Origin of the sequence: Photobacterium alginatilyticum, assembly GCF_009910675.1 — a bacterium.
GTDB lineage: Bacteria > Pseudomonadota > Gammaproteobacteria > Enterobacterales > Vibrionaceae > Photobacterium > Photobacterium alginatilyticum.
In genome coordinates this window covers 1-106,306 of sequence record NZ_RSEJ01000024.1, presented here as the reverse complement: position 1 = coordinate 106,306, position 106,306 = coordinate 1, and the positions used below count along the sequence as shown (strand labels likewise).

Sequence of the window (106,306 nt, the reverse complement as noted above, 5' to 3'; positions counted from 1 at the left end):
TCAGTTCAAGGAAAATGACGGTAGGAATGGTATTCCCTTTCAACGTTATTTGACACAGAAATGGGCGCGCTGGCTCACTCCCAAAGGGCGAGTTTACTTGGCTTCTATGCGTTGTTACCGATTATTAATTTAGAGCCACTAGATTTTCTAATCGGTGCCTAGCCTACAAGTCAAGTAACTCTCGCTGAAACGAGCATCTTGAGGTAGCTTGGGTATAATGCTCAAAAAAATGAATTCTCATCGATTCTCAATACTCTGTTCTCAGTTCTGAGAATTTAATTACTGCGTAACTAAAGTATAAGTTGTTGATAATAAATAACTTATACTTTATCGGTATTTTTTACTACTTCTTTGTTAATTTAATTAATCACTCCTGTAAGCTGTTTTAGTCATTAGTATTATTCTTGATGCTTTGTTTTTATCTTTTTGAATTTATACGTTTTATTAAAATCACTTAAACTATTTGATTAGTTTTATCGCTTTCTATTCATTGCATTTAACTAGTTAGGAGGTTTTTCATTCTCAATAAAAGTATTAACAGTAAGAGAAGAGTTTCATGATTAGGTTGATGGAACAATATTTAGGAAATTCGATACTGATAGTACAAGTTAAATGTGTGGCTGTGAAAATGAAAAGTTACAAAAAACTAATTATTCCACTGTTTCTATCAGGTGTTAGCTTTAACGTATTTTCTAGTGACCTAGCGTTTAATGAATTAGGTAAGCTATCAGAGTTACAGTTAGAGTACGATAACATATCAAGTGTTGAACAAAATGGTGCGTACAATAGTACAGCTACAGTTGTTCAACAAAACAAATATGGTGGATTAGGTAACGCAGCTAAGATCAAGCAAAGTGGTAGTCGTAACGATGCGTATATTGCTCAGAGAGGAAGCGGTAACAAAGCATATATCGACCAAAACGGAGATGATAACTATGCTGCAGTACTCGAAGATGGTTTTGATAATACTGGAGTTATTCTTCAGTACGGTAATAACAACAAAGCAGCAATAATACAAAAAGGAAGCAAAAACCGAGGCGAAATAGCGCAATATGGAAATGACAATAAAGCGTTAATCGTCCAAAAAAGTAACGTTAGGTATTTTAAATCCGATATCAACCAGACTGGTGGTCAGACGCATGTGATCATCAACGGGATGAACAAAAGCATTACTGTTCGATAACACAATTAAGGAATTGTCATGAAGAATCTAGCTCTATTAATTTCGGCTGCATTGGTATCTACGTCTGCCGCAGCTACGGGATATTATGGTGATAACAAGTCGACAGTTAAAATTAAGAACAACAGTGATGGCAACCATGTCACAATTTACCAGGACTCTCCGGGCAGCTATGACGGTAATACCTCTGACGTGTTGATTGATTATGGGTCTGATCACAACTATGTTACCGTAAATCAGTATGGTGAAAAGAATAAATCAGATGTCGATATTAATTACAACTCAGATAATAATTCTGTGTATGTAAGCCAAACAGGTTACTATAATGACTCCAAGGTTGGTATTAACCATTACGCTGATGATAATACAGTAGGTGTGTACCAGGATGGTTACTTTAACTACTCCGATGTGTATATCAACAAGGGTGATTGGAACAATGTTCACGTAGACCAGTATGGTAACTACAACATGTCTGATGTTGACATTCTTGGTGAAAATGCTGATTACAACTACGTTTCTGTAAGCCAAGGTGGTGATTACAGTAAGTCTAAGGTGTTAATCAGCGACGGTTACTATGGCCCAACAAGTTATAACACTGTTCATGTAACTCAGACAAACAATGACTACTCGAATGTAGAAATTACACACGGTTCTTCGTACAACACTGTGTATGTAACACAATACTAATCTAAGTAAACGTGTAAATTATTGATGTGTTTTCGCTGCATTCATTATGAATGCAGCGAATTTTTATTATTGTTAATAACAAATGGATTATTGATGAGGCTTTGAGGGGGTAGTGGTTATATGTTATTTGCCCTTGCATTTAAGTTGTTGATTTTTAATGTTATTAAGATTGAACTTTTTTACTAGAATATAATTTACCTATATTGATAAAAGTATTAAATCTGAGATGGGGTTTTCATAATTAGGTTTATGGAATAATTTCTAGAAAGTCCGATACTAATAATACAACTTAAATATGTGAACATCGGCAAACAAGCAAATCAATTAGATTGAGTTTTGTATTGTCATAAGAGAATTATCTCGTTGAGAGACTGCGCTAAGTTTGATAATAAGTTGATTTATCATAAATCCAAACAAGGAAGAGAGCCAAGGATAGGTTGCTTACAATAATAATAACTGAATTATTGCAATGATTGTTTTAATTCGTATTTGTAATATTTGGTGTTGATTATCACCTGAATAATAAATGCATAAATAGTATTGTACGATAACACAATTAAAGGAATTATCATGAAAAAGTTAGCTCTATTGGTTTCAGCTGCACTTGTTTCAACTTCTGCAGCAGCGACAGGTTATTATACTGACAATAAGTCTGACGTTAAAATTAAGAAAAATAGTGACGGTAACCATGTGTCTGTGTATCAGCATTCTCCTGGTAAGTATAAAGGAAATAGCTCAAAGGTTTTGATTAGCTATGGTTCTGATTACAACGATGTAGATGTTTCTCAGTATGGTAAAAAGAACCGATCAGGCGTTTACATTTACGGTAACTCTGATCATAACTATGTCACTGTAGGGCAGAAAGGTTATCGAAACAACTCTAAGGTAAATATTGGTTATTATGCGGACTATAATGATGTGGATGTTTACCAGAAAGGTGCCTTTAACTATTCAACAGTTAGCGTTAAAGCAGGTGACTGGAACAAAGCTAAAGTTAAGCAAAAAGGTAATTGGAACTATTCTGATGTTGATATCTTAGGTGAAAATGCAGATCACAACAAAGTTAAAGTTAAGCAGTATGGTGATTACTCTAAATCTAAGGTTAGAATTGATGATTACTACGGTGGTGGGACTTCTTACAACAAAGTTCACGTAAGACAGTCAAACAATGATTACTCGAATGTATATATTGCAAATGGTTCTTCTTATAACCATGTATATGTAAGTCAGTACTAATACATGAAAGTAATGTTAATTACGACCTTTCTAATCGCTGCATTCCATGTGAATGCAGCGACTTTTCCACCACTAGGTATTACCTGTGAATCGAAGACAGATAGGGTGAGATTGATTCTGAAGAATGAAAGTAGTGATTTAGTTCATATAAGAATCGTATCAAGTACTAACAATGTCATGGTTTCAGGTGGAAGAGGTAATAGCTCAAGTTCGTTAACCCTCAGCAAGTCACAGTTTCCGGTGACGCTAGAAACAGGCCATTCGGATCCGTTAGTGATTCAAAGAAACTGTGATATAGAAACTCAAAACGCTTCCTAGGAAGCGTTTTTCTTTTTGATTGCGGTCTTCTATTTCGTATCCTTCCACTCTGGTATAAAAAGGTATAACAGCCCGGCGCTGGCGATAGAGGCAAGTATGTCTGTTGGCCAGTGCATCCCGAGCCAGATTCTGCTGATACCGACACCTGTTGCCCACAGGATCAGAAGGCTTGCAGCTGCTAGCTGGCGCCTTCGCCAGAAGTATCCTCCCCAAAAAACGACACAGACAGCGGCGAAAATAGTATGCCCTGATGGTAGTGAGTAGTTTGTCTCTCCTTGCCAATGGGATATACGCCAATCACTGACATTTGCTGTAGCCATTTGAACCGCCGCTGCTTTTTCTGTAGCACTTAATTGGTAGAACTCATCGGCTGAATGCACGATACCTAAGCTTTGCAATTGATAGCTATAGGGCCTTGGTATTTCAGTAATATGCTTCAGTGTTGTTTTGGCAATAAAGCTGAGTATCAGCAGAATGGCAAACTGAAAAATAAGTCGGACAACTGCTTTTGGGGGTAGTTTTGAAATCAGCGGAGCTAAGCACAGAACACAGACGGTGACTAGGAAATAGGGGCTCCCTGCTGATGCTGTAAGCAACGAGAAAGTTATACCAGTGAGATCGGATACGTGACCTGTCAGCTCGACAGATGAAAAGAACATAAGTACGCCGGACATAATGGTGGCGAAAATGAGCAAGGCAATGAAGCCAGGGGCTTTGTTACGAAGAAACGAATAGATTGGCATTGTCATAAAGGATGATTAATTTAGTCTTGCAGTGTAGCAGAGGGTAACGCTAACAAAGTGAAATTTATGTCATTTTACCACCAAGCCATGGCCGGAAATTGTCCAGCGGACTATTTTATGTAGGTGTAACTGGTTGAAAGGTGGGAATGGTGCGAACTGCCATACTATACCATACTGTGTATTCAAAACGATATAAAACCATTTGAACTCTAATGAATAGCCATGCACTGAAACGGGCTAGAATGAAGTGTAAAAGGCCATCATTATGGACTGAAAGCTATCTGTTGGCTGCTATGTTTGAATTTTCTTTCATAAAAAAAAGCATTTTTTTCTGGTTATATAGCCCGCAAGCTGATAATGTGCCGTCCCTCACAGTAACCGTGAGTATATTATGCATAGCACGACACATAAAGTTGGTGATAAACTGGTTCCAGCTCTAACGATTGGGTTCATCAGTTTGTTCCTGCTTTCCTCTCTCATCGACCTGTCACTCGTTACCCGTGTGATTCAGTCAATGTTCTCCTCAGTGACTTCACATTTTGGGTACGCCTGGCAATGGTTGATGGTTATCAATTTTGCAGTGGCTGTGCTTATTGCTGTTACCCGTTACGGAAAAATTCGTATGGGTAAGCAAGCGAAACCGACCATTGGAACTTTCCGCTGGTTGGCAATGATCATGTGCACTTTACTTGCCGGTGGTGGTGTATTTTGGTCTGCTGCAGAACCTATTTATCACTTTATTACACCCCCTCCGAGCTTTGATGGTGTGGTGGGTTCTTCTGTAGAAGCTGTAACCCCCGCTTTGAGTCAGAGCTTTCTTCATTGGGGCTTTTTAGCCTGGGCAGTACTGGGCACGCTTGCAACAATTGTTCTTATGTACGCTCACCACCAAGGTGGTGTGAAACTACGCCCGCGGGCATTGCTTTACCCGCTGATGGGGGATCGGTTAGAGAACCATTGGTTGGGTTCTGTGATTGACGCCTGCTCGATTATTGCCGTTGCGGCCGGTACTATTGGCCCAATCGGCTTTCTGGCTTCGCAGTTGGGCTATAGCCTTGAATCTGTGATGGGGATAGAGAACACCGTAACTAGCCAGTTGGGTATATTGGCCGTTGTGGTTGCCGTGTATTCTGTTTCCGCTTTTACCGGCATGGACAAAGGTTTGCAATGGTTAAGTCGCCTGAATGTTGTTGGTGCATTTGCCTTGCTGCTTGTGATGCTGGTATTTGGTCCGACTCAGTTTATCTTTGAGCACTTTGGTTCGGCATTTGCGATGTATGTGGAACAAATGCCAGAGATGAGCCTGAACGCTGATGCTCCTGCATGGAATTCATGGTGGACATGGTTCTTCTGGGGATGGTTTATCGGCTTCGCGCCAATGATGGCGATTTTTATTGCGCGTATTTCTGAGGGGCGTAGTATCCGTGAGCTGATTCTGACTGTCGCCATCGGTGCGCCAATCGTGACAAACTTTTGGTTTACCGTATTAGGTGGAACCGGAATCTTCTTCGAACTTCAGTCACCGGGAAGCATCTCGGGACCTCTGAATGACGCCGGGCTTCCAGCCGTTTTGCTCGCTTCTCTGTCTCAGTTGCCATTTAGTAGTTTGCTGGTACCTGCATTTTTGGTATTGACGACTACCTTTGTTGTCACGACAGGCGATTCGATGGCTTATTCAATCTCTATGGTTGTCTCGGGAGATAACGAACCAAGTAAATCTCAGCGTCTGTTCTGGGCGATAGTCATGGGGTGCGTGGCTGCGGTGTTGTTAGTAGCCGGTGATGGCGGATTGAATGCACTGCAGTCTTTTATCGTGATCACCGCTGTTCCTGTTTCACTGTTGATTGCCGTTACCTTAATTACGGGGCCCATTGCCGTAATGAGAATGCAGGTGCATGAGAAGGAAAAATCACAAATTTGGCAGCCAGAATGTGCAAGTTCAACGATTTAAGCTGAGCTAACATCCGTATTAAGAAAAGCACTCCCCCGGGAGTGCTTTTTCATGTGGTTTATATAGATAGCTAGTTCTGCACTGTCTGGACATTTGTCAGCGCAATTTGGTTAGCTTTCTTTTAGTTTTTGCTTTTCGGCTAGGACAGAACGACAAAACTTATTGAATTTGCGATCTTTGGCCCGTCTTTCCGCAAGTGTCGCTCCGTTACGGGCTTGCTCACGGTTTAGCTTATGAAAGTTTCGCAAGCGACGTTCCTCAAGTCTCCCTGATTCAATAGCGGCTCGTACCGCACATCCTGGTTCCTGATCATGCTGGCAGTCTGAAAACCGGCACTCTTCGGCAAGTAAGCCAATATCGGCAAACGTGACCTCAAGCCCTTGTTCACAGCCAGCCAACTGCAGTTCCCGCATTCCAGGTGTATCAAGAAGCAAGCCGCCAGACGGCATGACGTGCAATGACCGCGATGTTGTCGTATGGCGGCCTTTGCTGTCATCTTCACGAATAGTGCCGGTTTGTTGCACCTCAATACCTTGTAGGGCATTAATGAGTGTCGATTTACCGGCCCCGGAAGAACCCATAAAGGCAACGGTTTTTCCTGCGCGACACCAAGATTCAAGTACAGCTGTGCTGCTACGGTCCAGGCCATTTACGGCTTCGACGAATAGCATTGGATCGATATTCTGAACCTGCTGGACGTACTGCTGAGGTTCTTCACAGCAATCAGCTTTTGTGAGCACGATAACTGGCTCGACACCGGCTTCATTAACCAGTGCCAAGTAGCGCTCGATTCTGTTTAAGTTAAAGTCGTTATTTAACGAGCAGACAATAAAAACGGTGTCGATATTGGCTGCAATTAATTGCGACTGTACTTTGCTGCCCGCCGCTTTCCTGCTGAATTCGGAACTGCGATCCAAAGCTCGCACAAATTGGCTATCATCAGATAGCAATACCCAGTCACCAACGGTCATAGCTGGCATGCTGGGAGCAATCTTCAAGTGCTGCTCGCCTTGCTCAGTCATGACTGTTAGTTGACTGCGATGTTGTGCCATGACTCTGGCTATATGGGAGGTTTCCCATTCATCGAGCGAAAGTTGTTGTTGAAAAAAAGGTTTCCAGCCTAGTTCAGGCAAAGAAATAGGTTTGATCATGATATGTTGACCCCTGATGCATTACACACCATTCTGAAAGACGATTTTCAGGGGCATTGTGGCCCCGGTTTAAGACCGGGCAGGAGGGAGAGGGATTAAATTATTAGTCTCGCTGCGCCCGGTTAGTTTTTAAAACAATCATCAAAGTTCCTCCATTGGTTAATTGACTCTTGGAATTTATCAGACTTCCTCGTCTGGTTCTACCGTTTGTTCTGCAGCTTATAAAAAGTGGAAGTACTGAAGAGAGATTGTCATTGATTCAATGCTTCCACGAACTGGAATGTGCAAATTGTGTATCAGAGGTCGAGATGCAACATTCCAGCTTGGTAGTGCAGGCCGTTGGCTCTGTCTTGTTTCAGGAGAACCGGGCCATCGAGGTCAACAATGTCTGCATGTGTGGCAACGGGCAATGCAGCCTCCATCGCCATTGAAGTGCCAACCATGCAACCCACCATAATTTTAAAACCCAACGCGCGTGCTTTGGCCTCTAGCATAAGCGCTTCTGTCAGTCCTCCGGTTTTGTCGAGCTTGATGTTAATCATCTCGTAGCAGCCCAATAGGCCATCGAGATCTGTACTGGTGTGGCAGCTTTCATCGGCGCATAAGTCGATAGGATGTTTGATGCCCAGTAGCTTGTTGTCCATGCCTTTTGGCACTGGCTGTTCAATCATAGTGATGTTGAACGGGGTCAGCTGTTCGAATAGAGTCTCCAAATCAGTATCTTGACCAAGATCTCCCCAAGCTTCATTGGCATCGAGAATAATATTGACATTAGGTGCATTGTCTCGAACCGCTTTAACGCGCTCTATAATTCGCTTATGGTCGAGTTTTACTTTAAGTAATTTAGCACCATGTACTTCGCATAGCTCTTTCGCCTGCCTTCCCATTGCCTCCGGTGTATCAAGAGAGATTGTCATCGCAGTAATGATTTCGGGCTCGATGGTAAAAATCTGATACGGGAAGGCGGCTTGATGCTCAAGACGCCACAGGGCACAGTCGACAGCATTTCTGGCCGCACCTGCTGTTAGGTAATCGGGCAGGTTAGCTCTGGTTAGCTGAATATCTGAGAGTTTATGATTGAGTAACTCGATCTGCTCTATTACTGATTCGATGCTCTCTCCGTATCGCGGGTAGGGCGTACATTCAGCAGTAGCCGAAAGCCCATTATGCTCGATGGATACTGTGACGACATCCTGGTGTGTTCTTGTGCCACGAGATATCGTAAAAGGGCGAGCAAAGGGAAATTGCTCGTGCTGTGTATGAATGTTCATTACGTTCCCTTGCTTTAAATCGAGTGGAGTTTGTCAACGATAGTCGAAACACCAAAGCGAACAGGATCGGTCACTGGCAGCTTGTACTGGCGCTCCCATTGTCGACACAGTGCAAGGGCATCACATTCATCAATGGCTGAGGTATTAAGGCAAATCCCGACGAATTCAGCGTTTGGGTTCGTTAGTTTGGCGGCTACGCGGTTGGCTTCAAGTGTAGACTCTATTGTAGGAACGCCCATATGCGGTAAATGGCGAATATGAGCACGTCCAATCTCATGGCAGAGTACAAGCGCATCGGGCTGTGAACCATGCAGTAACCCGAGGCTGACACCCGCAAACGATGGGTTAAGCAGAGACCCTTGGCCTTCAATGACATCCCAGTCATGTTCGGTAAATTCAGTGCTGATGGCTTCGGCTGCACCTGAAATGAAATCAGCGACCACGGCATCAACGGCAATACCTGTGCCTGAAATTAGAATGCCAGTCTGCCCGGTTGCACGAAATTTTGCTGTAAGTCCTTGCCGGTTCATCTCGTTTTCAAGGGCAAGAGAGGTGTACATTTTACCTACCGAACAGTCGGTGCCGACGGTAAGCAGGCGCTTTCCCTGGCGCGGCTTACCAGTACCAACATTTAGCGGCTGATCGTAATGGCGAATATCATACAGCTGGCATCCATGAATATTGGCAGCATTAGACAGGGCAGGGAAGTTACTGAGACGTTGATGCATGCCCGACGCAATGTTGAAGCCAAGCTCAATGGCTTCCTGTAACGTTGCCAGCCACGACTGGGGAATAAAACCGCCAGCATTGGCCGTCCCGATAACCAAGGTTTTGGCTCCACGTTCTTTGGCTTCAGCCAGAGAAAGATCGGTGATGTCTAAAGACACCGTCTCTTCAGTAAGCCTAAATTGACCCGTGCACATCTGTGGACGCCATTGTAGAATCCCTTTGGCTGTTTTGGCAGAAAGGGGATCGGTAACATCACCGAGAAAGAGTAAGTAGGGTTGTGGGATTTGCATGATTCTTCCTTGTATGGTGCAAACAATGACATTTACTGTAAGGCGTGAATTGCCGGAAGCCGAATACTTATTTGTCTGCAGGGTATAAATCCAGGTTATACCTAATCAGCAAAGCGTGATTGCAGATCAACAGCGGGTAAGCGGCTGTTTGGAAAAAGCAACCACGAGTAGCCTCTATTTTTTCTTCGAATCTGATTTTCTTGGTGGTCTTGGTTGGAGCAGTTTCCAAATCAGAAGTGCGTAAGCAATCATTGAGACGATAGGAAAAAAGTAGTCAGCCATTGTTAGCATCCTCAGCATGTTCTTCAGAGTTGGGCAACCTGTATATCTTGTCAATTCATAGTATAGAGGGGATGTAGCTGACCGAAGGGTTAGCGGCTAAGCATAGAGATGAATTTTTCACCTGCCACAGAGATTGGACTGTGATCGGCATAGAGTAAAGAAACAGAAAACCTCAATGCGGGGTCAAGGCGCTTTTGTTGTAATTGATTGGCAAAGACAGATGCCGTCCATGGGTCAACGACGGCTAACCCGGCACCATGCTCGACCAATTGAGCAGCCGCACTATAAGATCTGACAGTGATTTGATGGTGGTAATCAGGTTCGTAATGCTGAATTGATTGGTTTAATATGCCACCAAGCGGATCACGAGGATCAAGCCCTATGATGTTTTGTGACGCTGTCACTAGTTGTGGCCAGTCTACTCTAGTGCTGCCTTCATTTATTAAAGGAACATATGGATGGTTTTGAGGGTAGAGTAGCACCATTTCTTCGGTGAAAAGCTCTTGGCCAGAAATAGCTGGTGGTATCTCGTTTCCAAAGCAGATAACCAGATCTAGTCGGTTTTGAAGAAGACCCGTACACAATGCCGCTCTGTTGTCGGTGCTCAGTTCGACGGAGATATCGCTGTCTTTACATAGCTCAGCGACAACTGATGCTAACAGAGATGTCGCTAAAATTGGCGGGGCACCAACCCTCAAGTGCTGGCTGCCTTTTTTTATCTTATTGGTCAGGGAGTGAAAGCTGCCAAGTTGCTGGTATATCTTTTCCGCTTCAGGAAGAAGTTTCCGCGCTTCATCGGTCGGAATCAAACGGCCTTTTATCCGTTGAAACAGTGAAAACCCAAGCTGTTGCTCGGTATGCGAAAGTACCCGGGTAACATTGGGTTGAGAAACATGAAGCTGCCTTGCTGCGCCCGAAACTGTCCCTGATTTCATCACCGCGTAGAAGACTTCGATTTGCCTGAGGTTCAAAATGGATCTCTGTCAATAAATGACTAATGAATATAGTGTTTCGCCGTATAAGCAGCAAAGGGCAAGCCGATACCTTTGGGCAGGTATAAGGCTGGCTTGGTATTACTATAAAGCTATCACGGGCTTTATCAATAATACCAAGCTTAAAATACAGGAAATGCTGTTATGAGTTGTTTTCTAGTTCAATGGCTTTGGTGAAATTGGCACCATGATATGTCGGTATGGCGTATCTTTCCACATGATGTATGGCCCGCCGTTGCTTGGGTCGTCAGATAACCCTGCTAACATTTCTTCAGGCACGATGATCATCAAGTGCGCGCCCATTTCAACGTAGTCGTCGGCTTTCTTGGGATCGGAATGATATGGGTCAGAGTTACTGACTCCTGCGCCTAAATCACCCTGCAGCATGTAAGAAATACCAATTCGATCGGCCTTAAAGTCTTTCTTGTTCACCATGGCATCCAGCATTTCCATCCATACCGGATCGTTGCACATGGGCATACCATCATCGGGAAAAGTGTTTGGTAGACAGACCCAACCATTGGTGCCTTTGATAATTTCTTTACCGTCTACGATTACCGTCGCTTTACCACTGATTTCATCCGGAGCGGCTGATTTCGCTCTTGCAACAAGTGCTTGCAGATCATCTTCGGCAATACTGTTCATGCTCCCGGCAAAGCCAGCTACAGCAACAAACAGTAATTTAGGTATTAGTCGCTTAACCATGTTGGTTTCTCCACTACTTCTATGGTTGATACAAGTCGTATCAATGCAATATCAGTAAAAGACACCATAGAGTATAGGAGGAGAGGCAGAGGGCTAGATATATAAAGCGAAATAAAATGCCGGCTTTAAGGCCGGCATTTTTAGATTCTTTGGTGCTGTATGATTAAGCAGCTAATAACGCAGTGAAATCATCTTTTCGCTGGTTGAAGCGGTTAACCAAGTCGTCGATATCGTTTTGGCAGTACGGCTTAAGGCCGCTCATAACCATACGCTTACGGCCTGTACCGACAACTTCGCCGTTTTCTTTGAAGCAGAATTTCAAAGTCACGCTGCCGCGTTTGCCGTCAACATCAATATCAGAGCCTGTCAGCTCAACTGTTGGCGATGAAATATCAAGGCGTTCGAAATCAAGTTCCATGCTTTCATAGATAACCAACGGGCGAGTTGGGTTAATCATGATTTGCTTGGATTCCATTAGCGGTACCATGATATGCGGGAAATTCATACCAGAGAACTGGACATAGCTCTTGGTGACTTGTTCAATCAAGTCCTGGTTAAGCGTGGTCTCACCATCGCGGATGATGTGGAGATATTCCTTTCCGCTACCATCAATCATAGAAAGGTCATCGTTCGATTTCTGATCAACGCTGATGGCGATACCATCATTGATCATACCCGCGAACTCGAAACGCATTTTCTGGCTCAAGCCTACTTTGGAGAGAACAACAGAGAAAAGTAGGTCACCCGGAACACAGAAACGCTTGTTATCTTCATCATGGATAGGATTGAAGTCACCAGCTACTTTTTTGGCAAAATGACTGGCTTGTTCACGTGTGAAAGAGAATTCACCGTTCTGTTCAGAGTAATACGATTCTAAAAACATGCCTAACTTATGAATACCTTAGTTAATCAAACTGTCGTGTATTCTACATGAGAACTTCACAATAGATGGTCTAGCCAGTGAACGAGCAGTAAAGCTTGACTATTCGATAGAAAGCTTATAAAGATAAGCTGTTGAATATTAATACACTTTGCCTTGTATTTGCTGAATATCCAGACAGGGTGGGGGTGAACAGAGGCTGCTATGAACGCCGTTCATATGCTTTGAGCGTATGCTTCTAGAGCTTGTGGCCTTGGTAGATGGTAGAGAATTCTCTGTTTTTGAACACCTCTACTAACTCAGTCGGAAAGAATAAAATGCTATCGAGCTGCTCTAGCGGCACCCATTCATAGCCAATCTGAGCAGGATCGAGTTTACTGGCTGTATCAATAAAGCTGGGGGCTTTTCCCTCAACGAAGATTTCAATTTGGTGAAAGTGTTTGGGTAGGTAAGGAGTTGGCGAACGATCAGATATGAGATCTCGGATACACAGTACATCCCCCATGGTCGCCTTCAGGCCTATTTCTTCCATCAGTTCACGATGAAAAGCATCTTCCAGTGTTTCACCATGTTCGACACCGCCTCCTGGGGTGATATACCAGAATCCGCGTTCATCTTGATGCTTGCAGAGTAAAATGTGACCGTGATTATAGAATACTGCACGGACTGATATTCGGGGTCTCATAATGTGTCCTTTTACGGTGTCTGATCATTGCTCTCATAAATGATTGATAAAAAAATGATATTTTTGATGCAACGGGCAGCATAATTATGTAATATCCTCACCGCTTAATAAATGGCAAAGCAAAAGAATAATTTGCATTTGTCAAATAAAATAGAATTTTCAGGCTAGGTTACTTTATCTGAGCGTAAAAAAATATATACACAAAGTGTATTCAAAACCATCTTCTAGACGTGTAGAAGCTCAGGAAAATAAAGTAGCACGGAAGCTGCAAACAAAAAAGCACTCAGTAAACGGTGAATTCGCCGTTTTCTGAGTGCTAATAAATTGCAGCTATAACAATAAACTTAGAGTTTCAACATGTAGAAGTTTGCGGGTTAAATACGCCCCTCCAGAGGGATAACCCGAACCACTTCACCCACTTCAACACTTGGCTGTTCCGGCACTATTTCAATCAAACAGTTTGCTTCGCTCATCGAGCGAAGGATGCCTGAACCTTGTTTTCCAGTCGTTTTCACTGACAATCGCCCGTTGGCGTCAAGGCTGAAGATGCCTCGGCTGTACTCTGTACGACCGGGTCTTGAGCGAAGTTTTTCTGTGGCGATGGCATTGAATACCTGTGGCTGCCAGTTATCCATACCTTGAAGCTTGCGAATAGCTGGTTCGACAAACTGCAGGAAGGTCACCATAACGGCTACCGGATTGCCCGGCAGACCGAAGAAAGGGGTTTGCTGAATTTGACCAAATGCCAGTGGACGACCTGGACGCATATTGATTCGCCAGAAGTTTATTTGGCCAAGCTTGCCCAGTACGGTTTTGATGTAATCGGCATCACCGACAGAAACCCCACCTGAAGACAGAATAAGATCAGCTTGCTGACTGGCTTTGAGTAAAGTGGATTCCAGAGCTTCTTCACTATCTTCAATAATGCCAAGGTCGATTACTTCGCAACCTGTTTTGGTCAGCATAGAGAGTAGGGTATAGCGATTTGAGTCATAGATGCAGTTGGCCTTTTGTTCCTCGCCCGGATGTTGTACTTCATCACCGGTAGAGAAAATGGCCACTTTGACTGTAGAGTTAATGCTAACTGTATCAATACCCAGAGAAGCAATCATACCCAGCTCAGGAGCCGTAATTTGAGTGCCTGCTGTTACAGCCGTCTGACCGATGGCAAGATCCTCTCCAGCCTGGCGAACATTCTGGCCCTGTTTAATAGCGGCTTTAGTTGTGTTAAAGGTGACAGTGTCACCTTCTTGCTCAGCCAGTTCTCGCATAATGACGGTATCGGCGTTGGCCGGGACTGGTGCTCCCGTCATGATACGAACAGCCTGTCCAGCTTCTAGTGGTTGGTTATAGCTATGACCTGCCAGCACTTCGGCGACAACCGTGTAGTTGTCGCGTTCAAGATCATCGCCGCGAATGGCATAGCCATCCATTGCCGAGTTAGTATGTTGAGGCACATTGACCGGTGACAGAATGTCGCTTGAGACAATTTGTCCCAGCCCCTGTGCTAGAGGAACCGTTACGGCAAGTTTGGATGGGACGATTTGTTCCAAGATACGCGAGCGGCCTTCATCGACAGAGAGCATACCGGACGGATCAACATCAAAGCAGCTGAAGCTTTCGTTTTTCGTCTGGTTGGCAAAGCTCACAACAAAATCAGTCAATAGATCGAGGTTATTAATATCGAGCTGAGGCAGTTCTGTTGATGGCTTGATATCGGATGCAACTGCAATAATGTTGCTGTCCTCAGGATGCAACCAAGGTTTGCCAATCTCTTCACGGTGCAGTTCAATTTTGGGGAAATCGAGTTTCTTAAATCCTTCGACCAGAATAAGGTCAAGCTGGGTCTGATCGAGCTGGGAAATCAGGTAAGGCAGCGTTGCTTCTTCTTCCGGTGTTTCTGTTACCAGCGCACGACGGTAACGAGACGAGATCAGCATTTGGCTGGCTCCTGCTTTGCGCAGGCGATAGCTGTCTTTGCCTTCCTGGTCAATATCGAAGTTGTGGTGAGCATGTTTGATCACGGCAACACGTATGCCTCGCTCGACAAGTTTAGGCAACATGGCTTCAAGCAGTGTCGTCTTACCGGTGCCGCTCCACGCGGCAAAGCCCAGCAGGGGCAGGGATGCATAAATCTGACTCATAATTCCTGTCCAAATTGTTGTAGTTCTTGTGGTGTATTCAGGTTTACAAAGGCATTCGGCTGATCGCTAAAGTCAACGGTGATCATATTGCATTGTTTATACAGCAGGATGATCTTGCGATCGCCGTTTTCAAGAAAACGTTCCAGTTTTGGCAGAATTCGCCGGTTTAATAGTGTTACAACGGGTTGAATGTGCTCGCCGTCATGTGCCACAGCGATATCGGTGTCGCTTTGGCATGCTGCACTCATGCGAGAAACGAGATCTGCCGGTAGTCGAGGGCAGTCACAAGGGACGAAACCAATCCACTCATCGTTTAGGTGGTGCAGGGCTGCGTGCATACCTCCCAGCGGGCCAGGGTAATTTTGGATATGGTCGCCAAACACGGTTCCGTAAGTGTTATAACGCACTTGGTTGCGGTTGGCGTTAATAGTTATTGCGGAGGTTTGTGGTTGGAGCGTGTCGATGACATGTTCGATCATTGCGCGGCCGGCAAGTTCTACCAGCCCCTTGTCATTTCCCCCCATGCGGCTGGCTTGTCCACCAGCCAGGATCACCCAGCTTGTATTTTCAGGCGTAGGCATACTCATTGCTATCCTCATCGACGAGCTGCAAGTCTGCTCGTTCTATTAATTTTGTATTGGAGATGGTCCACTGGCGACGACACAAAGCCGTCAGGGCATTTTTCTGGTGGCTGGTGATCACAAGGCTGGTACCGCGATCAAGCAAGTCTTCAGCGAGAACCACCTGACGCTCTATCGATTCATGATCCAGGCTGGCACTTGATTCATCCATAAGCAATACGCCCGGTTTCAACACCCAGGCCCGCGCCATTGCCACGCGTTGGCGCTCACCGCCTGAAAGAACCGAAATATGTTCGTCGGCCAAGGTTTCTAACCCTACCATACGAAGGGCATTAATGGCTTCTGTTCGTCGCATCTGGCGGTTATTTATCGTAAATTTCAGGCCGTAACATACGTTATCGAACACAGTGCCATCAAACATGTAAGGAGTTTGGTGCATATAAATAACGCCACCCTGGCTTTTTCCTTTGAACAGTCTTGTCAACAGTGAGGCTTGTTGTAAATTCACCTTGCCCGTGGTCGGTTTCTGCAGGCCGGACAGCACCTTTAACAAGGTGGTTTTTCCGACGCCGTTATCGCCGGTCAGGTAAATGGCTTCTTGCGGGCCGATGCTTAGCTGAGGGATATGAAATAGCAGGCGGTCCTTGAAGCGGATTGAGAGGTCATGAGCCTGAATTGAGATTTGAGACATCATCTGCTCCTCAGCTTAATTGGTACGCAAATGGGCTTTGCCCCGCGCAACAGATAGAAAAAAGTTTAGTACGAGTGCCAGCAACAGCAGCACCATTCCTAATGCAACACCTTGAGCGAAGGCACCTTTCGAGCTCTCCAGTGCAATCGCCGTGGGAATATTCCGGGTTGAATTCAAAATATTGCCGCCGACCATCATAGAACAGCCTACCTCGGTAATAATGCGGCTAAAGGCAGCAATAACAGTGGCCATAAGCGGAAAGCGGCTCTCCCACATCAGGCTAGTAAGTGCCCTTGGGATACTAGCGCCGAGTGTGAGCGAAGTTTCCCAGGCACGGCGGTCACTGTTTTGAAAGGCTGCGTGCATCATTGAGACAAGGATCGGAAAGCAAATCAGGATCTGACCCAATATCATTGCCTGCTGGGTAAACAGCATCTTCCAGTCACCCAAGGGGCCGGATCGAGACAAGAGCATGTACAGCAGCAGTCCGATAACAACAGTCGGAATGGACTGAAAGGTGTTAAATATGGACAGTATCAGCCAGCGCCCGGGGAACTTGCCGTAGGCAAGGGCGAAGCCAATAAGTAATGCTGGCAAAAGCACAATGCTTATAGCCAGCAGAGAAACAGAGAAAGAGACACCAACAATGCCCCAGAGGGCAGTATCGCCGCTCAGCAGTAGCTGAACGGCTTGTTGGGTGGTTTGCCAAATATCCATTTATTGTGTGATAGCATCCGCGACAAATAGCTGTTCGCCATGTCGCTTATAGTTGTTGATCATTTTTTGTGCTTTCTGGTTAACCAGCCAGTCACTGAATGATTTCGCACCCTGGTAGTTAATATCAGGGTAGCGGCTTGGGTTAACCAGGATAACCTGATATGGGTTGAACAGGCGCTTGTCACCTTCAACCACAATCTTAAGATCAAGTTTGTTTTGGTACGCTAGCCAGGTTCCACGGTCTGTCATGGTATAGGCCTGCAGTTCAGATGCCATGTTCAATGTAGGACCCATGCCTTGACCAACAGCTTTGTAGCCGCCGAAGTTAGGCTCCATTTTTGTTTGTGCCCACAGGTTAAGTTCTTTCTTATGGGTACCTGAGTCATCGCCGCGAGAAACAAAGGTTGCGTTGTAAGAAGCAATTTTTGTCAATGCATCAGCAACATCTTTGTCGCCAGCAATTTTTGCCGGATCGGCTTGAGGTCCGACAACCACAAAGTCGTTGTGCATCAGTTTACGAGGTAATACACCATAGCCTTTCTCAACGAAATTCGCTTCGGCTTTCGGGGCGTGGGTCATAACAAGATCAACATCGCCATTTTGTCCCATACGCAGTGACTTACCGGTGCCAGCAGCCAGAACTTCAACACTGTAGCCAGTATCTTTTTTGAACTCAGGGAGCAGGTAGTCAAGCAGGCCAGAGTGATAGGTGCTGGTCGTCGTGGCCAGACGAATGGTCATATCTTCTGTGGCTTGGGCTGCACTTGCAGAGGCAAGGGAAAGAATAACAAGAGTCGTTTTTATAAATTTCATAGGTCTTCCTGACTTAATGTCAATTAAGTGAATACGCAAATAGCTGTTGCCTGTAAGGCAGACAATTCTTTCGTGACTGCCGAGGCTAAAGCAAATCAGGTGCCAATTTTTCTAACGCATTGAGATTAACGCGAACTCATGCTGCAAGTGAATGATTTTAAACAAGTATTGTGATCAAAAATGCAATTATATTCATTGCCGTCATAAACTGTTTTGACATTGGTTAACGAGGTGAGACAAAATGTCGCATCCCTTATTGATTGGTAAATAACAACTTATGTCTGAATCTGCTGCTTCTTCTTGGTCCGCTGTGTCGGTGCTTGTTGTAGATGACGAGCCGGGAATGCGAGCGATCCTCAAAAAAGCCCTGAGTAAGAAATTTGCCCAGGTTGATACCGCTGGCAGTATCGAGGAAGCGGAAGAGCTTCGCAAGCGATGTCACTTCGATCTGTTAATTGTGGACATTAATCTGCCGGGACGCTCAGGAATTGAGTGGCATGAAGCCTTCGACCCCTCGACACGCCGTAGTGATGTGATCTTCATGACGGGCTACGCAGACTTGGATACTGCTATTCAGGCTTTGCGTGCCGGTGCGTCTGATTTCATTCTCAAGCCGTTTAACCTCGACCAGATGATGCAGTCGGTCAACCGCTGTATCGAGAGGCGAATGGTCGAAAGACAGAATTTTGCCTTGCAGCGCGATATCGATCGAACATATCCGGTTGATATTATTGGTGATGCACAGCGTACGCTGATGATGAAAAAAATGATTGCCCAGGTCGCTCCTTCGCAGGCGGCGGTATTGGTAGAAGGCGAGTCGGGCACGGGCAAAGAGTTAGTTGCCAGGGCATTGCACCAGCTGAGCAAGCGCAGCGGGCCTTTTGTTCCTTTGAACTGTGGTGCTATTGCCCCTGACTTGCTGGAAAGTGAATTGTTTGGCCATGTTTCAGGTGCTTTTACCGGTGCTAAGAAAGGACGTGAAGGACTGTTTCGCGTTGCAAACAACGGTACCTTGTTCCTTGATGAAATAGGGGAGATGCCGCTTTCAATGCAATCATCGCTATTGCGAGCGCTGGAGCAAAAAGCTATTCGTCCTGTCGGTGCCGAGCGGGAAGTTCAGGTTGATGTCCGGATTGTGGCTGCTACCAACCGCAACCTGAAACAGGAAGTCGAGGAAGGACGTTTTCGCCGCGATCTGTACTATCGCTTGAATGTGCTAACCATCGAGTTGCCGGCTCTAAGGGATCGTGTTGAAGATATACCGGCTTTGTCTCATCATTTTACTCAGCAACTGGCGAAAGATTTAGGCGTAAAGCCGGTTAGCTGGACTCATGAAGATATCCAGTCAATGCAGGCTTATGACTGGCCGGGCAATATTCGCGAGCTTCGCAATATGATGGAGCGTTGCCTGCTGCTGGGTAAACCACCTGCTGAATACTGGCGGGAACTTGCCGGCGATGTTGTTATCACTTCTGCTACCACAGTAGTAGAGCAGCCTGTTGTATCCGATACACCAGTGGGAATTACCAACGCGGAAGAAACCTTCTCTTCCCTTGATTCTGAAGTTGTGCCAGCAGGCAATCAGCTACTGTGCTCCTGTACGGAGGCAAATGGAGATTCATTCTGTTACCCGACGGACTGGACGCTAAAAGAAGTAGAGAAAGCGCATATCATGCAGGTCGTAGATTCCCATGAAGGCAATAAGTCTGCCGCTGCCAGACAGCTTGGTGTTGCGCGGAAAACGCTTGAGCGAAAATACAAAGACTGGGCAGACGAAAGCGCATAAATAGGCAGTGACAGCTATGAAACAATATTTAGCGATGTGGGTTCGCCGTTTTCGAACTATGGTGCGCTACCGGCTGCTGATGCTGACATCAGTGCCAATCATCATTACCTTGTTGGCACTTATTGCGCTGACTATGTACTGGACCGTGATGTATACCTGGCAGAATGCGCTTAAAAATGCACGTGCAGATTTGGCGGTTGCCCACCACAGCATGGAGTTGCTGCAAAAAGAGCAGCGTATGCGCTTGACGGCATTATCCGAGTCTTACGATTTTCAGTATTTGCTGAGAAATGATGAGGCCAAACTCAGTGAGTGGGTAAGACAACAGGCGGGTCGCTACGATCTTGATTTTGTTGTCGTTCACCCAGCATCGGCTCTGGGGGAGTTTTCCAAGGCAAACCGTCGCTTGTTGATGAATGGTGAAGAGCAGACTTTTTTCCAGCAGCTCGATGAAATGGCGCTTGAAGATTTGCACCCCAACCTGCCAGCCAGGGCTCAAATCCCATTGCTTAGCGAAGGTGAGATTGAATCGAAGGGGCTGGTAAGCCGAAGCCTGATCCCCGTTTTCAACGAACAAAACAACCTGCAGTGGATTGTCGATGGCGGTATGCTGCTCAATAACAGTACTTCGCTGGTCGATCGAATCCGGGATCTGGTTTACGCCTCAGACACGTTACCCGAAGGTAGCATCGGAACCGTTACGCTATTTATGGACGATATCCGGGTAAGCACCAACGTACCACTAGACAGCGAGCAGCTTAACGGACGTGCAATAGGGACACGAGTCTCGGACGAGGTGAGACAGGCGGTATTGGCTAGCGGCCTGACATGGGTTGATCGGGCTTATGTTTACGATGACTGGTATGTGTCGGCCTATGAGCCGCTCCGCGATCATGATGGCCGTAGAATTGGCATGCTCTACACTGGCTATCTAGAATGGCCACTTATTCGCATTTACCTGACAAACATTGTTGAGCTTGGGGTGGGCATTGTACTTGTTCTGCTGATATCCGGTCTTGTGGTTTATCGCGGAGCACGTGATTTGTTTCGGCCGATAGAGAAAATTCACCAGGTCGTGAAAGCTGTACAACTGGGGCTTGATCGCCGGATAGGCTCACTGGATCTAACGCCCGATCATGAGTTGGAAATACTGGGCAAACAGTTTGACAGTATGCTGGATCAGCTTCACCAGCGTAACGAAGTGATAAAGCAGGCCTCAATCGAGCTGGAAGACAAAGTTAAGGCACGTACTAAGAGCCTGCATGAAAAAACCGAAGAACTAGAGCAGCACATTAAGTTGCTAAACCAGGCCCGCAGCAAGCTGGTAACCAGCGAAAAACTGGCGGCGCTGGGCGAGCTGACTGCCGGTATCGCACACGAGATCAATAACCCGACAGCAGTGATACTCGGCAATGTGGAGTTGCTTCAGTTTGAACTTGGAGACGATACCGAACGGGTGAAGGAAGAGCTGGGAGCTATTCATGAGCAGATCGACCGGATACGAAATATCACCCGAAGCCTGCTGCAATACAGCCGGCAAGGAGGGGTACAGGACGAAGTTACCTGGCAGCACCTTAATCCAATTGTTGAAGAGAGCCTGACATTGGTTCGTTCGGGAACGAAAAAGCATGCAATTCAGATAGAAACCAACCTGGAGGCTAAGTGTTGCGTCGAGGTTAATCGCCATCAGCTGTTGCAGGTTCTGGTTAACCTGCAGATGAACGGTGTCCATGCGATGGACGATCAAGGCTTGCTCAAAGTCGGAACAGAAGACTGGATTGACGAGCAGGGGAAGACCGTCGGTGCTGTTGTTCATATTACTGATCATGGTTGCGGGATCAGCAAAGAGAACCTGGAGCGAATCTTCAACCCGTTCTTTACGACACGCCGCAGCGGCACAGGTCTGGGGCTTTCTGTCAGTCAGGGTATTATCAGTGAAATTGGTGGTGATATCTGCGTGCAGTCTACGTCGGGTAAAGGATCGACCTTTTCTGTCTATTTACCGGACAAGGCGGTTGATAATAGTGGCTTGCAATTAGCCAAGATAGAAGAGTAGATCTCACTGCTCTTGCGCTATAAGTTCGAGAAATATAAAAAGGCATGTGATAAACATGCCTTTTTATTTGGGGTGAGATCTAAGTATAAGATATTTCATCTCAACAAGCCTCAATGTATTTAATTACATCATGAAAAGCCCGAAAACCATAAATACGACAGCAGTAAGTACTGTTCGACTAATAATGCCCATTTGGGTTGGAACGATCATTTCTGTATGTTGCATATAATTCCCTCTAATGATAAAAAAACTCCGATATGTTTGATGTAAAATTAAGTATAGAACATATTTCATATGCTTGGGGCTAAAAATCAACAACAGCGTTAATAGTTTGATGGGTTCAAAATAAACGCCTGAATCTTAGCCGGGCCACTATTTAGACCTATAATTGATAAAAAGTGTTAAGTGGTGGCTGTTATGAAATTAACTTTTTTGTTGTTCGGTGTATTTCTTCAAGGTGTGGCTATATATACCGCTTTTTATAGTGAGTTCACGGGGAATATATACCTGGCAACTATTGTATCAGTATTTTCTATATGTTGTTTAACCGCTATACGAAGCTTAATTGCGCCTGTTTGTTTACTGGCCGGTATCCTTGTCGGATTGTCTTTGTCTCATAACGAGTTGGATTTGCAGACGTTAACTGTCCTGGAGCAACAGGTACAACCTATGGTGCAGGCAAAGTATGAAGCTATTCAGGAAGTGTGGAACGCCTCTGTTCGCCTTGAATATACGCCAGAAGAGGACAGTGCTCATCTTGCTGACGTATCGAGTGCAGAGGTACCGGTTAAGGCTGCGGAATAAGCAGTTGTTGACCTGCAATTATCATTGATGCAGACATATCGTTGGCATTCATTATGCGAGCAACCGTGGTGTTATTTAGCAAGGCAAGTTCACTGAGGGAGTCACCAGGTTGAATGTGGTAAATGGTGAATTCTTCACGTGAACGATTAAAGCTTTTTCTGTTGCTATAAAACTGATTTTTGCTGCTGCTTGGGATTAATAATTTGTTTTCTCTTCCTGGGTAGGTATAGCCGCTGATGTAGCCAGGGTTTAATTGGTACAAGGTTTGGCTTGTCAGTCCTGCCTGGCCAGCAATAAGATCAAGTTTTACTCTATTGCTAATTGTGATTTCGGTAAGTACTTCTGTTGGTTCGATACGTGCAAGTTTTAAGTCATGGTGTGATCTGTTTTTGACGAGATCAGCCATGGCGAGAAGCTTGGGGACGTACAGGCGGGTTTCTTTTGGAAGCTTCAAGTGCCAGAAATCAGTGGGCTTGCCTTTGGCCGTATTTTTCTTGATTGCTCTTCTGACGCGCCCCTCACCGGTATTGTATGCGGCCATTGCATGAAGCCAGTTGCCATCAAATTTATCGTAGAGGTAGTCAAGAAGATCCAGGGCAGCAACGGTAGAGGTAATCACATCCCGACGCCCGTCATACCCTTTAAGATATTCCAGGCCAAAGGTTTTGCCTGTCGGGACTGTGATTTGCCACAAGCCTGCCGCGCCGCGGTGCGAGTGTGCAAATTGGTCAAATGAGCTTTCGATAAAGGGGAGCAGCACAAGTTCGTATGGCATACCGCGCTGTTCGACCTGCTGAAAGATGTAGAACAAGAAGGGTTTAGCGCGTTTGGTTACTGTGTCGATATGGTGTGGGTTGGAGAGGTACCAATTTTTATAGTATTCAACCCGCTTATCATCAGGCACAGGAATATCAAAAGCACCCCCCAGTATATCCCACAGGTCAGGGTTTATTGGCGCTGGTGTTTCAACGACATGCTTTTCATTCTTCGGGGCAGATAAGCTGGCGTCTGCCAGGATGTCATTTACCTGCTTGTTGTCTATTTCACAGTGGTGATTGAACAAGTCGGGAAACAGACGATTTGTGTTTTCTGGCTTAGGTAATGAAGCAGTTGATTGCTCAACTTGCGAAATTCCCTGACAACCAGAAATAATGATCACAACAAAAATAATAATATAATACTTCATAGTAATATCTTTATTTATTACAGACCAAGTACATTTATGCGTTATTGTAATTTCTTGATGTAAAAGAATTACACTACCTTATATTTATAGCAGCAAAAAAGTGATATCACCTAGGTAACTGGCTATTTAGTAAAGATATCTTAGAAATGAGACACATCAGTCCTTGACCTTAGACATGATACAGTCAGTATTTGTATTACACTTACCGTTAAATAAGACGTACTTTCATTCAAGCACGTAGTTGAGCCTAAAGAATTTGCAAGAACAACAAGACATTAAAAATATCATCAAGCTAAAAAAGTTGAGATGTAAAGGGCGGATAGGAGTAATTAAGATGTCAGAATTCTATTACCCTAAGGGGACAGTATTAAAAATCAGATGCAGTACTTATTGGCATTATGGTATTTCGGACGGCAATGGATGTGTGGTTCATAATTCGAAAAAAAGACGTCGGGTTCAGTTGGATACCTTGGATGAGTTTTCAGAGGGAAGGGACATCGTGGTAAGCACAATTACCAGTGCAAAGCCTGAGCAAGCTTACCATTACGCCACTCAGCAAGTTGGTCGGTCGTATAACCTATTTAGCCAGAACTGTGAGCAGTTTGTTCGCGAAGCCCATGGGTTGCCTGTCGAATGTACGCAGTTCCAGCAGTGTGTGGTTGCCTTGGCTGGCAGCTATATCATATTAAACGCCGAGGCTCCGGTGCTGAAAGTGGCCGGAATGGGGCTGTTGCTTGGTGCATTGTTTTCACCGACAGAGCATCGCCCGTACGGCCAGGCGGTCAAGGGAGCGAGGCTGGCAGTTGGCAGCGCGATGTGGGCAACACAGCTTTTCAGGAAACTGAATATTCTGTGAGTGATATAGATTATTCACTATTGGATCTTCACCACAGAAATGAAAATCGTGCACAGGTATGTTAAAAAGAAGTAACCGAGTAAATACACTAAATCGAGTGAGCTTCTTTGTGACTATTTTTATTGAACGTAACCATGATTTTCCTTTAGATGATATCACTGTTCTATCGGAGCAAATCGCAGGAGAGCTTGAGCAGGAATATGGACTCACCTGGGCTTGGGAAGAGAATAAGCTTCTGATCAATCACGCGTCTGCAAGGGGCTTTCTGCACTCCGAGGAGGGCAAGATTACGATAGAACTGAAACTAGGGTTTGCGGCCAGTCTATTCTCGGCCAGTATTGAAAACCATATTTCTGAGCGCCTGGATCAGTTGCTGCTTCCTAATTAATTGAATTTATTGCACTAAATAGAGCCCATCGATGGGCTCTTTTTCCTTCCCCCTCTACCTCGCCGAATTGTTGTTCGATTTTTTGATCCAGCACACGATAAATTGTTGTTTTAGTAAGAACATTCTAATTGAAATTCATATTCTGTAGTTAAGCAGTCAGGCAATACCCACTGGCTGACAAGTTGTCACAGAGATATGGAGGGCACACTCATGGGCATCTTTAAACAGACTGCGGAAGAATCTAAAAAAGAGCAGATTCGTGACGCTATGGTCTACAACATCTGGTTAGCTGGTTTGGGCGCTTATGCAAAAAGTGCAGACGAAGTAAATCAATTGTCGGATAAAGGAAAAAGCTTATTCGATGAGTTAATTGAACGCGGTCGAGCTGTTGAATCTAAAACCAAAGAGCGCGTACATACAGCGCGCAGTCATACTTCGGTAGCGATTGAAGAGCGTGTACACACGGTGGTTCAGAAGCTTATTGGTATTGATAATGAGCGTCTTGACCGTGTCGATGACAAGATTGATCAACTGACTTCAAACATTGAAGCGCTATTGGCTCGCCAGCAAGAAGTGGCGAAGCCGGCAGCGAAACCTGCGGCGAAGAAAACGACCGCAAAGTCTGCTGATAAGCCGGCCACAACGCGGACAAGAAAACCAAGCGTTGCGCGTCGTAAGCCTGTTAAGGCTGCAACTCCGGTACCTAAAGAACCAGTGGCTGAGAAGAAAACCACTTCTGAGCCGGTACAGCCAAAAGCCGTGGCCGCTAAGCCAGTTGAGGAAAAAAAGCCGGCAACTGAAGCCTAAGCGGTGTAAGGAACACGCACAGATAGCAAGTGAGCCATCGGTGTTTGTATAGATATTTTGACAATCCAGCGTGAATACGCAGGGGGATATGATTATGAGCGATAACACAGTAGTGAAAGCGGCCAAAAATGTCGTTGAAAGTGGTGAAGGTGTTGCACGCAACATCTGGCTAGCCGGTTTAGGTCTTTATAGCCGCAGCCTAGAAGAAGCGCAACAAATCAATGAGAAAACTAACCAGGTATTCGACGAGCTCGTCGAGCGTGGTAAAGAAGTCGAAATTGAAGCTAAAGAATGCATTGGTAAAAATGCAGAAAAAGCGACTGATGAAGTGGAAGCAGGTATGAATGACCTTTTCTACCGCCTCAGTGGCGTTGACCGTGAGAAGCTTGAGCGTATGGATGAAAAAATCGACAAGCTGACAGTCGCGGTTGAGAAGTTGGCAGAAGCAGAGTAACTGCCAGCGCAGGGTTACGATCAATAAGCCAGCCAGACGATAATGTAACCCTGTTAGGCATAACTGCCTTTCCCAGTCTGTAGGCAGTTTGCCTTTTAGGTTGCGCGTGGGCCATGCACGCGCACCTTTTTTAATTGTATGGCGTAGTCAGATTTAAACAGCGATGTTCATTATTTTGGACATATTTAATCGCAGTTGTTTGGGAGATTGAGCAATGTTTTTCTGCCATATGTTGACCAATCAGGATATTTAATCCTAAATTTGTTACTGAATTGTAATAAAGGTGGCGTTTATGGATAGTTGGCGAAATAGGGCTTTCAATAAGGTGTTATTTCGGATCATGCGACAGCGACTTGCTGGTTGTAATACCACACAAGAAATGCGTGATTTGATTTTAAGTATTGATAACTATGGTGCATTGATCTCGGCGCCAAAAGGGATGGAAGTTATCCCAACTAAATTTGCCCATATATCTTGTGATTGGGTCAATATGCCCCGTAGCAGCGGCAGTAAAATAATTTTGTATTTTCACGGTGGTGGTTTTTGTTTTCATAGCCCTAAAATACATGGTGCCTTTTTGGGCCGCCTGGCTAATGCGACAAAATCACGTGGTTTAATGGTGAACTACAGTCTTGCTCCCGAGAATCCTTATCCCACCGCCCCTGATGAGTGCTTTGCCGTCTATCGCGCACTGCTCATTCAAGGTTATTTACCACACCAAATCGTATTGGCCGGTGATTCAGCAGGGGGGAATCTAGCGATGACAACCTTGCTCAGATTAAGAGATGCCAATCTTCCTATGCCAGCCGGTGCGATCCTGATGTCACCGGTATCGGATATGGCCGTTACCGGCGAATCAGCCTTTAAAAAGTGCAAAGATGATCCCTTCTTTGATTTGAGTACGCTGCTGTTGATGCGCAATAACTATATCGGTAACCAGAACCCTTGTGATCCAGATATTTCGCCGTATTACGCCAAACTGCACGGTTTACCGCCGATTTTTATTACGGCAGGTACCGAAGAGTTGTTAATGGATGATGCGGTAAATCTCGCCGAAAAAATTGGCGAAGATGGAGGCGATGTCACTATCAATGTGGTGAAGGGGGTTCCCCATGTCTATCCGTTGTTTTACCAGTTAAGTGAAGCCCGGGAAGCAATCAAACTCATGTCTGGCTTCATCAACGAAAAATACAAATCAGCCAAGTCGGAGCAGAAAAAAGCCAGCTAGCGAGGCTAGGACTCTCTTGTAAAGCGGCGGCGAAAGTCTCTCGGTGTCAGGCCTGTTATTCTGATGAATATCTTCCGAAAGGCACTGATATCTTCGTATCCAACCTGACTGGCAATGGACTCAATACTTGCCGTTGATGATTCGATTAAATCACAGGCTTTCTGAATACGTGTCCTTTGTAGGTATTCAATTGGTTTTAGTCCTGTTGCCTTAACAAAGCGGCGCAAGAAGGTTCTTTCAGTCAGAAAACTCATTTCAGATAATTTGGTGACAGAAATTGCTCGGTGAAAGTTAATCTGGATATATTGCTGTATTTGCAGCACGGCCTGATCGCCATGGCCACGTCTGGGGATAAAGCGCGTGTAGTAACGCTGCTCCCGCTCACCCGTATCGACTACCATACTTTTTCCAAGCTGACGCATAATACTGGGGTGCGAAAACTGGGCAACTAACTCCAGTCCCAGATCGACCCATGACATAATCCCTCCGGCAGTAATAATGTCACCGTCATTGACGAGAATTCTCTCGCTGTTAAGCACAAGGGCAGGAAAACGGGTTGATAGCTTATCTGCCAGCCCCCAATGCGTCGTGACTTCCCTGGCATCGAGAAGCCCTGTAGCGGCTAGGATGAACGCCCCCGCACAGGCAGAGCAGATAATAGTCCCCGCCTGGTGGGCGGAGACAATCCAGTCGCAAAGATCCGCCGGAGGGGCCTGATAGGTTTGCTCGTCCAGGCTAGGAGGGATCACAAGAACCTGATAATGAGGCCGCTGATTGTCAATAGATTGGATGATGCTGGTTTCAAACTGAATGTTTGAGTCTTCTTGCTGGCCAATGCGATTGGCCAGCAAGAACAGTTCACTCAGGCCAAATACTGCAGACTGAAGGCAGCCGGAATAGTTTAGGATACCTATGCATACTTGTTTGTTATTGTGCACTTGTAGGCCATTTCCTGAGTTACATCGAAAAATAGAGCGACTTCGCTACTGGGTTAGTTCAGCTAATTTGGTGCGTTGGTAATGTTTGGCTGAGTCAGAAATTTTGCCGCTATTTCCGGTCTGGATCCATCTTTTAATTCTTCCCGCATCACCGACAGGGGTAAGTTTGCCGTAAGCATCAAGCATTACCATCAATAGTTTATTGCCATCGATACTGGTAACCATCGCAAGGCAATAGCCGGCAATATCGAGGTAACCGGTCTTGCTCAGTTCGACGTTCCACTTTTTACCGCGGGCAAGGGCGTTGGTGTTTGTATATCCCAGTTTGTATCTCGGTTTTTTGAAATATGCGGTATGAACCGGGGTGGTGCTGTACTTGCGGATCTCAGGATAATCGTATGCCGCTTTTACCATCTTGCTGATGTCGGCTGCTGTTGAGACATTCTTTGGGCTAAGGCCGGAGCTGTCCACAAAGCGGGTATCAGTCATTCCCAGAGATTTGGCTTTGGCATTCATGGCCTCGACAAAAGCACTATAACCGCCAGGGTAGTTGTCAGCCAGTGCTGCAGAGGCAAGGTTTTCGGATGACATCAGGGCAATATGAATGGCTTCGCCGCGGCTGAGCTGAGATTCCATTCTGATGCGTGAATAACCGTTATAGATACGCTCTTTATCGGTTTTGTCGAAAGTGATCTTCTCTTTAAGGGAAAGGTCGGCATCCAACACGACCATGGCGGTCATCAGTTTGGTGATCGATGCAATCGGCATAACGATATCAGCATTTTTTTGAAACAAGGTTTCGCCAGATTTGAGATCGGTAACAAAGGTACTGACAGAGGCTGTTTGAATTTTGCTCGGATCCAGTTTGGTTTCATCTGTTGCTGCAACGGCACTGCCTGTGCCCCACAAGGCTAAAACCAGTAATAACACTCTACCCACAATGACTCCTTGGCGTAGATGGTAAACGTTCTACCCAAGCATCCAGTGGCTGCTCGAGTTTCTTAACAAAGTGGATAATAGTTCACTTTATTGATTGCCGGTGCAAGTCATGATTGTGTAAAGCCGAGTTAGGCCACATTATGAGCTATTGCCTGGTTATCATTGACGAGAATTACAGCAATGTGCAGGTGCTGAATGTGACGGGTTTTCAGGGCTTGCAGATTGTAGATGGCCTGCAACCTTGGCATTTGTTAACGTACTGAATTAAAAGCGGTTGAACTAAGAAGAAGTTATGAGGAGAGGTTGTGAAACAGCAGGAGCTAGAAGAATACTTGGGAAAATTTCCGGGAGCTGAGGGCAGTTATCCATTTGGCCCGGAGGCATTGGTATATAAGGTGATGGGAAAAATGTTTGCGCTGGTGGCCATTCATCAAGGTGTCCCTCAGGTTACGTATAAGTGCCAGCCTGCCGATGGCGAGGTGCTGGTCAGTCAGTTCGAGGGTATTATTCCTGGTTACCATATGAATAAACGCCATTGGATAACTGTGTCGTTAAGCAGTGATGTTAACGATGCTATGTTGGTGGATTTGGCCGATAAATCCTACCACCTAGTTGTGAGCAAGCTAAGAAAGGTTGACCGCGAGGCGTTGTCGCAACTATAGAAAGCCCGACAGGTCTACATCGTTTGATGGAAGAAAAGCGCAATGGACGGTTTGGTTTGTCGTTGCTTGATAGTTGGTTAATAAGTGATGAGTATAAGTATGTTGAGCTTCAGACAAATAGATCCACAAAATGCACCGATGCATCTGCTGCTAGAGGCAGATCCCTCTGAAGCGAATGTGACAAAATACCTAATGAGTGCGCGGTGCTATGTTGCAGTCAGCAACGACGAGGTTGTCGGCGTTTGCGTGCTTAATAATACCCAAGACGATACAAAAAAAGACGATAATAAAATTGAGTTGTTTAATATTGCGGTGAGCCCCGATAGACAAGGTCAGGGAGTAGGGAAGGCACTTCTGCAATTTGTGATCGAATCTGAAAAGCGGCGGGGTATCAGCTGTATTGAGCTAGGCACCGGTACTTTTGGCTATCAACTTGCCTTCTATCAACGTCTGGGTTTTCGGGTAGATTCGATATTAAAGAACTTCTTTCTTGATAACTATGATGGGCCTATCTATGAGGTGGGGATACAGCATAAGGATATGCTGCGGTTAGTATTGCACCTGTAACCAATCCCTTACATCAGTCATCAGTATTTTGTATGTTTCTTTGTATTAGGTGCGTAATTGTTGTGCATTATTGTGAGTATTGACCTAATTTATAATAAGAACATTTGGTAGCTAGTTAGAAAAAGTTGCCATATCTGATTAGAGATGAGCATTTATTTGTCATGCCTGATGTCGGAGGGCGAAGATGAATTCATTTGAGGTATATTCAGATCAAGCTAACGGGCTGAGAACTCTTATCAAACGATATGAGTGCCGGGAAGTTGTAAAGGCTCACCAGAGCCAACTTCGAATAGCTATTGTATCTGGTGAGTCCAGGGACGTTGATGATTTGATGAAGTCGCTTGAAGTTGCACAACGTGCCTTTGAGGCGACTTATCAGAAGTAGAGATATTCTCTCAACGAATTACCTAGAAGTTATACGTCAGGCTAACCGGCATCGAGATATCTTGTATTGTTGATTCCTGATGACCTTCAAACTTAGCCAGTACGGCGTATTTGCCCTTTGATACTTTAACGCTGACTTCTTGTCCTTTTCCGACAGGAAGCCCGTCAAGGTAGAAGCTGGCGGGTTTGTTGCTCAGAAGAACGATATCGAAGGATTCAACACCCACTTCTTTGACAACTTGCGCATCGATATCTTCGTTGTATTGGACGAACAGGTTGAAGTTAGCTTTGTATTCAACATTACCATCGTAATCCATTGTGGCTGAATCGACCTTGAAATTGTTGGTGGTGCTAGTGATTTCGATTTGGCCAAAACGTGTTTCGACAGCATCGTTGATCAGCTTGGATGTTGTTTGCTTGCTTTCAAAACAAGCGCGAATAGATTGGTAAGGAGAGCATTGCAGTTTGCCTGAAACAGATACCGGAATAGGGTTAGCAAACTCTTTTTTGAGCCTGGTGACTACGCTGTCTCTGATATCAAGAAGCTTATCGTTGTAAAGTTTTTTCGACTCTCTGAGCGAGCTGTTCAGCAAGACGATTCTATCATTGTACTTTTTGATCTGAGCAGTATTTAGCTTGATTTGCTCTTGATTCAGCTTAATCTCTTTCGAGGTTTTTTTCATTTCCGCGAAGTAATAGTCGGTTTTTTCTTCAGTCCCCGATAACATCTCCTCGCTGAGGCGACGCTGATATTCCTGGTATAGCTGCTTATCTTTAACAATCGTTGATTTCTGTTCTTCAATACGAGAGGAAAGCGTAAAAATGCTGCTGCTGATCTTGGTTAGCTCTTTCAGTTCAGCTGTGTTGCTGTATTTAGCTTTTATTTGCTTAACCTGCTCTGCTTCGCTTTCTATGAGCAGTGTGTTGGCATGACTGGCAAAAGACAAACTAATGGCAGCTATGAGCATAGCGTTTTTAAACATGGGGCGATTAACCTTCGGAAAAGTACATATCCAACTCAGACATGCCAGGGTCTTTGTTATTGAGTAGCGACACATCTTACAACACGAGAGGCCATTTAATAACTAATCGGACCGAATGTCACTCATTTTATGAATAGATAATACAAAATTTATACATTTATCAAAGTTTCTTGCCGAATGGTGTACGCATACAAAGTCGTATGCATATTGCTTTGATTTACAAAGAGATACTTTGAGCTCTTACCTGTCAATAAAGTGACGCAGAATATGTGTGCAAGTGAGGAGAGGGCAAAGTTTGATGCGGCTAACAAGAAAAAACAATAACGCCCGTAAAATTTAAGGCGTTATTGTTTCGGTATTATCATGTCGAAAGCCGTATTAGCTCACGAGTTCGTCGAGCAAATCCTGGTGAGTATAAAACGGTGAGTCGGCTGATTCGGTTAAATAAGGCTCAACCATCGATATCAGGCGAAGTACACCAGCTCTGATCAATTCAGTTTCGCTGTATTTGTCATCCAGCAACGTTTGGTAATTGAGCCAGTTCAGGCTGACCAGCAATAAATTGTCGGCCAGCAAAGGCAGGCTTTTTTCATCGCACTTTAACTTACCAAGACTGATAAGGTGTGCCAGCATGTCATTGCTTAGATGGCGCAGCTTTAAGATCAGTGTCCGTATTTTACGCTTGATTTGCGGGCTCTGACTGTTGAGGCTGTCGAGGTTCCTGAACAAGAAACGATAGTGAGTGAATAACGCCATAATGGTGTGCATGAATGGCCAATAGTCATCAAAATCTTTTACTTGCTTCGGGTACTCGTTGCTGATGGTAACCAGTGAGTTTTGCAGCTCGGTTACCAGGGTCGCAATTATTTCGTCCTTGCCCCTGAAGTGATAGTACAGGTTACCCGGGCTGATCCCCATTTCAGTCGCAATAATCAGTGTGCTTACCTGTGCAATACCGTCACGGTTAAACAGGTCAAGGCTAACTAATAAAATCCTGTCGCGGGTTTTCATTGTATCTTCCTTGTTTTGCTAGGGTAGCTGCGCAGTGTTGGTGAAAAAGCACCGTAACACTGGCAACTACACATATCTCAGCGGCGGTTTTTAGTCCTCTGCAACCAGCTGTGGCAGTGTTTCACACAGAAACTCGTACTCACTTTGCATCTGCGCTTTGATATCATCACAGATGAAAGAGACTAACGTGCTGCCTATGAGCGGGACGGATGACTTAACAGTTACCGACACGTCGTTCTGGGTTGATACCCCAGTACGGTCTGTTGGTTCGCTGAACATCATCTGGCCCGATATTGTCGCCGGGACACCAATGATTTCGACATCCATATGACATAGTAGCTGCTCATTTTCCTGCCAGTGCCAACTTTCTTTTTGCTTTATGGTATTAAAGCTGCCCAAAATACTTTTCAGTACACCGGGTACGTTGGCTGGAACCTCGCGCTGGGTTTCCACAATGAAGCCATCATCCGTTTCTTCGAGTTTATTGACTCGGACATTTCTGGCACCCAGCTTCAGGTACTTGTCAGTGATGAGGTCGTCTTCACTGAAGTAACGTAGCAAGGTATCCAAATTTTCCTTGTAGTCATGGATTGCAGTAACTTGCATAGTGTTTCCTTACATGTGTATTTCACGGATGATGCTAGATAATGCCATCACATCGGCGCTATCTTGTTTTGGATCTGAATCATGCTCCAAGCCATCAGATTCGGGCGCCATGTTAAAGCCGGTACTCATTACCAGTTCGCCAATCTTCGGATAGACACCATGGACCAAGGCAGCAAACAGACCAAGACGGTTTGCAATACGTTTAGGTTTTTCAATGATTGCTTTGACAATCAGGTCGGCCGCTTCTTCGGATGTCAGCAGCGGGATCCCACCTTCAGCCTTACGGTAGTGATCAGCGATCATCGGTGTTTCCACCAAAGGCATATTGATAGTGGTAAAGTTGATCCCCTGGCCGCACAGCTCGGCACCGGCGGTACGGGTAAATGAGTCCAGTGCAGACTTCGAGGCCGCGTAGGCAGAGAAGCGTGGCTGGTTGGTCAGAACGGCAATCGAGGAGATATTGATAATATGTCCGGCACGTTGCTCGACCATCTCAGGCAGTAGTCCCAGGATCATTCTTAGCGAACCGAAGTAGTTGATCTGCATGGTACGCTCGTAGTCATGCAGACGCTCAGTGGAGTGCATAACCGAACGACGGATTGAACGTCCGGCGTTATTGATCAGGATATCGACCTTGCCGTGATCACGCTTGATTTCTTCCAGCACTTTTTGGCTAGGTTCATCTTTGCTTAGATCACACTGGTAGATATATGCGCGGCCACCGCGGCGCTCTACTTCATTACGGGTTTGCTGCAGGCGCTCCAGATCACGGGCAATAAGCACCAGCGTGGCATTTGTTTCAGCCAGTTTTAGTGCTGTGGTATAGCCAATACCTGATGATGCACCAGTCAGGGCAATCACTTTGTTGTCGACACAGCCTTTCAGGGTTCTGTCAACGTGAAGCGAAGGATCAAGGTTGCGTTCCCAGTAGTCCCAGATGTTGTTGGCGTAATCCGGAAGGCGAGGGCAACTGATGTTACTGTCTGACAGTGCACTCAATGTGTTGGTGCAATCAAACTGAGTCGGGTAGTTAAACATTCCCAGCGCATCTTTAGGGACCCGTATTTCCTGGCTAATCGCATCAATGAAACGCTTGAGGACAGGAAGCTGGCCAAGCTGGCTCCAGAAGTGGTTTGGTACCATACGGAACAGGCGCATATCCAGACGCATTGCCATCTTAGGGGCGTGGCCTGCCTCGGCAAACATATTGATGACTTCGCCGGCACGATAAGGATCAGGATCCACCAGGTGGAAGCACTGTCCCTCAACATTGTCCTTGTGAGAGATATGATCGATACAGTCAGCAACGTAATCGACCGGTACCAGGTTCAGTCGGCCACCTTCAAGCCCTAGCAGCGGCATCCACTCTGGCAGCGAGCGACGCAGGCGCTGAATGATTTTGAAGAAGTAATAGGGGCCGTCGACACGATCAGCTTCACCGGTGACTGAATCACCAATAACAATACCCGGGCGGTAGGCTCGCCATGGGATCGTTGCCGATTCTCTGACCAACTTTTCCGCATCGTGCTTGGTGGCGAAGTAAGGATGATCAAGACCAGTTGCCTCATCCAGCATATCTTCGCGGAACCAGCCACGGAATTGACCGGCGACTGCGATAGAACTGACGTAGTGGAAACAACCTGCGTTAATACGCTCTGCCAGTCTGAGCGTATTTTCTGTGCCGTTAATATTGGCACGCATCATTGCTTCTTCTTCTGCTTCAAGATCGTAAATTGCTGCAAGGTGGTAGAAGTTGGTGATCTTACCTGTTAGCAATTTGATGTTGTCGGCAGAGAGTGCCAGGTTCGGTTCGGTTATCGACCCGCGGAAACTATGAAACTTATTTTTGGGAAGTTGATATTTTTCAATGAGAGACTGAAGCCTTTCTTCGCATGCTTCGCTAAATGACAGTACGTAGATATCTCCCGGTCTCTTAGCCAGACGCCTTAAAAGTTGAGATCCGATAAATCCAGTTGCGCCGGTTATGAATGAATTCATGACCACTCCTTACGCTATTTATATTTCATGTAAATTCAGAGTAATTTGTTACTGGTCGGAGGACCAAGCTCTAGTGTGCACCTAGTGGCACAAAACTTAAAGCATAACAGGCAGAAATTAGGTATAGATCAATATTCCAAGCGGGAATTTTTTATTTTAGAGTAATTGCTCACATATTCGGCAGAAAGCTATCTGAAATGTACATTACCTAACCATTTATAATGTGGTTTGTTACTAATTGGCATATTGGTTTTGCTTATGATTCTCTGTAAGCAGAAGACGTGAATTTCACAAGATTTGTGAAGCAGGGTGACTTGGCAAGAACTGGTTCGGTTTTGTATCGGTCTGCATATTGATCTGATATTGATCGGGTGATTGCCAGCGCTTTTGGGGAAGTTTTTTGTAGAGGTGATTGCATTTAAGGTCGTCGATATAAAGCTACTTGCTAATTGATAGCTTTCGCTGTGGGATGAAATCAAATGGATGTGTCATTTTGCCATCATTAAGCGAGGAAACAGGCTTCCTCGCTAAACAAAAGCCAATTGTGATTGTTTATTACTAGTTAGCACTCCAAATCTGGGTGCCGGTGCGCTGAAAATTATAGCCTTGCAGTTGATCGCCTTTGGCCTGTATCTCAGGATCAGATAAAGCCTGAATCAGTTGCTGTTGCAGCGTTCTGAAATAGATGTTTTTGGGAATGACCAGCTCAAACGCTTCCCGGCAAAGCGGGATAAAACCCAATCCAAATTCTCCGGCAGTGCTTTGGCTTGCGCAGCCGACATCTGCCTGTCCGCGAGCAATGGAGGAGGCCAGTTCGCGCTCGCTATAACAAATGTCGGCTTTGGTTAGCATATCTATATTGAAGGCATGGCCGTGTAACCATTCTTCAAGTGCGCGCATACTCCCGGCACCTTCCTGACGAAGTGCCCATCGCCAGCGAGAAGCCAGCAGCTCTTGCGGGTTAAGCGAACGGGCATTGATACTGTCCGCGATTTCATGGCTCACTACCAGCCCCTGCTGACGCTCAAAGGCATGGATAAGCACCCAGTTTTTGTGGCCCGGGTATTGCTGAAGCAATGCAGGATGACGCAGTGGCGCCTCATCGGCATGGCCCCAGTGAATAGCACACATATCCACATGGCCTTTGCTGAGCATAGCTAAACCTTGGCGGGTGCCGGTTGAGGTATAGCCGACCAGTGCCGTGCTACCCAGTTTGTTGGCCATGTTGCCGACAATCATCTGAAGGAGAGGATCATCAGAGCCAGCGATCAGTAAACGATCATTCAGTACGCCGTTATGGCAGGATTCCAGCAACCATTTATCGAGCATGGCTTTGGGAAACAGCCATTTTCCGGTTACTTTGGTAGCAGGCAGCAAGCCGTCGTTGGCAAGGGCATATACCTTCTTTTCGTTAAGGTCTAAATACTCCGCAACCAGTTTGGCATTCATGAACTCGGGAAAGCTGGTGGACATTTATGCATTGCCTCCCGTGTGTTTTACTTCGGCTCGCAGATGATCGCTCTCACCTTTGTGCTCTGGTTTGTGTTGGTCATCAAGTGGGGTGAGTTTAGTTCCGTCTTTGGTATTCGCGCCCTTGACGTCAAGGACTAGGTTTTCCTGGCCGTTGTAGACTTGAAAGCGGTGTCCTTTGGCGCGGGCTATCATGGTGATCCCTAGCTTTTGAGCCAGCTCATACCCCATCTGCGTGGCACCTGAACGTGATAGCAGAACTGGGATCCCCATTTGGGCGACTTTAATCACCATCTCGGAGGTCAGTCGGCCTGTGGTGTAGAAGACTTTGTCTTCACCCGTTTCACCCTTTAGCCACATCTCGCCAGCGAGGGTATCAACCGCATTGTGTCGGCCGACATCTTCGACAAAAGACATAATGTCAGTGTCCTTACAAACGGCGCATCCATGAACGGCACCTGCTGCTTTATAGGTTTCGTTATGATGCGTAAGTGATTCCAGTAGCCCATACAGTTTTGACTGCGGAATGGTCGGTTGGGGGAGCGTAACGCCTTCCAGTTTCTTCATCACATTACCGAACATGGTGCCCTGACCGCATCCTGAGGTCACTGTTTTCTTACCCAGCTTCTTTTCAAGACCATCTGTGCTTTCTTTGGTGATCACAGCCGCCGAGTTGGTATCCCAGTCAATGATCAAAGATTCAATGGCGTCGATATCTTCAATAAACCCCTGGTTTTTTAAATAACCAAGGACCAATGCGGATGGCCGCTCGCCAAGGGTCATCAAGGTAACAACCTCAATCCAGTTCAGGTAAACCGTTAAGGGGTGCTCGCAGGCAATTTCTTTCTCCATCATATCGCCATACTCGTCCATAACCTGAACGGTCATAGTCTGGTTGACGGATGATTTGGTTTTAATGATTTTTGGCAGTTGGGTCATCAGAAATTCCTGCTGATTCGAAAACGTTCTAATTATGTCTATGCTCAATAGGGTTTATCGGCAGACATTCTTGTTCATGTCGTTAGTAGTTTCACAGTCTAGCAAACATCATTCCAACTATATGAGTCAGGAGTGTGGAAATGAGCGATTAAACTGAAGTTGGTCTGATAATTGCTTTATGTGCCTTATTCAAGAGTAAACGAGTAATGATTAAGGAGCGCATGTGCCAGATTTTCATAAAGATGAATCCATATGGCCGATAGCCTTTCGTTTGGCCTCTGAAGAGAAGCAAATTGGTCGTTGGTCGACCTTGTCCTGGTCTATTGAAGATGTCTGTCTTTATGATCAGGACAAAAAGAATGAAGTTGCCCAATCAGATGGTGGCTACATCCTTCCATTGGAACTTTACCGTGATGAGCGTACCGAATATCGCTTTAATCTGAGCTCTCAGGATCCGCACTTATTCATTGTTTGTGAAGAGGAGAATGAGCAACTATCCCCGCTATTGGTTACTGCAGCTCAAAGCGTTGCGGGCAGTTATATGGACGGTGATTATCAAGTTCTCCATATCCAAATCCCGCTGCAGGTCCAGGCCTGGATGGAAGCTTTTATTGGCCGTCATGGTGAGTTAATCGAGTTCAGACGCAAGCGTTGTAAAGACAAAAGTAAAGATAAAAAAGGGCGCTCTAGTGGCAACTAATTTTTTCCAGCGTTGGTCAAGCAGAAAGCTGGCATCACGCGAAGACGCTGTTGAGAAACAAGATGCTGTTGAGTCTGATGCGGATCCTCTTCTGAGCGATGACACTGCGAGCTTAAGCCAAGTTACTGAAGCAAAAGATAAATCATCTCATGACGATGACTCTGGTACTGGGCCTAATCTATCGAAAGGTGAAGACGAGGCAAGTGGATCAGAAGCGCTGACGCTGAAAGATGTTGCCAATGTAACCTTTGATGGCGGAGTCACATCGTTTATGAGAACGGGCGTAGATAAGTCAGTGAAGAAGGCGGCATTACGTAAGCTGTTTCATTCAGATGAGTTTAACTATGTCAGTGATATGGATGATCACACGGAAGATTTTTCCAATATCCCTACTTTGGATTCCGGTGTGACCAAACAGCTTCGAAACTGGGTGAATCAGGCTTCAGAGAAGCTAGAAGAAGTGTCAGGACAACTAGACGCTTCAGAGCAAATGGCTCAATCAATAGCTGATGATGTTGAGAATACGTGTTCCGCAGAGTCTGAACACATTGAGCTTGTCACGAAGACAGAACCCACTGAGTTTGAATCCATAGCGTTAGCATCTCAAAGCGCATCTATCCCTACCTTGTCAGAAGATGTATCTACTCGTTGTGTCGATACGTGTGATGAGTCTGATGCGGTAAAAATCCCTTTAGCCAGAAGCTAAGGCACGGTGCTAACCACTTTTAAGTAATGAAAAAGAAAAGTCGGCTGTTACAAAAATGAGGCAGCAGAACTGAAGTTGGGACAAAAAGGGAGTAATACCCTTAAAAAAGTTCGGGACATTTTGGCGCACTGCTCAACAATGGTTAGGACAAATTGTCCCATTGCGAGCGGTTCAAACTGCCTCTTTCTGACTTTAGTTCCCTTTAGGTCATTTTATTCCGTGAAAAGTTGGTTCGGTTATTGCTCTTATAAGGGCTATGAAGCGTCCTGTTTATAAAACCCTTTATTAAACAAGGCTCTTCAATCGGCACTGACTGACGGTGACGAGTAGACAGGAATAAGAATGTTAAAAAGTACACTAGAAGCATTTTCTGACAAGAACGGACAAGCACGACACACTGCGATTGCAGGTACTGTCGAGCTGTCAAACCTGATCCCGCCTACGGTTTCTTACGAAAGCCGCGGGAACGTGTTGCTGATTGGTGAGCAAGAAACGATCACTGCACTGAAATCTCAATTTTCGGCGCTGAATTCGGTGACGTTGCTTGCAACAGAATATTTAGCCAAAGCAGATACGGCAAGTAAAGGTGAGAACCTGTATTTCAGCTCACAGGTAAAGGTTAAAGGTTACCTTGGGGCGTTTGAAGTAACTTGCCGTGTGGGTGGTATTCATTCGGGCTCTGCATCAGAAGCAAATGCAGAAACTGAGAATACTGAAGCCTTCGCGAACTTGGCAAAAATAGCGATTAGTCGTGATTGTTTTGATCTTGTTGTTGATATGACGCCTGAAGGGGTTGTTGAAACAGAAATTCCGGCTCCGGGGTATTATGCTGTGGGTGCAGGCAAGGCGAAACTGGCGAATGTTATTGAAGATCTTCCGGATATGCTGGGAACATTCGATAAGCCCAAATATTTTCGCCTGAACCCGGATCTTTGTGCTCACTCATCGCGTGGCGTGAGCGGCTGTGAGCGTTGTGTCGATGCGTGCCCGGCGGGCGCATTGTCCAGTAATGGTCATGCCATCGAAATCAATCCCTACCTTTGTCAGGGCGTAGGAACTTGTGCGACGGCTTGCCCTACAGAAGCCATTAGTTATGCATTGCCTGATCCTGATAATACTCAACATTTTGTTTCCCGATTATTAAACCGTTATCAGCAAGAAGGGGGAGAAAAGCCCACTCTGCTTATATATGGCAATCGAGACGAGCAATCTGTTGTGAATGCGCTAGCGCATCTTCCTTCTACAGTTATCCCTGTGGCGTTGGAAGAGTTGGCAACCGTAGGGATTGATACTTGGTTTACTGCCTTGGCCTACGGAGCGCATCAAGTGCTTCTGGCTACAAATACAGTTTATATTCCTGCCACTATTGATCGTGTTTTGTCTGACGAGCTTTCGATTGCTCAGACATTTCTTACTGAGCTTGGTTATGAGGCCGACCGGATTGCATTGTTTGATCTCGCCTCGGCGGCATCCTTTACGCCTTTCGATACGCCTTTGTTACCAATAGCAACAACATCTTCTGTTGAGCGCCTTGAAGGCAGCAAGCGAGAGAAACTCTTTGCGGTACTTGAGTTGCTGTATAGCGCTGCAGAGAGAAAGCCTGTCCGTTCAGATGTACCTGTCAATGCACCGTATGGTTCGGTGGAATGCCAGTCTGATGATTGCACCTTGTGTATGGGATGTGTGGCGGTATGTCCGACCCGTGCCTTGCATGCGATTGGCGATCGTCCGGGTTTGCTATTCATTGAAGAAGACTGTGTGCAATGCGGAATGTGTGAAAAAGCTTGTCCAGAAAAGGTGATTGCACTGAAGCCAGGCCTTAACTGGAACAAAGCTGAGCGTCAGGAAGCGCGTGTTGTTTATGAGGAAGAAGCGGCTTGTTGTACAAGTTGCGGTAAACCATTTGCTCCGGCATCCATGGTGAAAATGCTAACTGAAAAGTTACAAGGTCACTCTCAATTTCAGGGAGAGGCCATTCGCCGGCTGGCTATGTGTGAAGACTGTCGCGTACGTGATGTCTTTTCAAAGATCGAAACTGATCCTGAAAGTCAGTTAAGGGTGTAAGGAGCGAAGTATGGTTCAACAAATGGAACAACCGATGGTAAATCAGCCACAACAAGAAGAAACGTCACTGCGAATCGAGATCTACGCCATGCTTGCGCATTTGATGCGTCAGGCACCAGATGAAAATGTCCTGAACTGGCTGGCCGATCTGAACGTGGAGATCTCAGAGCATCAAACCACTGAGATGGCAGCAGCCTGGCCGCTACTAAAACTGGCTGCGCAAAAAGCTAACCTTATCGCTGTTGAAGAAGAGTATCAGGATCTGTTTATCGGCATCGGTCGTGGCGAGATCGTGCCATTTGGCTCTTGGTATCTGACGGGGTCTTTGATGGAAATGCCTTTGGCTCACTTGCGTCGAGATCTGGTCCAGCTGGGTTTTGAACGTGATGAGTCGGTGAAAGAGCCGGAAGACCACATTGCTGCGCTGCTGGAGGTGATGGCAATGCTGGTGGAGGGCGGTGATGAGCACCTGCAGAGAACTTTCTTTAATCGCCATATTGCGACGTGGTTTGAGCGGTTGTGTGCCGATATGAAAGCCGCCGAAAGTGCCGTGTTCTACTGTGCGGTTGGTGAGCTGGCTTTGCAATTTTTAACGGTAGAGAAAACGCGTTTTATTGAAGTGAACTAGAGTTTTCTGATTTTACTTTTTGTAACGACGTAATTAGAAAAAACATAAGAATCGATTCCCGGTGAACATGGTTTGGACATCAGGAACAACGATAAAGGAGCAAGCTTTTATGAGTGAGCAAAACAAAGCTATTCATAATGAAACTGATCAAAGCCGTCGCCAATTGTTGAAGAACATTGGTTTGACTGCGGCTGCTGGAGCTGTTGCTGCCGGTACGACAACCGTTGCCAAGGCCGCGGTAGAGACGCCGGAACAGAAGAATGAAAACAACACAACAGGCTATCGCGAAACTCAGCATGTTCGTGATTACTACGAAACCTTGTAAGACGGAGCAATAAATGAAACTGACTAAACGTTCCGACAAAGTGAGCAAGGACGAAAACCAGCTCGGTATCTCTCGTCGTTCCTTTATTCGTAATACATCTCTGGCAGCCGCTGGTGGTGTTGCCGGTGCCAGCATGTTTGCACCGGGTATGATGAAAAAGGCGCAAGCGAAATCGGTAGACCCGAAAGCGCCGGTAGAAGTTAAGCGTACGATTTGTTCTCACTGTTCTGTGGGCTGTGGTATTTACGCAGAAGTACAAGAAGGTGTCTGGACTGGCCAAGAACCCGCTTTTGACCATCCTTTTAATGCTGGTGGACACTGTGCTAAAGGTGCCGCGCTACGCGAACACGGCCATGGTGAGCGCCGCGTTAAATACCCGATGAAACTGGTCAACGGTAAGTGGAAAAAACTGAGCTGGGAGCAGGCTTTAGACGAAGTCAGCCAGCAAGTGATGAAAATTCGCGAAGAGTCAGGTCCGGATTCGGTTTACTGGCTGGGCTCTGCAAAACACAATAATGAGCAGGCGTATCTGTTCCGTAAGATGGTATCGCTTTGGGGAACCAACAACGTTGACCATCAGGCGCGTATCTGTCACTCGACAACGGTAGCCGGTGTTGCCAATACCTGGGGTTACGGCGCGATGACCAACTCGCTGAACGACATGCACAACTGTAAGTCGATTCTGTTTATCGGTTCGAATGCGGCTGAAGCGCACCCGGTTGCAATGCAGCATATCCTGATCGCCAAAGAGCGTAACAGCTGTAAGATTGTTGTTGCCGATCCGCGCCGTACCCGCACTGCGGCAAAAGCCGATCATTATGTGTCGCTACGTCCGGGATCGGATGTCGCCTTTATCTGGGGTATTTTGTACCACGTCTTCAAGAATGGCTGGGAAGACAAAGAATTCATTCGCCAGCGTGTCTGGGGCATGGATGAAGTACGTGCCGAAGTGGCCAAGTGGACACCGGAAGAAGTTGAACGCGTCAGTGGTGTTCCTGAAGCAGAAGTATATAAAACGGCGAAGATGCTGTCTGAGAACCGTCCTGGCTGTGTTGTCTGGTGTATGGGTGGTACTCAGCACACCACAGGTAACAACAATACCCGTGCCTACTGTATTCTTGAGCTGGCGCTTGGCAATATGGGTAAAGCCGGTGGCGGTGCCAACATTTTCCGTGGCCACGATAACGTACAGGGCGCAACCGACTTTGGCGTGCTGTCTGACAACCTGCCTGGCTACTACGGCTTGTCTGAAGGTGCCTGGAAACACTGGGCTGGCGTGTGGGATGTCGATTACGAATGGCTGAAAGGGCGTTTTGATCAGGCTGACTATCGCGGCAAGAAACCAATGAACAACGCCGGTATTCCGGTATCTCGTTGGATTGACGGCGTGCTGGAAGATAAAGCCAACATCGAGCAGAACGACAACATCCGTGCCATGTTCTACTGGGGACATGCAGTAAACTCGCAGACTCGTGGTCCGGAAATGCGCACTGCAATGGGCAAGCTGGATATGATGGTTATCGTTGATCCGTACCCAGGTGTTGCGGCGGTAATGAACGGCCGTACTGACAATGTCTACCTGCTGCCTGCGACAACTCAGTTTGAAACAACAGGCTCGGTAACAGCAACAAACCGTTCTATCCAGTGGCGCGATCAGGTGATTGAACCGCTGTTCGAGTCTAAACCCGATCACGAAATCATGTACCTGCTGGCGAAAAAGCTCGGTCTTGCCGATCAGCTGTTTAAGCACATCAAGGTTGAAAACAACCAACCGGTGATTGAAGACATTACCCGAGAATATAACAAGGGCATGTGGACCATTGGCTATACCGGCCAGAGTCCGGAGCGCCTGAAAGCACACCAGCAGAATTGGCATACCTTCCACAAAACCACGCTGGAAGCTGAAGGTGGTGTTGCCGACGGTGAAACCTACGGTCTGCCTTGGCCGTGTTGGGGTACGCCTGAAATGAAGCATCCGGGTACTCATATTCTTTACGATACCTCCAAAACGGTTGCCCAGGGTGGCGGTAACTTCCGTGCCCGCTTCGGTGTTGAGCGAAATGGTGAAAGCCTGCTGGCAGATGACAGCTATTCGTTAGGCTGTGAGCTGGAAGACGGTTATCCGGAATTCAGTGACAAGATGCTCAAGCAGCTTGGTTGGTGGAATGAACTGACTGCTGAGGAAAAAGCCGCTGCCGAAGGTAAAAACTGGAAAACTGACGTGTCCGGCGGCATTCAGCGCGTTGCGATCAAACATGGCTGTATTCCTTACGGTAACGCTAAAGCGCGTGCTGTTGTCTGGACCTTCCCGGACGCCGTACCGCTACACCGTGAGCCACTTTACACTCCTCGCCGCGATCTGGTGACGGATTACCCGACCTGGAATGACAGTGAGGCGATGTTCCGTCTTCCGACTCTGTATAAGTCAATTCAGGACAAAGACGTCTCTGGCGAGTACCCAATCATCCTGACCTCTGGTCGTCTGGTTGAGTACGAGGGCGGTGGTGATGAAACCCGCTCTAACCCTTGGCTGGCCGAGTTGCAGCAAGAAATGTTTGTTGAGGTTAACCCGAAAGATGCCAACGACTTGGGCTTCCGTGACGGTGATATGGTGTGGGTTGAAGGTGCAGAAAAGGGCCGTATCCACGTTAAGGCGATGGTAACTCGCCGGGTGAAACCTGGCTTGGCGTTCATTCCGTTCCACTTCGGCGGTAAGTTCCAGGGTGAAGACTTGCGAGGAAACTACCCGGAAGGCTCTGCACCGTTTGTTTCCGGTGAATCTGCAAACATTGCAACCACATACGGTTACGATCCTGTCACACAGATGCAGGAAACCAAAGTAACCCTATGTAAGATCTCAAAAGCGTAAGGAGTCATTCTGATGGCACGTATGAAATTTCTTTGTGACTCTAAACGTTGTATCGAGTGCAACGGTTGTGTTACCGCCTGTAAAAACGAAAACGATGATGCGCTTGAGTGGGGCATCCAGCGCCGCCGCGTAGTTACCTTAAACGATGGCGAGCCGGGCGAAACCTCAATCTCGGTGGCCTGCATGCACTGTAGCGATGCGCCGTGTATGGCGGTGTGTCCTGCGGACTGTTTCGAGCAAACCGAAGACGGTATTGTTCGCCACAATAAAGACTTGTGTATCGGCTGCGGCTACTGCCTGTTTGCCTGTCCGTTCGGTGCGCCTCAGTTCCCTAAACAGGGCGCGTTTGCCGAGCGCGGCAAGATGGACAAGTGTACCTTCTGTGCCGGCGGGCCGGGTGTCGAGCCCGGCTCGCACGAAGAGAAGCAGAAGTACGGGGCAAACCGTATTGCAGAAGGCAAGCTGCCAATGTGTGCATCTTTGTGTTCGACCAAGGCGCTGCTGGCTGGTGATGCAGCCAAAATCTCCGATATCTACCGCGATCGTGTGGTAGCTCGTGGAGCAAAAGAAGCGGGGTGGGCCAATACCGATGATCTTGCCTATGACGCAGGCAAGGTACGTAAGGCCTAATCACGATAAATCTAGTGTTTTAAAGCACTAATCGGTTTCAGCCTGCTACCGGGCTGAAACCCTTGTTAAGTAAAAACTGTTTTTCAAACAGTCGGGAGTGTTAATGACTAAGCGAATTCAACGCTGGTTTTCAATGCTGGTTACTGCATTCATGCTGACGTTTTCGCTGTCAGTATTAGCCAGCAATGAAACCAGCCAACAATCTGATAATACGCGCTTGGGCGAATCTGTGGTTCAGAAAGAAATCGTAGGGTTTGCCGGCGCTGACTATTGGCGCATGGTCAAGGATGGTCAGCAAGGGTACACCACATCACAGTCACCGGAGCACGGGGTGCTAATTTCTGTACCGGGTCAGACGTGGTTTATTCTGAAAGAGAAGTGGATGTCACCTTTGGGAGCATTGGCTATTTTTGGTAGTTTGGCGTTGGTTGCATTGGCGTATGTGACCGTCGGACCGCTGAAACTCAGTAAGCCTAAAACAGGCCGTAAGATCAAACGCTGGAGCCGTCTCGATAGGGCGTTGCACTGGAGTATGGCGTTTACGTTTCTGACACTGGCATTCAGTGGTTTGACGCTGGTTTACGGCAAGCACTTTATCAAGCCGGTGGTCCCTTCTGAACTGTGGGGCTGGATAATCTATATCGCCAAGCAATACCATAACTATATCGGCCCGATTTTTGCCTTCTTGCTTCTTGCCGTGCTTATTAAGTGGTGGCGCAAGAGCATCTTTAACATGGTGGATGTTAAATGGTTTATGAAGATGGGCGGTATGGTTGGCAAACACAAAGGCACTCATCCTTCCGCAGGGTTTTCTAATGGTGGTGAGAAGGCGATTTTTTGGTTGCTGATCTTCTTCGGTATCTTTATTACCGCGAGTGGCTTCATTTTAGATTTCCCAATCTTTGGTCAAACTCGTCGTGACATGGAGTTGTCGAACCTTGTGCATATGTTCTCGGCACTGATATTGATCTGTGGTTTTGTGTTCCATATTTATATTGGTCTGTTTGGTATGGAAGCGGCACTTGATGGCATGATCACGGGTGAAGTTGATGAGACCTGGGCGAAAGAGCACCATGACCTATGGTATGAAGAGGTAAAAGATTTACCAGAAAACCAGCCAGGCTATGACGAAAAGCCTGAGGCCTCGAAGCAGAGTAAGTTATCTCAGGATAATGCTTAGTTCGTTATAAAAGGTGTAGGTAGCTGAAAAGACAAACAAAGCCGGAGAGAGGATTCTCACCGGCTTTTTTCGTTTGGTGAGATGCGCTATAGACAATAGCTTTAATGCACTATAACTTTATGAATATAATCTTAAAACATTAGACTAATGTCGAATACTTTTAACTTATAACCTTATGAAAACAATGGTATAAATAGCTTATACAAGCTGAAAAGGACGTATCTATGCTTTTCCCGTATCGTAATATCGTGATTCTTACCGGCGCCGGCATTTCAGCTGAATCGGGCATTCGTACCTTCCGTGATCAAGATGGATTGTGGGAAAATCATCATATTGAGGATGTCGCAACCCCTGAAGGATATCGCCGTAACCCATCTTTGGTTCAAGATTTTTACAATCAACGCCGCCAGCAACTCGAGAGCGGTACGGTGGCCCCCAACGCGGCCCATTTGGCGCTGGCCAAGCTCGAACGAGAGCTGGAAGGGCAAGTAACTGTTGTTACCCAGAATATTGATAACCTTCACGAGGCAGCAGGTACAAACAACATTATTCACATGCATGGTGAACTCTTAAAAGCGCAGTGTAGCAATACCGGCCAGAGTATCGCTTGGAGTGGGAACATCTCTCTTGATGATCATTGTCATTGCTGTCAGATGCCAGCCCCTATGCGCCCGAATGTGGTGTGGTTTGGTGAGATGCCGATTGGCATGGACCGCATTCATGATGCGCTGATGAAAGCCGATCTGTTTATTTCGATTGGTACTTCCGGTGCAGTGTACCCTGCTGCCGGTTTTGTCCATGAGGCGGCTATGCATGGAGCACATACGGTAGAACTCAACCTTGAACCGAGTGAAGTTGAAAGTGAGTTTGCTGAAAAACGCTATGGTCCTGCTTCAGTGTTGGTTCCGGAATTTGTGGATCAAATTCTGTCCTAACGCGCTGCGTTGAATTCAAACATTAAGCCCGTGGGTATATAATCACGGGCTTTTGCTTTATTACTTATGAAGTAACCGCTTTTCGTGTTGTTATTTTTGAGCGTACTTGATCGTAAGCCCAGTTATAGATGATTGAGTAAACTAAAAAGAAGATAACAATACCCAGGTCAAGTATGAATACTGTCCAGAAATCCATTTGTAGCACCCACATTAATAGCGGAATTGTAACGATCAGCAAGCCTGCTTCAAAGCCAAACCCGTGCGCGATACGCATGCCTAGTTTTCGTGATAAACGATCGTGACCAAAAATATGGTCGAAGCCTAAGTTGTAGACGTAGTTCCAGGCCATCGCCAATAGCGATAAGACAATTGCAATACCGCCAACAACACCTGGGTTGTGGGAAGTAAACAGTGTCGCTGCAACCATTAGGATGAATAATGCAATCGCTTCAAAAAGCAGGCTGTGCAAGATACGTTCTTTAACTGACATGGGTTAATACTCTTAAGGGATAATCTATGCAGCCAATGTATCTTAATATATGATTAGATCTAGTTAGTTAATATCATAATTTGTGATGGTATGTATAATCTCGATCAGTTGAACATGTTTGTTACGGCTGCGAAGCTGGGCTCTTTTTCAGCATGCGCAAGAAAGTTAGGTAAAGTGCAGTCTGCAGTAAGCCAGGGGATTTCTAATCTGGAAATTGACCTTGATGTGACTCTTTTTGACAGGAGTACCCGCAAGCCGACCTTAACCAATGAAGGCAAGCACCTGCTGACGTTTGCCGAGGCAATCTTGCAACAGGCTTACGAACTTGAAAGTGCGGCAAAGGCACTAACCAACAATGAAGAGACCCAGTTGACACTTGCTATCGAAGATAGTCTGCAGGTTGCACGCTTTTATACGATTATTGATGACTTTTCGCATCATTTCCCTGCAACATCATTGAATATTATGACGATGTCCAGTAGTGACATTATTCAATACGTGGTGGCTGGAAAAGCGAATATTGGCGTTATTTTGAGTGATATGACATTCATTAAAGAAGCTGATATTTGCTATATCGGTAATATGTCGTTTGTTCCTATTGTTTGCAAAACACACCCATTAACAAGCCTGGAGAATGTTACACCAGCAGATCTGATCCCTCATCGGCAGTTGATGATCAAGGGCGCTAATGGTGTGCATCAGGCACATTTACAGCCGGTTTCATCGCAGGTTTGGTATGGCAATGACTACCGCGCGTTGTTAAAAAGTGTTGAGATGGGGTTAGGCTGGACTTACATGCCAAGGCATCTTGTAGAGCAGGATGCTTCCCGTCAACTCCATATACTTCCGGTGACATTCGATTATAAAGACTGGTCAATTCCGATTGAGTACATTACACCGAAAGATTGCAGTATGGGCCCGGCAGCTAAGTGGTTATGCCAAGCCATAAATACCTTGTTGGATTAGTCGGGAGTGAAAAAAGATGAAAAAAACCCAAGCAGCAGCTTGGGTTTTTGGTCATCTAATTTGCTTTAAGCATGGTGATAGCACTTGCTATTACTGGCCAGCTTTCAGCTTCTGGTAGTATTCTTCGTAGATGGTGTTGGCTGTACCTACGCTGTTCTGCCATTCACCTGCGTCCAACACATCCTGAGGTGGGAAGATGTTGGTGTCGTTAACAAACTCTGCTGGAAGTAGTTTCTTCGCTGAGGCAACAGGTGTTGGGTAACCGATTTCCTGAGCAACTTTTGCCGCATTCTCCGGACGTAGCAGGAAGTCGATCATCTTATGAGCCGCATCGACATTTTTGGCTCCCACTGGAATTGACAGGCTGTCCATCCAGAAAATAGCGCCTTCTTTTGGCCATACGATTTCGATCGCGGCACCTTCCTGGCGAGCCATGTATGCAGAGCCATTCCAAAGCATGCCTAGAGATGTTTCGCCGGCCATGTATGGGTTAGCAGGGTAGTCTGAGTTGAATACCAATACGTTTGGCATCAGCTTCTTCAGCTCTTCATAGGCTGCTTTGATTTCGTCAGGGTTCTGGGTGTTTGCAGAGTAACCAAGCTTGCGAAGAGCGATGTGGAAGAACTCGCGAGCATCATCCATCATCATTAGCTGGCCTTCCCACTTAGGATCCCAGAAATCACTCCAAGAGCTGACTTCAGCCTTGTCCATCATTTCTGTATTGACGCCGATACCGGTCGCACCCCAGATATATGGAATAGAGTAGTCGTTGCTTGGGTCAAATGGCTTGTGTAGATAGTTTGGATCAAGCTCATCAAAGTTTGATAGTTTGGAACGATCAATTTTCTTCAGCATACCTTCGTCGCGCATCTTTGAGACGTAGTATGTTGAAGGAACGACGAGATCATAGCCTTCGCCGTGGGTTTTCAGCTTGGCGTACATGGTTTCGTTCGACTCGTAAGTCGAATAAATCACCTTAATGCCTGTTTCTTTCGTGAACTGTTCCAATACTTCACTTGGAATGTATTCAGACCAGTTGTAGAAATACAGCTCTTCATCTGCAGCAGCTGCAATATTCGAAAACATTGCCATAGCGCAGACACCACCGGCCACTAAGGAAGACCATTTTTTCATTTTATTGTGCTCCTAACTATCAGGATGTGTTGAGAGTTATCTCCAGCGAATGTACTAAACAATAAATGCCAATAAGCAAATGGACGCTCATTGATGTTCGGTACTAACCGCTTCTCCTACATGCAAAAGAAATCCAATGTACTCCGCAGAGCCATTTTCTTTTATTAAATATACCCAAACTACTTCAAGGTGCTCGTTTTGCGATAGCTTGGGTATATGACTATAAACAGACGATTTAGAAGGGGATTATAGCAGATGGGAAGATGATAAAGGCAACCAAATATTATTCGGTTGCCTTAGATGCAGAATTACTGAGCAGCTTTCAATTCCAGGAAGTAATTTTCATAGCGAATATTCATTTCGCCAACAGCGTCCTGCCATTCACCACGATCCAGGTCTTCCTGAGGTGGGAAGAGAGTCGGGTTGTCCTTGTACTTGTCGTTCGACGCTTTGACTGCGGTAAGGTAACCTGTTTCTTCCGAAATCTTGGCTGCGACATCCGGACGAAGCAGGAAGTCGATCATTTTATGGGCGGCATCAACGTTTTCAGCATTCTTGGCAATAGCCAGGCTATCGACCCAGAAAATGCCGCCTTCTTTAGGCCAGACCAGCTCAATCGGCAGGCCTTCTTTTTGCGCTGCGGCAGCCGAGCCGTTCCAGAGCATGCCCAAGCCGACTTCACCGGCAAGGTAGGGTGCTGCTGGGTTATCGGAGTTGAATACCAATACATTCGACATTAGCTTCTTCAGCTCTTCATAAGCCTCGTCGATTTGCTTCGGATCCGTCGTGTTACCAGAGTAACCCAACTTTCGAAGGGCAATATGGAACACTTCACGGGTATCATCCATCAGCATCAACTGGCCTTCGAGTTCAGGGTTCCATAGATCGGCCCAGCTATCGAAGTCGGCCGGGTCGTACATATCCGTATTTACGGCCAATCCGGTCATCGCAATTACATGGGGGATGGAGTAGTCGTTGTTTGGATCAAAAGGCTTATCCAGATAGTTCTTATCAAGCTCATGGAAGTTAGATAGCTTAGATTTATCGATTTTCTGTAACATGCCTTCATCACGCATTTTGGCAACGAAGTAAGTTGATGGTACAACCAGATCGTAACCTTTCGGGTGTGCTTTCAGCTTGGCGTACATAGTCTCGTTCGACTCGTAAGTCGAATAAATCACTTTAATACCAGTCTCTTTAGTAAACTGTTCCCTTAGCTCTGTAGAGATATAAGGGCCCCAGTTCATAAAAACTAATTCTTTATCAGCAGCATTCGAAAAGGTTGAGAACATCGCTGCTGCACAAGCAGTACCGGTCAGAAAAGCGGACCATTTTTTCATTTGTTTATCATCTCCAAAACCCCAGCAGGGTATTGATAAAAAACAAGTGATTAATCGGCTGACTAATCACTTGCAGTATCTGGCACGAGGCCAATTATAAAACGGAGTTAGATTACTTTATTTAATCTTCTCTCTGGCTAGCAACTGCGAGCAAATAACCAATACCAGAGACACAATAAGCATTATCGTGGCTAGTGCATTCACTTCCGGTGAGATTCCCACTTTAACCATTGAATAAATCTTCAATGGCAAGATCTCGTAGGACGGCCCGGTCACGAATGAGCTAACAATTACATCATCCAGAGACAGGGTGAAGCTTAGCAACCAGCCAGCAGCAACAGCCGGTTTCGCTAGCGGCAAAATAATCTGCTTCAGGATCACCCACTCGCTGGCACCAAGATCGCGTGCAGCTTCAAGCATCTTCACATCAAACCCTTTCAGACGGCTGTAGACCGTGACAACCACGAAAGGCAGACAGAAGGTGATGTGAGAGAGCAGCAGCGTCAGGAAGCCCAGCTCGGCACCCACCAGAATAAACAGTGCCAATAACGAGATGGCCATAACAATATCTGGCGACATCATGACGACAAACAGCATGCCGTTGACGAAATGTTTGCCGCGAAACTGATAGCGGAACAGGGCAACGGCCGTCAGGCTCCCGATAATGGCTGCGGCTGTTGCTGAAAACACTGCGATATTCAGCGAGTGCCAGGCAGCCTGCATCAGGCTGTCATTGTTGACCAGATGCTCATACCACTTGGTCGTAAAGCCGCCCCATTTCATACCAAACTTACTGGCATTAAAGGAGTTCACGATCAGAATAATAATCGGTGTATACAGGAAGGCATACACCACAGCCATCAGACTGAATTTAAATACGCGTCCCATTATTCCAGTTCCACTTTACGGTTAAGCAACTTGCCTGCACGGTAGTAGGCATACAACATGACAGCCATCGCCATGGTCAGGGCGATGCTCGTTGCTGCACCGAACGGCCAGTCACGGGCATTGAGTACCTGACTCTTAATGACATTACCAATTAATAGGTTCTTCGCTCCGCCAAGCAGGTCTGAGACATAGAACATACCCAGTGCCGGCAGCAATACCAGCAGACAGCCTGCGATAATGCCCGGCATTGTCAGTGGGATGATCACTCTGGTAAATGTCTGCAACTTATTGGCACCCAGGTCGCGAGCTGCCTCGATATAGTTATGATCCAGCTTTTCGATTGCCGAATAGAGCGGCAGGACCATAAACGGCAGCAGAATGTAGACCAGGCCAACCATCACGGCATACTCGGTGTACATAATGCGGATCGGCTTGTCGATAATGTCGAGATAGAGCAGGGCATTATTGAATACACCGCGTGTTCCCAGCATGATTTTCAGGCCATAGGTGCGGATCAGCGAGTTGGTCCAAAAAGGAACAATCACCAGAAACAGCATAAATGGCCGCCACTTGACCGGCATCTTGGCAATCGCATACGCAAATGGGTAACCGATGACCAGGCAAAGCAGGGTTGCCACCAGCGCCATATAAAACGAATGCAGCATTACTTTGGCGTATAGCGGATCGAATAACCGAATATAGTTATCGAGCGTAAACGTCATTTCTATCAGGTTTGCATCATCACGGGTCAGAAAACTGGTTCCGATGATCATCAGGTTGGGAATAAAGACAAACAGTAATAACCAACTGACAATAACAGTAATGATGATGTTCTGAAGATTAAGCTTCTTGTTCATCTGCAAGTACCACTTCCCAACTTTCCACCCAGGTAATCGCCACTTTTTGGTCAAGCGAATGATCAACATCTGGATCATCTTCATTGAAGAACTCGCTAACCATGACAGAGGTGCCAGATTCCAGCTCAACAACGGAATCAAGAGTCATCCCCTTGTAGGTACGCTCGCGTACGTAGCCGACGATACCATTCGCTGTTTCGTCATTATTGATTTCTTCCAGGCGAATATCTTCCGGGCGCAGCAGGACTTTGACCTTGTCACCATTCTCAACGGGCAGCTTGCAGTGCAGTAGCGACGAGCGGCCTTCTACATTTGCCAGAATACGGTTTTCGTCAAGACGCTCTTTAACCGTCGCATCAAAGACATTGATCTCGCCAATGAAGCGCGCAACAAACAGGTTCTTTGGTTCTTCGTAGATTTCACGTGGCGAACCATCTTGTTCGATGTTTCCGTCACGCATAACAATGATGCGATCTGACATCGACAGGGCCTCTTCCTGATCGTGGGTAACGAAGATAAAAGTGATCCCCAGTTTACGCTGTAGCTGTTTAAGTTCGATCTGCATCTGCTTACGTAGTTTGTAATCAAGCGCAGACAAAGATTCATCTAGCAGCAGTACTTTTGGTTTGTTAACAACGGCGCGGGCAATCGCTACACGCTGTTGCTGTCCACCAGATAGCTGATGGGGTTTACGAGAGGCAAAACTCTCAAGCTGCACCATACATAGCGCTTCAGTGACACGAGGCTCAATTTCGCTCTCGGCAACTTTTTGCATGCGCAATCCAAACGCTACATTCTCAAATACTGTCATATGCGGAAATAGCGCATAGCTTTGGAAAACAGTATTAACGTGGCGGTTTTCCGCTGGGATCTCGGTGACGTCTTGATTGTCAATCATCACCTGACCGGCATCAGCATTTTCAAAACCTGCAATGAGGCGTAAAACGGTCGTTTTACCGCAGCCTGACGGACCAAGAATAGTCAGGAACTCGCCATCATTAACGTTTAGATCAAGACCAGTGATGATTTGCTTGCCATCGAAGCCTTTGCTCAGCCCTTTTAGCTGAATCACTGGTTTTTTAGTTGTTTGTGCAGCGTTCAATTCTACGTTATCTCCACCTAGGGGGTTCACTGGGTAACCCCAACAGAAAGGCTAATTTTAGGAGGCGCATAATAGACCTCTAACTTAGTAATTCAAAGCGTTTTTTCATGGTTTTTTTAGCTAATTTTCAACCGCAAAAAATAATAGGTATATTGATTAAAATGAACTCGGTGATGTACGCTATTTTTAACAATAAAATCAAAGATAAACCTACTATCACAGTGAAGCACCGCAGCTACTAAGCATAGATTAAAAATGCGAACAAACTGACTTGGCTGCCAATCATGCTATAAACGAGAATAAGAGGTGATTTCTTTGAGAGAGGGGTTATAGATTGCTTTGTTAATACCTATTTAACAATTTAGTGCTAGTTCGATTTTTATATAGAGGCCGGCTAGCGTACAATCACGTCACTATGATTACTGATTAGTTGATAAAACAGAATGAACAACAAAACTTTCCATGTCGGTGGCTCGATCGATAAAGCCATGAAGGGTGACTCTGAACTTCAGGCTTTTGCAATACTTCAGGAAGCCTGGAAGGTAACGGCCAAGAATTTCCTCTCGTTTCTCCCTGCAATCATCGGTTTGTTTTTGGCCCAGGTTGCGCTGTTGATGCTTGGCCTGCAGGTACAGCTTGGTGATGCCTCGCTTTTCTTTGAGGCGATTGTGACAGGCGGCGAGATTTCCTCGGAAATTGTTCAGGCTGGCTATATGGCGAACTTTTGGTCAGATGTACTGAGTGCCCCGCTATATGTAGGCGTTAGCCTGATGGCGCTGAACCATGCTGTCGGCTTGCCAACCAAACCTAGCCATCTGGTTAAAGGCTTCCCGTTCACCCTGGTCTCTGTTGTGACTATGCTGTTGACGTCGTCGCTGCAGGGGGTTGGTAATGCTATTTTCCCGTTAATCGGCTTGTTCCTTTCTATGGGCTTTAGTATGGCGATCATACTGGTGTGTGAGAAGCGCGTAACCCCGTTGAAAGCGATTCAGTACTCGTTGGTGGCGACAGTGAGAAAACTTATGCCGCTGACCGCTATTTATCTGGTCGTGCTGATCATGTTCTTCATTTCTTTTGCAACAGCCGGCGTTGGCCTGATCTGGACCATACCGTTCTTCTTCAATGTTAAGGGGATTGTCTACCGTAACTTGTTTGGTATTACGCTGCAGGTAACATCAATGAAAAAGGGCGGTGACGACGACAACTCGACAACAGATGACTCTAAGGTTTTTAACGCGTGATAAAAACAACAAAAAAACTTGCGCTATTGGCGCTGATCACAGGCCTGGCAGGCTGTGGCGAAACTCCACCAGAGAATCCGTTAACAGAAGCTGTCGACGACACGAAGATTAAAGCGTCATATACATCTAAACCTGATTTTCGAGCCTTTAAGGATGTAAACCAGAAGAAAGCGGCCTTCTTTGATTTTCTTCGACCGGCTGTTGAGCATGAGAATAAGCGGGTTGAAAGAGAGCGACAGTTTTTGTTGAGTATTCAGGCCAAGCTTGACTCGGAAGACAAGCTCGGTAGCGAAGAGTATGAATACTCGGCTAAGCTCGGCAAAATGTATCAGGTTGCGCTAGAGGGAGACAGTGCGGCTAAAACTATTGCCAAGTCATGGCTCAATGAAATGTTGAAACGTGTCGATGTGCTACCTGAAGAGCTGGTATTAAGCCAGGCCGCCAATGAATCGGGGTGGGGTACATCACGCTTTGCTGTTGAAGGTAATAACTATTTTGGTCAATGGTGTTATCGTGCGGGTTGCGGTTTAGTACCTGCTTCACGTACAAATGGCGCAACCCATGAAGTGGCGGTGTTTGATTCGGCGTATCTGTCTGTACAGGCATACTTTATGAACGTGAACCGAAATCGTGCCTATGCTGATTTGCGCGAGATTCGAGCGGCTCAGCGCCGTACCGGCCAGATGATTGAAGGCACCAAGCTGGCTGAAGGACTAAGCCGTTATTCGGAACGTGGTCAGGCGTATGTAGATGAAATACAGTCGATGATCAGACATAACAATAAATACTGGCGCCAAGGATAAAGGATGAAGTTACACCATTGGCTTTTAGCTGGCATGTTTGCCACAGCGTCTGTCTATGCTCAGGACGCTTCTGCCCAAAATATAGAAATGCGTTATAGCTCGCTCTACGGCAAGCTGAAACAGAATGTCAAAGAAGGCCATGAGGATGTGCGTATTGCCTTTTTCTTGTTAAATCAGGACGACGGTAATGTTTGTACTGTTCATAAGGGCTCGATGCGCAAAGAGAAACACTACGAAGAGTTGGTGATCCCCGAGAACAATGAACTGGTTGTTCCCATCGACTCTAACCTGCGTCAGGCTAACCCGGATGTGACGTTTGTGATTGATGATGGCATTACTTGCGACCTTTCCATGCAGGTTATTGCCAACAAAGACTATGGGCAAAGTATTAGCCAGGCAGAAATTGCGACTCTTGCTCCGCAGATGGATAAACTGTTATCAGACTTGGGTGGAATGTTCTCAAGTTGGTTTATGCCTGAAGTGGGCGGCGTTGTGGTTCATTTTGCGAATGATGTGATTGAGCCTATTCGCCTTTCTGATGGCAAGATAATCTCGGTGAAGGATAACAAGGCGATCATTAAGCTTGCTGAGCTTACCGAAGGCGAGGAAGTTAAGTTTCCTCAGCGCGCCGTAAAGGTAACGCCCTGGATTCCTCAAGGTAGCTAGTTCGCAAGAGAGTTAGCCTACAAGGCAGTTAATCTTCCCACCACCGATGAATGAAATGAAAATCAGGCTAACATATGTAGCCTGATTTTTTATTCATTGCCCCTATGAGTGGCAACTAAGTGCCCCAGAATAAATAAAGCACATGAAAGTATCTGAATACTTAACATGTGCTTTGGATTTTAGAGTGGGAGAGTATTAACTATTACAGTGTTACGCCTTGTTAATTTGGTCAGCAATAAATTGCGCTTTAGCCCCAAAGATAACCTGGATACCGTTCGAGCCTACATTCACCACACCCATGGCGCCAATATCTTCAAGCCCTTTTGCATTTACCAGTGATGTGTCTACCACTTCCAGACGAAGACGAGTGATACATGATGTCACTGATGTCAGGTTGTCTTTGCCACCTACGAAATCCAGGGTGAGCTTAGTTAACTGCTCATCCGTTAGCGTGATCTCTTCTTTTACATCATCGGTACGTCCCGGTGTTTGTACATCAAACTTACGAATGACAAAACGGAAGACAAAGTAATACAGCGCAGCCATTGGCACACCGACGATCACGGCCGCGAAATAGTTAGTCTCAAAGCCGCTAAATGAAGGCATGATGCCAAGCGTGACATAGTCAATGAAACCAGCTGAGAATGTCTTTGCAAGGTGCGCATCAAGCAGGTACATGAAGGTGTAGGCAAAGCCAGTACAGATAGCATTAAACAGATATAGCAGGGGCGAGACAAAGATAAAGGTAAACTCGACAGGTTCGGTAATACCGGTTAAGAAACAGGTAAGCGCGGCCGAGAACAAGATACCGGCGGCATACTTTCTGTTTTTTGTCTTCGCTTCGTGGTACATCGCCAGACAAGCTGCCGGCAGGGCAAATAGCATCAGCGGGAATTCACCCTGCATAAATTTACCAGCGCCTTGATAGGTGTCGGAGCTAAAGTCTTTGACTCCCTCGGCCAGCATCTTAAACCAGATAGTCTGGTCACCATTAATTACCGCACCAGCTTCGGTGGTGTGCTCGCCAAACGAGAACCAGAAAGACGGGTACCAGATATGGTGTAAGCCTGTTGGGATCAGTGCTCTTTCAGTGAAGCCAAAAACGAAGGTAGAGAGGGCCTGGTTATCACCGTTGACAACATTGGACAAGGCAATAATCCCTGCCTGTACGTACATCCAGAAACTAGGCAGAATCAGACCAAGTACGAAGGCACTGAGTGCTGTCGCAATGGGAACAAAGCGTTTACCGGCAAAGAAGCCTAAAAAAGGTGGAAGCTGGATATCATGAAATCGGTTATACATGCTAGAGGCTAAGATCCCGCATATGATGCCGCCGAAGACGTTCATTTGTAAGGTGGGAATTCCTAACACCATGGCATAGGCACCTTCGCTTGTCATTTCTGGCGTAATACCCAGGTTAGTACTGATAGTTACATTCATAACCAGCATGGCGACAAGGGCAGCCAATGCGGCAATGCCAGATTCTTTCGCTAATCCCACGGCGGCACCGACTGCAAATAACACAGGTAGATTGTCGAATAGAACGCCACCAGCATTAAGCATCAGTGGGATATCAAGTTTTTCACCAAAAGCGAGTAACAAACCTGCTGCAGGTAAGATGGAGATGGGAAGCATTAATGCCTTCCCGATGGTTGATAGTTTCGAAGCTGCTTGCTTCAACGCTGATAATATCGAGATGCCTTTGTCAGGCGTCAACGTAGCCTCGGTTGTCATATGGCTTTCCTTATGTTTGACGGTGATATTTATATAAAAAACTCACCTCACATAAGTTACAGGATTCTACTTTTACTGAAGTTTTAAAATGTTATTGCTTTGTAAGGGACGACTTACAATTACTGTTATCTGCCGCTTGCTATTGTTACATTGATATTTGTAAGTGTTCTCTTACAAATATGCATGAGTAAAAATAGAATTGGAAGGAGGCTCGGTGTTACTATAACTAAAATATAAGATGATAAGTTTATTAAAAACATTTCAACGACAGGTAGAGAGTTTTTTCATGGAAAGAAAAACAATATTAGTGGTTGATGACAGTGAAGAAATTCGTGATGCGCTCAGTGAATATCTTGGCCGTTCAGGTTTTAATGTACTGACAGCTGCTGATGGCGATGAAATGTGGTTGCACTTAAATAAGGAGGAGCCGAACTTAATTGTCTTGGATATCATGTTGCCCGGAGATGATGGCCTAACACTTTGCAGCAAAATAAGACTGAAATCACATGTCCCTATTATTATGCTCACGGCTGTCTGCGATGAGGCTGACAGGGTGGCCGGGCTTGAGATTGGTGCTGATGACTACATAACAAAAACCTTTAGCCCAAGAGAGTTGTTGGCTCGGGTTAAGGCACTGCTTCGCAGAAGCCAATTTAGCACTCACACCCCGTTCAACCGCAAGATCTGTTTTCTTGACTGGACGTTTGACACTGTAAAGCGGCAGTTGGTGCATACCGACGGTGAAGTAGTTCAGTTATCTGGTGCGGACTTCTCTTTGTTATTCCTATTGTTGCAGCACCCGAACAAAGTCTTTAGCCGTGATGAAATCGCACAATGCGTATGGGGACGAGATGTTGATCCGCTTGAAAGGGGAATTGATGTTCAGATGAGTCGATTGAGAAAGCACCTCCATGATGATGAACGAACTATTATTATTACCGTCAGGAATAAAGGGTACATGCTCGCAGTTGATTCATTATCTGAAGCATAAATACCAGCCAGTGGAGGTATAGAGTGAGGTTTGGTTTTTTCAAATCGATTACGTTTCGTGTCGGTATTACTTTATTATTGGCAATTGTCATTGCTGAACTACTGGCAGGGATTATTTGGTATCAAACAAATGCAGCGACAAAAGAAGAAAATGCAAAGCATACAATGAAGAATATCTCTAATGCCGCAGCCGATACATACAATTACTTTCAATCACTGCCTCTTAATTACCGCCACTTGATTCTAAATCAACTAAGAGATGTTGGTGGCACACGCTTTTTTATTTCCATCAATAACAAAAAAATAGAAATGGATGCGATCCCTGATTTGACTTTTACGCAGTGGTTGCCTGAATTTACCGCCAACGTTTTGTTTGACAGGCTTGTATCAGCCAATAGTGTCCACGTGACGATAACTCAAAGAGATGATATACGGGTTTTTAATTCTGGTATTAAACTGGCAGAACTTCCAGAAATCTGGACGAAATATAGTTTGGTTCTTGGTGAATTAGATCTGCCTATCGTTGTCATGCAAATAGAGATGTCCGAACATGAATGGTTTTATATAGCCTCTGTGTTGCCAGTTCCTCATTCCTCGCTGACAACTCAGTTTATTGATAAACGCCAGCTACTAATTCTTGCTATTACCTCTATTCTGCTCATGTTGTGCACCGCCTGGATACTGCAAAGGGAGATCCGGCCGATCAAGTCATTGGCAAAGGCGGCAACATTGATGGGCGCCCAGTTCACAACAACCGAAATTAAGGAAGAAGGAAGCAGGGAAACCCGCAGCGCAATTCATGCCTTTAATAAAATGAACCGCAGGGTAAGAGCTTATATCCGAGATCGTGAGATGTTGTTCAGCTCTATCTCTCACGATCTGAAAACCCCTTTGGCCTGCCTGAAACTTCGCACCGAAATGCTGGATGATGACAAGGCCAGACAACGGTTTGAGAAGTTGCTTAATGAGGTCGATCTGATGTTGAAGGCAGCCCTTCAGTGCATTAGGGATACGGATATTCATGAAGAGCCTGAGTGGATTGATATTCAACAGTTACTCAACAATTGTGCCGATTATTATAACCGCAATAACCGGTGCGTTGAGTTGAACGATATACCGAAGGTGCGCTATCTGGGTAAGCCAATTGCAGTGAAGCGCTGTATTTATAACCTTGTCGATAACGCCGTGCTTTATGGTCACAAAGTTGACATCCGTCTTGATGAGACTCCCGGTTTTCTTCAATTGACTATTCGTGACTATGGGCCGGGTATAGATAACAAACTGCTGGAAAAAGTCTTTGAGCCTTATTACAGGGCAGAGCGTGACGATGGCAATGGGTCCGGTTTAGGGCTGACAATTTCGAGAAGCATCGCCCGATCACACGGCGGCGATCTTAAGCTTGCCAACCATGACGAAAAGGGACTTGAGGTCCAGCTATTCTTTGCGAGAGATGTATGAGATTAATTGCTTTAGCTTTATTCATTGGATGTGTTTTCTCAGTGCAGGCAAGGGAAGATGTTCACTTTCTTCATTGGTGGACGTCGCAAGGTGAGGCTAAATCGGCAGAGGTGGTGAAACACGCCCTGCAAGAGGCTGGCTTCGAGGTGGTGAATGTCCCTGTTCAGGGGGGCGGTGGTCATACTGCCAAGTCAATTCTGCAAGCTCGCGCCATTGCGGGCAATCCGCCAGATATGGCCCTGCTTGAAGGGCCGGCTATTAAATCATGGGCAGCATTGGGTTTTTTGCATTCACTGGATACGGTTGCCAACAGTAATCACTGGGATCAGAATCTGCTTCCTTTGGCACGTGATATACACCAGTTCAAGGAAGAGTATGTTGCCGTTCCCATTACCATTCATCGACTTAATTGGGTATGGGTAAACCATGAGGTTCTAAATCGCCATCAGTTAACTATGCCAGCAACCTGGGATGAGATGATTGATGTTTTCTATCAGCTTAAACAACGCGGGGTTGCTCCGTTGGCGTTGGGCAATGAACCTTGGCAAGTCGTTCAGTTGTTTGAAAACATTGCCTTCGGGCTGGGAGGGCCTGATTACTACCGCCGGGCATTTATCGAATTGGAACCCGATGTGCTTGATAGCCCTCTCACGCTTGAGGCCCTGAATAAATTTAGGCGAATCAGCGCGATTGTGCTGCCGGACTTAACAAATCAGCGCTGGGAGGAGGCCACCCAGGAGCTATTGTCCGGCAGGCGTGCATTTCAAATTACCGGAGATTGGGTGGCGGGGGAGCTGATGGCGATAGAAGGCAAATTTCCTGACTCGATCTCTTGTTATCCCACACCGTCTAAACAACCTGGTTTTATCTACAATATGGACAGCTTTGCACTGTTTAAGAATCCTTTGCTTGATGAACAGCAAGCAAATCAGATAGCAGCGATTGTTTCTGAACCTGATTTTCTTCGTCAGTTCAACTTGGCCAAAGGGGCGATACCGGCCCGTATGGACGTGTCATTGTCAGGTTTTAATGCCTGCTCTTTGCAATCAAGGAGAGATTTTCACACCGCTGAGCAGCTAGGAACGCTGGTTCCGAGTATCATTGATTCAATGGCCGTTAGCCCAATTATTGAGAAGGCGGCAACTAACGAATTGTTCCGCTTTTTCAATGACCCATCGATGAGAGCGGAAAATGTCATATTACACATGAAAAGCATGGGTAGCAGTGATATTAACTTATAATTATATTGATATAGACACGATTTCAATGGCTATAAAGTAGTTTAAGTCTCAAATATTGGAATAAATTTATACATTTCACTGAAAAACTGATTCATCGCAATTCATTTTGCTGTCGAGTCCCTGATACTTGCCCGGTATTTTCTGAGGCAAGCAGTATATGATTAGCGCCTCATTAAGAATCAGCACTTCTAACTTACCAATACGAATGAGTGAGACATGGATAAATTAATTGAGAGATTTCTGCGTTACGTGAGCTTTGAGACTCAATCTAACTCATCAGTCGACCACTGTCCGAGTACTGAAGGGCAGCGAGTGCTAGCAGAACAGATTAAAAAAGAACTTATTGAACTCGAGCTGTCCGATGTGGCGTTGGACGAACATGGCTACCTGACCGCTCGTTTGCCTGCAAACGTTGAACATGACGTGCCGGCCATTGGCTTTATTGCGCACATGGACACTGCACCGGATGCATCCGGTAAAGATGTTAAACCGCAAATCGTCGAAAACTATCAGGGCGGTGACATTGCCTTGGGTATTGGCGATGAGGTGCTATCTCCAATTCAGTATCCGGATCTGAACAAGTTACACGGTCACAATATTATTACCACTGACGGTACAACGTTATTGGGTGCTGATAACAAGGCCGGTATCGCTGAAATCATTACCGCCGTTGCTTACCTGAAAGCACACCCAGAAATCAAACACGGTGAAATCTGCATTGGCTTCACACCTGATGAAGAGATTGGTCGCGGTGCAGACCTGTTCAATGTCGAGAAGTTTGGCGCTAAATGGGCGTACACTATTGATGGTGGTCCGGTTGGCGAGCTTGAGTTTGAGAACTTCAACGCATCATCTGCTGATGTCATTTGCCATGGTGTCAACGTACACCCGGGCACAGCGAAAAATAAGATGATCAATGCCATGAACATCGCCGCTCAGTTCCAGCTCATGATGCCTACCGAAGAAACACCTGAGTGCACTGAAGGCTACGAGGGCTTCTATCACTTGGTTGCTATGGAAGGTGGTGTTGCTAAAACAGAGCTGAACTACATTCTTCGTGATTTTGATGGTGAAGGTCTTGAGCGCCGTAAGGTCTTCATGCAGGAGAAAGTCGACGAGCTAAACAGCAAGCTGAAGAAAGGTCGTGTTGAGCTGAAGATCACTGACAGCTACCGCAACATGCGTGAAATGGTTGAGCCTCATCCGCACGTCATCGAGCTTGCCAAAGATGCGATGATCGAGTGTGATGTACAGCCATTGATCAAGCCAATCCGTGGCGGTACAGACGGTGCACGTTTGTCATTCATGGGTCTGCCATGTCCAAATATCTTTACTGGCGGTTATAACTTCCACGGCATTCACGAGTTTATTACTGTTGAAGGTATGGAACAGGCAGTAAAAGTGATTGTTAAGGTGGCAGAAAAGACTGCAGCTCGCTATCAATAACTTGACCTAGTTCAAACTAGGCGAGTAGGGTAACTGAAGAGAGCCTGCCATATATCGGCAGGCTCTTTTTTGTCAGCGTTTCCGCACTTCTTTATGCCTGTGTTATGGGTTCATCTCGTATTGATCTTTAGTGACATTAACGTAGTTATCCCACATTTGCTGGTAACGGATATTGTCCACATATGGACGTTTTATCATTCGCTCACAAATCTTTTGTTGGACCAGAGTCGCACTCGACTTGGCACTTAACTGTAAAGCAAATTTGGAGAAATCTCGGATCATGACATCAAAGATTTGCTCGATAATGTCATCATCAAGGTTGGTTAGTTTGGCTTCTTCCAAGATGAGTTGTCCGTAGACCACCAATGTAAATAATTCGCCGAGATTTAACAGGAAGTCGAAATCTTTTGTCTGCTCTTTATTCGGCTTGCCTAGCAGCAGCAGGATCTTCAACAGGCGAATTTGCTTTTTAAATATCTTCACATTGTGGGAATCAAATTCACCATACACTTCTCGATAATCATGAAAACGTGTTTTGCCAAGCCCCTTGGTAGCCCCCTGATTAAATAAAAAGTCGTCATTGGTTGCTTGTCTCATCTTAGGCGCGTCTGAGAACTTTCCGGGTTTGAAAAAATAGTTACCCATAAACTTCAAAATTAAGGCCATATTGACATGCACGGTACCTTCGAGCTTAGGTAGGGCGCGAATGTCCCTTACCGCCATCTCGAAGTACATGTTCTTTTCAAAGCCTTTCGCGGCAATAACATCCCACAGCAAGTTCATCACTTCCTCACCTTGAGTGGTGACTTTCATTTTTACCATAGGTGTAAACAGGAGGTAGCGACGGTCCTCAGGGCTAGCAATTCGCATATAATCAATTGCGCGCTGGGCAAACATCTTCATCGCGGTAAGACGGGCATAGGCCTCGGTAAACAGCAACTTGATATGGACAAAGTCAGTGACGTAGTGATCAAAAAGACGTCGGTGCGAGGCATGATTGATAGCTTCATAAAAGGAGTGGGTACAGATGCCAATTGACGCCCAGCCAAGATTGAATTTGCCGATGTTGACTGTATTTAAAGCCATATCCCAGGCATCACGACCTTTGGCCAGTATGTCTTCTTCCCGGATGGGGTAATCATTAAGGCGGTATTCGGCGACATAGTTTTGAGAGTTAACAACATTTTGAACGAGCTGGTAATTATCGTGTTGCGAGTCCACGACGAAAAAGACGTACTCGTCGGTATCCGCGAGCTTGCCGAAGGTTGAGACCAGAGCAGCCTTATTACCGTTACCAATGTAGTATTTGCCGCCGTTTGCACGGTAGCTACCATCTTCTTGCGGTGTTAAAACCATATCACTGGCGTAGATATCGGCACCATGTTCCTTTTCCGATAATCCAAAAGCAAATATGCCACCATCCTGTAACAGTTGAACCGCTTTCTTTTTTATATGCTCGTTCTTACTGATCCAGATTGGTCCTAGCCCCAGGATACTGACTTGCCAGGTATACCAGTGCGCCAATCCATAAAAGCCTAGTATTTCATTGAGTGCGCAGTTGCGAAATGTATCCCACCGAGTGTTTTCATCACCAAAGGAACTGGGAGTCAGGAGAGTGGCAAATAGCTGTTCTTTTTTCACAAACGCTAGAAAATCTGCGTACCAAAGACGTTCATGATCATCTTCTTTTAGTTTTGCTTTTCCTCGTTGTTCAAAAAATTCGATGGTTTTCTTTAACAGTGTTTGTGAGTATTCATCGAGGTATTCGTAATTTTCAGTTTTTGGGTTAAGTAACGCGCTCTGTGTGTTAGTCGATGAACGGTGTTTCGTTGATTGCTTTTTTATAAAGAAGTTTTTGGGTAGATCTAGCATTTTCATTGTAGCTCTCCAAATTGCTGTAAGAGTTACTTCCTAAAAAAACTGCGCAATAGCGCCATATTCATAATTAAGGGTAAACCAAGGAAAGCTATTCGACATGAGTAATTACTCTATTGTGGAAATGATCACATCTTTATAACTAACGGCCGCTTGAGAGCCTCGGGCTAGTTGCATTTAAAACAAGTGTCGCTTTCTCTGTTTATGTACATTTCGACTATAATTGTATATAAATGAACAAACAACTATAGTGAGAGGTGCTTATGAACGCATCCCATGCGGTACAAGGGCAGTCAATGCCAGAGGCGGGTAACATGGTGCTACCGGTTATTTTTAATATTCTTGATAAGTGGGCTTGCACCCAGGCACAGCAGATGGCCATTCTTGGCCTGGCGAGTCGCTCTACGTTGAATAAGTATCGTAGTCATCCAGAATCGGCTAAGGTGTCGAAGGATCTGCTGGAGCGGATGAGTTATATACTCAATATTCACAAATGTCTTCGAATCATGTTTACCGCTGAAGAGAGTGTGTACCAATGGGTGCAGAAGCCCAACTCCCACCCGTTTTTTGCTGGTCGCTCGGCAATGGATATCCTGGTTCAGGGCAAAGTGGTTGACTTATATCAGGTAGCATCTCGTCTGAATGCCTGGCGAGGTGGGAAGTCTTAGATGAGCCATCCAGTGAAATCCTTCAGTGATCAGCATTGCTTTCGTCTGATCCCATCGAAATATCCGCCCATCAATTTGTATGAAGATGTGGCTGAGCCCAAACAGCTTGAAGCGATATTTGTCGTCGAGGCCATAACCAATCCTCGCCTTTCGGAAGAGGTCGGTAATTTTTCGCAGATCCCGCTTGAAGAACGCTTAGTGGGGATCCCGCACTGCAGTTATGTGATGGCCGCTTTTACCCATGTCAATCCGGATGGAGCACGATTTAACACCGCCGACTACGGAGCTTACTATGCAGCACCGGATGTGAATACCGCCATAAAGGAAACCGTTCATCATATGGAGCGGGTGATGGGGTACACCCAGGAACCTGCACAGGATATTCAGATGCGTTGTATCGATGCCTGGTTTAGTGCGCAGTTGGTCGATTTTACTGAGCAGCAATACCTCGACCAAAACATTTACCATCCGACAAACTATTCCTACTCGCAAATGTTGGCTACTGAAATCAAGGAGCAAAAAGGTGACGGGATCGTTTATCAGTCAGTTCGCCATCAGGGGCATGATTGCTATGCGCTCTTTAAACCGAACTTAGTCACTAAAGTCTGTCAGACTAAACACTACACCTATAAATGGAATGGAGTATCGGTGAATTCTGTACTGGAAATTAATCTAGTTTGAGTTCTATACCCAAGCTAGCTCAAGAGATTAGCTAAAAAAGAAGCGCCAGTTAAAATTAACTGGCGCTTTAGGCAGTGATTTAAAAATCAACGATTATTGTTTTTGAATATCAACCTCTTTGGTCAGGATATTAAAGCTTACCTGGTAGGTACCAGCTTCAGCTGGAGTAAACTCAATATTGTTTGAGCCTGAGAAGGCAAGGCTTCCTTCTGCTGCAACGACATCACTGGCTGTATGCTCAAGTGTGCCCCAGTTTCCACCGGTAAACTTGAAGCCATACTTCGTACCCGCATTCAAGCTTGGTGTCGTGAAGCTGAATTGTTCAGCGCTAACAGAAGCCATCTTACGGGCATCGTCATGCTCCCAGCCCCCTGAAATATCTCCAGGGATATACCATGAAACATCTGTGTAGTCGTCTTGAAGTTCAGCATCAAGAACAACAGGCTGTTCAGGGTTGGTTGCATCCAAAGATAGCTTGTACATGCCTAATTTGGAAACTGAGCAGTTGTCGTCGCCGTTACAGCCATACCAAGATACATCATCTCCTTTAACCGTAGTCATTTTGTATTCTGCAGTAGTGCTCAAACCGACAGTGGCGCTATATAGCCCTTTGCCCGCATAAGCGGCTTCAGTGCCCGCTTTATTCCAGCCATTGAAACTACCTGCGACATAGACTTTCTTAGCCGCTTCAAATGGAGGAATGTCTGCTTTTTGCGATACTGGCAGACCTAATCCACGTTCGTTACCTCGAGGCTGAACAAAGACAGCACTTGACCATGCAGGAACAGTGAACTTGCCATTGGCAAAACTCGCATTGCCGGCAATAGAGTTCGCCTGGTTATGGGTTGAACTTAGCTCGAAACCTGAAAGGGCAATCGCTTCGTTGTTGCTATTAAGGAAGCTGCCTGTCGTTTGCTCGTTGGGTGTTGCGTTAATCACGATAACAATGGAATCAAGAGCACTGTCGAGATCTGTGGTTTGCGTTGAACCATTATCAATGGACATCACAATCATTCCCGGCGTTTGACCTTTACCTGTATTACGGAAGTCAACGCGCTTCATGATTTCATCAGCGCCAGGTAGCGTCATCAGAGGGGATGCCTTGCGCAGGCGAAGTAGCTCTTTGTAGAACTCAAACATCTGCTCAAGATTTGCTGCCGATGGCTGAGCATTTGCTGTCAGTACTTTTTCAATAACAGTGTAGTTGGCCTCGTCTTTATCCTTCGCAGGAAGACCCTTGTTCCAGTTGTTGTCATTTAAGGTAAAGTCAACACGGTTATACCAGTCACCATAATCGTAAGAGTCTCGCTGCATGGATTTAGAGCGCAACAGCTCACCACCCATGTGGTTAAATGGCATTGCCTGACCCAGTAATACTGTTGACATTCCAAGTGCCTGCATGCGAACACGATCTTCTAGTGAGGTATCGTGAGAGATCTTGTACATGTTGATGTCCCAAAGCGTCTGGTTATCATGCTTGGAAACATAGTTCTGTACTTCCCATGGCTGTTCGGCATAGCCTGCAGCCTGACCGTTGTAGTCCAGGGTTGAACCTTTCAGAGCGTTGCCTTCATAGTCAATGAACTCAAAATCTTTAAGGTTACCCGCCATGCCAAGTCGGGTCAGATCTGCCTGATGTAGCGCACGTGCCAGTTCATCAGAAACACCATCTTCATTTGCATCTGCCTTGATATCGACAAGCTCATTAGGCTGTACATAGGCACCCGTCGCAAAGCCAGGGGTTTTACGAATTCCCTCGCCGCCATCAAATGGGCTACCGCCGCGGACAGCATCACGTAGTCGGTCAGAAAATGAACCGATTCCGGTACCACCTAAGTGTTTCTGGGTAGCTTGTACGAAGCGTTTGTCATTTTCAACTTCACCAAAGTTCCAGCCTTCACCGTAGAAGTACACCTCGTCATTGATCTTACGTGCTGCTTCAAGTGTTCCTTTCATTTGGGCAAGAGGGTGATGACCCATCAGATCCCAACGGAACGCATCGATCTTATAGGCTTTAACCCAGGTTTGTACCGAGTCGTCGATTAGCTTGGCAAACATGGCATGTTCTGGTGCCGTGTTATCGCAACATGTCGACGTTTCAACGCTACCTGTATCAGGAACCAAACGTTGGTAGTACAGAGGAACCACTTTATCGAGTACCGATTTATCGTTCAGACCGGATGCATTGGTGTGGTTGTAGACGACATCCACCACCACATTCATGCCGATGTCTTGCTTGACAGATTGAACCATCTTACGGAATTCTAGAATACGGGCGGTACCTTCGGCATTGCTGGCGTAAGAGCCTTCAGGAACGGTGTAGTGGAATGGGTCATAGCCCCAGTTGAAGCTATCGACACTGCGTACAAATTCATTGAGGGCTTCAACCTTAGCATTATCCTTACTGTCTTCTGCCGCAAGCTCAGCAAAGGCGTCTGCAATGCTGCCGCCTCCTGTGCAATACTTTGAGAATTCAGAGTCTTTGACAGCCGGGTTAACCTCACAGAGTTTGCTGAAGTCCTCGTCGATATCGGCAACCTTGGCTGGATCTTCATTGATGGTGGCAATATCGAACACCGGCATCAAATGCAGGTGGGTCATACCGGCTTCACTCAGTTGCTTGAGGTGATCAACTGGCACTGTGCCTTGTTCGGTAAAGGCCAGGTATTTACCTTTATTTTGTGTGCTGACATCACGGGCAGAGAAATCTCGGACGTGGGATTCATAGATCACCATGTCAGAAAGGTCGCTGTCTTTCTGAGAGTGAGGAGCCTCCAGGCTATCCCAGCCACTAGGTTTGAGTTCGTCTGACTCTAAATCAATTGCCTGGCTATAAATTGAGTTGGTTGAAAGGCTGACAGAATACGGGTCGGTGACTTCATAATCAACGCTTTCCTGGTCGCGAGGCTGGAAGACTTTCATCGCATAGCGATAAAACTTCCCATCAACCACTTCAGTATCAAGAGCAACACTCCAGCTTCCTGACTCTCTATCTTCAACCATAGCAACACGTTGAATTTCTTCTTTGTCGCTGTTGTAGACTGCTAGCTTAACTTCAGTGGCAGTGGGTGCCCATAGGCGGAATGTAACCTGGCCATCATTATAGATCGGGCCATACTGAAGCTCGGTAGCTTCCTGGGCAAACAATGCATCTAACGCGCCAGCATATTGCACACCAGTGGATGCGCGTAGCTCGCCATCACTGGTAGAACCGATAGCGATCAGGCTACCTTTTACCAGAGATGATAGTTCAATACCTTCCGGAAGTGTTGGTAATGCAAAGGCAGGGTAGTCGGCAAGGTGAGGGTATTTGGCTTTTTGCTCTGCAGTCAGCGAGGTGGACTTCAGAACAATAGAAGCACCACTCACTACACTTCTTGTTTCACCATCAACAATTTTCTCTTCAACCTTGTGTTGACCATCGTGGCTGAACATGATTTGGACCATGTCGGCTTTGCCGCCGCTTTTCCATACCATCGTACTGTCATCCAGCATGATTGCACCCAGCGTATCGGCAGAGATTTTTGATGATGGTCCGGCTTTTGTAAAAGCTTCGGAGCGAGTGTTGTACGGAGTTGCACTACCTGGAATAAATGTGAGCGTGCGGTTATCACCCATCTTAGAGATATCAATTTTGATATCAGAGCTGATGAGCTTATCTTTATTTGCATTGCGGAAAATGACTTTAAAACAGCCAGCCGAGGTGTCAGGTACAGAGAGATACCAGATAGGGCCAAATTTGTCTTTTTCGTCAGGTGTGACACTTACGTCTTCCCAGTCGGTATTTCTTTCTGAGTCACTAAGACCCGAGCAACCGCTATCAGGATTGGTGTCTGTTCCCCAAAGGTGCAGGTTCATAGTGTCGTATGGGGCATTATCACCCATTGGATCGTACAGCTGGAGCGCGATTTTACCTGCAGGAGGTGTTGGTAAATCGCCTGGGTTGCTTATGATTGGCAATACAACATCAGTACCCGTTTGAGGAAGCCCCTTTGCTGCCAGCAAACCATCCTGTCGAGAGCCTTCAACAACAATTGCGGTATCTGTACCAAGGTTCACAACCGTAAACTCTTTACCTAGCGAGGCCTCGGTAACAGGAATGCTGGCTTTAGCCGTCTCATCTTCATCCTGTACTAGAAGCTCATTACAAGAAGCGAGTACATCTTTATTGACTAGCCACATTGGGCCGAATTTATCTGAACTTGTTGCGAGAATTGGATCCTCAGTGCCGCATTTAAGTGTCCACTTGTTGTAGTCGGAAACACTACTCTTGACTCTGGCTTCCGTTGTTGAATCGACAACATAGCTTATTGAAATTTGGTCTGCAGACGGCTTAGGAGCATCGGCAGGTAGGCTGATCAACGGATCCTGTGGAGAAGGTGCGGGGTTAGAGGTGTTGGGAGTAGTAGCTGTAGCTGAATCATTGTCATTACAGCCTACTATTAGCGCTGCAGAGCATAGCGGTATGATTATTTTTGCAAGTGCCGAGTATTTAAATTTCTTAGTCGTTATAGTCACAATCCTAGTCCACTAGTCGTTAATAAATAAGTGATGGGTTTAGAAGTAATCAGTTGTTATTAAGATGATAAGTAAATTGTTGATAATGAAATCACCGTACTAATAGGGAGTAGGGGGATGAGGGAAAGGGAGGAGAAAATAGCAAACTTGAAATGGCTCACATTAATTAGGACTAGTGTCGTTATTTAATAACAAAATGCGTGCACAGAGAGATCCTGCCATCACCTTTTGTAGGTGAACTGACAGTCAGAATTGTAAATAATAAATATTTTACCAATTTTTCACAATATTAGGTAAAAGCGCTATTTTGTGACCTCTCTTCGTTTTTGTCTTTCAACCAAACGGCTTTCGCTGATTTTCCTGCGACACAATATGACGCACCAGAAAATATTATGACACCAAATAAAACGTCAGGTCACTCTATTCAAAGAAGTGGCTAGTTTATGTTAGGGAGTAGTGATGAATAAGCTTGGGCAGGGAAAAGGTATAAACGTAACAACAAGTTACCTAGAGATTCAAGGCTATGCCAAAGCTGCTAAGGTTGAAAAGTTGTATCTGGCCAGCAAGCAATCACAGTGTGCATTTCATCTGGTGCTTCGGGTATTGGATAAAAAGGAGTTTGAAGCACTGTTTGAAGCGGTATTCAATAAAGATGATGTTGCGAACTTAAATGAGGAGTTGTGGTTTTTCTTGATGTGCTCGGCATTAAGAAAGTGCGGTTCTGAGTGTTTTAGCCGTTATTTTTCTATCGAGAAATTTGCCAAGTTGAGCGGTTATCACAAAAATGCTCTGGTTGGTCGGTATGCTTCAAAATACTCAGACAAACAAACTTTGGAAGCGATGTTTAAGTCCGGCGCTCAGGTCAATGTTCATTTCTTCGAAATGGTTCATCCCGGACATTCTAACTTTGACCTTATGCTGAATTATGCCGAACCAGATTTCTTGCGGTTATGTTTGAGTCGACGTTTAGCTCAAGGCCTGAAGACATATTCACATACTCCGAATAATGCACCTCGGGTGAAATGCTGGTTAAAGCAAGGGTATGGTTGGTGGGAAGAGAAAGTATTTCCACAGCTGAATAATATTAACCAACTTCGCCCTAATTATCCCTGCGGGGTGACTAGGTATGATGCTGACTACTTAGTGTTGGCAATATTAACAGGAGATAAGGCGCTGTTTGATGAATGTTTAGCTTCTTATGTCGACGTTAATCAAAGAGCATCAAACGGAATGTTGCCGCTGGTCGAAGCATGTGGTCGAGAAAATGCGTCTTGGGCAGTGAAATCTCTTCTCGCTAAAGGGGCATTAGTAAATGAGATAGATGCTAATAATTTTACTCCGCTCTATGCAGCACTTGGAAGAAAAACGGTTAGCCAAGATTTGGTTGCGATGTTGCTGTCAAATGGCGCAGATCCTAATCATAGGGATTTTACGCACGCTACATTGCTATATACCTTAGGTTCACATTTGAACAGTCAGGTGCAAAAACTACTGTTTCTTTACGGCGGAGAAAGTCACGGCCCTTATCAGCCAGGAACGGAGTTCTGTGATTATGATCCGAACATGCTAAATCAACGAGTCATCGATCTAAATAAACAATAACAATATCTAATGGTAGTTATATGAAAACAAGTATCAAAATATCTTTGTTGGCCTCGATCTTAGCCTCTTTATATGGGTGTGGCGGCGGTAGTGATGGCAGTAATAGCAAGACTACACCATCGGCCGTGAACGTCCAGGGAAAAGCCATTGATGGATATATTTCCGGGGCAACGGTGTACCTTGATTTGAATTTTAACAACTATCCGGATAGCAATGAGCCTAGTGTTGTGACTGCGGATGAAGGGGATTTTAGCCTGAGTATTCCCGCAAGCTACCAGAAGTGTGTGAAGTACGTGCCTCTGGTGGTTGATGTCCCGGTGGGAGCGGTTGATAGCGACTTTCCCGGTACACCAATAGAAGAGGCATACTCTATGGTGTTTCCGCCACAGTTTGCCCTAAGTACGGATCAAGACTTGTTAAACCTGACTCCGTTGACTTCCGTCGTCTGGAAACAGGTAGAGCAAGAGTTACGGGAGAATCAAGCGCACTCTCTATCCTGTGAGTCTATGGTTCAGGAACAGGCTCTTCGGGATGACATCAAGCAACGACTCGTTGAACAGGAGTGGCGCGTCGCTAACCGATACAATATTACCGTCGGTGAACTTTACGGTGATTATGTAGCTGCCGATAATGCTGAGTTACATAAACTCGCTCAGGACTTTGTTCCCGGGTTGCAGAAGTCTTATGAGGAAACCCGAGCACTGATTAAACAATATCCCGACGCAGAGCTTGCATGGGTCGAGTATTTTCTGGGGCAATGGAATAGTAACAACAAGGCCTATGACAACCATTGGTACCGTTATGAGTTTGTTCAGGCTTCCGCAGGGAATTTCAGCTCTGAGACCCATGTTATGTCTGATGACTTGCAAACCAAACTGACCCTGCATGATAAAAACAGCATGGTTACGGCACAAAGTAATGGGGTCAGCATAGAAAAAACAGTCGCCTTAGAGAAAGCAGGTACGCAATTCACCTGCTCGGTCAGTGAATGGCTCGAAACCATATCGTCGCAGTCATCAGGGGTAAGAAACACAATCTATTCCACGGTAAGTGACTGGGATTCGTGCAAAGCCTCGGCCATTAGCGGTGATGTTGTGCAGTCATTGGTAACCAAAGACTATCAGGGGACAGATCTGGTGAACTATACCGAGCATAGTTTTAACAAAGGAAATGACAGCGGTTTTACTCATCTCATCGGAATGGCGAATTCAGTCACAGCGGATGATTTGGCAGTGGTAAGAAACGTAATAAACACCGATTTCTACAGTGAAGACTCTCATGGAGCCGATTATTGGTTAAGAACGCAAAATACGTTTAGTGATGATTTGTCTGAGCCTGCTCAGATTCTGACATCACATAACAGTAATGGCGAATGGTTCAGAGAGACGACTTACCACAACGGGACATATAAGTCTGAATGTGGTGATTATGAGAGTAGTTTGTCTGAAAGCCAATGCAAAAAGTAACTGATTAACAAGTAGACAACTCCGGAAGTAACTGATCGGAGTTGTCTGTATACAAATTCAACAGATTCTTCCGTCACATTTTGTCGCATCCATACATAACATGATTAGGCCGTCACTCTTGAATCAAAATAATTTATAAATATGGCTGGTTGGTGTATATGTGCAATAGGTATAAGTTCAATCTTGGCTTGTGCACGGTGTGTAATAGGAGACGTCAGGCAGTAATGGCGAAACGATCAAGTACTCGGGAATCAATGGCTTTGGCATTTGAATTGTTAAAGCGAATCCCAAAATCACGGCCAATCACCGCAAGTGAATTACATCAGCAACTGTTTAGTGCCGGTATCGAGAGGGATATCCGGAGTATTCAGCGAAACCTGGAGATGCTCAGTGAGCACTTTGATATTGTCAGAGATGACAGAAGTAAACCTTACGGCTACTCATGGAAGAAAAACAGCCATGGTTTTTCTTTACCTCAGTTATCACCACAAGAGTCGCTGCTGTTAAACTTGGCTGAAGATTATTTATCCAATTTATTACCATCGAATGTTATCTCTTCGATGGACGGGTTCTTTAAAGAAGCAAGATACAATCTTAATCCTTCCAAGAGTCACGTAAAAGAACGTGACTGGCTGAGAAAGGTCAGGGTAGTAAGTGAAACGCAGCCACTGTTACCGCCTCAAATTGACCTTGAAGTGTTTAACAATGTCAGTGAAGCACTGTTCCATGACCGCTTATTAAACATCGAATATTGTAACGCCAAGCAAGAGAAAAAATCAGCAATGGTGATGCCACTCGGACTCGCCCAGCAAGGACCACGCTTATATCTTGTTTGTCGTTTTGATGGCTACGATAACGAACGTAGTTTAGCCATTCATCGGATACGTAAAGCAACACCTTCGACGTTTAGCTTTGAAAGGCCCGAGAACTTTAACCTCAGTCAATACGATGCAGATGGCCGTTTTGGGTTTGGTGAGGGGGAGAAATGCCAGCTGCAATTCAGCATTACCAAAACAGCGGGTTTTCACTTATTAGAAACCCCTCTTTCACAAGCTCAAGACGTGGAAGAGCATGAAGATCATTTTAAAATTTCTGCCACAGTCATCCAATCTAAGCAACTCGAGCGTTGGCTTAAAGGGTTTGGAGAGCAAGTGTGGAATATAAATATTAATTCTATCTGTTGATTATAGATAAATAAAATCTGCTAAAAATTAGAACGAGAAAAAAATGAGTACAAAATTAACATCGGAATGGAAGATATCAAAAGAAAGTATGTCAAAGTTACGCCTATATGCTGACTTTGAAAAAATGAGTGATGAATTAATAAAAAGAGATGTTAATTTCTTCGTTAATTCTTCTAATCCAGAGAGAATAAGCAGTCCACTTTTAAAAATAATAAATGGTTGTTTCTCACTGGTGAGAGATGATTTCAGTCACCAGCGTTGGATAACATTATCAAACAACATTTATTTAGATAAAAAAGCAAGAGGTTTTTGGAAAATCAATAGCAATGCTATTTATGGAACATATGATTCTGGAACAGAGTTGAGTTTTGTTGAAAGTGATATCGCTAAAGTTATTGATGACCAGGTAAATGAATGGTCAATTCCTAATAAAAATGAATTGCTAACTTTGACGTGTTTGCAAAATGTGCCATTTTCTATTGTGAATGGACGTCCTTCAGGAGCAAGCTATTATTTATATGACTTAGCTGATAGGGTTCAAGCCTTTTGCTGTGAGGGGGGAATGGGAGAACGTGATTCAGGAAAAGCAATACCATTCTTACCATTAGATAACAATAAAACAAATAGTAGAGAACTATTTATTTCAATAATAAAAAGAGGATTTACTCCTGCCGCTCTTGAATACAATGAAGATTATTATCTTTTGCTATCTGTTTTTCACCGAGAACAAAAAGGAAAGTTTGAAGACTCTCGCTCTAAGGTAAATGAAATATTACAAGAACTAATTAGCCAAAAGATAACCAATAGCCTGCTGGCAGAAGATAAAATTAGGGCTGATATTGCTCCCTACCATAAGAAAATGTTAGAGGATACGCAGTTAGGTCACTGGACATTATGGCAAGACGAGTTAAATAACACTGATACGGAAATCATTCAATTACCGATGGACTTTGTTGCTCGTGACCCTAAATCCAGTATCAATGATGGTGTAGTGGGCATAGACTTTGGAACAAAAAGCACGGTAGTAGTGTACCAAAAGGATAATGTCAACATTCATCCGATGCGTATAGGCACAGGGGACTTAAGTAAAGAGATTGCCTCCTTTCACTATGAAAACCCGACCATTATGGAGTTTAACAACTTAGAGCAGTTTATTAGTGATTATCAAGTAAAAGAGAATAAGCCTTTTACTCGCTGGCAAGATCTGACCATTTCACATACAGCTCAAAACTCTATGCTTGGAAGTGAATCTAGTCAATTCAACACATTCTTAGATGAGATCAAACAATGGGCCGGTGACAAAAACAGAAAGCTTAAGATTGTGGGCAAACAGGGTAAAGTCATCGATCTACCGCCATTTTTGGCGTTAAGCGAAACAGATTTCAATCCTATTGAGATTTATGCTTATTACCTTGGTTTGTATATTAATAACCAAAACAATGGCATTTACCTTGACTATATTTTGTCTTTTCCTGTTACTTACGAAATGCCGGTTCGTGACAAAATTATTGAAAGCTTTGAAAAAGGGCTTAAAAAATCACTGCCAGCCGAGCTTGGTGAAGAATCTATATCGCAATTATCAGTCACTAAAGGAGCCAGTGAGCCTGCAGCTTATGCTCTGGTTGCACTACAATCTTATGGCTTTGATCCTTGTGATGATGAACGTATTTTCTATAGCGTGTTTGATTTTGGTGGCGGCACAACCGATTTTGACTTCGGTATTTTCAGAGAAGCAGTAGGTAGAAAGGAGCGCCGTTTTGATTATGTTATTGAACATTTTGGGGCTGGAGGTGACAAGTTTTTAGGCGGAGAAAACTTACTCGAGCTTCTAGCATTTGAAGTATTTAAGAAAAACAAATCAGCATTACTATCAAAAGGTATTCAATTTGAGAAGCACCCGGAGAAAGACGCTTTTGCAGGCTGTGAGCAGCTACTAAGTAACTCGCAGGAAGCGAAAATTAACACTAAAACACTATGCGAAATGCTGCGTCCCTTTTGGGAAGAACATGAAGAGTCGACATTGGAGCTTTCACAAGGTTCGGTTGCGATTAACTTAACAGATGTTAATGGTACGGTGCATACTGGTTTTGAGCTTGATATCAATGAAGACGAATTGAATGAATTACTTCATGAACGTATTGAGCGTGGCGTTACCAACTTTTTTAATGCGTTACGTTTGGCCTTTAGTAACAGTCAGCAGTCGTTACATGATATTGATAGCATCAAAATATTCTTGGCGGGTAATTCCAGTCAATCACATTTTGTAAGGGATATATTTGAAAAGCAAATTGCGCTCCATCATGAAGAAATGGGTGTGGCATCTGAACAACAGAGTCGTTTCAAGCTGTTCTCTCCTTTGGGGGCCGATAAAAACGATGTCGAAAAACCAACGGGGAAAACAGGAGTTGCGTTTGGCTTAATTGAGTCTCGCGAGGGCGGCAGCATTCTGGTTGTCGATCATAATGTTGAAGATGATGATATTCGCTTTAAGTATTATCTAGGTGAAAACCGCAAGAACTGCTTTAAGCCATTGATTGATAGAGAGATCGTGTTTAGTCAATGGGTAGAGTTTATTGATGCTGGTTACCAAAAGTTTGAGATTTTTTATACCGAGCAACCATGTTCAAGCACAGGTAAAGTGCCGGTTTCGGATAGCAGTATAAAGAAACGGGTTGTTAAGCTCGATTTAACTGACGATGAAGCAATGGTTTATCTTCGAGTCGTATCACCGACGCAAATCGAATATGTCGTTGCTCATGAAAATGCAATAAGTAACGAAGTATACCTGAATAACATTCAATCTATCGATTTATCCTAAGAGGAGCACGTTATGTTACCTGTTATTGCAATGCCTCAGATTGCCTCTCTAATAGCGGCTGTCACAAGAGTGGCAACTACAGTCGGGCCTATGATTGTAAAGAATGCGTCCTTGTTGCTAGAAGTCGCAAGTAAGTCGTTACCACAGATCATTAAAACGATCGAAACAGTGAGTGCTGTGATTAATATTATTAGGCCAAACGAAACGGCTGAAGAGCTTGGTGCTAAGGCCATGAAGGCAGATAAGAAGCCCGAAGATTTTGATGAGATAAATGCGTATATCGACTACCTTCGTGAAGAAGTAAAGGTCGAAAAAGATGAACTCAGTGAAGAGACCGTAGATGTTATGGCTCGCCAGGCGATAGGGGTGTCGTTAATGGTTAAAGGAGTCAGTGAGAAAATTGGTGCTGAGCTTACTATGCCATTTCTGAAGACAGTAAGTGAAACGAGATTAGATGCGAGCGTGATTCTGGAAATGATTAAGCTGTATTCAAGTAATGGTTTGAATATGGATGATTATGATAAATATCTTGGTAAAGCGTTGAGTATCGAGCAATTAGATAAGCATAGTGAAGTGTTAGTTGAGGCATACCAAAAAGCAAATCCAACAATGAGCACAGAACAAGCTGAAGATATTGTAATGGGTTTAGAGCTACCAAAAGATTGCCTATAACGGTTTTTAAAAGAGATGTATATGAAAAAGCCACTTATTGATCTGCTGAAAAACATTGACTCTCTACCGGTTGAGCCATCATCTATTGAGAAACTCAGTGCTTTGTCGGATTACGAATTTTCACTTTATCATATTAAAGAAGTTACTTTTGATGAGGACTCGCCCCGCAAAGAGGCTTTTGAAAACGTATTAAACACATTGAGTCTTGAAGGCATCATATTTACCTATCTGTTGGTTGGGGATAAAAATGGTGTATCGTTTTACTTTGGTATCGCAAAAGATAAGCAGTACAAAAAGTCATTAATACTTGAAGTTGATGACATCGGTGACACGATCCTAAAGCCTGCGATTGAAGGTAACTTCAGAGGGAGTGTGGTTGAAAAACTTGGTAAAAAGCAACGTAGGGCGGTAAAAGAGACGCTGAGCAGCTTCAAAAATGTAGCAAAGCTTGAAGGTGTACCAAGTGTAAATGAAGAAAACGAAGAGTTTCAGGGAGTAGATCGCTTAGTAGACATAATGAGTGGGGATGATTTTTGTCTGGCTATTATGGCTGATCCTTTGTCACTACTTGAAATCACTGCGATTGAAAACCACTTACATTCTATTTATGACAAGTTACTTCCTCTTTCAAAACAAAGTATTCAAACAGGAGAGAATACTTCGAAGACAAAAGGTAGAACTGAAGGAACCAGTATTTCTAAAGCAACTGGAACTAATGATAGTTTGAATATTACTACCAACGAAGGTACGAGTGATACGACGACCAAAGGAACCAGTGAGGGCTCGGAAAGGTCTACTAGCAAAAGTCGAGCAGAGGGAACAACAACAGGACGTTCAGAAGGTAAAACAAAAGGAACGTCTATCACTAATACAACGGGTGATACCTTAAACTCTAGTACATCAGAACAGACGGGTAGTTCCAATAGTAGTACGAGAGAATTTTCTGACAAGACCATCCAGGAATGGTTAACTTATATCGATGAGGTTTTGCTAAAAAGAGTGCAATATGGGAAAAACAAAGGATTGTATTTAACGAATATATACCTATTCGCGAACGCTACCGGCACGGTGCTAAAACTGGGCAATACAGCGCGGTCATTATTCGCTGGCGGTGATACGAATAAATCACCATTAAGTTATAAACAGGTGACCGATCCTCAAGAGATCCGATCTATTCATAACTTTCAGTTTCCTATGTTGAAAAGTGATGGAAGTAAGCAGATTGAGTCGACTAAGGATAGTCAGAGGCAGTTAGATTTACTGCTATCAAAAAGTCCGTTCGATAGTTTCTTAGGTAATTGGCTATCTACCAACGAATTAAGTGTGGTGGCTGGTTTACCACAGAAAGAAGTAGTAGGTTTAACGTTAAAAGAAGAAGTAGAATTTGGGTTAAATATTACCCAGAAGAGAGAAGAGCCAAATCAACTGTTTCTGGGCAGCTTAGTAAAAAGTGGTATACCACAAGAGATCGATGTCCATATTGACAAGCGCGATCTTGATAAGCATACCTTTATTGCTGGGGTAACAGGAAGCGGTAAGACAACAACATGTCATCGTCTTTTAGAATCCGCCCAGATGCCTTTTTTAGTCATTGAACCGGCAAAGACTGAGTACAGGGTTCTAACCAAGAAGAATAAAGACATTCTTATCTTTACTTTAGGTAATGACAATGTTGCTCCATTCAGGCTAAACCCATTTGAGTTTTTCCCACACGAAAATATCGCCTCTCGTGTAGATATGATTAAGGCGAGTATCGAATCGGCCTTTGATATGGAAGCTGCGATACCACAGTTAATTGAAGCGGCAATCTATAGGTGTTACGAGGATAAGGGTTGGAATATTGCAACATCGAAAAACAGTAGGTATGAGAATCCTTTTGCTGATGGTATCTATGCTTTCCCTACCTTAAGCGACCTCGTCAAAATGACCGAGAAGGTTGTTTCTGAACAAGGGTTTGATGAGCGGCTGAAGCAGGATTATATCGGTTCCATCAAAGCACGCTTGCAAGGCTTACTAATTGGTTCAAAAGGGCAAATGCTTAATACCGCTCGCTCGATTGATTTTAAAGACCTTGCTACAAAAAATGTGATACTTGAGCTAGAAGAGATCCGTAATCCAAGTGAAAAATCACTGATTATGGGCTTTGTTCTGGCGAACTTAAACGAAGCGATTCGAGCAAATTATGAAGCTTTCAGAGCGCGTGGTGAACGCTTTAGACATATCACTTTGATAGAAGAAGCACACCGCCTGCTGTCAAAATTTGAGCCGGGAGACAGTCAAAATAAGAAGCAAGGGGTAGAAGCCTTCGCAGATATGCTGGCAGAGGTGCGAAAATATGGTGAAGCTTTGATCATCGTTGATCAAATCCCGAACAAGTTGACACCAGAGGTGCTCAAAAACACCAATACAAAAATCATCCATAAACTCTTTGCCAAAGATGACAAAGAAGCTGTCGGAAACACGATGGCATTATCGGATGAGCAAAAGGATTTCTTATCGAACCTTGAGCCTGGGCGGGTCATCTTATCGAGCTCTGGTATCAATAAGCCGTTACAGGTACAGATAAAAGAGTTAATCAGTACTACCAATGAAAAAGATGTAAACCCTTCTGAAATAAGAGACATTGCATTAAGTTACTACGGAGATAACTATAAACGCGGACTGATCCAAGGATTAGAGTTTTTCAAGCAAAAGCCATCAAATGAAGGTGTCCATCAATTTCTGCAGGGTAGTCTTGCAGAGTGTTGGTTTGAATCCGTTCGAGATAGAAAGGCTAGTGCAACCTTGCTCAATTACCTAAATATCTTGGATAGCGATTTCATGGTTAGCTATATCCTAACAGCTTGTTATGTAGAGGGTGATGAAGTTGACAAAGTTCGTCAGAAAGAGCGACTAGCCCTATATTTAACCGGTTTAGCGACAGAACCGGAAATGCGGATGAACTTAAAATTTGTTAATGCTTTTAGTAAAAATCTTAAATAGCATTATTAGGAGAAAAGAAGATGGGCTTATTTAGTAGCTTTTGTAGTATTGTCAGTGGTGCATGTAGTGCGATTGGCAGTGCCATGTCAAAAGTTGGTAGTTTTGTAGCCGATACGGCCACCTCGATTGCAAAGCTTGGGGTTGAACTTGCAACTAAGGTCGGAGAGGCCATTAAAATGGTAGGTATTTCACTAGGTATTATCAAGCCTGGAGAAAATCTTGAAGAACTTGGCGAAAAAGCCATGTTGAGCGATAAAAAACCAGAGGACTTTGATTCCATAAATGAATATATCAATCACCTCCGAAATGAAGTTGTTCTGGATAAAGAAAAGTTTAATAGTCTTGATGAAAAAGAACTTCTAGCTCGTTCTGCTATTGGTGCTTCAATAACTCTAAAGGGTATCAATGAAAAGCTAGATACGATAGTAACGCCAGAGTTTATGGCTGAGGTGGCCAAACAGCAGCTTACAGCTCAGGAAATCATAGGAACAGTTAAAGCATACAAAGAAAAAGAGCTAAACACTGGTGATTATGAACTGTATCTGAATGATGAATTGAGTATTGATGAAAGTGATAAACATAGTGACGCACTGGTGTCTGCTTATCAAAAATTAGAGCCAGAGCTAACGATCGAGCAGATCGAAGATAAAGTAATGGGTTTAAAAGGTTAACAGGAATGAATGATTATTGTATTCAGGCAATAAACAATATGGTTAGTGTTAGTCGTATTATTGATGGCGAGCTTGAACCTATAAGAATTAGAGGTGAACTGTATCTGCCTATTGCTGACTTTTGGCCAACATTTAAGCAGAAAGTGGAGTATGAAGCTGATGAGTTACTTGCTTTTATCATTTTTTCTGATACTGAAAATTTTATTGTAGATCCTGAGATTAATATTGCCGATGAATTTATCACTGAGCAATTTGATCTGCAAAACTTGGTATTAGAATATTTGAACGGTGGGTGTTTATTGAGTTTTTATCCCCACATCGATATTGAAAATATAAAGCAACCTCACCGTTTATCAGTTACTAAATATACTAAAGCTGAAGAAAATAAAGAAATAGTTAATAATGAGATGACAGTCGATAGTTTACAAGCATTCTTTAGGAGAAAAACAAGGGAATTGCTGAAAGAAAGTTATAAAATGGAAAAAGGTAAATAGCATGGATGTGAATTTTATTCTTGAGTTGCTTGATGATTTACGAGTTCAAGAAAAGATCAAGTTAATTGTCGACAATAAGATTGATAATGATTCCTTTGTTTCTAATCTGACGGTCGCTTCGGAACAAAAAATAGATAATGGTGATTTGTTTAGAGATAATCAAACATTAAAAATAAAGAATGAAGAAATGCAAGGGCTTATTGATGAGCTGAAAGGTCGTATTCTTGTTCAGAAAAATGAAATATCAGATAACATTTCAAAAGTATGTGTATTTGAATCAAAAGTTGATTCGCTTCAATGTTTGGTAAAAGAAAAAGAGTTAGAAGTTGCTAGATTAAATGATGAAATTAGAACAGTAAAGGATTTGCTAGATACATCAGATAATAACCAGAAGCGAACAGAAGAAAAACTAGAGTGGTATAGAAAAAATTTTTCAGATGACATTAAGATTCAGGAAGTTTACAATGAGTTTTCAGAGCAAACTAAATCTTCATTAAGTGGTGTTTTTAAAGACACTTCACCAAAAGGCCTAATCTCATGCGGTATTCAAGAAAAAAATATCGGTAATCTTTGGGATTATGCAAAAAATGAAGTAGTTAATGGCATTAACCCTGACATCGATGGGATTTTGAAGTTATTTGAATTGTTGTTTTCTCGGTTTATTATTGCTTACCCAGCGTATAAAATTCAGTCTGTCCAATCAGGAGATGAGTTTGATACTCAGCAGCATATTAAACATAATAGCAGTACTAACATGAGTGGTATAATAGATGCTGTTCTGTTGCATGGTTATTTAAATGCTAAAACCAATAAGGTCATCAAACCGTCAATTGTTAGGGTTTGATTCAGAAAAGCCAGCTCACTAAAGCTGGCTTTTTCAAATCTAAATATCAATCAAAGGATAAACAGGCTCGCCCCACAGCTCGTCTTTTCCATCCATCATTAATTCAATAATAGTTGGTACTATTTGCTCAAGAACAAAGGTACAATCTCGCAGCTGTTTGCGGTTTGCAGAGCTCCCGAAAGTTGCGCCTCCATGGATAATCTGGTTACGAAGCGTGTAAAGACGAGCAAATAGGATAGCGAGTACGGTTGAAGTGTCGTTATTTCCGAGAGCGTTATTGGCAGCCACCTTGGCTTTTGAGCGTTCATCTTTCCATTTATCTTCGGGGATTCGACCAGACTGGTAATCCCAGAATGCTTGCAGAATAAACTCATTGCTTAAGATGAGGCGTATTGCACCGGCGTACTGCGACCAAACGATACTTGAAAGCTTGTTGTGCTCATCAATGTTCACTAATTTACTTAAGAATTCCTGATATAGGCCTTTCTCGCTAAAATTAATTCTTTGCTCAAAATCTTGTGCGTAAGCCGAGTTGAATGCAATCCAGAGAAAAGTGAATTTTGAATCGTCATCATCACATTGTTCCGCTTTGTCTAACCAACTTAACGCCCTATGAATTCTGATAGCAAGTGCTTGGCTGTATGAGTCACGCTCGGCTCTTTGCCGTTGCTTGAGCCGTTGATAGTTCTGCATGTTTGTCTCCGTAATCAAATCTGCATAAATTTTGCCTGACAAGTCTCTGAATTAAAATGAGTTATATTAATAAAATGTGGTTTAAGGAGACAATACAGACGTATATGAAGAAATACACAGTAAATCAATGAATCGAACTTAGACCAATCGCTAATAACAACCTACTTTACAACTTGTTATCCTTAGAAAGTAAAGGGGGAGTCTAACCAGCCATCTTTGTTTGAGGTCAGTAGTATGATGCGCCAGCAAGCCAAAATAGGATTTTGGAAAAATAGCTTGGTAAGGCGTTATTTGGCCTTCTCACTATTAGTCGCCATTCTACCTTTAACGATCACGGCTGTGTTATATGACTCTCTGACAGCGAACCTACTTAAAGATATGGATGCACAGCAGGATATGTTGCAACTGCGGCAGACTCAAAGCAGCATGGAATACATGATGCGTCAGCATCGTAATGCACTGCGGGCAATCAGCGAGCTGCCCGGCATCAATCAACTGTTGCAACCTGAGCCAGCGCTTACGCTGCCTCGTCAGGTATTAAACCTCATCTATTTTGATATTGACCGCCCTGAAATTTATGGTGCCATATTGTTTGACCGCCATTGGCAGTTGAAGCGGGCTTTCCCTGGCCAGAGCGCCAGTGGCTACCCTTACTGGGGTGAAGGTGATCTTAACATAGCAACTCTTCCCCGGTTCCCGTATGGGGAGGCTCTGTTGCTAGGGCCGCAAAAACCGCTGACTGCACAATCAGGCTGGTATCTTATGGCTTTTCCTCTTAGTGCCAATTTGTCGGGGGAAGTGTCTCCGGGGTTTATTGCTTTTCAGATTCGGCTAGCCAGTTTGACGCAGCATTTGCCGTCGATTTTGTCCGAAGGGGGCGCTCAGTCATGCCTTTGGGTCGATACATTGGGATGTTTTGATTCATTGGGGCGTTGGCGAGACAGTTTGCCTGAGGAGGTCATATCCTTACCGCTATGGGGCGGCTGGACGCTGGCAATGATCCCGCGTGTCTTACCGTCTTTGGGAACCAACCAGCAGCGATTTTTGCTTGCTTTGATGGCGATACTTTCGGTGATCGGCGTCTGTGTTTTCTTTTATTTGGTCGTGTTACGGATCAGGGGACGGGTTGTACCGCTGATCCATGCTGCCGATGCAATCTCACAGGGGCAATGGGACACTCGTATCACCCCGAAGGGCAATGACGAGATCACTTTGCTGGCGACAGCTTTCAACCAGATGACTTCCCGCTTGAACGCACTGCTTATTGCGCAAAGCGACATGGAACGCAAGGCCGTTTGGGGGGAGTTTGCTACCGGGATCGCACACGAAATTCGCAATCCACTGGCAACAATCAAGGTGTGTGTTCAGGCACTGCCGGAGCAGGATGATGAAAACCGGGAACTTCGTGAAATGATGGTGACGGAAATTGACCGGATCAATCATTTGATCAGTAACTTACTGGATTATGCCTTACCGCCGCAGCCTAATGGTGAGCCGGTGTTACTGTCGGGGTTATTGCATCGTCTTCATGTATTGGTTTCCCCTCTAGCCAAAGATAAAGGGGTGTTGCTAAGTACGGATGATGATTGCCCTTATGCCGTAATGGCTGATGCTGGACAGCTTCAGCAGATCTTAATGAATTTGCTCATTAATGCGGTAGAGGCCACTTCTTCGGGAGGTGAAGTGAAGATGTCATTTGCTGAAGATGCAAAAGGTCTTTGTGTCATGGTGAAGGATACGGGCGAAGGTATGACAGAAAAGCAATTAGCTATGGTGACAGAGCCGTTTTATACCACCAAAACAACAGGGACAGGCTTGGGGCTCGCGGTGTCCTTGTGCCTGGCGAAGCAAAATCATGCTGAGCTCGGTTTTGACAGCAAGCCCGGACATGGAACAACAGTTATTATGAGGTTTGAAAAGGACTTTATTTGTGAGCCAGAAACCAACACTGTTAATTATTGATGATGAAGTGAACTTAACGCGTTCATTGAAAATTGCGCTGAAAAGTCAGGACTATGAAATCGCGATTGCCCATGATGCGGCTGAGGGGTTAGCTGTCGCTCATGCCCTGCGTCCGTTTATGATATTGCTTGATTTAAGGCTGCCAGATAGTGACGATCTTCAGCCGCTGAGTCGGTTGTGCACATTGTTGGCTGACAGCAAAATAGTGATGATGTCTGCGCATGGTGATATCAGTACCGCGGTCGAGGCAGTGAAAATGGGGGCTTCAGACTTTGTGACCAAGCCCTTCGATGTTGCCCAGCTTAGGCAGAGTGTCTCCCAGTGCTTGGCAGAAGTACAAGTAACGAGTCACTGTAATGGGTTAATTGGACAAAGTCCGGTAATGGAAAAACTGGCGCGGGAGCTGACATTGATTGCCAACAGCCATACCAGGACTATTTTGCTGTTGGGGGAGTCGGGTACCGGTAAAACGGCGGCCGCATCAGAGCTACACAGGCAAAGCCAACTTGGCGACAAGCCGTTTATTGAAGTCAATTGTGCGGCTTTGCCAGAAGCCTTACTGGAAGCTGAATTGTTTGGTGCCGAAAAAGGGGCATATACCGGTGCGCACCGTAGCCGGGGCGGGTTGATTGAAGCGGCCGACGGTGGGACGTTATTTCTTGATGAAGTGGGGGAGCTAACGTTGCCGACACAAGCTAAACTACTGTCTTTTCTGGAGAACCAGCGTTATCGCCCGGTTGGCTCCGCTACCGAGAAGCAGGCTGATGTGCGGATCATAGCGGCAACTAACCTCCATCTTCGTAATGCTATGGAAGAGGGAAGGTTCCGTTCTGATCTCTTCTATCGGCTAAATGTAATGCCTGTACATATTCCTTCATTGTCTGAGCGACGGGAAGATATTCCCCTTTTGATGGTCTATTTCGCAGATCGCTTTCGATTTAGTGGTAAAGCACTGTCCTTCGCTGAGACTGTTACCGAGGCTTTCTGCCAGTACGCGTGGCCAGGCAATATTCGTGAGTTAAGAAACTTCATTGAACGTTTGTCGGTGCTCTATCCCGGGCAGGTGATCATAACTGAGATGCTACCGCCAGACTGGCAGATCGTCAGGGATGAAACGAGCAGCCTGCAAGAGGCAAGTACTGCGCCTAATACCAGTATCCAATCACAAACCGATGTTACCTCTTCTGTGCAATTAGCCTCCGATGCTGTGGCTGCTAGTAATTCGGTCGTTAGCCATCTTGCTAATGAGGAAAAGAAAATGATCCTTCATGCGCTACATGAAACAGGAGGTCATAAAGGCAATGCCGCCAAGCTGTTACAGATCTCCCGTCATGCCCTTAAACGCCGCCTGCAAAAACTGGGTATCCAGTCATGAAATGGGCTCATTGGTTAGTTCTTGGTTGGTTATGGAGTACAACGGCAGTTGCGGAAGTGGTACTTGGTAGTGACAAGAATACGGCTGATCTGGATATTGGCTGCTTGTATCCGCTTACCGGGCCATCTGCACTCTGGGGAAGTGATGCGGTTGTGGCGATTAAAATGGCGCTAGATAAGCTCAAAACCGATCCTAATGCACCAACGATGCGAGTTACCGTGGCCGATACCATGGGGAAGCAATATCGTTCTCGGGAAATTGCCTTGCAGTTCATTGAACGAGAACAGGTGGACGTACTTTGCGGCGTAGTGAACTCTAATATTGCGCTGGAAACTTCCAAGCTGGCGTTTGAAAGCCGGACCTTATTCCTCGGTGCCGGGCACAGTTCCCCTCGCTTGACAGAAGATGCACTTCATCCGTGGTATTTTCATTTGAACAACGATGCCAGTCAATCGAGTGGGGCCGGGGCCAGGTACCTTCAAGACATCAAAGATGAATGGAGGTGGAAAACCCTTTCTTATATCGGCCCTGACTATGAATACGGACATCAGATCTGGCAAAAGATGCTGACAGCACTTGATTCACTAGATGTGGATTACCATGTAAAAGATGAGTTTTACAGTTTGCATGGCGAGAAAGACTATCGCCGCTACATTGATGCTTTGTTGGCTGATCCTCCGGATATTGTAGTCAGCGGTCATTGGACCCGTGACTTGGTAAGCTTCATTGAGCAGGCTCAACTGGCGGGACTGTTCAGCCGGACCCGGTTTGTTAATTTTGATACCGGAGGGGGCTATTTTGTTCTGTCTCGACTGGGTGACGCCCTTCCTGAAGGGTTGGTGCTTTCTGCGCGATCACATGTGAACTGGCCGGCCACCGAGGCTAATCGGGAGTATGTTGGCGAGTTTTACCGCCGGGCCGGGCGTTATCCGACATTCATTGCACAAGATGCCTATGCCGTGATAACCGCGCTCGCTACAGCCTGGAAACAGGCGCCAGAGAAAACCGTTGAAGGAGTCCGGTTATCACTTGGCGGGCTCTCGTTTTCGTTACCTGAAGATCCTGAAGGATTCCAGTCTGTCATTGATCCCCGTACCCATCGCATCCTTCAGGTTCAGGCGATAGGAGAGACCGTTGCAGACGGGCGTTATTCTCCAGCTACACGGACATTGGGAAAATGGAAATTTTACTCCCCCTATGAATTACCTAACGTTATTGAAAGCGTTGCAGAAACCAGTGTCGCTGGCAGCAGCTCAGACGAGCGCTCTAAATGGCGTTTAGGAGCGGAAAGCGCTCATGTCGGGCGCTAGGCGCTCATGGTCGCGCGCTCTTAAGGGATGAGTAAATTTGATCTTTACTTGCTGGTAACAATTTTTAGATGGTTTTATCTCATCATTTTAAACTGATGGGGTAGTTTCAAGTAATTGAACAATAGGCTTATTATTGTGTTTTTTGGGGTGTGTTTGTCAGGTTGCATTCAGCAGGGTAGATACCTGCGTTTACAATTTGTTCACATTGGCATCATCATTGCTCTTGTTGTGAGGTAAATAATATAAGCCAACACAACAGGAGAGACTATGTCGGTGATTAAACGCTCACATGGAAAAGAACAACCTTACTGGCCAGCAGGTCCTTTTAAAGTACGTCTTCCCTTTATTCATTACCGTTGGGAGCTTGCAGAAACAATCCAAGGCATGATCATGTTCGTCGTTAGTATGGCGATGATCCCGCTTTTGGAGAAGTATCTTGGTCTGCCCTATGACGTTGCGCTTGCCTATGTGGTCGTATGCGGGATTGGATTTATGTTACCCAACCTGTTGGGGGTCCCAATGGTCCCTGGTTGGATCACTCCAGCCATCCCGGTTGTACTGTTATTTCTGGGTAATTTCGAGCCGGGGCCAGAATCAATCCGCGCTTTGATGGGACTTCAACTGATCGTTACCGCTATTTTCTTCATTCTCGGGATCACCCGGTTGGGTAGCAAGCTGGTCGAGTTGTTCCCCGACTCAATCAAAGCCGGGATCTTGATTGGTGCTGGGATTGCCGCTATTACCGGCGAGATCAGTGAAGGAGGTCGCCTGGCGAATACGCCCGTGTCATTGATCATTGGTTTTATCGTTACGGCGTACGTTCTGTTTTCGCTTAATTTCCGTGATTATGTCAATAAACATAAATGGGCCAAGGTCATTGCTGGCTATGGCATGGTTCCTGGCACATTGGTAGCAATGGCAGTTGGCTGGACTGTCAGTGAATATCCATTGCCTGCGGTTGAGTTTGGTTTTTCTGCCCCGGCATTTGGTGACATGATCAATTACTTGCCCTTTACAGTAGGACTACCGTCGCTGGAAATGCTGTGGTTGGCTGTGCCAACGGCTCTAATCGCTTATGTGATAGCGTTCGGTGACATTATTGTCGGGAAAAGCCTGCTAGATCGTGTTGATCACCTTCGACCTGATGAGCATATCGAGGTCAATGTTGACAGGGTGCACCTGGTAACGGCCCTCAGAAACCTGATCCACTCCTTTTTTGCCCCGTATCCAGGGTTAGCCGGCCCGTTATTTACCGGAGCGATGGCAACGATTGCTGAGCGCTATCGACATGGCCGCAAGGCAATGGACAGTATTTATAGCGGAGCTGGGATATTTTGGATTGTCGGGTTTATGGCCTTGTTTGCTCTGCCATTGATCACCTTGTTCAAACCTGTATTGCCAATTGCTTTGTCTATCACTTTGCTGATCACCGGATACCTGTGTATTTCGGTGGGTGTCGAGCAGGTGCGTAATGCCACCCAGATGGGGGTAGCAGGAACTATGGGTGTGGTGTTGGCGGTGTATGGTGCAGGTTTTGGATTACTTGCCGGTATTGTCTTGTACCTTCTTATCGAATGGCGCAGCAAGCGTCACAGTGCTGATGACGCGATTGAAGAAGAGCCTATTGAGGTAGTAGAAAACTAATCTTTTATCCCTTTTCTATCAGTTTGAGTTCTGGCTCCTGGCTTAGGGGCCGGCTATCAAGGAAGAATACCTATGTCTAAACATAATATTTATGAAATTGGCCTCGATAAAACGCCTGCAAATTATGAAAGCCTTAGTCCGCTTAGTTTTCTAGAGCGTGCAGCCAGTGTGTATCCTGATTATACCGCCATTGTTCATGGCCCTATTGTACGGTCATGGAAGGAGACTGAATCACGTTGCCGCCAATTGGCTTCAGCGCTTAACAGGCAAGGGATTCGCGAAGGTGATACCGTCTCAGTGGTGGCGCCTAATATTCCTGAGGTGTTTGAAGCCCATTTTGGGATACCAATGTCAGGTGCTGTGTTAAATGCTATCAATACCCGCCTTGATGCCGATGCAATGGCATTTATTTTTCAGCATGCGGAAAGCAAAGTGGTCATTGTTGACCGTGAATTCACTGATGTCGTGAACAAAGCATTGAAAATGATCGCCCATAAGCCATTGGTGATCGCCATTGATGATCCGTTATACCAACAGGGATCACTGATTTCCCCTCTGACCTATGAAGAGTTCATTTGCGGTGGCGATGAGGGCTATTTGTATGGGCCTCCCGCCGATGAGTGGCAGGCTATTTCATTGAACTATACATCTGGAACGACGGGTAATCCTAAAGGTGTTGTTTACCATCACCGTGGTGCTCATTTGAATGCGGTAAGTAATATCCTTTCATGGGGAATGGGGCAGTTCCCGGTTTACTTGTGGACTCTACCTATGTTTCATTGCAATGGTTGGTGTTTCCCTTGGACCATTGCAGCAACGGTAGGGGTTAGCGTCAGCCTGCGCCATGTTAGAGCCGATGATATTTTTGCAGCTATCCATGAACACAAGGTTACCCATTTCTGTGGCGCGCCGATTGTGCTTAATATGATGAACAATGCAGACGATGGTATGAAGCAGGGAATTGATCATCAGGTCTACGCGATGACAGCAGGATCGGCACCGCCAGCCTCGGTGATTGAAGGCATGGAGACAATGGGAATAGAAGTAACACATGTTTATGGCCTGACAGAAACCTATGGCCCTTGCGTAGTGTGTGACTGGCAAAGAAGTTGGGATAACCTCAGTGGCCAGGAAAAGGCTCGTATGAAAGCCCGTCAGGGAGTGCGCTCGCCGATGCAGGGCGAGTTGATGGTCGCCAATCCTGTGACTATGGAACCTGTAGCCAAAAACGGTGCCGAAATGGGAGAGATTTTTTTACGGGGTAACATTGTGATGAAAGGTTATCTTAAAAATCCGTCAACCACTGACGAGGCATTGGCTGAAGGGTGGTTCAGAACCGGTGATCTGGCGGTATGGCACTCGGATAATTACATTGAGATTAAAGATCGCTCAAAAGATATCATTATCTCGGGAGGCGAGAACATTTCCAGTATTGAGGTCGAGGACGTACTGTACCGCCATCCAGGTATCGAGGAAGTGGCAGTGATTGCGATGCCTGATGAAAAGTGGGGAGAAGTACCATGTGCCTTTGTCAAAACCCGTGAAGAGTTTGTGCTGAGCCAGGAAGAGGTCATTGAGTTTTGTCGCTCGCAGATGGCACACTTCAAGGCTCCCAAGAAAGTGGTTTTTACCCAGCTTCCTAAAACCTCGACAGGTAAGGTACAAAAATATGTGCTGAGAAATCTGGTGCGAGAGTAAAACTGAGGTAACCCTGTCTCCTGACAGTGTCTTGATGGAGTAATGGAAAAGGCAATGCCACTAATTAAGAGGCGTTGCCTGGTATTTGAGCTTGCTTGAAAGATTGAAGTTAGCTCAGATAATGAGCTACGTACTTACTAAGAAAAAATAGTATTCATTTTAATGAAATTAATTGTGACTTTTCCTATAAAATTGTTAATTAGCTGGTTTTGTTATCAATTAATATGTTTATATTATTAGCTAGAGTTTTTAGAGAGTTTATATTTTTTTCATTCCATTCATACGAAAAGTTTAGACGTAAACAATGTTTGAATTTATTATCGCGCGAAAAAATCATGCCCGGAGCAATACTTATTTGGTGTTTTTCTAATAGGGTCTTGAAAAGAAACGAAGTATTAATTTCCTTAGGGAACTCTAACCATAGGAAGTAACCACCTGAAGGAGGAGATAAGGTAGTTTCGGGGTGAAAATAGTCCTTTACTAATTTAACTGCTTGTTTTTTTCTTTGTTCTAGAACAAGTCTTAAGCGTCGTAAGTGTGCGTCATAACCACCATATTGAAGATAGGCTGCTAGTGCAGATTGGTTAGGTATTCCAGCTGAGGTAGATGATAAAATTTGGTTTCGTTGCAATGTTTTTACATAAGTACCGGCCACTACCCATCCTACCTTAAACCCTGGGGCTAAAGATTTCGAAAATGAAGAACAGTGCAATACAATGCCATGCGTATCAAAAGCTTTGATAGGTAGTGGCTTGTTTTCAGTAAAGTAGAGTTCTGAGTATACATCATCTTCTATAATTGGAATGTTTTTTGCCGCAAGTAAACGATAGATACTTTTTTTCTTTTCGATACTTATGGTTTTTCCTGAAGGGCTTTGGAAGTTACTCATGAAAACAAACGCAGATATATTATTATTTTCAATGGTTTTTTCCAATTCATCGATGTTTACACCACATCCTGTGACTGATGGAATTTCAACTAGATTTAGACCAAGTTGTTTTAAAGTATGTAGGCTACCGTAAAATGAAGGGGATTCAATTGCAACAATATCGCCAGGTTTGGTTACTGAAGTGATGCTCAAGCGAAGCGCATCCATCGCTCCTGAAGTTATAATTATATCATCTGCTGATATATTAATGCCATTTCGTATATAGCGGTGAGCGATCAAGCGTCGAAGATCACTATTTCCAGGAGATAAGTCGTTACACCTTTCTAAGGTTGATTGTTTTCTTGCAGATTGGCCCATCATCGAGCCAAGCTTTTTAATAGGAAATAATTTTGGATCAGGGAATGCTGAACCAAAGTGAGTGAATCTCTGCTCTTTACTGGCATTTAATAACTCGATGGCAATATAACTTGACTCAATAATCTTTGGCTCTGTATTTTCCGTTTTAGGATTACTTTCAAAGCTAAATATCTGATTTAGATGAGCGGATACATAATACCCAGCTCTTGGTTTTGCGTATACCCAGCCTTCTGACTCGAGAAATTCGTAAGCCTTTAATACTGTCATGGGGCTTAATCCCTGCGCTTTACTCATAACTCGAACAGAGGATATTCGATCACCTGGCAACCAAGTCTTACTCAGAATATGATGCTTGACGATATCAACAATAGTTGTATAGCTTTTGAAAGTGTCTTTTTTAAAAGTCAAGTTAACAGTCCCTTTTATAGACAAAATATCAATTTTAATTTGTGTTTTATATGGTTTTATGAGTGCTGTTTTATATGTTAGTTTATTTGTGAAAATTAAATTGATTGAGTTGAATGCATGGGATATTCGTGCTTGATTTGTGATCTTTATTATATGCCAAGTGCTGCATATCTTTAACGTTCCTTGTTGATAACACCATATTGCTAGTAATTGAAATGTAAGCATAGAGTCAAAATTTATCATACCAGTTGTTTGGTTATCATCCCTATAACAGTTTGGGTGAAAAGCGTCTAGTACAGATGATTAGATCATGATATTAAATACGTTGAGTATGAGATGTATTCATATCAGGCTGTTATGCTAATAATTATCATAACTGTTATACCAATTAGCATGTTTACTGTGTAAAAATAAGTAAATAAGACTGGCTTATATGCAGATATTGTTTTGGTTCAAATTTAATACAAAGTTAAAGACCTTATAAAGTGTTGAGTATACAAAATAAGAAGATGCTTAAACTCTTTAGGGTTATCGCCATATGCAATAACTCAAAACCAAAATGGGAAAAAACATGCGAAATGGTTGTAATAATGATGTTTGTGCTGATGCTATGGCTATAAAAGGTGTGTTGGAAAACATGAGTGATATGTCATCATTTTTCGCTGTTTATCAGCCTATAATAGATTACGGTCAAGAGAAGAAAATAGTCGGATTTGAGGCTTTAGCTAGATTAAAACATAAAAAGCATGGCACGATTTATCCGGCTAAATTTATACCTGTTATTAGTCAAATGGGGAAGCTTAACCAGTTAAGCTACCGGATCATATCTGAAGCGATTCAGTTTGTTGTTGACTACAACCACAGAAACAATACGGATGTATTTGTTTCATTGAATATTTCCCCCAATCAAATTAGTGATAGCTGCTTTGTAAAAGATATAACAAGAATTGTGGGTGATGTTCCTTCGATCAAGAATAAAATAACAATTGAAATTACAGAAGAATTTGAGAGTTTTATGAGTAACTCTTTTATTCAGAATATTAGAAAATTAAGGAGAAGCGGGTTTAAAGTTGCTCTTGACGATTTCGGGAGTGGTTTTTTCTCACTAATTTCAATTGTTGAACTAACTTATGACTATTTAAAAATTGATAAGAAAACTGTTGCTCGAGTATCAAACAACAAAGATCTGAAAAACATCCTCTCGTCATTTGTAAGATATTGCAATAGTAACAACATAACAGTTATATCTGAAGGTGTTGAGACGAAAGAACAAATTGATACGTTAATGGATCTTAATATTAATATTTATCAAGGTTACTATTTTTCCCAGCCAATAAGATATGTAAAAGCACTAGATTATACATGTTGTTAATCTACATCATTATATTGCCACTCCTAAATAGTAATAGCTTATCGTTCGTAATAAAGAACAATAATTATAGTAATGAGATTGTTGCTAATCAAAAGAATTATACAGGTACACTAGTGTTATGAATGTAAAAACCAAATTGTTAATTAACTATTTTCTTGTTATATTATCAATGATTGTTTTATCGGGCTATTTTGTTTCACGTATTGAGCTTATAGGTAACCTGACAGTTAAAATGTACAATCACCCTCTAACTGTAACTCGAGCTGCAACTTATGCAGATGCAGATATTGTTAGAATGCATCTAGGTATGAAAGATGTTGTGCTAGCAAAAAATTTAGCAGCTCGTGATGCTGCTATTACAGATGTATCAAGACTTGAAGAAAAAGTTTTTGAAAATCTAGCAATAGTGAAAGAAAAGATTTTAGGTGTCGAGGGGGCGAAGCTTATCGAGGAAACAATAGACGTTTTCAGACAATGGTAGCCTATAAGAGAAGAGGTTATTAATTTTGTTTTACATAATGAAATGATAAAAGCAGCTGAAATAACCAAGGGGAAGGGGGCAAAGCATGTAATATTACTTAATGTGCAAATGAAGAAACTTGAAGACTATGCAGCAGAAAAAGCACTAGGATTTTCACATACAGCTACTTCTACTATTGATGAGGTAAATTTTATTACAGCTAGTATATTATTCCTTGTTGTTTTACTGATTGCGATCTCATCTTTTATGGTTATTAAATCTATAACTAAGCCGCTGAAAGTTATACAGGAAACCATTAACGATATTGAGACCAACTCTAATTTGAAGATGAGAGTGGTTATCAATAGTAAAGATGAATTAGGTGATATATCTCAGAGTTTCAATAAGATGCAAGAAAAGTTTCAATCTATTGTTCAACATATTTCTTTGGCAGTAAAGGAACAGTCTATTGCAACGGAGAAAGTTGCTAGTGCTTCCGAGCAAACACGACAAGGCATTGCCCAGCAGTCACAAGAAATTGATCACGTAGCTTCGGCAACAGATCAGATGTCAGAATCTGTTAAAGAAGTTGCATCGAGTGCATTAAGAGCTGCAGAGGCTGCTCAGCATGCCGAAACTGAGGCAAGTAATAGTAACAATGAAGTTAAAGCAGCCATTGATACACTTACATCACTATCTGAAGGAGTTGAGGGACTTGAGTCACTTATCAGTAAAGTAAAAACAGACAGCGAAGAGATAAGTACGATTTTGAGTATTATTGAAGAAATAACAGATCAGACTAATCTGTTGGCATTAAATGCAGCAATTGAGGCAGCCAGGGCTGGTACACATGGAAAGGGTTTTGCAGTTGTTGCCGATGAAGTACGTTTGCTTGCACAGCGCACACAAAAATCAACAGCAGAAATAAATAGAACTATTCCTATTTTACAGTCTGGAACTCAAAAAGCTGTAGATGCAATTGACAATAATACTAAGCTTGCCCAAATGGGTGTCAAACAAGCAGCTAAAGCGATTAATTCTCTGGATGGTATAACAAAATCAATTAAAACGATCTCAAGAATGAATGAGCAAATTGCAACGGCGACAGAGCAGCAAAAGTTAGTTGCAGTTGAGATTAGCGAAAACATTGTATCAATTAGCAATATCTCTAATATAAATACTAATTATGCAGTACAGTCTGCACAAGTAAGTAGTAAGGTTAAAAATGAATTAAAAGATATGAAACAAATAGTTGATACGTTCAACATTTAAGTGAAAAATAATTATGAAAACTGCTAAATATTTTATATGCTTATTATTTACTCCTATGGTAATTGCAAACGCTGATTATATGAATTTGTATATAGAGGCAAGTTCTGAATGTAAAGTTTATAAATCATTAAACAAAACAACATCGAAGATTGTGAAATCGATGTTCAGTTCGTCATCAAATAATTCATGTTCAGTCCTTATTGGAAAGGATAGTTTCAGTTTTCCAGTCCAAAACTGTGTTTTTTTAGATTACATATCGTTATCAAATAACATTCCAGTTGCTTGTTCTGTAGTTGTTAAACCAGAAAGTGTCTCATTATATTCTGCAACTAATATTCCTAAGTTAAGTAAGTTTAACACTGAAGCTGAGAAGTTAACCTGTATATTTTCATGTTACTCGGAGCGACATGTTAACTGATCTTATGTAGGAGGCTTGAATTATTTGGCAGTAACGGTTTTTGACATCGATGACTGCCAGGCTAACTTGTTTTAAGTGTTTTTTCTATATTTCATCTCTGAATTAATCACCATTGTGTTCTTTATATTTTCTCGTATTTTGATAATTTCGTTACTCGTTGTGGTGAGTACGTTGGTTATGCGAGAGTGAATTGCAAAATTAATAAAGTTAAATCAACATTAATCAATTTGCAAATAGTTAAGATAAGACATTTTTTATTTGGCTTGAGGTTTGTTAGGATAGTGGGGGATATTTAATCTAAAAGTCCTTAAAAAAATGGCACTAAGGTGAAATTAGTGCCGAAACAAATCATGAAAATGTGCAAAAAGAGTAAACTACTATTGAGGGCTGATTTCATATAGTAGGCCTGTAGTATATCAAAAAAATGACCAGAGCGGTATAACAGTAACTCATATAAATTGGTATAACAGAATAAACAGAAGACTTTACATATTGTTCACTCTGTTCAATTGTGTAATCATTAATAATGAAATGGTCAGCTTCTTAAACGGAAGAAGCTGACTTAAATTATAAAAAACTAAACATCCTTACTTACGGATAAAATGAATACTGAAACTGCTGCAACCACAGCGTAACCGAATAAAATGATAATTGGCATGGCACTGTACCCGAGGATGTGCCAGAAAATGGATTCAAAAGTGCTCATTTGTTATCTCTCTTATTGCCAGCCTTCGACACCATGCATATCAGGAAGTTTGTGAGCAATGCCTTTATGGCAGTCCACACAAGTTTTATCACCGGAGGCTAGGGCCGTTGAATGTTGCTTCGCGCTTCGAGAACTTTGCTCTGAAAAGTCCATATAATTAAATTCGTGACAGTTACGGCACTCTAAAGAATCATTATTCTTCAAACGCGACCATTCACGCTCTGCTAGATGGGCTCGTCGAGCCTCAAATTTTTCAGGTGTATCGATCGTTCCGATAAAGTGAGCAATTAGCTCTTTTGACGCTTGAACCTTACGAATAATCTTATCTGTCCATTCGTGAGGAACATGACAATCTGCACAAATTGCACGCACACCGGAACGGTTAGAATAATGGATTGTTTCTTGAATTTCGTTAACAATAGGGGCGTGACATCCAGAACAAAATTCTTCGCTGTTTGTTACCTCCAGCCCGGTGTTAAATGCGCCCCAAATAAAAGACCGCCTGCAAAACCCATGAATAAAACTATACCTAAAGCAGCTTTACTCGGGGTCGTTAGTCTTTTCCATAATGCATTAAGTAATTTCATATAAAGCCTATATACTCAGTTAAGGTTTAAGTGAATCAACAGTTTCAAAAACATTCTTGATTACTGGCTTTGTGTTTGCCTGAGGCACATGGCATTGAAGACAGAAGTAACGTCGAGGAGACATATCTGCTAATACTGCATCTTCACGATTAACATAGTGAGTAACACTTACCTTAGTTGCTCCCATGATTTTAGAAGTTTTCCAGCTATGGCAAGAAAGACATTTATTTGCATTCAGCGATACTTCGTAACCGCGAATTTTATGTGGAATTAAGGGAGGTTGATAAACGTAATTACTTTCTAATATCTGTTCACGAGGATATTTAATTAATTCGTCTGTAGAAGGTGTTTTCTCTAGCTGTGTTATTCCGCGAAGAGATTGTACATTCTCACCATACATTGATTTTTTTAACTCAGCAGATGCGCTCCAAGTGATAACCGCACAAACTGAAAGAAGTGCAACGAATAATTGTTTCATCTTACATTTTCCGCCTTATGGCTGTTTACTAGTCCTTGACTGCCGAAAATCGGCAGTCAGAGTGCTGTAGATTAAGCGATCTTGGTTATCTTAATTGGACATTTTTTAAAATCTGTCTGCTTAGAAAGAGGATCTGTAGCATCTAGGATTAGCTTGTTAATTAGGATACGTGCATCAAAAAACGGTACAAATACTAAACCTTGGGGTGGGCGATTACGGCCACGAGTTTCAACCCGAATTCGAATTTCACCGCGCTTGTTCGAGATAAGTACCTCATCACCTCTTCGTATATTGCGTTTAGCAGCATCTGTGGGATGCATGTAACAAACTGCTTGTGGCGCGGCTTTGTATAATTCAGGGACACGGCCAGTCATAGAAGCAGTATGCCAATGCTCCAACACACGACCAGTGCATAACCAAAGATCAAATTCTGAATCCGGAACCTCAGGTGGAGCTTCATATGGCGCGGAAATAATTAGCGCCTTTCCATCGGGTTTGCCGTAGAACTCCCAATCAGCTCCTTCTTTCACATAAGGGTCTGAGCCTTCTTTATAACGCCATAGTGTTTCTTTTCCATCGATAACAGGCCAGCGTAAGCCACGTACTTTATGGTATTCGTCATAAGGAGCTAGGTCGTGCCCATGCCCGCGACCAAATGCAGCGTATTCTTCGAATAACCCTTTTTGAACATAGAAGCCAAAATGGTGAGCTTCGTTGTTCAATACTTGTGCTTCCGTTTCTGGATATTTATCAATTTGCTCATTTTTATAAAGCACTTCATACATGGTTTTGTTGCGATAATTCGGGGCTTTATCCAAGAGTTCACTTGGCCAAACTTCTTCCATCTTGAAACGCTTGGAGAACTCCATCATTTGCCAGGTATCTGATTTGGCGTTAGCTGGCCAAGGTATTTGCTGGTACCAAGCTTGAGTTCTGCGTTCGGCATTTCCATACGCACCTTCCTTTTCAATCCACATAACAGTAGGAAGAATAAGATCGGCGGCTAGTGCTGTTACTGTTGGGTATGGATCTGAAACCACAATGAAATTTTCGGGATTTCTAAAACCAGGAAGTCGTTCTGTATTAATGTTTGGTCCGGCTTGCATGTTGTTACTGCATTGTAACCAGTAACAATTCAATACACCATCACGAAGCATGCGGTCTTGCATTACCGCGTGGAAACCTGGTTTTGATGGTATCGTACCTTCAGGAAGTTTCCAGATATCTTCAGTAATTTTACGGTGTTTAGGGTTGGTAACTACCATGTCTGCTGGCAGACGATGCGAAAATGTGCCGACTTCACGAGCAGTACCACAAGCGGATGGTTGACCAGTTAAAGAAAACGGACTATTACCAGGAGTCGCTATTTTACCCGTTAGTAAGTGAATATTATAAATTAGGCTGTTCATCCATACACCACGGGTATGTTGGTTCATGCCCATCGTCCATAAAGACATAACTTTTATATTCGGATCTGCATATTGTTTAGCTAACTCAATCAACTTATCTTCAGAAACGCCTGATAATTCTGATGCTTTTTTAACTGTATATGGAGCAACTGATGTTTTGTATTCATCGAAAGAGATAGAGTGCATCTTTCCTGAGTTAGGGTTAGCCGCTGCTTTTTGTCTTGGATCATCCTCACGTAGGCCGTAACCGATATCGGTTGTCGCTTGTTTAAAGTTTGTGTGTTTGTTTACAAAGTCCCAGTTAACGGCATTGTTCTCAATGATGTAGTTCGCTATGAAGTTTGCGATTGCCAGATCCGTTTGTGGTTCGAAAATGTAACCGTGGTCTGCTAGTTCGAATGAACGGTGATAGTAGGTTGAAAGAACATTCACTTTAACATGCGGGTGACTTAATCGACGGTCTGTGACTCGAGTCCACAACACAGGGTGCATTTCCGCCATGTTAGATCCCCAAAGCACAAATGCATCCGCATTCTCAAAATCATCATAACAACCCATAGGTTCGTCGATGCCGAATGTACGCATAAAGGCACCTACAGCAGATGCCATGCAATGGCGGGCGTTGGGATCAATATTGTTTGAACGAAAACCAGCTTTCATTAGTTTTGAAGCGGTATAACCTTCCATTATGGTCCACTGCCCAGATCCAAACATACCTATGCTTGAGGGGCCTTTTTTAGCCATGGCTGATTTCCACTTATCAGCCATGGTGTCAAAAGCCACATCCCAAGATACAGGGATAAATTCACCATCTTTATCATATTTACCATTCTTCATTCGAAGAAGTGGCTGAGTTAGACGGTCTTTACCGTACATGATCTTAGAAAGAAAATATCCCTTGATACAATTTAGACCTTTGTTTACCGGCGATTCTGGATCACCTTGAGTTGCCACAACTTTGCCGTTTTGTGTGCCAACTAAAACTGAACAACCTGTACCACATAAACGACATGGTGCTTTGTCCCATGTGATTTTTGTTTGATCTGAGCTGGCAATTAAGTTTGTCGCAGAAGCTGGTAGAGTAATACCTGCAACAGCTGCGGCTGATGCTGCTGCGTTTGCTTTAACAAACGCTCGTCTTGTTATTTTCATAGTTCACCCTCGGTTCGAGAATATTTTGTTCTAGTGTTTTTTATCTTGATTTTATTTTCATCAACGTTGGTTTCTATTTGATGGTAAACCAACACTGTACTCAAAACATTTGGAATGTTATTAATCGCTTCAATTGTATCTGTGATAAAACCTTGATTCTCGGTTTCCAAAACAATAACAATTTTACCTTCAGGGCTATCGCCATAGATTTCGGCATCATTAAATGTATCAATATGCAATTTTATGCTTGATAGATGCTCAGGATAGCAATGTACGACCAAGCTGGAAATATGTACTTCTTTAAACGACATGAGTTTTTCCATAATATATACTGGTTATTGTTGTTTATGGGATTAGGTAAGATTAAAAGAAAGAGTTACATATAAATGAACACTTGATTAAAATGTAATTATTAAAGTGTTTGTTTCACACATTCTCAATGTAATAATAACAATGAAAATATCTTTTCATGTATAACAGTTGGGGTGATAAATTGGTATAACAGTAAATATTACTTCATTTGTGTCTGATTTCATGGTATACCCCTTTAGGGTTGAATTGATTTAGCTTTGCTCTAAATCAATATTTTATATCGAGACGTTGTTCTAATGATTAAATTTACGACTCTAGCGAGTATGTTTTTTGGTGTATATCATTTGATTGTTTGAAAAGAAGGGAAAATAACCTTGTTTGAATGCTGTGATAATATGAATTGGATGGTTAATATTGTGGTAACTCTATTACAATATAAAAAAGTGTGTTGTAAACTCAGGCGGTGATTTTAGCTTGGTATTTTTAATGTTAGATGCGCACTCGATTAGAGTACTATATATGTCTATAATAACTGGATTGGTAAGAATATTTGGTTTTGCAAAGAAACAGGAAAGTTTAGAAAAGTCAAATTCAAGTCAACAACAAATAGTAGTAAAAAGAATGCATTACCGTGGTTATCTAATGGAGAGTACTGAGGGAGGGTTTGATACTTGGAAAGCAAGGATTAATAGCAAAGTTGTCATCGGTGAACAAGCATTTATCAAAGAAAGCATTGATTGGTGGTGTGACAAGAAAACAGTGCTGTTATCAGATGATTACAATTATAATACATCAACGCATAAGGTTGAAATTTACCGAGGTTTCAAATTGATAAATGATACTGATAAACCTAATGAGTGGTACATGTTACATAATGGTAGGCTATACAAAGGGACGAAAAAAGCTATTGAATTTAAAATAGATATTGCTTTGGATAAATCAAGAAAAGAATAAATTAATTAACTTAATTTTCTCGAATATACTTCTCTTATGTTTATTGTTAGAAAAGGTAGTGCTTATATTTGACGCTACCTTTATATAGACCTTATTTGCAACTTGCGATGATATCTCTATCAAGTTTTTTCTTATTTCTTACCGAAGTTGGTGTTTTCTTAAAGAAACGCTTAAAAGCTTTTTTAAACGAGCTTTCAGATTTATAGCCTATTTGCTCAGCTATATCCAACATTGAAGTAGAAGTATCTTCAATTTTACTCTTTGCCAACTGCATTCGCAAAATGAACAAATAAGTCATCGGTGGTTGTCCTACTAGTTCATGAAAGTGAGAGGCAAAGGCTGAACGAGACAATCCTACTTCTTGAGCTAGTTGTTTAATCGTCCAATTTCTCTCCGGTGCAGTATGCAATAAAGAGAGTGCTTTAGCCACCGATTTGTCAGATAACGCAGAAAGCTAGTTATTGGTATCCAGCATAAGATTCATATGGGCTCTAAATACTTGAATAAAAAGGACTTAAGTGAAGCGGTCGATTAAAGCTTCTGCGCCTGGATGTTTAGCTTCTGCTTTGTCTATTATTTGGTGCAAGGCATTATTGAGCCAACTAAATTATCCTCGTTCTTTTTGGTGAAGATGAATGCAGTTTGGCAGTGATTTAATTAATGGGTGCGGCCAAGATCGATCATACTCAAAATAGCCGCAAACAATATCAAAGTTTTCATTAACACCACCGAATAAAGAATCCCCACTTCTATATGCTGCAATTACGTGCTCTCCAGGTAAACATTTGCTATCCGGTGTATCAAATAGTTGATGTGAGGTACCGTGTGGTAAAACGACAATACCTCCACTTTATAATAACAATGGTTCTCTTATACCTTCAATCTGTAGCATACATTGACCATGAACAACAATATGAAATGATGCTCGTCGATTTTGATTGATTTGAATTCCCCATGGAGAACTAAAACAAGACCGAAAGTACACACTTCCTTGTAAACGCATCAGTCGCAAAATATTGCTTAGTATATCCATGTTGCACCTTGCAGATTTAGATTAAAGATGATTAGACATTAAGTGTGGACGTTTGGTCATTTAATGTTTGAATATTTTACATGATAATTATGCCAGCAATCAATATATTCACGTTTATAGGAGAGGTTATGTTTATAAAGACAAAACAAACTATTCTAGTTGCTGCACTTTGTGGCTTTTTTTCTGGTGTGAGTTATGCGGATTTACCTGATCCAGGCGTACAATTTAATATTGACAATACTGCTTTGGTTATCACCGAACCACAGGTCGACTTTCTTAGTCCAAAAGGTGTGACCTGGGGAGTTGTAGGAAAAAGTGTTGAGGAAAATAAAACTGTTGAAAATATTGAAAAGTTGCTTAAAGCGGCTAAATCAAAGTCAATACCTGTTTTTATTTCTCCTCATTATTACTATCCTCATGACCATGAATGGGATCATGAAGGTGCGTTAGAAACTTTGATACACAAAATTGGTATGTTTGATCGTAAAGGAGCTTTAACTACGGAAGGGTTTGAAGGTTCTGGGGCTGATTGGTTAGAGCGTTATAAGCCCTATATTAACGATGATGAAACTGTGGTCACCAGCCCACACAAAGTGTTTGGACCAGAGACTAATGATTTAATTCTTCAGTTACGAAAACGTGGTATTGATAAGATCGTATTAGCTGGTATGTCTGCGAATTTATGTACAGAGTGGCTTTGTTGCGTAAATCAGTTTGAACTCTTTCGGAAAGTGACGATCTGATCGTTCATGTTCCATCGTTAGTTATATGAGCCATGAGTAAAACCAAGGTCCGTTACAAGACCAATAACTGGAAAGAGTATAATCAAGCCTTGATCAAC

At 44.2% G+C, this 106,306-nt stretch carries 90 protein-coding genes and 2 pseudogenes; 52 read left to right on the top strand and 40 right to left on the bottom strand.

Translation table 11 applies throughout. The features are described 5' to 3' along the window. The first annotated feature begins 628 nt into the window (after window positions 1-628). The 3 genes from EIZ48_RS20575 (at window position 629) to EIZ48_RS20565 (ending at window position 3,103) form a co-directional block, all read left to right on the top strand. Window positions 629-1,183 carry a curlin subunit CsgB gene (locus tag EIZ48_RS20575; protein WP_160655604.1) on the top strand — a complete coding sequence of 185 codons (555 nt, stop codon included), beginning with the start codon at window positions 629-631 and terminating at the stop codon, window positions 1,181-1,183. Between the two features lie 18 nt (window positions 1,184-1,201). Continuing rightward, window positions 1,202-1,867: a hypothetical protein gene (locus tag EIZ48_RS20570; RefSeq protein ID WP_160655601.1), complete on the top strand. Its 666-nt coding sequence runs from the start codon at window positions 1,202-1,204 to the stop codon at window positions 1,865-1,867. A gap of 570 nt (window positions 1,868-2,437) precedes the next feature. Then, window positions 2,438-3,103, top strand: a complete 666-nt coding sequence (locus EIZ48_RS20565; protein WP_160655599.1) for a curlin repeat-containing protein — start codon at window positions 2,438-2,440, stop codon at window positions 3,101-3,103. Between the two features lie 347 nt (window positions 3,104-3,450). Here the strand turns inward: EIZ48_RS20565 and EIZ48_RS20560 are convergent, their stop codons facing one another. Then, window positions 3,451-4,080: a phosphatase PAP2 family protein gene (locus EIZ48_RS20560; RefSeq protein ID WP_240153040.1), complete on the bottom strand. Its 630-nt coding sequence runs from the start codon at window positions 4,078-4,080 to the stop codon at window positions 3,451-3,453. Between the two features lie 475 nt (window positions 4,081-4,555). Here EIZ48_RS20560 and EIZ48_RS20555 point away from each other — a divergent pair, with 475 nt between their 5' ends. Continuing rightward, on the top strand, window positions 4,556-6,115 hold the full coding sequence (locus EIZ48_RS20555; protein WP_160655596.1) for a BCCT family transporter: 1,560 nt from the start codon (window positions 4,556-4,558) through the stop codon (window positions 6,113-6,115). 110 nt (window positions 6,116-6,225) lie between these two features. On the opposite strand, the gene rsgA is transcribed toward EIZ48_RS20555, so the two are convergent. From rsgA to EIZ48_RS20495, 12 genes are all read right to left on the bottom strand, one after another. Beyond that, complete coding sequence (gene rsgA, locus EIZ48_RS20550; protein WP_160655593.1) at window positions 6,226-7,266, bottom strand: ribosome small subunit-dependent GTPase A; 1,041 nt, start codon at window positions 7,264-7,266, stop codon at window positions 6,226-6,228. Between the two features lie 296 nt (window positions 7,267-7,562). Beyond that, on the bottom strand, window positions 7,563-8,537 hold the full coding sequence (gene dgcA, locus EIZ48_RS20545) for an N-acetyl-D-Glu racemase DgcA (protein WP_160655591.1): 975 nt from the start codon (window positions 8,535-8,537) through the stop codon (window positions 7,563-7,565). A 14-nt stretch (window positions 8,538-8,551) separates the two neighbouring features. Further along, window positions 8,552-9,556, bottom strand: a complete 1,005-nt coding sequence (gene dgcN / locus EIZ48_RS20540; protein ID WP_160655588.1) for an N-acetyltransferase DgcN — start codon at window positions 9,554-9,556, stop codon at window positions 8,552-8,554. A gap of 371 nt (window positions 9,557-9,927) precedes the next feature. Then, the gene (locus EIZ48_RS20535; RefSeq protein ID WP_160655585.1) at window positions 9,928-10,809 is read right to left on the bottom strand and encodes a LysR family transcriptional regulator; all 882 of its coding nucleotides are present in this window, start codon (window positions 10,807-10,809) and stop codon (window positions 9,928-9,930) included. Window positions 10,810-10,986: 177 nt separating this feature from the next. After that, entirely contained in the window at window positions 10,987-11,535 is a 549-nt protein-coding gene (locus EIZ48_RS20530) for a hypothetical protein (protein WP_240153039.1), read from the bottom strand. A gap of 163 nt (window positions 11,536-11,698) precedes the next feature. Further along, window positions 11,699-12,418 (bottom strand): DUF3581 domain-containing protein, encoded by a 720-nt coding sequence (locus tag EIZ48_RS20525; RefSeq protein ID WP_160655583.1) that lies wholly within the window; start codon window positions 12,416-12,418, stop codon window positions 11,699-11,701. Window positions 12,419-12,653: 235 nt separating this feature from the next. Beyond that, entirely contained in the window at window positions 12,654-13,100 is a 447-nt protein-coding gene (locus EIZ48_RS20520) for an NUDIX domain-containing protein (RefSeq protein WP_160655580.1), read from the bottom strand. Window positions 13,101-13,474: 374 nt separating this feature from the next. Then, a complete protein-coding gene (locus EIZ48_RS20515; RefSeq protein WP_160655578.1) occupies window positions 13,475-15,244 on the bottom strand; it encodes a bifunctional molybdopterin-guanine dinucleotide biosynthesis adaptor protein MobB/molybdopterin molybdotransferase MoeA in 1,770 nt (589 codons plus the stop codon). Next, on the bottom strand, window positions 15,241-15,825 hold the full coding sequence (gene mobA, locus EIZ48_RS20510; protein ID WP_160655629.1) for a molybdenum cofactor guanylyltransferase MobA: 585 nt from the start codon (window positions 15,823-15,825) through the stop codon (window positions 15,241-15,243). Before mobA ends, EIZ48_RS20515 begins: the two co-directional genes overlap by 4 nt. Further along, window positions 15,812-16,516: an ATP-binding cassette domain-containing protein gene (locus tag EIZ48_RS20505; protein ID WP_160655575.1), complete on the bottom strand. Its 705-nt coding sequence runs from the start codon at window positions 16,514-16,516 to the stop codon at window positions 15,812-15,814. The genes mobA and EIZ48_RS20505 overlap by 14 nt, the downstream gene beginning before the upstream one ends. Window positions 16,517-16,531: 15 nt before the next feature. Then, the gene (locus EIZ48_RS20500; RefSeq protein WP_160655572.1) at window positions 16,532-17,233 is read right to left on the bottom strand and encodes an ABC transporter permease; all 702 of its coding nucleotides are present in this window, start codon (window positions 17,231-17,233) and stop codon (window positions 16,532-16,534) included. After that, window positions 17,234-18,046, bottom strand: coding sequence for an ABC transporter substrate-binding protein (locus tag EIZ48_RS20495; protein WP_160655569.1), 813 nt, complete (start codon window positions 18,044-18,046; stop codon window positions 17,234-17,236). It lies immediately after the preceding gene. Window positions 18,047-18,323: 277 nt separating this feature from the next. Between EIZ48_RS20495 and EIZ48_RS20490 the strand changes: the two genes are divergently transcribed. The 3 genes from EIZ48_RS20490 (at window position 18,324) to EIZ48_RS20480 (ending at window position 22,692) form a co-directional block, all read left to right on the top strand. Further along, entirely contained in the window at window positions 18,324-19,832 is a 1,509-nt protein-coding gene (locus EIZ48_RS20490; protein ID WP_160655566.1) for a sigma-54-dependent transcriptional regulator, read from the top strand. Between the two features lie 16 nt (window positions 19,833-19,848). After that, window positions 19,849-21,888 carry a sensor histidine kinase gene (locus EIZ48_RS20485; protein WP_240153038.1) on the top strand — a complete coding sequence of 680 codons (2,040 nt, stop codon included), beginning with the start codon at window positions 19,849-19,851 and terminating at the stop codon, window positions 21,886-21,888. Window positions 21,889-22,305: 417 nt separating this feature from the next. Continuing rightward, window positions 22,306-22,692, top strand: a complete 387-nt coding sequence (locus EIZ48_RS20480; protein WP_160655565.1) for a hypothetical protein — start codon at window positions 22,306-22,308, stop codon at window positions 22,690-22,692. Here EIZ48_RS20480 and EIZ48_RS20475 read toward each other — a convergent pair. Next, window positions 22,676-23,878, bottom strand: coding sequence for a transglycosylase SLT domain-containing protein (locus EIZ48_RS20475; protein ID WP_160655562.1), 1,203 nt, complete (start codon window positions 23,876-23,878; stop codon window positions 22,676-22,678). The two genes, EIZ48_RS20480 and EIZ48_RS20475, sit on opposite strands and share 17 nt — an antisense overlap. 334 nt (window positions 23,879-24,212) lie before the next feature. On the opposite strand from EIZ48_RS20475, the gene EIZ48_RS20470 reads away from it, so the two are divergent. From EIZ48_RS20470 to EIZ48_RS20450, 5 genes are all read left to right on the top strand, one after another. Next, window positions 24,213-24,734, top strand: coding sequence for a lecithin retinol acyltransferase family protein (locus EIZ48_RS20470; protein WP_160655561.1), 522 nt, complete (start codon window positions 24,213-24,215; stop codon window positions 24,732-24,734). Window positions 24,735-24,843: 109 nt separating this feature from the next. Then, window positions 24,844-25,122: a polyhydroxyalkanoic acid system family protein gene (locus EIZ48_RS20465; protein ID WP_338046936.1), complete on the top strand. Its 279-nt coding sequence runs from the start codon at window positions 24,844-24,846 to the stop codon at window positions 25,120-25,122. 210 nt (window positions 25,123-25,332) lie between these two features. Further along, window positions 25,333-25,929: a phasin-related domain-containing protein gene (locus EIZ48_RS20460; protein ID WP_160655555.1), complete on the top strand. Its 597-nt coding sequence runs from the start codon at window positions 25,333-25,335 to the stop codon at window positions 25,927-25,929. 94 nt (window positions 25,930-26,023) lie between these two features. After that, the gene (locus EIZ48_RS20455) at window positions 26,024-26,383 is read left to right on the top strand and encodes a phasin-related domain-containing protein (protein ID WP_160655553.1); all 360 of its coding nucleotides are present in this window, start codon (window positions 26,024-26,026) and stop codon (window positions 26,381-26,383) included. 292 nt (window positions 26,384-26,675) lie between these two features. Next, complete coding sequence (locus EIZ48_RS20450; RefSeq protein WP_160655550.1) at window positions 26,676-27,611, top strand: alpha/beta hydrolase; 936 nt, start codon at window positions 26,676-26,678, stop codon at window positions 27,609-27,611. Window positions 27,612-27,616: 5 nt separating this feature from the next. Here EIZ48_RS20450 and EIZ48_RS20445 read toward each other — a convergent pair whose 3' ends face one another. After that, window positions 27,617-28,549, bottom strand: coding sequence for a helix-turn-helix domain-containing protein (locus EIZ48_RS20445; RefSeq protein WP_160655547.1), 933 nt, complete (start codon window positions 28,547-28,549; stop codon window positions 27,617-27,619). Between the two features lie 45 nt (window positions 28,550-28,594). Beyond that, a complete protein-coding gene (pbpG, locus tag EIZ48_RS20440; protein WP_160655544.1) occupies window positions 28,595-29,488 on the bottom strand; it encodes a D-alanyl-D-alanine endopeptidase in 894 nt (297 codons plus the stop codon). Window positions 29,489-29,793: 305 nt separating this feature from the next. On the opposite strand from pbpG, the gene EIZ48_RS20435 reads away from it, so the two are divergent. Next, window positions 29,794-30,150: an MmcQ/YjbR family DNA-binding protein gene (locus EIZ48_RS20435; RefSeq protein WP_160655540.1), complete on the top strand. Its 357-nt coding sequence runs from the start codon at window positions 29,794-29,796 to the stop codon at window positions 30,148-30,150. Window positions 30,151-30,249: 99 nt separating this feature from the next. Then, the gene (locus tag EIZ48_RS20430; protein ID WP_160655537.1) at window positions 30,250-30,717 is read left to right on the top strand and encodes a GNAT family N-acetyltransferase; all 468 of its coding nucleotides are present in this window, start codon (window positions 30,250-30,252) and stop codon (window positions 30,715-30,717) included. Between the two features lie 407 nt (window positions 30,718-31,124). Here EIZ48_RS20430 and EIZ48_RS20425 read toward each other — a convergent pair whose 3' ends face one another. The 6 genes from EIZ48_RS20425 to fdhD form a co-directional block, all read right to left on the bottom strand. Next, on the bottom strand, window positions 31,125-32,084 hold the full coding sequence (locus EIZ48_RS20425; protein WP_160655535.1) for a hypothetical protein: 960 nt from the start codon (window positions 32,082-32,084) through the stop codon (window positions 31,125-31,127). A 378-nt stretch (window positions 32,085-32,462) separates the two neighbouring features. Beyond that, window positions 32,463-33,095: a TetR/AcrR family transcriptional regulator gene (locus EIZ48_RS20420; protein WP_160655532.1), complete on the bottom strand. Its 633-nt coding sequence runs from the start codon at window positions 33,093-33,095 to the stop codon at window positions 32,463-32,465. 90 nt (window positions 33,096-33,185) lie between these two features. After that, window positions 33,186-33,701, bottom strand: a complete 516-nt coding sequence (locus EIZ48_RS20415; protein ID WP_160655530.1) for a DUF2505 domain-containing protein — start codon at window positions 33,699-33,701, stop codon at window positions 33,186-33,188. 9 nt (window positions 33,702-33,710) lie between these two features. Beyond that, window positions 33,711-35,699, bottom strand: a complete 1,989-nt coding sequence (locus EIZ48_RS20410) for an SDR family oxidoreductase (RefSeq protein ID WP_160655527.1) — start codon at window positions 35,697-35,699, stop codon at window positions 33,711-33,713. Window positions 35,700-36,257: 558 nt separating this feature from the next. Further along, the gene (locus EIZ48_RS20405; protein ID WP_160655524.1) at window positions 36,258-37,172 is read right to left on the bottom strand and encodes a substrate-binding domain-containing protein; all 915 of its coding nucleotides are present in this window, start codon (window positions 37,170-37,172) and stop codon (window positions 36,258-36,260) included. Next, window positions 37,173-38,108 (bottom strand): formate dehydrogenase accessory sulfurtransferase FdhD, encoded by a 936-nt coding sequence (gene fdhD, locus EIZ48_RS20400; protein WP_240153037.1) that lies wholly within the window; start codon window positions 38,106-38,108, stop codon window positions 37,173-37,175. Window positions 38,109-38,331: 223 nt separating this feature from the next. Here fdhD and EIZ48_RS20395 point away from each other — a divergent pair, with 223 nt between their 5' ends. The 9 genes from EIZ48_RS20395 to cobB all read left to right on the top strand — a co-directional run bounded on the left by EIZ48_RS20395 (window position 38,332) and on the right by cobB (window position 48,145). Beyond that, window positions 38,332-38,808, top strand: coding sequence for a DUF3305 domain-containing protein (locus EIZ48_RS20395; RefSeq protein WP_160655521.1), 477 nt, complete (start codon window positions 38,332-38,334; stop codon window positions 38,806-38,808). After that, window positions 38,798-39,514, top strand: coding sequence for a DUF3306 domain-containing protein (locus EIZ48_RS20390; protein WP_160655518.1), 717 nt, complete (start codon window positions 38,798-38,800; stop codon window positions 39,512-39,514). The genes EIZ48_RS20395 and EIZ48_RS20390 overlap by 11 nt, the downstream gene beginning before the upstream one ends. 342 nt (window positions 39,515-39,856) lie before the next feature. Further along, window positions 39,857-41,578, top strand: a complete 1,722-nt coding sequence (locus tag EIZ48_RS20385) for a 4Fe-4S dicluster domain-containing protein (protein ID WP_160655515.1) — start codon at window positions 39,857-39,859, stop codon at window positions 41,576-41,578. 10 nt (window positions 41,579-41,588) lie between these two features. Next, entirely contained in the window at window positions 41,589-42,206 is a 618-nt protein-coding gene (locus tag EIZ48_RS20380; protein WP_439126589.1) for a TorD/DmsD family molecular chaperone, read from the top strand. Window positions 42,207-42,315: 109 nt separating this feature from the next. Beyond that, window positions 42,316-42,531: a twin-arginine translocation signal domain-containing protein gene (locus EIZ48_RS20375; RefSeq protein WP_160655512.1), complete on the top strand. Its 216-nt coding sequence runs from the start codon at window positions 42,316-42,318 to the stop codon at window positions 42,529-42,531. A gap of 13 nt (window positions 42,532-42,544) precedes the next feature. Beyond that, on the top strand, window positions 42,545-45,400 hold the full coding sequence (locus EIZ48_RS20370; protein ID WP_160655509.1) for a formate dehydrogenase subunit alpha: 2,856 nt from the start codon (window positions 42,545-42,547) through the stop codon (window positions 45,398-45,400). 12 nt (window positions 45,401-45,412) lie between these two features. Then, window positions 45,413-46,030 carry a formate dehydrogenase FDH3 subunit beta gene (gene fdh3B / locus EIZ48_RS20365; RefSeq protein WP_160655506.1) on the top strand — a complete coding sequence of 206 codons (618 nt, stop codon included), beginning with the start codon at window positions 45,413-45,415 and terminating at the stop codon, window positions 46,028-46,030. A 103-nt stretch (window positions 46,031-46,133) separates the two neighbouring features. Continuing rightward, complete coding sequence (locus EIZ48_RS20360; RefSeq protein ID WP_160655504.1) at window positions 46,134-47,210, top strand: formate dehydrogenase subunit gamma; 1,077 nt, start codon at window positions 46,134-46,136, stop codon at window positions 47,208-47,210. Between the two features lie 224 nt (window positions 47,211-47,434). Further along, window positions 47,435-48,145 (top strand): Sir2 family NAD+-dependent deacetylase, encoded by a 711-nt coding sequence (gene cobB, locus EIZ48_RS20355; protein ID WP_160655501.1) that lies wholly within the window; start codon window positions 47,435-47,437, stop codon window positions 48,143-48,145. Window positions 48,146-48,209: 64 nt separating this feature from the next. Here cobB and EIZ48_RS20350 read toward each other — a convergent pair whose 3' ends face one another. After that, complete coding sequence (locus tag EIZ48_RS20350) at window positions 48,210-48,635, bottom strand: PACE efflux transporter (RefSeq protein WP_160655498.1); 426 nt, start codon at window positions 48,633-48,635, stop codon at window positions 48,210-48,212. Between the two features lie 90 nt (window positions 48,636-48,725). Between EIZ48_RS20350 and EIZ48_RS20345 the strand changes: the two genes are divergently transcribed. Further along, window positions 48,726-49,601: a LysR family transcriptional regulator gene (locus EIZ48_RS20345; protein WP_160655495.1), complete on the top strand. Its 876-nt coding sequence runs from the start codon at window positions 48,726-48,728 to the stop codon at window positions 49,599-49,601. A 90-nt stretch (window positions 49,602-49,691) separates the two neighbouring features. On the opposite strand, the gene EIZ48_RS20340 is transcribed toward EIZ48_RS20345, so the two are convergent. From EIZ48_RS20340 to potA, 5 genes are all read right to left on the bottom strand, one after another. Beyond that, the gene (locus EIZ48_RS20340; protein WP_439126590.1) at window positions 49,692-50,693 is read right to left on the bottom strand and encodes an extracellular solute-binding protein; all 1,002 of its coding nucleotides are present in this window, start codon (window positions 50,691-50,693) and stop codon (window positions 49,692-49,694) included. A gap of 350 nt (window positions 50,694-51,043) precedes the next feature. Continuing rightward, the gene (locus EIZ48_RS20335) at window positions 51,044-52,075 is read right to left on the bottom strand and encodes an extracellular solute-binding protein (protein WP_160655489.1); all 1,032 of its coding nucleotides are present in this window, start codon (window positions 52,073-52,075) and stop codon (window positions 51,044-51,046) included. A gap of 117 nt (window positions 52,076-52,192) precedes the next feature. Further along, window positions 52,193-52,963 carry a spermidine/putrescine ABC transporter permease PotC gene (potC, locus tag EIZ48_RS20330; RefSeq protein WP_075768061.1) on the bottom strand — a complete coding sequence of 257 codons (771 nt, stop codon included), beginning with the start codon at window positions 52,961-52,963 and terminating at the stop codon, window positions 52,193-52,195. Next, entirely contained in the window at window positions 52,963-53,820 is an 858-nt protein-coding gene (gene potB / locus EIZ48_RS20325; RefSeq protein ID WP_160655485.1) for a spermidine/putrescine ABC transporter permease PotB, read from the bottom strand. The genes potC and potB overlap by 1 nt, the downstream gene beginning before the upstream one ends. After that, entirely contained in the window at window positions 53,804-54,922 is a 1,119-nt protein-coding gene (potA, locus tag EIZ48_RS20320; protein ID WP_160655482.1) for a spermidine/putrescine ABC transporter ATP-binding protein PotA, read from the bottom strand. Before potA ends, potB begins: the two co-directional genes overlap by 17 nt. 443 nt (window positions 54,923-55,365) lie before the next feature. Between potA and EIZ48_RS20315 the strand changes: the two genes are divergently transcribed. Genes EIZ48_RS20315 through EIZ48_RS20305 form a run of 3 tightly spaced genes read left to right on the top strand, consistent with a single transcriptional unit; the run spans window position 55,366 to window position 57,632 of the window. Continuing rightward, window positions 55,366-56,163 carry a hypothetical protein gene (locus EIZ48_RS20315; protein ID WP_160655479.1) on the top strand — a complete coding sequence of 266 codons (798 nt, stop codon included), beginning with the start codon at window positions 55,366-55,368 and terminating at the stop codon, window positions 56,161-56,163. After that, window positions 56,160-56,966, top strand: a complete 807-nt coding sequence (locus tag EIZ48_RS20310) for a glucosaminidase domain-containing protein (RefSeq protein WP_160655476.1) — start codon at window positions 56,160-56,162, stop codon at window positions 56,964-56,966. The genes EIZ48_RS20315 and EIZ48_RS20310 overlap by 4 nt, the downstream gene beginning before the upstream one ends. Window positions 56,967-56,969: 3 nt before the next feature. Then, window positions 56,970-57,632 (top strand): DUF2987 domain-containing protein, encoded by a 663-nt coding sequence (locus EIZ48_RS20305; protein WP_160655472.1) that lies wholly within the window; start codon window positions 56,970-56,972, stop codon window positions 57,630-57,632. Window positions 57,633-57,842: 210 nt separating this feature from the next. Here EIZ48_RS20305 and EIZ48_RS20300 read toward each other — a convergent pair whose 3' ends face one another. Further along, the gene (locus EIZ48_RS20300) at window positions 57,843-59,366 is read right to left on the bottom strand and encodes a PTS transporter subunit EIIC (RefSeq protein ID WP_192928657.1); all 1,524 of its coding nucleotides are present in this window, start codon (window positions 59,364-59,366) and stop codon (window positions 57,843-57,845) included. A 286-nt stretch (window positions 59,367-59,652) separates the two neighbouring features. Between EIZ48_RS20300 and EIZ48_RS20295 the strand changes: the two genes are divergently transcribed. From EIZ48_RS20295 to pepT, 4 genes are all read left to right on the top strand, one after another. Further along, window positions 59,653-60,357: a response regulator transcription factor gene (locus EIZ48_RS20295; protein ID WP_160655470.1), complete on the top strand. Its 705-nt coding sequence runs from the start codon at window positions 59,653-59,655 to the stop codon at window positions 60,355-60,357. 23 nt (window positions 60,358-60,380) lie between these two features. Continuing rightward, window positions 60,381-61,814, top strand: a complete 1,434-nt coding sequence (locus EIZ48_RS20290) for an ATP-binding protein (protein ID WP_160655467.1) — start codon at window positions 60,381-60,383, stop codon at window positions 61,812-61,814. After that, window positions 61,811-63,055: an ABC transporter substrate-binding protein gene (locus EIZ48_RS20285; protein ID WP_160655465.1), complete on the top strand. Its 1,245-nt coding sequence runs from the start codon at window positions 61,811-61,813 to the stop codon at window positions 63,053-63,055. Before EIZ48_RS20290 ends, EIZ48_RS20285 begins: the two co-directional genes overlap by 4 nt. 216 nt (window positions 63,056-63,271) lie before the next feature. Beyond that, window positions 63,272-64,501, top strand: coding sequence for a peptidase T (pepT, locus tag EIZ48_RS20280; RefSeq protein ID WP_160655462.1), 1,230 nt, complete (start codon window positions 63,272-63,274; stop codon window positions 64,499-64,501). Between the two features lie 102 nt (window positions 64,502-64,603). Here pepT and EIZ48_RS20275 read toward each other — a convergent pair whose 3' ends face one another. Continuing rightward, the gene (locus EIZ48_RS20275; protein WP_240153036.1) at window positions 64,604-66,379 is read right to left on the bottom strand and encodes an acyl-CoA dehydrogenase family protein; all 1,776 of its coding nucleotides are present in this window, start codon (window positions 66,377-66,379) and stop codon (window positions 64,604-64,606) included. A 260-nt stretch (window positions 66,380-66,639) separates the two neighbouring features. On the opposite strand from EIZ48_RS20275, the gene EIZ48_RS20270 reads away from it, so the two are divergent. Both EIZ48_RS20270 and EIZ48_RS20265 read left to right on the top strand, forming a co-directional pair. Beyond that, complete coding sequence (locus tag EIZ48_RS20270) at window positions 66,640-67,044, top strand: MbcA/ParS/Xre antitoxin family protein (protein WP_160655459.1); 405 nt, start codon at window positions 66,640-66,642, stop codon at window positions 67,042-67,044. Beyond that, a complete protein-coding gene (locus EIZ48_RS20265; RefSeq protein ID WP_160655456.1) occupies window positions 67,045-67,725 on the top strand; it encodes an RES family NAD+ phosphorylase in 681 nt (226 codons plus the stop codon). Between the two features lie 93 nt (window positions 67,726-67,818). Here EIZ48_RS20265 and pulA read toward each other — a convergent pair whose 3' ends face one another. Beyond that, the gene (gene pulA, locus EIZ48_RS20260; RefSeq protein WP_338046935.1) at window positions 67,819-72,243 is read right to left on the bottom strand and encodes a pullulanase-type alpha-1,6-glucosidase; all 4,425 of its coding nucleotides are present in this window, start codon (window positions 72,241-72,243) and stop codon (window positions 67,819-67,821) included. Window positions 72,244-72,702: 459 nt separating this feature from the next. Between pulA and EIZ48_RS20255 the strand changes: the two genes are divergently transcribed. The 9 genes from EIZ48_RS20255 to EIZ48_RS20210 all read left to right on the top strand — a co-directional run bounded on the left by EIZ48_RS20255 (window position 72,703) and on the right by EIZ48_RS20210 (window position 84,976). Continuing rightward, window positions 72,703-73,845 carry an ankyrin repeat domain-containing protein gene (locus EIZ48_RS20255; protein WP_160655453.1) on the top strand — a complete coding sequence of 381 codons (1,143 nt, stop codon included), beginning with the start codon at window positions 72,703-72,705 and terminating at the stop codon, window positions 73,843-73,845. 20 nt (window positions 73,846-73,865) lie between these two features. Then, complete coding sequence (locus EIZ48_RS20250) at window positions 73,866-75,311, top strand: hypothetical protein (RefSeq protein ID WP_160655450.1); 1,446 nt, start codon at window positions 73,866-73,868, stop codon at window positions 75,309-75,311. A 224-nt stretch (window positions 75,312-75,535) separates the two neighbouring features. Then, window positions 75,536-76,495, top strand: coding sequence for a helix-turn-helix transcriptional regulator (locus EIZ48_RS20245; RefSeq protein ID WP_160655447.1), 960 nt, complete (start codon window positions 75,536-75,538; stop codon window positions 76,493-76,495). A gap of 43 nt (window positions 76,496-76,538) precedes the next feature. Next, entirely contained in the window at window positions 76,539-79,313 is a 2,775-nt protein-coding gene (locus tag EIZ48_RS20240; protein WP_160655444.1) for an Hsp70 family protein, read from the top strand. A gap of 12 nt (window positions 79,314-79,325) precedes the next feature. After that, a complete protein-coding gene (locus EIZ48_RS29105; RefSeq protein ID WP_192928656.1) occupies window positions 79,326-79,985 on the top strand; it encodes a hypothetical protein in 660 nt (219 codons plus the stop codon). A 21-nt stretch (window positions 79,986-80,006) separates the two neighbouring features. Continuing rightward, window positions 80,007-82,967, top strand: coding sequence for a helicase HerA domain-containing protein (locus EIZ48_RS20225; protein ID WP_160655441.1), 2,961 nt, complete (start codon window positions 80,007-80,009; stop codon window positions 82,965-82,967). Between the two features lie 20 nt (window positions 82,968-82,987). Next, window positions 82,988-83,638, top strand: coding sequence for a hypothetical protein (locus EIZ48_RS20220; protein WP_240153035.1), 651 nt, complete (start codon window positions 82,988-82,990; stop codon window positions 83,636-83,638). Window positions 83,639-83,643: 5 nt separating this feature from the next. After that, a complete protein-coding gene (locus EIZ48_RS20215) occupies window positions 83,644-84,132 on the top strand; it encodes a hypothetical protein (protein WP_160655438.1) in 489 nt (162 codons plus the stop codon). Between the two features lies 1 nt (window position 84,133). Beyond that, entirely contained in the window at window positions 84,134-84,976 is an 843-nt protein-coding gene (locus EIZ48_RS20210) for a hypothetical protein (RefSeq protein WP_160655435.1), read from the top strand. Between the two features lie 39 nt (window positions 84,977-85,015). Here EIZ48_RS20210 and EIZ48_RS20205 read toward each other — a convergent pair whose 3' ends face one another. Further along, the gene (locus EIZ48_RS20205) at window positions 85,016-85,669 is read right to left on the bottom strand and encodes a HEPN domain-containing protein (protein WP_160655433.1); all 654 of its coding nucleotides are present in this window, start codon (window positions 85,667-85,669) and stop codon (window positions 85,016-85,018) included. A 234-nt stretch (window positions 85,670-85,903) separates the two neighbouring features. Here EIZ48_RS20205 and EIZ48_RS20200 point away from each other — a divergent pair, with 234 nt between their 5' ends. The 5 genes from EIZ48_RS20200 (at window position 85,904) to EIZ48_RS20180 (ending at window position 93,658) form a co-directional block, all read left to right on the top strand. Continuing rightward, window positions 85,904-87,631 carry a sensor histidine kinase gene (locus EIZ48_RS20200; RefSeq protein WP_160655430.1) on the top strand — a complete coding sequence of 576 codons (1,728 nt, stop codon included), beginning with the start codon at window positions 85,904-85,906 and terminating at the stop codon, window positions 87,629-87,631. Then, complete coding sequence (locus EIZ48_RS20195; RefSeq protein WP_160655427.1) at window positions 87,600-89,006, top strand: sigma 54-interacting transcriptional regulator; 1,407 nt, start codon at window positions 87,600-87,602, stop codon at window positions 89,004-89,006. The genes EIZ48_RS20200 and EIZ48_RS20195 overlap by 32 nt, the downstream gene beginning before the upstream one ends. Beyond that, window positions 89,003-90,316 carry an ABC transporter substrate-binding protein gene (locus EIZ48_RS20190; protein ID WP_160655425.1) on the top strand — a complete coding sequence of 438 codons (1,314 nt, stop codon included), beginning with the start codon at window positions 89,003-89,005 and terminating at the stop codon, window positions 90,314-90,316. The genes EIZ48_RS20195 and EIZ48_RS20190 overlap by 4 nt, the downstream gene beginning before the upstream one ends. Before the next feature lie 267 nt (window positions 90,317-90,583). Beyond that, window positions 90,584-91,960, top strand: coding sequence for a solute carrier family 23 protein (locus EIZ48_RS20185; protein WP_160655422.1), 1,377 nt, complete (start codon window positions 90,584-90,586; stop codon window positions 91,958-91,960). Window positions 91,961-92,032: 72 nt separating this feature from the next. Then, the gene (locus EIZ48_RS20180; RefSeq protein ID WP_160655419.1) at window positions 92,033-93,658 is read left to right on the top strand and encodes an acyl-CoA synthetase; all 1,626 of its coding nucleotides are present in this window, start codon (window positions 92,033-92,035) and stop codon (window positions 93,656-93,658) included. Between the two features lie 199 nt (window positions 93,659-93,857). Here the strand turns inward: EIZ48_RS20180 and EIZ48_RS20175 are convergent, their stop codons facing one another. Beyond that, window positions 93,858-95,555, bottom strand: a complete 1,698-nt coding sequence (locus EIZ48_RS20175) for an aminotransferase-like domain-containing protein (protein WP_160655417.1) — start codon at window positions 95,553-95,555, stop codon at window positions 93,858-93,860. Between the two features lie 328 nt (window positions 95,556-95,883). On the opposite strand from EIZ48_RS20175, the gene EIZ48_RS20170 reads away from it, so the two are divergent. The 3 genes from EIZ48_RS20170 to EIZ48_RS20160 all read left to right on the top strand — a co-directional run bounded on the left by EIZ48_RS20170 (window position 95,884) and on the right by EIZ48_RS20160 (window position 98,416). Then, window positions 95,884-96,684 (top strand): EAL domain-containing protein, encoded by an 801-nt coding sequence (locus EIZ48_RS20170; protein ID WP_160655414.1) that lies wholly within the window; start codon window positions 95,884-95,886, stop codon window positions 96,682-96,684. Window positions 96,685-96,802: 118 nt separating this feature from the next. Further along, a complete protein-coding gene (locus EIZ48_RS20165; protein ID WP_160655411.1) occupies window positions 96,803-97,165 on the top strand; it encodes an MCP four helix bundle domain-containing protein in 363 nt (120 codons plus the stop codon). 42 nt (window positions 97,166-97,207) lie between these two features. Beyond that, window positions 97,208-98,416 carry a methyl-accepting chemotaxis protein gene (locus EIZ48_RS20160; RefSeq protein ID WP_160655408.1) on the top strand — a complete coding sequence of 403 codons (1,209 nt, stop codon included), beginning with the start codon at window positions 97,208-97,210 and terminating at the stop codon, window positions 98,414-98,416. A 995-nt stretch (window positions 98,417-99,411) separates the two neighbouring features. On the opposite strand, the gene EIZ48_RS20155 is transcribed toward EIZ48_RS20160, so the two are convergent. The 5 genes and pseudogenes from EIZ48_RS20155 to EIZ48_RS20135 form a co-directional block, all read right to left on the bottom strand. Then, a complete protein-coding gene (locus EIZ48_RS20155; protein WP_160655405.1) occupies window positions 99,412-99,540 on the bottom strand; it encodes a TIGR02808 family protein in 129 nt (42 codons plus the stop codon). 12 nt (window positions 99,541-99,552) lie between these two features. Next, window positions 99,553-100,127, bottom strand: a pseudogene (locus EIZ48_RS20150) (NapC/NirT family cytochrome c). A gap of 19 nt (window positions 100,128-100,146) precedes the next feature. Next, window positions 100,147-100,605 carry a nitrate reductase cytochrome c-type subunit gene (locus tag EIZ48_RS20145; RefSeq protein ID WP_160655402.1) on the bottom strand — a complete coding sequence of 153 codons (459 nt, stop codon included), beginning with the start codon at window positions 100,603-100,605 and terminating at the stop codon, window positions 100,147-100,149. 71 nt (window positions 100,606-100,676) lie between these two features. After that, the gene (napA, locus tag EIZ48_RS20140; RefSeq protein WP_160655397.1) at window positions 100,677-103,166 is read right to left on the bottom strand and encodes a periplasmic nitrate reductase subunit alpha; all 2,490 of its coding nucleotides are present in this window, start codon (window positions 103,164-103,166) and stop codon (window positions 100,677-100,679) included. Beyond that, a complete protein-coding gene (locus EIZ48_RS20135) occupies window positions 103,163-103,477 on the bottom strand; it encodes a chaperone NapD (RefSeq protein ID WP_160655394.1) in 315 nt (104 codons plus the stop codon). Before EIZ48_RS20135 ends, napA begins: the two co-directional genes overlap by 4 nt. Window positions 103,478-103,997: 520 nt before the next feature. On the opposite strand from EIZ48_RS20135, the gene EIZ48_RS20130 reads away from it, so the two are divergent. Then, window positions 103,998-104,432: a DUF3319 domain-containing protein gene (locus tag EIZ48_RS20130; protein ID WP_160655391.1), complete on the top strand. Its 435-nt coding sequence runs from the start codon at window positions 103,998-104,000 to the stop codon at window positions 104,430-104,432. A 91-nt stretch (window positions 104,433-104,523) separates the two neighbouring features. Here the strand turns inward: EIZ48_RS20130 and EIZ48_RS20125 are convergent, their stop codons facing one another. Next, window positions 104,524-104,862, bottom strand: a complete 339-nt coding sequence (locus EIZ48_RS20125; protein ID WP_160655388.1) for a helix-turn-helix domain-containing protein — start codon at window positions 104,860-104,862, stop codon at window positions 104,524-104,526. Window positions 104,863-105,039: 177 nt separating this feature from the next. Next, window positions 105,040-105,465 (bottom strand): annotated as a pseudogene (locus EIZ48_RS30110) (cupin domain-containing protein). Window positions 105,466-105,593: 128 nt separating this feature from the next. Between EIZ48_RS30110 and EIZ48_RS20110 the strand changes: the two are divergent. Further along, a complete protein-coding gene (locus EIZ48_RS20110; protein ID WP_160655382.1) occupies window positions 105,594-106,208 on the top strand; it encodes an isochorismatase family protein in 615 nt (204 codons plus the stop codon). Window positions 106,209-106,306: the final 98 nt, after the last annotated feature.

Coding starts and splice junctions, on each gene's coding strand:
- EIZ48_RS20505 (WP_160655575.1), bottom strand. CDS start 16,516: ATGTCTCAAATCTCAATTCAGGCTCATGACCTCTCAATCCGCTTCAAG.
- EIZ48_RS20425 (WP_160655535.1), bottom strand. CDS start 32,084: ATGTTTAAAAACGCTATGCTCATAGCTGCCATTAGTTTGTCTTTTGCC.
- EIZ48_RS20225 (WP_160655441.1), top strand. CDS start 80,007: ATGAAAAAGCCACTTATTGATCTGCTGAAAAACATTGACTCTCTACCG.
- cobB (WP_160655501.1), top strand. CDS start 47,435: ATGCTTTTCCCGTATCGTAATATCGTGATTCTTACCGGCGCCGGCATT.
- EIZ48_RS20215 (WP_160655438.1), top strand. CDS start 83,644: ATGAATGATTATTGTATTCAGGCAATAAACAATATGGTTAGTGTTAGT.
- EIZ48_RS20490 (WP_160655566.1), top strand. CDS start 18,324: ATGTCTGAATCTGCTGCTTCTTCTTGGTCCGCTGTGTCGGTGCTTGTT.
- EIZ48_RS20495 (WP_160655569.1), bottom strand. CDS start 18,046: ATGAAATTTATAAAAACGACTCTTGTTATTCTTTCCCTTGCCTCTGCA.
- EIZ48_RS20360 (WP_160655504.1), top strand. CDS start 46,134: ATGACTAAGCGAATTCAACGCTGGTTTTCAATGCTGGTTACTGCATTC.
- EIZ48_RS29105 (WP_192928656.1), top strand. CDS start 79,326: ATGTTACCTGTTATTGCAATGCCTCAGATTGCCTCTCTAATAGCGGCT.
- EIZ48_RS20315 (WP_160655479.1), top strand. CDS start 55,366: ATGAACAACAAAACTTTCCATGTCGGTGGCTCGATCGATAAAGCCATG.
- EIZ48_RS20130 (WP_160655391.1), top strand. CDS start 103,998: ATGTCTATAATAACTGGATTGGTAAGAATATTTGGTTTTGCAAAGAAA.
- EIZ48_RS20570 (WP_160655601.1), top strand. CDS start 1,202: ATGAAGAATCTAGCTCTATTAATTTCGGCTGCATTGGTATCTACGTCT.
- EIZ48_RS20385 (WP_160655515.1), top strand. CDS start 39,857: ATGTTAAAAAGTACACTAGAAGCATTTTCTGACAAGAACGGACAAGCA.
- EIZ48_RS20170 (WP_160655414.1), top strand. CDS start 95,884: ATGCGAAATGGTTGTAATAATGATGTTTGTGCTGATGCTATGGCTATA.
- EIZ48_RS20160 (WP_160655408.1), top strand. CDS start 97,208: ATGATAAAAGCAGCTGAAATAACCAAGGGGAAGGGGGCAAAGCATGTA.
- EIZ48_RS20370 (WP_160655509.1), top strand. CDS start 42,545: ATGAAACTGACTAAACGTTCCGACAAAGTGAGCAAGGACGAAAACCAG.
- EIZ48_RS20275 (WP_240153036.1), bottom strand. CDS start 66,379: ATGAAAATGCTAGATCTACCCAAAAACTTCTTTATAAAAAAGCAATCA.
- EIZ48_RS20255 (WP_160655453.1), top strand. CDS start 72,703: ATGAATAAGCTTGGGCAGGGAAAAGGTATAAACGTAACAACAAGTTAC.
- EIZ48_RS20155 (WP_160655405.1), bottom strand. CDS start 99,540: ATGAGCACTTTTGAATCCATTTTCTGGCACATCCTCGGGTACAGTGCC.
- EIZ48_RS20460 (WP_160655555.1), top strand. CDS start 25,333: ATGGGCATCTTTAAACAGACTGCGGAAGAATCTAAAAAAGAGCAGATT.
- EIZ48_RS20475 (WP_160655562.1), bottom strand. CDS start 23,878: ATGAAGTATTATATTATTATTTTTGTTGTGATCATTATTTCTGGTTGT.
- fdh3B (WP_160655506.1), top strand. CDS start 45,413: ATGGCACGTATGAAATTTCTTTGTGACTCTAAACGTTGTATCGAGTGC.
- EIZ48_RS20285 (WP_160655465.1), top strand. CDS start 61,811: ATGAGATTAATTGCTTTAGCTTTATTCATTGGATGTGTTTTCTCAGTG.
- EIZ48_RS20295 (WP_160655470.1), top strand. CDS start 59,653: ATGGAAAGAAAAACAATATTAGTGGTTGATGACAGTGAAGAAATTCGT.
- EIZ48_RS20175 (WP_160655417.1), bottom strand. CDS start 95,555: ATGATAAATTTTGACTCTATGCTTACATTTCAATTACTAGCAATATGG.
- EIZ48_RS20500 (WP_160655572.1), bottom strand. CDS start 17,233: ATGGATATTTGGCAAACCACCCAACAAGCCGTTCAGCTACTGCTGAGC.
- EIZ48_RS20485 (WP_240153038.1), top strand. CDS start 19,849: ATGAAACAATATTTAGCGATGTGGGTTCGCCGTTTTCGAACTATGGTG.
- EIZ48_RS20430 (WP_160655537.1), top strand. CDS start 30,250: ATGTTGAGCTTCAGACAAATAGATCCACAAAATGCACCGATGCATCTG.
- EIZ48_RS20250 (WP_160655450.1), top strand. CDS start 73,866: ATGAAAACAAGTATCAAAATATCTTTGTTGGCCTCGATCTTAGCCTCT.
- EIZ48_RS20525 (WP_160655583.1), bottom strand. CDS start 12,418: ATGTTTTTAGAATCGTATTACTCTGAACAGAACGGTGAATTCTCTTTC.
- EIZ48_RS20270 (WP_160655459.1), top strand. CDS start 66,640: ATGAACGCATCCCATGCGGTACAAGGGCAGTCAATGCCAGAGGCGGGT.
- potC (WP_075768061.1), bottom strand. CDS start 52,963: ATGGGACGCGTATTTAAATTCAGTCTGATGGCTGTGGTGTATGCCTTC.
- EIZ48_RS20350 (WP_160655498.1), bottom strand. CDS start 48,635: ATGTCAGTTAAAGAACGTATCTTGCACAGCCTGCTTTTTGAAGCGATT.
- EIZ48_RS20380 (WP_439126589.1), top strand. CDS start 41,589: ATGGTTCAACAAATGGAACAACCGATGGTAAATCAGCCACAACAAGAA.
- EIZ48_RS20410 (WP_160655527.1), bottom strand. CDS start 35,699: ATGAATTCATTCATAACCGGCGCAACTGGATTTATCGGATCTCAACTT.
- napA (WP_160655397.1), bottom strand. CDS start 103,166: ATGAAAATAACAAGACGAGCGTTTGTTAAAGCAAACGCAGCAGCATCA.
- EIZ48_RS20180 (WP_160655419.1), top strand. CDS start 92,033: ATGTCTAAACATAATATTTATGAAATTGGCCTCGATAAAACGCCTGCA.
- pepT (WP_160655462.1), top strand. CDS start 63,272: ATGGATAAATTAATTGAGAGATTTCTGCGTTACGTGAGCTTTGAGACT.
- dgcA (WP_160655591.1), bottom strand. CDS start 8,537: ATGAACATTCATACACAGCACGAGCAATTTCCCTTTGCTCGCCCTTTT.
- EIZ48_RS20520 (WP_160655580.1), bottom strand. CDS start 13,100: ATGAGACCCCGAATATCAGTCCGTGCAGTATTCTATAATCACGGTCAC.
- EIZ48_RS20110 (WP_160655382.1), top strand. CDS start 105,594: ATGTTTATAAAGACAAAACAAACTATTCTAGTTGCTGCACTTTGTGGC.
- EIZ48_RS20240 (WP_160655444.1), top strand. CDS start 76,539: ATGAGTACAAAATTAACATCGGAATGGAAGATATCAAAAGAAAGTATG.
- EIZ48_RS20210 (WP_160655435.1), top strand. CDS start 84,134: ATGGATGTGAATTTTATTCTTGAGTTGCTTGATGATTTACGAGTTCAA.
- mobA (WP_160655629.1), bottom strand. CDS start 15,825: ATGCCTACGCCTGAAAATACAAGCTGGGTGATCCTGGCTGGTGGACAA.
- EIZ48_RS20450 (WP_160655550.1), top strand. CDS start 26,676: ATGGATAGTTGGCGAAATAGGGCTTTCAATAAGGTGTTATTTCGGATC.
- EIZ48_RS20300 (WP_192928657.1), bottom strand. CDS start 59,366: ATGACAACCGAGGCTACGTTGACGCCTGACAAAGGCATCTCGATATTA.
- EIZ48_RS20200 (WP_160655430.1), top strand. CDS start 85,904: ATGATGCGCCAGCAAGCCAAAATAGGATTTTGGAAAAATAGCTTGGTA.
- EIZ48_RS20515 (WP_160655578.1), bottom strand. CDS start 15,244: ATGAGTCAGATTTATGCATCCCTGCCCCTGCTGGGCTTTGCCGCGTGG.
- EIZ48_RS20205 (WP_160655433.1), bottom strand. CDS start 85,669: ATGCAGAACTATCAACGGCTCAAGCAACGGCAAAGAGCCGAGCGTGAC.
- EIZ48_RS20345 (WP_160655495.1), top strand. CDS start 48,726: ATGTATAATCTCGATCAGTTGAACATGTTTGTTACGGCTGCGAAGCTG.
- EIZ48_RS20560 (WP_240153040.1), bottom strand. CDS start 4,080: ATGTTCTTTTCATCTGTCGAGCTGACAGGTCACGTATCCGATCTCACT.
- EIZ48_RS20220 (WP_240153035.1), top strand. CDS start 82,988: ATGGGCTTATTTAGTAGCTTTTGTAGTATTGTCAGTGGTGCATGTAGT.
- EIZ48_RS20335 (WP_160655489.1), bottom strand. CDS start 52,075: ATGAAAAAATGGTCCGCTTTTCTGACCGGTACTGCTTGTGCAGCAGCG.
- EIZ48_RS20405 (WP_160655524.1), bottom strand. CDS start 37,172: ATGTCCACCAGCTTTCCCGAGTTCATGAATGCCAAACTGGTTGCGGAG.
- EIZ48_RS20185 (WP_160655422.1), top strand. CDS start 90,584: ATGTCGGTGATTAAACGCTCACATGGAAAAGAACAACCTTACTGGCCA.
- EIZ48_RS20530 (WP_240153039.1), bottom strand. CDS start 11,535: ATGGTTAAGCGACTAATACCTAAATTACTGTTTGTTGCTGTAGCTGGC.
- rsgA (WP_160655593.1), bottom strand. CDS start 7,266: ATGATCAAACCTATTTCTTTGCCTGAACTAGGCTGGAAACCTTTTTTT.
- EIZ48_RS20245 (WP_160655447.1), top strand. CDS start 75,536: ATGGCGAAACGATCAAGTACTCGGGAATCAATGGCTTTGGCATTTGAA.
- EIZ48_RS20265 (WP_160655456.1), top strand. CDS start 67,045: ATGAGCCATCCAGTGAAATCCTTCAGTGATCAGCATTGCTTTCGTCTG.
- potB (WP_160655485.1), bottom strand. CDS start 53,820: ATGAACAAGAAGCTTAATCTTCAGAACATCATCATTACTGTTATTGTC.
- EIZ48_RS20420 (WP_160655532.1), bottom strand. CDS start 33,095: ATGAAAACCCGCGACAGGATTTTATTAGTTAGCCTTGACCTGTTTAAC.
- EIZ48_RS20565 (WP_160655599.1), top strand. CDS start 2,438: ATGAAAAAGTTAGCTCTATTGGTTTCAGCTGCACTTGTTTCAACTTCT.
- EIZ48_RS20415 (WP_160655530.1), bottom strand. CDS start 33,701: ATGCAAGTTACTGCAATCCATGACTACAAGGAAAATTTGGATACCTTG.
- fdhD (WP_240153037.1), bottom strand. CDS start 38,108: ATGACCCAACTGCCAAAAATCATTAAAACCAAATCATCCGTCAACCAG.
- EIZ48_RS20470 (WP_160655561.1), top strand. CDS start 24,213: ATGTCAGAATTCTATTACCCTAAGGGGACAGTATTAAAAATCAGATGC.
- EIZ48_RS20575 (WP_160655604.1), top strand. CDS start 629: ATGAAAAGTTACAAAAAACTAATTATTCCACTGTTTCTATCAGGTGTT.
- EIZ48_RS20340 (WP_439126590.1), bottom strand. CDS start 50,693: ATGGCAATGTTTTCGAATATTGCAGCTGCTGCAGATGAAGAGCTGTAT.
- EIZ48_RS20480 (WP_160655565.1), top strand. CDS start 22,306: ATGAAATTAACTTTTTTGTTGTTCGGTGTATTTCTTCAAGGTGTGGCT.
- EIZ48_RS20455 (WP_160655553.1), top strand. CDS start 26,024: ATGAGCGATAACACAGTAGTGAAAGCGGCCAAAAATGTCGTTGAAAGT.
- EIZ48_RS20305 (WP_160655472.1), top strand. CDS start 56,970: ATGAAGTTACACCATTGGCTTTTAGCTGGCATGTTTGCCACAGCGTCT.
- EIZ48_RS20555 (WP_160655596.1), top strand. CDS start 4,556: ATGCATAGCACGACACATAAAGTTGGTGATAAACTGGTTCCAGCTCTA.
- EIZ48_RS20190 (WP_160655425.1), top strand. CDS start 89,003: ATGAAATGGGCTCATTGGTTAGTTCTTGGTTGGTTATGGAGTACAACG.
- dgcN (WP_160655588.1), bottom strand. CDS start 9,556: ATGCAAATCCCACAACCCTACTTACTCTTTCTCGGTGATGTTACCGAT.
- EIZ48_RS20165 (WP_160655411.1), top strand. CDS start 96,803: ATGAATGTAAAAACCAAATTGTTAATTAACTATTTTCTTGTTATATTA.
- EIZ48_RS20375 (WP_160655512.1), top strand. CDS start 42,316: ATGAGTGAGCAAAACAAAGCTATTCATAATGAAACTGATCAAAGCCGT.
- EIZ48_RS20135 (WP_160655394.1), bottom strand. CDS start 103,477: ATGTCGTTTAAAGAAGTACATATTTCCAGCTTGGTCGTACATTGCTAT.
- EIZ48_RS20145 (WP_160655402.1), bottom strand. CDS start 100,605: ATGAAACAATTATTCGTTGCACTTCTTTCAGTTTGTGCGGTTATCACT.